The organism is Clostridium sp. ETTB3, assembly GCF_053571985.1.
This window is the reverse complement of record NZ_CP199832.1, coordinates 687501-802843: the sequence shown is the minus strand read 5'-3', so window position 1 is coordinate 802843 and position 115343 is coordinate 687501. Positions and strand designations below refer to the sequence as shown.

At 26.2% G+C, this 115343-nt stretch carries 104 protein-coding genes, 3 rRNA genes and 9 pseudogenes (2 of these 116 cut by a window edge); 17 read left to right on the top strand and 99 right to left on the bottom strand.

What is annotated here, in order from left to right; genetic code table 11:
• The 6 genes from ACUN06_RS03950 to ACUN06_RS03925 all read right to left on the bottom strand — a co-directional run.
• A protein-coding gene (locus tag ACUN06_RS03950; protein WP_412656064.1) for an aminotransferase class I/II-fold pyridoxal phosphate-dependent enzyme crosses the window boundary here: on the bottom strand, positions 1 to 454 show its start. The gene continues 959 nt to the left of window position 1, outside the view; the window shows 454 of its 1413 coding nt (coding positions 1-454); its start codon is at positions 452 to 454; its stop codon lies beyond the left edge, outside the window.
• 13 nt (positions 455 to 467) lie between these two features.
• Positions 468 to 1676, bottom strand: a complete 1209-nt coding sequence (locus tag ACUN06_RS03945; protein ID WP_449390122.1) for a M16 family metallopeptidase — start codon at positions 1674 to 1676, stop codon at positions 468 to 470.
• A gap of 83 nt (positions 1677 to 1759) precedes the next feature.
• Positions 1760 to 3112 (bottom strand): thioether cross-link-forming SCIFF peptide maturase, encoded by a 1353-nt coding sequence (gene scfB / locus ACUN06_RS03940; protein ID WP_291732538.1) that lies wholly within the window; start codon positions 3110 to 3112, stop codon positions 1760 to 1762.
• A 189-nt stretch (positions 3113 to 3301) separates the two neighbouring features.
• Positions 3302 to 3439, bottom strand: a complete 138-nt coding sequence (gene scfA / locus ACUN06_RS03935; RefSeq protein ID WP_003371542.1) for a six-cysteine ranthipeptide SCIFF — start codon at positions 3437 to 3439, stop codon at positions 3302 to 3304.
• Between the two features lie 239 nt (positions 3440 to 3678).
• Positions 3679 to 3948, bottom strand: a complete 270-nt coding sequence (locus tag ACUN06_RS03930) for a hypothetical protein (RefSeq protein ID WP_291732536.1) — start codon at positions 3946 to 3948, stop codon at positions 3679 to 3681.
• Positions 3949 to 4183: 235 nt separating this feature from the next.
• A complete protein-coding gene (locus ACUN06_RS03925; RefSeq protein WP_449390121.1) occupies positions 4184 to 6331 on the bottom strand; it encodes a YhgE/Pip family protein in 2148 nt (715 codons plus the stop codon).
• A 376-nt stretch (positions 6332 to 6707) separates the two neighbouring features.
• Between ACUN06_RS03925 and ACUN06_RS03920 the strand changes: the two genes are divergently transcribed.
• Entirely contained in the window at positions 6708 to 7931 is a 1224-nt protein-coding gene (locus ACUN06_RS03920) for a DEAD/DEAH box helicase (protein WP_294127274.1), read from the top strand.
• Between the two features lie 76 nt (positions 7932 to 8007).
• Here ACUN06_RS03920 and ACUN06_RS03915 read toward each other — a convergent pair whose 3' ends face one another.
• On the bottom strand, positions 8008 to 9525 hold the full coding sequence (locus tag ACUN06_RS03915) for a sensor histidine kinase (RefSeq protein WP_449390120.1): 1518 nt from the start codon (positions 9523 to 9525) through the stop codon (positions 8008 to 8010).
• The gene (locus ACUN06_RS03910; protein WP_291732527.1) at positions 9515 to 10183 is read right to left on the bottom strand and encodes a response regulator transcription factor; all 669 of its coding nucleotides are present in this window, start codon (positions 10181 to 10183) and stop codon (positions 9515 to 9517) included. The genes ACUN06_RS03915 and ACUN06_RS03910 overlap by 11 nt, the downstream gene beginning before the upstream one ends.
• A gap of 170 nt (positions 10184 to 10353) precedes the next feature.
• On the opposite strand from ACUN06_RS03910, the gene ACUN06_RS03905 reads away from it, so the two are divergent.
• Together ACUN06_RS03905 and ACUN06_RS03900 are read left to right on the top strand one after the other, a co-directional pair.
• Positions 10354 to 11436, top strand: coding sequence for a serine hydrolase (locus ACUN06_RS03905; protein WP_449390119.1), 1083 nt, complete (start codon positions 10354 to 10356; stop codon positions 11434 to 11436).
• Positions 11437 to 11536: 100 nt separating this feature from the next.
• Positions 11537 to 11800 (top strand): hypothetical protein, encoded by a 264-nt coding sequence (locus ACUN06_RS03900; RefSeq protein WP_291732524.1) that lies wholly within the window; start codon positions 11537 to 11539, stop codon positions 11798 to 11800.
• 68 nt (positions 11801 to 11868) lie between these two features.
• Here the strand turns inward: ACUN06_RS03900 and ACUN06_RS03895 are convergent, their stop codons facing one another.
• The 4 genes from ACUN06_RS03895 to ACUN06_RS03880 all read right to left on the bottom strand — a co-directional run bounded on the left by ACUN06_RS03895 (position 11869) and on the right by ACUN06_RS03880 (position 15115).
• The gene (locus tag ACUN06_RS03895; protein WP_291732522.1) at positions 11869 to 12264 is read right to left on the bottom strand and encodes a hypothetical protein; all 396 of its coding nucleotides are present in this window, start codon (positions 12262 to 12264) and stop codon (positions 11869 to 11871) included.
• Positions 12265 to 12403: 139 nt separating this feature from the next.
• Complete coding sequence (trxA, locus tag ACUN06_RS03890) at positions 12404 to 12712, bottom strand: thioredoxin (RefSeq protein ID WP_291732520.1); 309 nt, start codon at positions 12710 to 12712, stop codon at positions 12404 to 12406.
• 147 nt (positions 12713 to 12859) lie between these two features.
• On the bottom strand, positions 12860 to 13687 hold the full coding sequence (locus ACUN06_RS03885) for an alpha/beta hydrolase (protein WP_291732518.1): 828 nt from the start codon (positions 13685 to 13687) through the stop codon (positions 12860 to 12862).
• Between the two features lie 102 nt (positions 13688 to 13789).
• Positions 13790 to 15115: a sensor domain-containing diguanylate cyclase gene (locus tag ACUN06_RS03880; RefSeq protein ID WP_449390118.1), complete on the bottom strand. Its 1326-nt coding sequence runs from the start codon at positions 15113 to 15115 to the stop codon at positions 13790 to 13792.
• A 551-nt stretch (positions 15116 to 15666) separates the two neighbouring features.
• Here ACUN06_RS03880 and ACUN06_RS03875 point away from each other — a divergent pair.
• Complete coding sequence (locus tag ACUN06_RS03875; RefSeq protein WP_294127288.1) at positions 15667 to 17181, top strand: bifunctional metallophosphatase/5'-nucleotidase; 1515 nt, start codon at positions 15667 to 15669, stop codon at positions 17179 to 17181.
• 239 nt (positions 17182 to 17420) lie between these two features.
• Here the strand turns inward: ACUN06_RS03875 and ACUN06_RS03870 are convergent.
• From ACUN06_RS03870 to ACUN06_RS03850, 5 genes and pseudogenes are all read right to left on the bottom strand, one after another.
• Positions 17421 to 17627: pseudogene (locus ACUN06_RS03870) on the bottom strand (DUF1413 domain-containing protein); the annotation flags it as partial.
• Between the two features lie 379 nt (positions 17628 to 18006).
• Positions 18007 to 18804, bottom strand: a complete 798-nt coding sequence (gene phnE / locus ACUN06_RS03865; RefSeq protein WP_291732513.1) for a phosphonate ABC transporter, permease protein PhnE — start codon at positions 18802 to 18804, stop codon at positions 18007 to 18009.
• A 1-nt stretch (position 18805) separates the two neighbouring features.
• The gene (gene phnE, locus ACUN06_RS03860; RefSeq protein ID WP_294369876.1) at positions 18806 to 19630 is read right to left on the bottom strand and encodes a phosphonate ABC transporter, permease protein PhnE; all 825 of its coding nucleotides are present in this window, start codon (positions 19628 to 19630) and stop codon (positions 18806 to 18808) included.
• Positions 19631 to 19632: 2 nt separating this feature from the next.
• The gene (gene phnC, locus ACUN06_RS03855) at positions 19633 to 20397 is read right to left on the bottom strand and encodes a phosphonate ABC transporter ATP-binding protein (RefSeq protein WP_291732508.1); all 765 of its coding nucleotides are present in this window, start codon (positions 20395 to 20397) and stop codon (positions 19633 to 19635) included.
• Between the two features lie 134 nt (positions 20398 to 20531).
• Complete coding sequence (locus tag ACUN06_RS03850) at positions 20532 to 21542, bottom strand: phosphate/phosphite/phosphonate ABC transporter substrate-binding protein (RefSeq protein ID WP_291732506.1); 1011 nt, start codon at positions 21540 to 21542, stop codon at positions 20532 to 20534.
• 355 nt (positions 21543 to 21897) lie between these two features.
• On the opposite strand from ACUN06_RS03850, the pseudogene ACUN06_RS03845 reads away from it, so the two are divergent.
• Positions 21898 to 22821: pseudogene (locus tag ACUN06_RS03845) on the top strand (transposase); the annotation flags it as partial.
• 195 nt (positions 22822 to 23016) lie between these two features.
• Here ACUN06_RS03845 and mutT read toward each other — a convergent pair.
• The 23 genes and pseudogenes from mutT to ACUN06_RS03730 all read right to left on the bottom strand — a co-directional run bounded on the left by mutT (position 23017) and on the right by ACUN06_RS03730 (position 43359).
• Positions 23017 to 23406: an 8-oxo-dGTP diphosphatase MutT gene (gene mutT / locus ACUN06_RS03840; protein WP_291734765.1), complete on the bottom strand. Its 390-nt coding sequence runs from the start codon at positions 23404 to 23406 to the stop codon at positions 23017 to 23019.
• Positions 23407 to 23449: 43 nt separating this feature from the next.
• Positions 23450 to 24004 (bottom strand): annotated as a pseudogene (locus tag ACUN06_RS03835) (Uma2 family endonuclease).
• Between the two features lie 206 nt (positions 24005 to 24210).
• Complete coding sequence (locus ACUN06_RS03830) at positions 24211 to 24393, bottom strand: hypothetical protein (protein ID WP_294160868.1); 183 nt, start codon at positions 24391 to 24393, stop codon at positions 24211 to 24213.
• Positions 24394 to 24460: 67 nt separating this feature from the next.
• Positions 24461 to 24847 (bottom strand): DUF1284 domain-containing protein, encoded by a 387-nt coding sequence (locus ACUN06_RS03825; RefSeq protein ID WP_291734761.1) that lies wholly within the window; start codon positions 24845 to 24847, stop codon positions 24461 to 24463.
• Complete coding sequence (locus ACUN06_RS03820) at positions 24834 to 25385, bottom strand: biotin transporter BioY (RefSeq protein WP_449390117.1); 552 nt, start codon at positions 25383 to 25385, stop codon at positions 24834 to 24836. The genes ACUN06_RS03825 and ACUN06_RS03820 overlap by 14 nt, the downstream gene beginning before the upstream one ends.
• 96 nt (positions 25386 to 25481) lie before the next feature.
• Positions 25482 to 26438, bottom strand: a pseudogene (locus ACUN06_RS03815) (ADP-ribosylglycohydrolase family protein).
• 180 nt (positions 26439 to 26618) lie between these two features.
• Positions 26619 to 27044: a hypothetical protein gene (locus ACUN06_RS03810; RefSeq protein ID WP_294127955.1), complete on the bottom strand. Its 426-nt coding sequence runs from the start codon at positions 27042 to 27044 to the stop codon at positions 26619 to 26621.
• Positions 27037 to 27471: a nucleotidyltransferase family protein gene (locus ACUN06_RS03805; RefSeq protein WP_291734755.1), complete on the bottom strand. Its 435-nt coding sequence runs from the start codon at positions 27469 to 27471 to the stop codon at positions 27037 to 27039. The genes ACUN06_RS03810 and ACUN06_RS03805 overlap by 8 nt, the downstream gene beginning before the upstream one ends.
• Before the next feature lie 188 nt (positions 27472 to 27659).
• Positions 27660 to 28316, bottom strand: coding sequence for a MutS-related protein (locus ACUN06_RS03800; protein WP_449390116.1), 657 nt, complete (start codon positions 28314 to 28316; stop codon positions 27660 to 27662).
• A gap of 114 nt (positions 28317 to 28430) precedes the next feature.
• The gene (locus tag ACUN06_RS03795) at positions 28431 to 29339 is read right to left on the bottom strand and encodes a hypothetical protein (RefSeq protein ID WP_449390115.1); all 909 of its coding nucleotides are present in this window, start codon (positions 29337 to 29339) and stop codon (positions 28431 to 28433) included.
• A gap of 247 nt (positions 29340 to 29586) precedes the next feature.
• On the bottom strand, positions 29587 to 29949 hold the full coding sequence (locus ACUN06_RS03790; protein ID WP_294127959.1) for a ribosomal maturation YjgA family protein: 363 nt from the start codon (positions 29947 to 29949) through the stop codon (positions 29587 to 29589).
• 66 nt (positions 29950 to 30015) lie between these two features.
• Positions 30016 to 30591: pseudogene (locus ACUN06_RS03785) on the bottom strand (DUF3427 domain-containing protein); the annotation flags it as partial.
• A 21-nt stretch (positions 30592 to 30612) separates the two neighbouring features.
• Positions 30613 to 32985: a DUF2357 domain-containing protein gene (locus ACUN06_RS03780; RefSeq protein WP_449390114.1), complete on the bottom strand. Its 2373-nt coding sequence runs from the start codon at positions 32983 to 32985 to the stop codon at positions 30613 to 30615.
• Entirely contained in the window at positions 32960 to 34387 is a 1428-nt protein-coding gene (locus ACUN06_RS03775) for an McrB family protein (RefSeq protein ID WP_449390113.1), read from the bottom strand. The genes ACUN06_RS03780 and ACUN06_RS03775 overlap by 26 nt, the downstream gene beginning before the upstream one ends.
• 142 nt (positions 34388 to 34529) lie before the next feature.
• Positions 34530 to 36152: a hypothetical protein gene (locus ACUN06_RS03770; RefSeq protein ID WP_294398585.1), complete on the bottom strand. Its 1623-nt coding sequence runs from the start codon at positions 36150 to 36152 to the stop codon at positions 34530 to 34532.
• Positions 36153 to 36226: 74 nt separating this feature from the next.
• The gene (gene dcm, locus ACUN06_RS03765; RefSeq protein WP_294398587.1) at positions 36227 to 38302 is read right to left on the bottom strand and encodes a DNA (cytosine-5-)-methyltransferase; all 2076 of its coding nucleotides are present in this window, start codon (positions 38300 to 38302) and stop codon (positions 36227 to 36229) included.
• A 433-nt stretch (positions 38303 to 38735) separates the two neighbouring features.
• Positions 38736 to 39848, bottom strand: coding sequence for an HNH endonuclease (locus tag ACUN06_RS03760; RefSeq protein WP_449390112.1), 1113 nt, complete (start codon positions 39846 to 39848; stop codon positions 38736 to 38738).
• A complete protein-coding gene (locus ACUN06_RS03755) occupies positions 39811 to 40071 on the bottom strand; it encodes a DUF4268 domain-containing protein (protein ID WP_449390111.1) in 261 nt (86 codons plus the stop codon). Before ACUN06_RS03755 ends, ACUN06_RS03760 begins: the two co-directional genes overlap by 38 nt.
• A gap of 91 nt (positions 40072 to 40162) precedes the next feature.
• The gene (locus tag ACUN06_RS03750) at positions 40163 to 40735 is read right to left on the bottom strand and encodes a hypothetical protein (RefSeq protein ID WP_412858266.1); all 573 of its coding nucleotides are present in this window, start codon (positions 40733 to 40735) and stop codon (positions 40163 to 40165) included.
• 177 nt (positions 40736 to 40912) lie between these two features.
• The gene (locus ACUN06_RS03745; RefSeq protein WP_291736684.1) at positions 40913 to 41047 is read right to left on the bottom strand and encodes a hypothetical protein; all 135 of its coding nucleotides are present in this window, start codon (positions 41045 to 41047) and stop codon (positions 40913 to 40915) included.
• Positions 41037 to 41354 (bottom strand): MGMT family protein, encoded by a 318-nt coding sequence (locus ACUN06_RS03740; RefSeq protein ID WP_449390110.1) that lies wholly within the window; start codon positions 41352 to 41354, stop codon positions 41037 to 41039. Before ACUN06_RS03740 ends, ACUN06_RS03745 begins: the two co-directional genes overlap by 11 nt.
• A gap of 192 nt (positions 41355 to 41546) precedes the next feature.
• A complete protein-coding gene (locus ACUN06_RS03735) occupies positions 41547 to 41660 on the bottom strand; it encodes a DUF6688 domain-containing protein (RefSeq protein ID WP_331890697.1) in 114 nt (37 codons plus the stop codon).
• A gap of 394 nt (positions 41661 to 42054) precedes the next feature.
• Positions 42055 to 43359, bottom strand: a complete 1305-nt coding sequence (locus tag ACUN06_RS03730) for a hypothetical protein (RefSeq protein WP_449390109.1) — start codon at positions 43357 to 43359, stop codon at positions 42055 to 42057.
• Between the two features lie 405 nt (positions 43360 to 43764).
• On the opposite strand from ACUN06_RS03730, the gene ACUN06_RS03725 reads away from it, so the two are divergent.
• On the top strand, positions 43765 to 44499 hold the full coding sequence (locus ACUN06_RS03725; protein WP_366925365.1) for a TraX family protein: 735 nt from the start codon (positions 43765 to 43767) through the stop codon (positions 44497 to 44499).
• Positions 44500 to 44606: 107 nt separating this feature from the next.
• Here the strand turns inward: ACUN06_RS03725 and ACUN06_RS03720 are convergent, their stop codons facing one another.
• A complete protein-coding gene (locus ACUN06_RS03720; RefSeq protein ID WP_294128019.1) occupies positions 44607 to 45980 on the bottom strand; it encodes a dicarboxylate/amino acid:cation symporter in 1374 nt (457 codons plus the stop codon).
• A gap of 601 nt (positions 45981 to 46581) precedes the next feature.
• Between ACUN06_RS03720 and ACUN06_RS03715 the strand changes: the two genes are divergently transcribed.
• A complete protein-coding gene (locus ACUN06_RS03715; protein ID WP_449390108.1) occupies positions 46582 to 48321 on the top strand; it encodes an ATP-binding cassette domain-containing protein in 1740 nt (579 codons plus the stop codon).
• Positions 48322 to 48723: 402 nt separating this feature from the next.
• Here ACUN06_RS03715 and ACUN06_RS03710 read toward each other — a convergent pair whose 3' ends face one another.
• The 3 genes from ACUN06_RS03710 to ACUN06_RS03700 all read right to left on the bottom strand — a co-directional run bounded on the left by ACUN06_RS03710 (position 48724) and on the right by ACUN06_RS03700 (position 51993).
• A complete protein-coding gene (locus ACUN06_RS03710) occupies positions 48724 to 49224 on the bottom strand; it encodes an NUDIX hydrolase (protein WP_294368879.1) in 501 nt (166 codons plus the stop codon).
• A gap of 223 nt (positions 49225 to 49447) precedes the next feature.
• Positions 49448 to 50941, bottom strand: a complete 1494-nt coding sequence (locus tag ACUN06_RS03705; protein WP_291734922.1) for an NAD(P)H-hydrate dehydratase — start codon at positions 50939 to 50941, stop codon at positions 49448 to 49450.
• A gap of 395 nt (positions 50942 to 51336) precedes the next feature.
• Positions 51337 to 51993, bottom strand: coding sequence for an FMN-dependent NADH-azoreductase (locus ACUN06_RS03700; protein WP_291734920.1), 657 nt, complete (start codon positions 51991 to 51993; stop codon positions 51337 to 51339).
• A 329-nt stretch (positions 51994 to 52322) separates the two neighbouring features.
• Between ACUN06_RS03700 and tnpA the strand changes: the two are divergent.
• Positions 52323 to 52730: pseudogene (gene tnpA / locus ACUN06_RS03695) on the top strand (IS200/IS605 family transposase).
• Between the two features lie 57 nt (positions 52731 to 52787).
• Here tnpA and ACUN06_RS03690 read toward each other — a convergent pair.
• Complete coding sequence (locus tag ACUN06_RS03690) at positions 52788 to 53846, bottom strand: FUSC family protein (RefSeq protein WP_449390107.1); 1059 nt, start codon at positions 53844 to 53846, stop codon at positions 52788 to 52790.
• On the bottom strand, positions 53847 to 54293 hold the full coding sequence (locus ACUN06_RS03685; RefSeq protein WP_294128012.1) for a MarR family transcriptional regulator: 447 nt from the start codon (positions 54291 to 54293) through the stop codon (positions 53847 to 53849).
• 201 nt (positions 54294 to 54494) lie between these two features.
• On the opposite strand from ACUN06_RS03685, the gene ACUN06_RS03680 reads away from it, so the two are divergent.
• Positions 54495 to 54716, top strand: coding sequence for a hypothetical protein (locus ACUN06_RS03680; protein WP_291736644.1), 222 nt, complete (start codon positions 54495 to 54497; stop codon positions 54714 to 54716).
• 165 nt (positions 54717 to 54881) lie between these two features.
• Here the strand turns inward: ACUN06_RS03680 and ACUN06_RS03675 are convergent, their stop codons facing one another.
• From ACUN06_RS03675 to ACUN06_RS03640, 8 genes are all read right to left on the bottom strand, one after another.
• A complete protein-coding gene (locus tag ACUN06_RS03675) occupies positions 54882 to 55469 on the bottom strand; it encodes an ECF transporter S component (RefSeq protein ID WP_291734547.1) in 588 nt (195 codons plus the stop codon).
• 116 nt (positions 55470 to 55585) lie between these two features.
• Positions 55586 to 56485 carry a tetratricopeptide repeat protein gene (locus ACUN06_RS03670; RefSeq protein ID WP_449390251.1) on the bottom strand — a complete coding sequence of 300 codons (900 nt, stop codon included), beginning with the start codon at positions 56483 to 56485 and terminating at the stop codon, positions 55586 to 55588.
• A 214-nt stretch (positions 56486 to 56699) separates the two neighbouring features.
• Positions 56700 to 58106, bottom strand: a complete 1407-nt coding sequence (locus tag ACUN06_RS03665; protein ID WP_412192799.1) for a vWA domain-containing protein — start codon at positions 58104 to 58106, stop codon at positions 56700 to 56702.
• 3 nt (positions 58107 to 58109) lie between these two features.
• Entirely contained in the window at positions 58110 to 59240 is a 1131-nt protein-coding gene (locus ACUN06_RS03660; protein WP_294126732.1) for an ATP-binding protein, read from the bottom strand.
• 11 nt (positions 59241 to 59251) lie between these two features.
• Positions 59252 to 60067, bottom strand: coding sequence for a hypothetical protein (locus ACUN06_RS03655; RefSeq protein ID WP_291734544.1), 816 nt, complete (start codon positions 60065 to 60067; stop codon positions 59252 to 59254).
• Positions 60068 to 60803: 736 nt separating this feature from the next.
• A complete protein-coding gene (locus ACUN06_RS03650; protein WP_291734540.1) occupies positions 60804 to 61241 on the bottom strand; it encodes a GatB/YqeY domain-containing protein in 438 nt (145 codons plus the stop codon).
• Complete coding sequence (locus ACUN06_RS03645; protein WP_412218414.1) at positions 61235 to 61369, bottom strand: hypothetical protein; 135 nt, start codon at positions 61367 to 61369, stop codon at positions 61235 to 61237. Before ACUN06_RS03645 ends, ACUN06_RS03650 begins: the two co-directional genes overlap by 7 nt.
• A 28-nt stretch (positions 61370 to 61397) precedes the next feature.
• Positions 61398 to 62300, bottom strand: a complete 903-nt coding sequence (locus tag ACUN06_RS03640; protein WP_291734539.1) for a patatin-like phospholipase family protein — start codon at positions 62298 to 62300, stop codon at positions 61398 to 61400.
• Positions 62301 to 62491: 191 nt separating this feature from the next.
• Here ACUN06_RS03640 and yaaA point away from each other — a divergent pair, with 191 nt between their 5' ends.
• Complete coding sequence (gene yaaA, locus ACUN06_RS03635) at positions 62492 to 63247, top strand: peroxide stress protein YaaA (RefSeq protein ID WP_291734537.1); 756 nt, start codon at positions 62492 to 62494, stop codon at positions 63245 to 63247.
• A gap of 64 nt (positions 63248 to 63311) precedes the next feature.
• Here the strand turns inward: yaaA and ACUN06_RS03630 are convergent, their stop codons facing one another.
• The 5 genes and pseudogenes from ACUN06_RS03630 to ACUN06_RS03610 form a co-directional block, all read right to left on the bottom strand.
• Positions 63312 to 63971 carry a family 1 glycosylhydrolase gene (locus ACUN06_RS03630; RefSeq protein WP_294161242.1) on the bottom strand — a complete coding sequence of 220 codons (660 nt, stop codon included), beginning with the start codon at positions 63969 to 63971 and terminating at the stop codon, positions 63312 to 63314.
• A 257-nt stretch (positions 63972 to 64228) separates the two neighbouring features.
• Positions 64229 to 64798: pseudogene (locus ACUN06_RS03625) on the bottom strand (PRD domain-containing protein); the annotation flags it as partial.
• A 15-nt stretch (positions 64799 to 64813) separates the two neighbouring features.
• On the bottom strand, positions 64814 to 65065 hold the full coding sequence (locus ACUN06_RS03620) for a CAT RNA binding domain-containing protein (protein ID WP_294161235.1): 252 nt from the start codon (positions 65063 to 65065) through the stop codon (positions 64814 to 64816).
• Between the two features lie 350 nt (positions 65066 to 65415).
• A complete protein-coding gene (locus ACUN06_RS03615) occupies positions 65416 to 65982 on the bottom strand; it encodes a hypothetical protein (protein WP_294162800.1) in 567 nt (188 codons plus the stop codon).
• 31 nt (positions 65983 to 66013) lie between these two features.
• Positions 66014 to 66748 carry a serine/threonine protein kinase gene (locus ACUN06_RS03610; RefSeq protein ID WP_412345760.1) on the bottom strand — a complete coding sequence of 245 codons (735 nt, stop codon included), beginning with the start codon at positions 66746 to 66748 and terminating at the stop codon, positions 66014 to 66016.
• A 440-nt stretch (positions 66749 to 67188) separates the two neighbouring features.
• Between ACUN06_RS03610 and ACUN06_RS03605 the strand changes: the two genes are divergently transcribed.
• A complete protein-coding gene (locus tag ACUN06_RS03605) occupies positions 67189 to 67527 on the top strand; it encodes a hypothetical protein (protein WP_291735268.1) in 339 nt (112 codons plus the stop codon).
• Positions 67528 to 67607: 80 nt separating this feature from the next.
• On the opposite strand, the gene ACUN06_RS03600 is transcribed toward ACUN06_RS03605, so the two are convergent.
• Complete coding sequence (locus ACUN06_RS03600) at positions 67608 to 69869, bottom strand: glycogen/starch/alpha-glucan phosphorylase (protein ID WP_302542756.1); 2262 nt, start codon at positions 69867 to 69869, stop codon at positions 67608 to 67610.
• A 319-nt stretch (positions 69870 to 70188) separates the two neighbouring features.
• Positions 70189 to 71664: a UDP-N-acetylmuramoyl-L-alanyl-D-glutamate--2,6-diaminopimelate ligase gene (locus tag ACUN06_RS03595; protein WP_412345237.1), complete on the bottom strand. Its 1476-nt coding sequence runs from the start codon at positions 71662 to 71664 to the stop codon at positions 70189 to 70191.
• A 324-nt stretch (positions 71665 to 71988) separates the two neighbouring features.
• Here ACUN06_RS03595 and asnB point away from each other — a divergent pair, with 324 nt between their 5' ends.
• On the top strand, positions 71989 to 73575 hold the full coding sequence (gene asnB, locus ACUN06_RS03590) for an asparagine synthase B (RefSeq protein ID WP_294398621.1): 1587 nt from the start codon (positions 71989 to 71991) through the stop codon (positions 73573 to 73575).
• A 172-nt stretch (positions 73576 to 73747) separates the two neighbouring features.
• A complete protein-coding gene (locus ACUN06_RS03585; protein WP_412345234.1) occupies positions 73748 to 74467 on the top strand; it encodes a hypothetical protein in 720 nt (239 codons plus the stop codon).
• A gap of 28 nt (positions 74468 to 74495) precedes the next feature.
• Here the strand turns inward: ACUN06_RS03585 and ACUN06_RS03580 are convergent, their stop codons facing one another.
• A complete protein-coding gene (locus ACUN06_RS03580) occupies positions 74496 to 75326 on the bottom strand; it encodes a phosphatase PAP2 family protein (RefSeq protein ID WP_291734560.1) in 831 nt (276 codons plus the stop codon).
• Positions 75317 to 76531, bottom strand: a complete 1215-nt coding sequence (locus ACUN06_RS03575) for a M20 metallopeptidase family protein (RefSeq protein ID WP_412345231.1) — start codon at positions 76529 to 76531, stop codon at positions 75317 to 75319. The genes ACUN06_RS03580 and ACUN06_RS03575 overlap by 10 nt, the downstream gene beginning before the upstream one ends.
• 128 nt (positions 76532 to 76659) lie before the next feature.
• Here ACUN06_RS03575 and ACUN06_RS03570 point away from each other — a divergent pair, with 128 nt between their 5' ends.
• Positions 76660 to 77409, top strand: a complete 750-nt coding sequence (locus tag ACUN06_RS03570; protein ID WP_449390106.1) for a hypothetical protein — start codon at positions 76660 to 76662, stop codon at positions 77407 to 77409.
• Between the two features lie 87 nt (positions 77410 to 77496).
• On the opposite strand, the gene ACUN06_RS03565 is transcribed toward ACUN06_RS03570, so the two are convergent.
• From ACUN06_RS03565 to ACUN06_RS03545, 5 genes are all read right to left on the bottom strand, one after another.
• Positions 77497 to 78477, bottom strand: coding sequence for an aromatic acid exporter family protein (locus ACUN06_RS03565; RefSeq protein ID WP_294162590.1), 981 nt, complete (start codon positions 78475 to 78477; stop codon positions 77497 to 77499).
• Positions 78478 to 78601: 124 nt separating this feature from the next.
• Entirely contained in the window at positions 78602 to 80281 is a 1680-nt protein-coding gene (locus ACUN06_RS03560) for an immunoglobulin-like domain-containing protein (RefSeq protein WP_449390105.1), read from the bottom strand.
• Between the two features lie 204 nt (positions 80282 to 80485).
• Entirely contained in the window at positions 80486 to 80632 is a 147-nt protein-coding gene (locus ACUN06_RS03555; protein WP_294398638.1) for a hypothetical protein, read from the bottom strand.
• 100 nt (positions 80633 to 80732) lie between these two features.
• Positions 80733 to 81956 carry an ABC transporter permease subunit gene (locus ACUN06_RS03550; protein ID WP_449390104.1) on the bottom strand — a complete coding sequence of 408 codons (1224 nt, stop codon included), beginning with the start codon at positions 81954 to 81956 and terminating at the stop codon, positions 80733 to 80735.
• Complete coding sequence (locus ACUN06_RS03545) at positions 81956 to 82876, bottom strand: ABC transporter ATP-binding protein (protein ID WP_449390103.1); 921 nt, start codon at positions 82874 to 82876, stop codon at positions 81956 to 81958. Before ACUN06_RS03545 ends, ACUN06_RS03550 begins: the two co-directional genes overlap by 1 nt.
• Positions 82877 to 83176: 300 nt before the next feature.
• On the opposite strand from ACUN06_RS03545, the gene ACUN06_RS03540 reads away from it, so the two are divergent.
• The gene (locus ACUN06_RS03540; protein WP_449390102.1) at positions 83177 to 83335 is read left to right on the top strand and encodes a hypothetical protein; all 159 of its coding nucleotides are present in this window, start codon (positions 83177 to 83179) and stop codon (positions 83333 to 83335) included.
• Positions 83336 to 83565: 230 nt separating this feature from the next.
• Here the strand turns inward: ACUN06_RS03540 and ACUN06_RS03535 are convergent, their stop codons facing one another.
• The 4 genes from ACUN06_RS03535 to ACUN06_RS03520 all read right to left on the bottom strand — a co-directional run bounded on the left by ACUN06_RS03535 (position 83566) and on the right by ACUN06_RS03520 (position 87884).
• Positions 83566 to 84702, bottom strand: a complete 1137-nt coding sequence (locus tag ACUN06_RS03535) for a toxic anion resistance protein (protein ID WP_294368930.1) — start codon at positions 84700 to 84702, stop codon at positions 83566 to 83568.
• Between the two features lie 18 nt (positions 84703 to 84720).
• Positions 84721 to 86415, bottom strand: a complete 1695-nt coding sequence (locus ACUN06_RS03530) for a vWA domain-containing protein (protein WP_412857723.1) — start codon at positions 86413 to 86415, stop codon at positions 84721 to 84723.
• Between the two features lie 30 nt (positions 86416 to 86445).
• Positions 86446 to 87174, bottom strand: coding sequence for a hypothetical protein (locus ACUN06_RS03525; RefSeq protein ID WP_294127492.1), 729 nt, complete (start codon positions 87172 to 87174; stop codon positions 86446 to 86448).
• A gap of 209 nt (positions 87175 to 87383) precedes the next feature.
• The gene (locus ACUN06_RS03520) at positions 87384 to 87884 is read right to left on the bottom strand and encodes a DedA family protein (RefSeq protein WP_291734803.1); all 501 of its coding nucleotides are present in this window, start codon (positions 87882 to 87884) and stop codon (positions 87384 to 87386) included.
• 243 nt (positions 87885 to 88127) lie between these two features.
• Here ACUN06_RS03520 and ACUN06_RS03515 point away from each other — a divergent pair, with 243 nt between their 5' ends.
• Positions 88128 to 90179 carry an LTA synthase family protein gene (locus tag ACUN06_RS03515; protein ID WP_449390101.1) on the top strand — a complete coding sequence of 684 codons (2052 nt, stop codon included), beginning with the start codon at positions 88128 to 88130 and terminating at the stop codon, positions 90177 to 90179.
• Between the two features lie 48 nt (positions 90180 to 90227).
• Here ACUN06_RS03515 and ACUN06_RS03510 read toward each other — a convergent pair whose 3' ends face one another.
• The 24 genes and pseudogenes from ACUN06_RS03510 to ACUN06_RS03395 all read right to left on the bottom strand — a co-directional run bounded on the left by ACUN06_RS03510 (position 90228) and on the right by ACUN06_RS03395 (position 110328).
• Positions 90228 to 90920 (bottom strand): pseudouridine synthase, encoded by a 693-nt coding sequence (locus ACUN06_RS03510; RefSeq protein ID WP_291734799.1) that lies wholly within the window; start codon positions 90918 to 90920, stop codon positions 90228 to 90230.
• 269 nt (positions 90921 to 91189) lie between these two features.
• Positions 91190 to 93649 carry a carboxypeptidase regulatory-like domain-containing protein gene (locus tag ACUN06_RS03505; protein ID WP_449390100.1) on the bottom strand — a complete coding sequence of 820 codons (2460 nt, stop codon included), beginning with the start codon at positions 93647 to 93649 and terminating at the stop codon, positions 91190 to 91192.
• A gap of 35 nt (positions 93650 to 93684) precedes the next feature.
• Entirely contained in the window at positions 93685 to 93828 is a 144-nt protein-coding gene (locus ACUN06_RS03500; RefSeq protein ID WP_294127484.1) for a hypothetical protein, read from the bottom strand.
• Positions 93818 to 94477 carry a hypothetical protein gene (locus ACUN06_RS03495; RefSeq protein WP_449390099.1) on the bottom strand — a complete coding sequence of 220 codons (660 nt, stop codon included), beginning with the start codon at positions 94475 to 94477 and terminating at the stop codon, positions 93818 to 93820. The genes ACUN06_RS03500 and ACUN06_RS03495 overlap by 11 nt, the downstream gene beginning before the upstream one ends.
• A 96-nt stretch (positions 94478 to 94573) precedes the next feature.
• On the bottom strand, positions 94574 to 95383 hold the full coding sequence (locus ACUN06_RS03490; protein ID WP_449390098.1) for a hypothetical protein: 810 nt from the start codon (positions 95381 to 95383) through the stop codon (positions 94574 to 94576).
• Positions 95384 to 95446: 63 nt separating this feature from the next.
• Positions 95447 to 95971 carry a signal peptidase I gene (locus tag ACUN06_RS03485; protein ID WP_449390097.1) on the bottom strand — a complete coding sequence of 175 codons (525 nt, stop codon included), beginning with the start codon at positions 95969 to 95971 and terminating at the stop codon, positions 95447 to 95449.
• Between the two features lie 422 nt (positions 95972 to 96393).
• Complete coding sequence (locus ACUN06_RS03480; protein WP_294162608.1) at positions 96394 to 97263, bottom strand: cation diffusion facilitator family transporter; 870 nt, start codon at positions 97261 to 97263, stop codon at positions 96394 to 96396.
• Between the two features lie 143 nt (positions 97264 to 97406).
• Positions 97407 to 98630 carry an NAD(P)/FAD-dependent oxidoreductase gene (locus ACUN06_RS03475; RefSeq protein ID WP_291733778.1) on the bottom strand — a complete coding sequence of 408 codons (1224 nt, stop codon included), beginning with the start codon at positions 98628 to 98630 and terminating at the stop codon, positions 97407 to 97409.
• Positions 98630 to 99043, bottom strand: a complete 414-nt coding sequence (locus tag ACUN06_RS03470) for a 4Fe-4S dicluster domain-containing protein (RefSeq protein ID WP_291733780.1) — start codon at positions 99041 to 99043, stop codon at positions 98630 to 98632. Before ACUN06_RS03470 ends, ACUN06_RS03475 begins: the two co-directional genes overlap by 1 nt.
• Before the next feature lie 9 nt (positions 99044 to 99052).
• Complete coding sequence (locus tag ACUN06_RS03465; RefSeq protein ID WP_294398666.1) at positions 99053 to 101134, bottom strand: molybdopterin oxidoreductase family protein; 2082 nt, start codon at positions 101132 to 101134, stop codon at positions 99053 to 99055.
• A 74-nt stretch (positions 101135 to 101208) separates the two neighbouring features.
• Positions 101209 to 101368 (bottom strand): annotated as a pseudogene (locus ACUN06_RS03460) (sulfite reductase subunit C); the annotation flags it as partial.
• Between the two features lie 159 nt (positions 101369 to 101527).
• The gene (locus tag ACUN06_RS03455) at positions 101528 to 101716 is read right to left on the bottom strand and encodes a hypothetical protein (RefSeq protein ID WP_291733784.1); all 189 of its coding nucleotides are present in this window, start codon (positions 101714 to 101716) and stop codon (positions 101528 to 101530) included.
• Positions 101717 to 101782: 66 nt separating this feature from the next.
• Positions 101783 to 101914 carry a hypothetical protein gene (locus tag ACUN06_RS03450; RefSeq protein WP_291733786.1) on the bottom strand — a complete coding sequence of 44 codons (132 nt, stop codon included), beginning with the start codon at positions 101912 to 101914 and terminating at the stop codon, positions 101783 to 101785.
• Positions 101915 to 102165: 251 nt separating this feature from the next.
• On the bottom strand, positions 102166 to 102525 hold the full coding sequence (rplT, locus tag ACUN06_RS03445) for a 50S ribosomal protein L20 (RefSeq protein ID WP_291733788.1): 360 nt from the start codon (positions 102523 to 102525) through the stop codon (positions 102166 to 102168).
• 26 nt (positions 102526 to 102551) lie between these two features.
• Positions 102552 to 102749 (bottom strand): 50S ribosomal protein L35, encoded by a 198-nt coding sequence (gene rpmI, locus ACUN06_RS03440; RefSeq protein WP_005211352.1) that lies wholly within the window; start codon positions 102747 to 102749, stop codon positions 102552 to 102554.
• A gap of 20 nt (positions 102750 to 102769) precedes the next feature.
• The gene (gene infC / locus ACUN06_RS03435; protein WP_291733790.1) at positions 102770 to 103291 is read right to left on the bottom strand and encodes a translation initiation factor IF-3; all 522 of its coding nucleotides are present in this window, start codon (positions 103289 to 103291) and stop codon (positions 102770 to 102772) included.
• 237 nt (positions 103292 to 103528) lie between these two features.
• The gene (locus ACUN06_RS03430) at positions 103529 to 104494 is read right to left on the bottom strand and encodes a TRM11 family SAM-dependent methyltransferase (protein WP_449390096.1); all 966 of its coding nucleotides are present in this window, start codon (positions 104492 to 104494) and stop codon (positions 103529 to 103531) included.
• A 21-nt stretch (positions 104495 to 104515) separates the two neighbouring features.
• The gene (locus ACUN06_RS03425; RefSeq protein WP_291733793.1) at positions 104516 to 105751 is read right to left on the bottom strand and encodes an NAD(P)-dependent oxidoreductase; all 1236 of its coding nucleotides are present in this window, start codon (positions 105749 to 105751) and stop codon (positions 104516 to 104518) included.
• A gap of 31 nt (positions 105752 to 105782) precedes the next feature.
• On the bottom strand, positions 105783 to 106355 hold the full coding sequence (locus ACUN06_RS03420) for a hypothetical protein (RefSeq protein WP_294398670.1): 573 nt from the start codon (positions 106353 to 106355) through the stop codon (positions 105783 to 105785).
• Positions 106356 to 106391: 36 nt separating this feature from the next.
• Positions 106392 to 106569 (bottom strand): annotated as a pseudogene (locus ACUN06_RS03415) (YdcF family protein); the annotation flags it as partial.
• Between the two features lie 150 nt (positions 106570 to 106719).
• On the bottom strand, positions 106720 to 107913 hold the full coding sequence (locus ACUN06_RS03410) for an acetate/propionate family kinase (RefSeq protein WP_291733798.1): 1194 nt from the start codon (positions 107911 to 107913) through the stop codon (positions 106720 to 106722).
• A 192-nt stretch (positions 107914 to 108105) separates the two neighbouring features.
• Positions 108106 to 108972, bottom strand: a complete 867-nt coding sequence (locus tag ACUN06_RS03405) for a DUF6734 family protein (RefSeq protein ID WP_291733801.1) — start codon at positions 108970 to 108972, stop codon at positions 108106 to 108108.
• Positions 108973 to 108993: 21 nt separating this feature from the next.
• Positions 108994 to 109158 (bottom strand): hypothetical protein, encoded by a 165-nt coding sequence (locus ACUN06_RS03400; RefSeq protein ID WP_291733803.1) that lies wholly within the window; start codon positions 109156 to 109158, stop codon positions 108994 to 108996.
• Between the two features lie 78 nt (positions 109159 to 109236).
• On the bottom strand, positions 109237 to 110328 hold the full coding sequence (locus ACUN06_RS03395; protein ID WP_291733806.1) for a ribose-phosphate pyrophosphokinase: 1092 nt from the start codon (positions 110326 to 110328) through the stop codon (positions 109237 to 109239).
• A gap of 376 nt (positions 110329 to 110704) precedes the next feature.
• Between ACUN06_RS03395 and ACUN06_RS03390 the strand changes: the two genes are divergently transcribed.
• A complete protein-coding gene (locus tag ACUN06_RS03390) occupies positions 110705 to 111313 on the top strand; it encodes a methyltransferase (protein WP_294398674.1) in 609 nt (202 codons plus the stop codon).
• Between the two features lie 358 nt (positions 111314 to 111671).
• On the opposite strand, the gene rrf is transcribed toward ACUN06_RS03390, so the two are convergent.
• The 3 genes from rrf to ACUN06_RS03375 form a co-directional block, all read right to left on the bottom strand.
• A 5S ribosomal RNA gene (rrf, locus tag ACUN06_RS03385) occupies positions 111672 to 111788 on the bottom strand.
• Positions 111789 to 111903: 115 nt separating this feature from the next.
• Positions 111904 to 114811 (bottom strand): 23S ribosomal RNA (locus tag ACUN06_RS03380).
• 526 nt (positions 114812 to 115337) lie between these two features.
• Positions 115338 to 115343, bottom strand: a 16S ribosomal RNA gene (locus ACUN06_RS03375) (it continues 1510 nt past the right edge of the window).
• Together the 16S, 23S and 5S rRNA genes form the textbook arrangement of a ribosomal RNA operon.

The following is a 115343-nucleotide window of genomic DNA, read 5'->3' as shown; positions in this document are numbered from 1 at the left end:
ATATTTCCTTTTCTGTTGGTGGTAAAAATAATCCCTTATCTTCATGTATTACAGGTTCAATATATCTTACCTTTAACTTTCTTAAAATTAATCCATTATAAATTGATTTATGACAATTTCGTTCAACTAAAACTTCATAACCTTCATTAAATGCATCAAATATTGAAGCTAAGTTTCCAGCAGTACTTCCATTAACAACAAAATACGCTTTCTTTGAACCATAAGTTTTTGCTAATAAATCTTGTGCTTCCTTTATTATCCCTTCTGGGCAATGTAAATTATCTAATGGATCAACTTCTGTAATATCCAAAAATCCCATATTATTTACAAACTCTTTACCTATATCATCCCTTAAAAATCCAATTCCACTTTTGTTGCCTGGCATTGAAAGAATAAGATTTTTTTCCTTTTGATATTTTAATACTTCTTCAAGTAATGGTATTCTCTTACTCATCTTTTCCTCTTTCCTAATTGCTTATTACCTGCACTGTCATATTATTTAAAACTTTAACAGCAGTATCAATAATAAAGCTTATAGGCATCTTATCTAAATTTTCACATTCATCAAGATATAAATATCCATCTCCAAACATAGTATCATATGTAGATATTCCCATAGCTAATCTTACACTTTGCTCATTTGCAAATAATCTCTTTAATTTAAAGCTTTTTATTAATTCATTAATATTTTTTAAACTTTCATTATTAGATGAAACTTCATTTATTAATTCCTTGATTATTTCTATTGATTTATCTACATTTTCATGTGCAGTACTATAAGTTATTTCATAAACCTTTATATATTCTTCATTAGATACTCTTGTTAATACATCATAAACTAAACTATGCTTTGTTCTTAAAGTGTCAAATAAAACGGAATTTACTCCGTCTCCAAAGTATTGGTCAAAAACTCTTAATGCTTTTATTTCCCATTGATTCAAGTCATTTATAGGGAAAATAATTTGAACTTTTGAACTGTTTATATCATCTTTCTTATCTATAAATATTCCTGTCTTAGGTAGTTGAAGCTCTTCCTTATCTTCTGGAAGCTTTTCACTTCTCCAATAACTAAAACTTTCTTCTACCATCTCCTTAACTTCTTCAAAATCTAAACTTGAAATAATTGTAATAGTTGAATTATTAGCGCAGTAATATGTATTAAAGAAATCTATTGCATCATCTATTGTCATATTTTCTAATGATTCCTTAGTTCCTATAATAGGATATTTAATTCTTCTACCTTCCATAGAATTATAATACAACTTATCTTCTGTATATTGCTCTAAATCTTCATCCCATTCTTTAAGCTCTTGTTTTATTACTTCCATTTCTTCCTTAAATCCCTCTTCAGTAAATACAGGGTCTAAAAGAATATCTGAAAATAAGTCTAAACCTTTATATAGTTCCTCATTTAGTAATGTTCCATAAAAAACTACATATGGATAATTGGTCATTGCATTTTGGAATCCAAATACCTTACTTAATTCTTCATTTATTTGTTGCTCACTTCTTATTTCAGTACCCTTATATACCATATGTTCAGTTACATGAGCTACTCCAAGCACCTTACCATCACGTGCTGCCCCTGCATCTAATGATATAGCTATTGAACTTAATTCACTATTACTTTTTTTATAAATTAACTTTAATCCATTATCTAAAATATAATCTTTCATTATATATATCACCTCTTTCCTCATTATATCATAAAAAAAATAACAAGAACTAAGCTTGCTACTTAGCCTTGTTATTTTAAAATTTATTCAGCTTTAAGTGCTATTGCACATTCAATTCTCTTCTTTTGCATTTTACATCCTATTTCATAAGGAATATTCATATCTCCATTAAATGCAAAGTTGTTTGATTGACATCCACCTGAACAATAGAATCTTGCCCAACACTCTCTACATTTTGGCTTATTATAAATATGCGCCTTTTTGAACTTCTTACCTAATTCGGCATCATAAGTATCGTCATAAATATCTCCAAGTTTAAATTCTTCCTTACCTACGAATTGATGACAAGGATATACTTCACCTTGTGGAGTTATAGCAACATATTCAAATCCTGCTCCGCATCCTGAAATTCTCTTATAAACGCATGGTCCACCATTTAAATCAATGTTGAAATGATAGAAGTTGAATTCATCCCCTTCTTTCTTTCTTCTTACCATTTCATTATATAATTTATCATAGTTTTCAAATATTTCTGGTAAATGTTCTTCTTTAAGTTCTAAGAAGTGTCCTTTTTCAAGAACTACTGGTTCAATAGAAATTTCTCTAAATCCTTCATTAACCATAGCCTTAACATCTTCATAAAAATCAGTATTAGCTCCAGTAAATGTTCCTCTTACATAGTAATGCTTAGATTTATCTCTTTTTTCTATCATTCTCTTAATATTTGGAAGTATATCATCATAAGAACCACTTCCATCAACTTTAATTCTTACATTATCATTTACTTCTTTTCTACCATCTAATGAAAGTATTATATTACCCATTTCTTTATCCATGAAGTCCATCATATCTTCATTTAAAAGAGTTGCATTAGTAGTCATAGTAAATCTAACATTCTTTTTCCAAGCTTTTTCATTTTCTCTTGCATAAGCTATTATTTCTTTAATTGTGTCCATGATCATTGTTGGTTCTCCACCAAATAAATCAATTTCAATATTTCTTCTTGGACCACTTCTCTTAACAACATAATCTATTGCTTTTTTAGCTGTTTCAACAGACATTACTCCCTTATGTCCATTGTATTCCCCTTCATCTGCAAAACAATATTTACATCTTAAATTACATCCATGAATTATATTTAAACATACTGCCTTTATATAATCTCTATCATCCATTGATGAATGTGCTATATCTTCATATTGATCTTTTGAATATAATATTTCTTGATCTACAAGTTCTTGTAATTCTTCATAAGCTTCTGATATAGTTTCTTCACCATATTTAGCTCCAAATTCTTTTATAAGCTCTTCTTTGCTTCTTAATTCATTATCGTCTACTAAATCATAAACTAATTCATCTACAATATGTACAGCCCCTGTATTAACATCTAAAACAAAGAAATTATCTCCTTGCTTAAATTTGTGTATTAAAGCCATGTCATTTCCTCCTAATACAATTAATATTTAAAATTCAATTTATTTTGAAACAATATTTTATATAATCCTAATATCAATTTAGTAAATCAACTTCCACATAATATTTTTTAAAATTTCTTTAACAAATTATTACTCATTATTTTCATACGAGTAAAGCAGTAACTAATTTTAGTTACTGCTTGTCCTTAATTAGTTTTCACATTCTAAGTTAGCAACTGTGCAAGAAGTCTTACATGCTGATTGGCATGAGTTTGCACATTCCTTGCATCCTGGCTTACAAAGACTATTTTTTATGTTTGTTTTGTTAATTGTTTTTATGTGTTTCATGTCGAATCCTCCAATAATAAAAATATAACGTGGTAATTATAGCATAATTTTCTAATGTTATAAAGCTATTATTTTTATATAATAAAAACCACTATAAACTTAATTAAATTATATGGATATATAAATTAAAATATTCCATTTTTATCTTGTATATAAATATAAAAATATTTATTAAGTACTTTTATTTTATTTGAAGATAAATTTACTACTTAATAAATACATTAATTCTTTACTTATTTTTATAATGTTGTTTCTTTTTTAATAGCTTCTATCATATCATCTTCTGATACAGTTTTATCATCATATGAGTTATAAATATCATTTAAATGAACTGTGTAATATACATTTTTACTTTTCTTTTCTTTTTTTTGCTTTTTTTCTTTTAAGTCATTATCTTCAGATTTTAACTTTTTATCAATACTGTTTTTTACTAGCACTCCTGCTGTTACAGATGCTACAATTCCTGATATTGCACCAAAAATAACTTTTTTATTATTTCTTATACTCATGACTTTCACCTCACTATTTTAAAAAAATTATATACACATTAATTATGTAAGTCAATTCAGGCTTAGTAAATTTTAATCATACTACTACTTGTTTTATTACTACTATTTATTAATATTTCCTCATTATATATTTTAACTCAAAAGTATTAAAATATTTTTATTATTTTCTTATTATCATAATGCAAAAAACTTCAGACATATTTTAAATATATCTGAAGTTTTTAATAAATATTAATTATTCACCAATTCCACTCTTTTCCATACTTTCAGTAAATCCATGTAATAACTTATTAATTGGCTTCTTTAAGAATAAAGAAATTAATATAAATATAGCTCCATATATTAATAACACAACAATATCCTTAATTAAAACACTTTGAACAACTCCACCAATTGCTTCTCTTGCAAATGAAATTGCATAAGTGAAAGGTAAGAATGGATTTATTGCTTGGAAGAATTTTGGTGTTAATTGAATTGGGAATGTTCCACCTGAACCACCTATTTGTATAACTAGTAAAACAATTCCTAATACTTTACCTACATTTCCAAATACTGAACATAATGAATATAAAATTATTGTAAATATAACACTAGTAAATACGCTTCCTAATACAAATAATCCTGGATTTACACAATATATTTTTAATAAGTATAAATCTCCTAAAGCTACTATTATAGCTTGAATTATTGCTATGCTCATAAATAACATCATTTTACCAAAATATTGTGCTGATGCAGAATATTCTCCTTTAGCTTCAACACTTAGCATAGATGATAGTAATAATAATCCAACCCATAATGATAATACTGTATAAAAAGGTGTCATTCCTGTTCCATAGTTACCCATAGGGAATAATGTATTTTCTATAATATTAACTGGATTTGCTAAGAAATTACTTCTAACACTTACATCAGTCTTTAAAAAATCTATAATCCTATTAATATCTTCACTATCATTAATACTTCCTATTTTGCTTACTAATTCATTAAGCATATTTTCAGCTTCTGGAAGTTTTGATTTTACAAAATCAATACCCTCAATACCTTTATCTGCACCTTCATAAACAGTGTTCATTATATCAGTAACTTGAGGTAATTTATTTTGTGCTTCTTTTAATACTGTTACTACATTACCTGCAACATTATATGCATCATCAAAAATGCTATTAATTTTATTAGTTATATTTTCATCAAAGTTATTATATAAATTATTTGTAATGTTACTTACGTCGTTAGTAAATGCTATAACATTGTTTAATAAACTTAAATCTGGGGTTCCTCCATTTGCTAAACTATCTTTTACTGTATTTAATACATTAATTGCTTTATTTATTGCTCCTTGTACATTTGCTAATGTTTCTAAAATATCATCAAACTTTCCAGGATTAAATTTATTCATAGTTTTTAATATATTTATTAATGACTCAGTACTTGTATTAAGAGAGCTTAATTTTCCCAAAATACTATCAACTATTTGTGGTGCATATTCTGATCCTGAATTAATTGCACTAATTAATGCATTTACATTTTTTGAAACTTCATTTGAAATTTCGTTTATTATTTTTATATCATTTTTTATTACAGGTGCAATATTATTTAAATTATTTTTTGAAGTAGTTAAAAAACTTTCTAAATTTGAACCTAAGTTTTGTGAATTTTCTAACGTTTTATTTATTAATGGAATATTCTTTTGTATATCTGAAATTAATGTTTTTAATTTATAAGCTCCATCACCTGCTAAATTCACAACATCATTTATATTTCCAAATTGACTTTTAACTTCTAACAGTTGATTATAAATATTATTTAATCTAGGAAGTTGATTTTCTAATTCAGTTCCTAATTCCTTTCCTATACCCAATATTGCATCACTTGCAGTTTCCACAACTGCCTTACTTACTTTTTCTTGAATTGCATTTGCTCCCTTAACAGTAATTTTAGGCGCAATTGCATTTATTTTTTCATTTACTGTATATATTATTTCTCCCTTTTGAACATCTTTGGTAAGTACAGATGTAAGACTTTTTGAAAAGTTTTCAGGGATTGTAATCATAGCATAATATTTACCTTCTTTTACATTTTTAATGGATTCTTCTTCACTTACAAATTGCCATCCCATCTGAGTATTTCCCTTTAATTCTTTTACAACCCTATCACCTAAGTTAATTTCCTTATTATTTAAGGTTGTTCCTAAATCTTTATTTACAACCCCAATTTTTATATTACTAATACCAGATTCAGCATATGGATCCCATGATGCTTTTATATTAAACCAGGCATATAGGGATGGTAGTATACATAATGCTATAACAACTATAAGTGCTGCATAATTTTTAAAGATATTTTTAATATCATTTTTGAAAATCCTAAATGCATTTTTCATCATTTTTCCTCCTTCGATATTGTATTGCTTTAACAACTTAATTTATATATTATCACATCGGTACTAAAATTCAAGTTTTAGTTTTCTAATATAATTAATATTTTCTTTATCCTAAGCTGCCTAAATAATTAGTATTATACGTATACTTTATATTCTCTATATACTTTATAAAAATATTATTTAATAAAATTTAAACAATCCTGTTACAATTTATTCATCTTTTTCACCTTTTTTACTTTCTTCTACTTCATTTATTATTATGTTCCAATTTGTAAAAATAATTTTACTTTTATAAATAATTAAATAAATTTCTATACTTAAATTATTTTTAGTGTATACTAGAATAGATAATTAATTAATAACTGAGGAGAATAAAATGAATAAATCATTTAATGAACTTAATTTAAACTCTAATATAGTAGAAGGATTAAAGCTTCAAGGAATTACTTCACCTACAGAAGTGCAAGAATTAACTATTCCTAAAGCTCTAGAAAATATAGATATAATAGCAGAATCTCATACTGGAAGTGGTAAAACATTAGCATATTTATGTCCAATATTCCAAAAGATAAATACAGAAAAAAAAGAAATGCAAGCTATAATATTAGCTCCAACTCATGAGTTAGTTATGCAAATAGATGCACAAATTAAACTTCTTGCAAATAACTCTAATATAGATATTACTTCATTAACAATAATGGGTGAAGCTAATATTGAAAAACAAATAAAAAAACTTAAAGAAGGAAAACCACATATAATAGTTGGTTCATCCGGAAGAGTTCTAGACTTAATAAAAAAGAAAAAAATAACTGCTCATACTGTTAAAACTATTGTTATGGATGAAGCAGATAGCCTTTTAGCTAAAAATAAATCTATAGTAATAAAAGATATAATAAAATCTACAATGAAAGATAGACAACTTATGTTCTTTTCAGCAAGTATAAATCCTACTTCTTTAGAAATTGCTAAATCTTTAGTAAAAGATGTTGAAATAATTAAATCTGAAACTAATTACGTTATTAACCCTAATATTTCTCATATGTACATAACTTGTGAATTTAGAGATAGATTTGAAACACTTAGAAAATTTTTAGCTGCCGAATCTCCAGAAAGAGCTATTGTTTTTGTAAATAATAGTACTGAACTTCAAAACATAAACGAAAAGTTAGATTATCATAAAGTTAAATCTACAGCTATCTTTGGAAATGCGTCTAAAGAACAAAGACAACGTTCAATTGAAGCTTTTAGATCTGGTAAATTTAATATATTGGTTTCATCTGATGTTTCTGCTCGTGGACTTGATATTCCAGAAGTTACACACATAATTAATATGGACTTTCCTGGAAATCCTGATGAATACCTACATAGAGCTGGAAGAACTGCTCGTGGAACATTAAGTGGTTCTTCAATATGTATTGGTACAAAACGTGATCTTGAAGCTATTAAAGCTTATCAGAAAGCATTTAAAATAAAATTTAAAGAAATGAAATTATATGGTGGTAATTTAATTTCTGCAAATGAAAATTCTAAAAAAACAACTAAATCAAATAGTAAAGTAAATAAGAAATCAAACAATAAAGCTGTTAATAAAAATAAGTAAAATTATTTTTTAAACAAAACCGAACTATATCATAACTTTATTTAATAAATTTGACATAGCTCGGTTTTTAATTAATTTAGTTATATTTAAACTTCATTTTAAATATAACTGAATTTTTGGTACTTTCTATATTGCAATCAATATTTTCATGTTTATCTAAAATTGTTTTTACTATATAAAGCCCTAAACCCGTTCCACCAGTTTTTCTATTTCTAGATTTATCAACTCTATAAAATGCATTAAATATATATTTTAATTGTTCCTCAGGTATTGATATCCCAGTATTTTCAATCACTAACTCTTCCCTTGATAAATTAATTTTAATAAATTCATTTTCTGGAGAATAAGTTATTGCATTCTTTACAATATTAGTAATTACCTTTTTTATAAGCTTACTATCAGAAAATACTATAACATTTTCATCAATATTTATTTGTAATTTTAAATTTTTTTCATCAATAAAATATCTTAACTCATTAATTACACTGTTCATCACATTACTTAATCTTACATATGTAAAATTATATTTAAATTCTCCATTTTCTCTTTCACTTAAATGTAATATTTCTTGAACTAATTCTTTCATCTTTTGTGTTACATCATAGGATTCTTTTAAATACTTATCTCTATCCTTATACTTTCCAATATTATAAATCATTCCTTCTAATTGTCCACTTATTATAGTAATTGGTGATTTTAATTCATGTGAAATAGTTGCAACAAATTCTCTTCTTTCTTTTTCAAGCTTTCTTTCCATTTCAATTTCCTTAGTAAGCTTAAAATTAATCTTTTCCAATTGTTCAAATGCTTCTTTTAAATTTTTATTCATTAAATTTAAGCTATTAGAAAGCTCCCCTATTTCATCTTTCCCATTAATTTCTATAGTATTATTAAAATCCAAATTTGCCATCCTTTTAGCTACCTTATTTAATTTTATCAAAGGTCCACTTATTAATATTGAATAAAGACTTGAAATAGCAAATGATATAATTATTATTGATAATATTGCAAAAGGTAAAAATAATTCAATACTATCAGTTGCTTCTTCTTGTGGTTTAACAGGAAAGTGAACTATCATATTATATACATCATTTAATTTTTTTATATAAACAGCTTTATCTATATTTAAACTCTTATTTTTATTAATAAGATTATATACAAACTTATTTGTATCAATATCTTCATTTTTGTTAATGTTTATATTATATTGTTGAAATCTATTAAATTCTACATAAGAAACATGGTTGCCTAAAAAAGGAATCTTATTAGGTGAGTTTGCACCTTCTCTAAATGAAGAATAAATAACTTCATTAATTAAATTATTTCCATCCTTTTTTACAAGTAAAATATCTAAATTATTTTCATAAGAAAATTTATCTAATATTTCATCTATATCTATTTCTTCATTATTTAATAATTCATATTTCAACTCTTTTATTTCTTCATTAATATTATTAACCTTATAAAATTCATAAACCTTTGGCATAAAAAGATACATAGATATATATAACAAACTAAAAGCTATTATTATAGTTAAGCTACTCCATAAAAATAACTTTTTCTTTATACTTAAGTTTTTCCACTTATTTTTCAAGAACATATCCTACACCTTTTATGGTTTTTATATAATCCTTCTTAATTTTTTTTCTTATATTTTTCATATGAGCATCAATAACCCTAGTATCCCCAAAATACTCATATCCCCATATCTTTTCTATTAATTTTTCTCTAGAAACTACCTTTGGATAACTAGCAAGCATTAACTTTAATATATTAAATTCCTTTAATGTTAGCTCGATTTCCTCATCATCTACATAAGACTTAAACTTTTCTAAATCTAACTTTAATCCTTCAAATTCTAATATATCTTCATTTTTTTCTTCTTTATTTTTTCTTTTTAAAACAGCTTCAACCCTCTTTACTAATATATTAAAAGAAAATGGTTTGCTAATATAATCATCTGCATCTAAATCGAACCCTTTTATTTCACTTTCTTCATCATCTAATGCAGTTAAAAATATAATTGATACTTGTTTATTTAAATTTTTTATCATCTTACATAATGAATATCCATTTAATTTTGGCATCATTACATCTAAAATTACTAAATCATATTTATCCTTTTTAAATTTTTCATATCCTTCAACTCCATCATTAGCCATATCAACTTTATATCCCTGAGAGGACAAAAATTCTACTATTAATTCCTGTATTTGATTATCATCTTCTACAACTAATATTTTATAACTCATATTTCCTCCATAACTTTTTTATATATTTAATTTTAGCATAACATTTTTAAATTCTTCTTAAATTCATTTAAATTTCAAATGTAAAAGTATTATTAAATTTATTATATAAGTTATTTTAATATTTAAAATTTAATATAACTATAACATATCAATATAGGAGATATAAAATTATGTTTTTCAACAGAAAAAATACTAATTTATTTTTTAAATTTACACTTTTATTCCTTTTCTTATTTTTACTTAAGATTATTCCTTTTAATACTGGCTTTGAAGATTCTATTTATTATTTAAACAATATATATTTTCCAATTTCTTCACATTTTAAATTAAATAAAGATAATAAATTAAAATTTAAGAGTTCATCTTCTCGTCTTAATGATACTCTTAATAAATATAAATCACACTTAAACTTTATAAATTCTCATAACAAAGCTATTAAAGCTAAAAATGACTTTATTAAACTAAGTGATGAAGAAATATCTTCATATTCCATGCTAAGTTATAATGAAAAAATTTCACTTCTTAACAATACGAACTATTCTTTAGAAGATCGAATTCATATTTTTTTAGGAAGTGATTTAGAAAATTTCAGCTTAGTTTATTATAATATATCAACAAAAGAAAAAGTTAGTATTAATGAAAATAAAGAATTTAAACCTGCAAGCACTTATAAACTTGGATTAAATGCCTTAATATATAATTTATCTTTAAATGGTAAATTAAATCTTAATGATACTATAACTTTCGAAAATTGTGATTATGAAGATGGTACTGGTTTACTTTGTTCTAAGTCTTCAATTGGAACATATACAATTCAAGAATTACTTGATTTATCAATTATATATTCTGATAATATAGCATCAAATATGCTTACAAGATATTTATGTGGACGTGATGAAGTAAAAAAAGAACTCTATTCATTATTAAATATAAATTATCCATATTCTAAAAGTACTATAACTGCTGATATTGAATATAGAATTTTAATGTATATTTATGATAATAAAAATTTACCTGAATTTAATCATCTAATAGAAGTTTTAACTAAAACTGAATTTCATGATAGACTTGATAAATATATTCCACAAGAAATAGTTGCTCATAAAATAGGTAGTAATGAATCTTACATCCATGATGTAGGAATAATTTTTAGTGATAGTCCTTATATTTTAGTTATTTATACAAATGGACTAGCCTATCCAGATGAAAAAATAGCTCAAATTTCAAAAGCTATTTATAATAATTATAATTAAATTTACAAACTAATTCGAAAATCATCTATTAATAAGGAATTATTTATTGTATAATTTTTCTATATAAACTATAAATTAACTTTAATTGAGGTGATATACAATGAGTAACAAAAAGAAAAAGAAACTTTCTGTAGCAGAACAAAAAGCCGAAAAATATATATACTACGGTACTATAATTGGCTTAATTTTAGGAGTTATCTTAGGCTTTATTGGATTTATTTTAACAGACAATATGTTTTGGATTGCACTATCTCCATTAATTCTTTTATTTGTTGGATTAGGAATAGGAGCTATCTTAGGCAAAAACAAAAACTTAAACACTAATAAAAAAGTGGTAAAAAAACAACCTCATAAAAATAAATAGGGTATAGTCCTTTTAGTGTTGAATAACTCTAAAAGGCATGTCCTTATTTATTTTTATTATTTTATAATTTACTTATCTTTTATATCTTCACTATTATTTTCTTCTTTATAAATACTTTTGCTTATTATTCCTTCATTAATAAATTTACTTTCTTTTTTCTCATTAATATTCTTAAGTCCTTTAAACTTTAACATTACTGTATCATATCCACCACACAATATTAAAACTACTACTAATGCATTAATGAATAATCTATAATAACATTCAACATTATTCCACACACATCCTGTTGCAACTCTTTCTATTGATAAATGAGCTATTGCTAATATTAATGTGTATATTTTAGTTGGTATCTTTTTAATAAGTGGAAAATCCTTAGTTATAAATACTATTAATTCTACTGCTATTAATGTTCCTGTAAATGAAGCTAAAAAGTCAGTAGTTAGAAAATCAGTTATCTCCATTTTATTAATCCCCTCCTTTCCCCAATCCCCTACTAAATAATAAATGCAACTAATATTATTTATGTTACTTAAATTTTGTTTGATTTATTTTCAAAAAATATCATCTGACCTTTAAATCAGATGATATTTTTACTTTATTTTATATTTTACCTTTAGATATCAAATCTTTTATTATATTCTTTGGCTTAAATCCAGTTAAACGATGTATAAATTGTCCATCCTTTAATAAAACTAATGTTGGAATAGATTTAATATTAAAATAACTTGTTAAGAATTTAGAATTATCTACATTAATTTTTACAATTTTAATATTTCCCTCTTCATTATTAATTTCTTCTAATAATGGAGAAAGCATTTTACATGGTCCACACCATTCTGCATAAAAATCCACTAAAACTAAACCATCTTTCACTTCATTTATAAAATTTGATTCATCTATAACTTTCATTTTTATTCACCTCTATTCTGGATTTACTATTTATCCTTAATTAATTATATTCATTTAACCAATTAATGTTAATTAAGTTATTTTTATGAACTAATACTATTAAAAATTAAAGCAATACTAAAAAGTACTGCTTTAATTTTTTATCACTTATATAGTTTTAATCCATTCACATGCTAATTTAAACCAACTAGCTACATGAGTATTTATATGTTCACTTGCATCTTTCCTTGCTGTAACTTCTTCACATAATCCTAACCCATGTACACCATTTGGATAAATGTGCAATTCAAACTCAATCTTATTTGCAGCTAAAGCATTTGAAAATAACAATGAATTTTGAACTGGAACTGTTCCATCATCAAAAGTATGCCATAAGAATGTCTTTGGCGTTTTATTAGATACTAACTTTTCTAAAGAAAGCTCTTCCCTTCTTATTTCACCTTCCTTTTCCCCTAATAAATTATCAAATGATCCTCTATGTGCAAATTCTCTACTTGATATAACAGGATAACATAATATCATTGCATTTGGCTTAATTTCATTATTTTTTAATTCTAGTGATTCTTTAATTATTTCATTATCCCATAATACACCTAAACTTCCTGCCAAGTGACCACCAGCAGAAAAACCACAAACTATAACCCTTTTAGTATCAACATTCCACTCCTCTTCTTTTTCACGCACATATCTAACTGTTTCAGCTAACTCCAATAATGATGCTGGATACCTTACTGGTGCTATACTATATCTTATCACTATAGCATTAAATCCTTGTGCCACAAATTTTAATGCTATTGGCTCTGCTTCCCTATCAGATGTAAATTCATATCCACCACCTGGACAAATTATAATTGTTTCTCTTTTTTTATTTAAATTTATTTCTTTACTATTTGCAGGTATATATGCACTTATAACTGCATCACTATTTTTTAACCTTTTACTAATATCTCTTATTTTTAATTTCTCATATATCATTTCTCTACTCCTTAAATACACCTTTTAATATATATTTTATTTTAATTACTTTATATATACAATATAAAATATTAGTTCAAAATTACCTTGATTTATTAGAATTTAATAAACTACCCTATTTTTCCCCGAATTTTTAGCCTCATATAATGATTTATCTGCTAATGATATATTTTCCTCTAATGTCATCTTGTTAAGATTAAAATTTTTAACTCCAATACTACTAGTAACTTTAATCAATTTATTATTTACATTAATATTTAACTCTTCAATATTGCGCCTTATTCTTTCAATTATATCTTTATAATTATTAATTTCATCTTTAATTATTGCAATAAACTCTTCACCGCCATATCTTCCAAGTATATCTTCATTACTAATTGATTTTCTTATGACATTAGATACTTCCTTTAATACTTTATCACCTGCAATATGACCATAAATATCATTTACTTTTTTAAAATTATCTATATCAATCATAGCAATATAATATTTTTCTTTATTAAAATCTAAATTTTGTTTTAATAAATTTATATTTTCTATTACCTTACCTCTATTAAAAATCCCTGTTAATGAATCATAATTTGAGTTATATTTTAATTTTTTATATAAAAAATAATTTTCTAAAGCAATTGCAATATATGTTGATAACATTTTTAATGTTGTTAAATCTTTTAAATCATATGAATTTTTTTCATAACATTGAAGCGATAACGCACCTTTAACCTTATCCTTTATTATCATTGGTACAACCATTAATGAATTAGCTTTATTTTTCTTTAAATTAATTTCCCCTAAATATTTATCATAATTTTTAATATATTTATATCCATCTTTCTTTATATCATTAATAATTAAATCTTTCTTATGCTTAATACTATAAATAACAAATTTATTTTCATATAGATTTACATTATCCAAATCAATTATTTTACCCTCTTTAATTGCACCCTGATATTGAAATGCTTCTCTTTTTTCATTATAAGTTAATATTTCTATAGAATCACACCTTATAACTCTCATTATTTCTTTAGAAATAACATTAAAAATATTATCTTCATTAAGGTTTAACATTATTTTTTGTCCTATCTCATATATAAGCTTATTTTGCTCATATAACACCTTATAGTTTTTATTAGCATCTAAAATATTTAAATTTACTTTTAATTGTTTAATTTGTTCTAATACTTCTATTGCTTCCTTATACCTTTCAATAGATATATATATACTTGCTAACTTTTTTTTAAGTATTATTAATAATTCTAAATCATTAAGCTCTTCTGCTAATTTTATTCCCTTAATTATTAATTGAATAGATTCCAAATATTTATGTTTTATATCTTCATTTTCCATACCCTTAGAAATAATATATGATTGATTACTTTTTAACCTTTTAAACTTATTTTTTAAATCACTATATTTTGTAATCATATATTTAATACCTCATTATTATCTAGTGAACTACTACTTATTTATTGCTACTTTCTTAATATCAATATATCAATCATATTATACCATATATATCTATTTAATAAATTTATTTACATAATAATTAAAAGGATGTCGCATTAAGACTAAATACAAACAATATATTGTGTATAAAAGTTTTAGTACGACATTTCCTTAATCAATTATATTGTCATTAATGATTATTTACTAATATTACTTATATTTCTATTTCATTTTCATCTAATTTTCCTTCATCACTAGTTAACATTTCTATAGGTAATGTTGATTTAAAAATTACTTCTTCCTTTACAACCTCAAATAATACTAATGATGGATATGATATTTCTAATAAATATTACAATAACATATAAATCAATCTATTCCTCATAAATTTTTATTTATATTTTTAATTCTATTCAAAGTATAAATATTTATAATACAAATAAAATAAAATTAAATTTACCTTATTTTAAATCAAATATGATATAATTGATATTATTTATATAAATTAAACTAACGACGAGGTACTATTAATGAAAAATTTGAAAATTTATTTTACATCAGACCTTCATGGATATGTTTATCCAACTGATTATGTAGAAAGAAATGAAAAAAATATTGGTTTGCTTAATATAATTAATCATTTCAATAAAGATGGAAATACATTAATAATCGATGGTGGAGACACTATTCAAGGTTCACCTTTTACAAATTATTTAAGCAATTCAGAATTTGATGTGCATCCATTAGCAACTATTATGAATGCTGGAGGATATGATTTTATAACTCTTGGTAATCATGACTTTAACTATGGAAAGGAATATTTAAAGAAGTACTTAAATAATTTAAATGCTACTTGTCTTTGTGCTAATGTTGTAGATAAAACTAATGAATTACCTATTTTTCCTTACAAGATAAAAACAATGGAAAATGGATTAAAAGTAGGTATAATTGGATTTACTACTGACTTTATAAATAGATGGGAGCGTCCTGAAAATATAAAAGATATAGATATCACTGATACTTTTGACTCAGTAAAAAAATATTATGAAACTGTAAAAGAACAATGTGATATCCTTGTAGGTGTTTACCATGGTGGATTTGAATATGATTTAGAATCTCACAAACAATTAAGCACTACAAAAGAAAATATTGCTTATAAAATATGTAAGGAATTTGATTTTGATATACTTCTTACAGGTCATCAACACCTTCCGATAGCTAATAAAAATCTTCACGGAACTCACATAGTTCAAACTCCACATAATGGAAGTAAATTTTTAGAATTAAATCTTACTATAAATGATGATTGCAAAGTTGAAATAAATTCATCATTAAAGGATTTAGAATTAAATCCTAATAAAGAAATGTATGATAAATTCTTACCATTAGAAGATAAGATTCAAGAATGGTTAGATACTCCTGTTGGTGTTTTAGATACTAAACTTCAGCCTACAACTCATTTAGATATGGCTTTAAATGGTTCAAATTTAGCTAACTTTATAAATCAAATTCAACTTGAAAGTAGCAATGCAGATATATCTTGTACTACCTTTGCAAATGTAATAAAAGGATTTAGTAAAAATGTTACTGTAAGAGATATTTTATCTACTTATCCATATCCAAATACATTAGCTGTTCTTGAAGTTAATAAAAATATATTAAAATTAGCATTAGAAAGAGCTGCTAGCTACTTTGAAAATAATAATGGAAATGTAACAGTATCTGAAAGATTCTTAAAACCTAAAGTTGAACATTATAATTATGATTACTTCTCAAATATAAACTATACTTTTGACTTAACTAAAGAAGTTGGAAATAGAGTTACTTCTATTAAATTTAATGGTGAAGAATTATCTGAAGATAAAAACTTAACTATAGTTATGAATAACTATAGAGCTAGTGGTGCTGGTGGTTATGAATGCTATGAAAATTGTAAGGTTGTTAAGGAAATATTAATTGAAATGCCTGAAATAATTATTAATTATTTTAAAAACAATCCTAAAGTTGTTGTAGATACAGCTAGATACTACAAAACTATATCTTAACCAAAATACTGTATTAACTCTTAGTATTTTAAAAAGTTAATATTTTAATATAAAACTTTAAACTCCAACCAATATAAAAAAGTTTGGTTGGGGTTTTTATTATGACTTTGGTTAAGCTAAGTCTTTTTATAAATAAAAAGAGAATCGGACGCATCCGATTCCCTTAGGTGTAGTCCGCAGACATTCACCGCTATTCGATATATATATTTTACTATATATCATATAAATATGTACTACAATTATGATTTGATATAGTTTTTTAATAAATTTAACTTTGGACGTGTGTTTGTATAGATAATTCTACTATATACATTAGCTGGAACACTTGGTTTAAAGTTATTTAAACCTAATTTTAAACGAATATTTCTATCTAGTCTATTCCACTCATATCCTTTAAAAAGATCTTTAAGTAAGAATTCACCACTTTGTAAATTAGTTAATTCATTTAGTGCTTTTTCATTAAAAGTTTCATATTAAGCCACCTTTTATACATGATTATTAACAATGTTGTTTATAATCATATTATATTAAATATAAATATAAATATATAAATCAAATAAAAGAATTATTAATACAAATTTGATAATAGTCTGATTATTTTATTAAATATTATATTTTATCCCTAACTTATATGAATTCATATTTATAACTGCTTTTTAGATATCATATAATTCTACATAAGCACTCTAATAACTTTATTTGATAGCATTTTTACATTTATACTCCTAAAAACATAATTTAAAAAAAGGAGGATTTAAGTTCTAATCCCCCTTTTCTTATATATTAGTATTAAAAATGATTTTCATACTATATATTTTATTTATCCTAACCTCTAGCAAGTTTAGTTCTTATTTTAGTTGAAATTATTTCTACAAATAATACTAAAATTATTAATCCACAAAGAATAGCACCAACTTCATCCCAATTAAATGCATTCATTGCAAATATTAATGGAGCACCTATTCCCCCTGCACCAACTAGTCCTAATATAGAAGCATCCTTTATATTTATTTCAAATCTATATATAACTGTAGAAACGAAATCTGTAAATAACTGTGGTAATATTCCATATCTTATTTTTTCAAAAGTACTACATCCTGCAGCATCTAGAGATTCTAATATTTTAGTATCTAAATCTTCTATTGATTCAATAAATAATTTAGATATCATACCTATAGATATTACTGATACTGTAAGAACCCCTGCAAAAGCGCCAGGTCCAGTTACACGAATAAACATTAATCCATAAACGAATGCTGGGAATGTTCTAAGTGCTGCTATAATAAATAATCCTATAACACTTATCCACTTAGGCATTATGTTAGTAGAAGATAAAAATGCTAACGGAACTGCTAATACTGCTCCAATTAAAGTACCTATTAAAGCTATACAAATAGTTTCTAATAATAATGCCGGAACTTCAGTTAATAGCATTTTTACATCAGGATGTATAATTCCTGATAATACATTCTTTGCAATATCAACTCCATTTGATTTAATTCCACTAAAATTAATTCCCTTTGAAGCCCATACTATTAAAAGTAATATAAATAATACAGTTAGGGATTTACTTATCCATGTATTTGGTTGTTTTTCTAATTGTTTTTTTATTGATATTTCCATACTACCCTAACCTTTCTCTTATATATTTACTTCCATTTTCTATAATTAAGACTGTGATGAATAGCATAACAAGAATCATACCAACTCTATCATACTCTCTCCAACCAATCTTTTCATTTAATATAAGACCTATACCACCAGCTCCTACATATCCAAGTATTGCTGCTGCTCTTACATTTATCTCTAAGCTATAAAGACAAATTGATAAATATGAAGGCATTATTTGTGGCATTATTGCTCCAACAAAGGCCTTTACTCTTGTAGCTCCAACAGCTTCCATAGCTTCAAAAGACCCCATATCAACAGTTTCAATTTTTTCATATAACATTTTAGCTACTATACCAAAAGTAAATATTGATATTGCCACAGTTCCTGCAAAAGTACCTAATCCAAAAATATAAGTTGATATTAAGGCAATAATTAATGTTGGTAATGTTCTTGTAATACTCATTATAACTCTAACTAAATTTAAAACAACCTTAGATTTATTAATATTAACAGAGCATAACATAGCAAAAGGAATTGCTATAAAGCTTCCAATTAAAGAACCTAAAACAGATATTTTTACAGTTTCTATAAGTGGTGCAACAACTGTTTTCATATAGTTTAAATCAGGTGGAAACATATCCTTTAATATTACAAAGAACTGATTTCCCCTCTTCATTATTGTTTCAAAATTAAATCCTGTTATATTTCCTGCAACTATTAAAGCTAATATCAATCCAATTATTACAAAAGGTGTAACTGAAGTTTTAGGTTGAATTTCTTTACCATTATTTAAAACTATCTTTTCAGGCTTAAATATATTTTTTATTGTTCCTAACATAATTAAGCCCCCATTACTTCATCAGCAGCTAATTCACGGCCATATATTTGCTTTAATACTTCACTATCTACTTTTGTAGCTGGTCCATCATATACTATTTCTCCTGCCTTTATTCCAATAACTCTATCAGCATATTTTAATGCTAAATCTACATGATGAATATTAATTAATACTGACATATTTAATTCTTTATTAATCTTTTTGAAATCATCCATAACTTGCTTTGCTGTTATTGGATCAAGTGCTGCAACAGGTTCATCTGCAAGAATTATTTCTGGTTTTTGTGCTAATGTTCTAGCTAAAGCAACTCTTTGTTGTTGGCCTCCAGAAAGTTGATCCGCTCTAACATAAGCTTTATCCAATATTCCTACCTTATCTAATGCTTCTAATGCTATAACTTTATCTTCTTTAGAATATAATCCTATTATAGATTTCCATAATGGCATATCTGGTACTCTTGAAGTTAATACATTATTTATTACTGTAGTTCTAGTTACTAGATTAAAAGATTGGAATACCATTCCTACCTTACGCCTAAACTTTCTTAAATCTTTTCCTGATAAATCATTTACTTCTTGTCCATTTACAGTTAATGATCCTTCACTAATATCATGCATCCTATTAATAGTTCTTAATAATGTAGATTTACCAGCTCCTGATAAACCTATTATTGCTACAAACTCACCTTGCTTTATTTCAAGTGATACATTTTTTAGTGCATGTAATCCATTTGAATAAACCTTATTTACATTATCAAACTTAATCACAAGTTTCCCTCACATTCTAACTTTATCTTTTTTATGAATATTTTGTATATTTGACCTTTATATGCAAAAGGAGTCCATGCCTAACATGAACTCATCTTTATAACTAATAAAATAAAAAATATTTTATTTTAAAATTATTGCATAGACTTAATTAATTCTTGTGCTTTTCTTTCTGCATCATAATCAGAATTGTTTCCAATTTCATATCCCTTATGACTATATATTGAAATAATTTTTAGTCCTTCTTCTGTATTTCCTATGTTAATGAAAGCTTGTTGTATAGCTTTCTTTAATTCAGGAGTCATTGATGAATCTTTAGTAACAGATATTGTATCATTATAAACACCGTCTGTTACACCAATAACATTTGTTTCATCCCATATAGAAGCTGTTCTTCCAAAATTAGAATTCCATTGTTCAGCATAGTCTAAACGAGCATCAGCATAAGTTACCATTACATCGATTTGACCACTTGCTAATTGAGATAATGATGTTGCATAGTTATCTAAAGCAACTTTGTTCTTAAGGTCTGTTATTGATATTCCGAAGTTTTCTTTTAACCAAAGGCTTGGATAAATATATCCTGCTGGTGAAGTTGTGTTTGATGAAATTCCCCATGTAGCATTTTGAATATCTTCTAAAGTTAACTTTTCACCATTATTAATTTTTGCAGCTAACTCTTGCCCTTTTTCACTTGGACCAGCAATTATTAATGATCTGTAGTATTTAACTTTCTTATCTGTATTTTCTGTTGGAGAAGTATTCCAATCAGCAGGATTTTCTGAATCATGATTTAATCCAAATCTAGTTGCTGTTAATGCAACATCTACACCATCATCATATAATACGTAAGTTCCTCCTGGAATAAATCCAACTTGAGCTGTTCCTGAAGATAATGCTTCACCAACTGCTTCAAAACTTGTACCAACCTCAATTTTTACTTTTTCAAAATCATATCCTAATTTTGATAATTCCGCCTTTAACATTTCTGATAATGGCTTAGTTGCTTCTAAGATCTCTGCTGGGTCTCTTGATGGTACAAAGTATACAACTAATTCATCATTAGATGCTGATTTTGAACCGCATCCAACTAACATTGACATACTTAGTACTAAAACTGAAAGTAATGCTAAAAATTTTTTCATTTGTCCTCTCCATCCTTAAATTTTTTATCCTATTTTTCACTTATGTATTATAACATAATATTCAACATTTTTATATATTTTTTTTGATTTTTTTCATATTTGTGTATACTTTTTATTTAATTGTATATATTATATTTTTCCCATACATCCGCTTGAAACTTTTTATTTTTTACCATAAATTTTAATTTTTGTACAACTATTATAAATTATAGGAAAATTAAAACTTTATAAATTATATATAAAAAAGAGCAATAAAAAATCTGAGGGCACTGAAAAAGTGTCTTTCGGAATAAAAGACCTAAAAAATTTTTTTAAGACAATTTTTTAGGTCTTTTATGTTATACTTAACTTATAAGATGAGAATATTAAAAATACTTTACCAGCTAAAAATACAATTGATAATTTAGATACTGAAATTAAATATTGTCAGGACTTAGTTAAAGCTATAGAAAAGAATGATGTTATTGCAGCTTATCCAAAGGTTAGGGAAAAATTAAATATGTTAAATGAAACATTAGAAGATGATATTCACCATATTCAAGCTTGCGCTGATGCGGATGCAAGAATTGGTCATAAGTCTGTTGACACATCTTTCTTTGGTTATAAAACACATATTGCAATGACAGAAGAAAGAATAATAACTGCTGCAACTATTACTACTGGAGAAAAAAACGATGGTAAAGAATTAGAAACATTAATCACTAAAAGTCAGAAGGCCGGAATAAAAGTTAAAACAATAATTGGTGATTCTGCTTATTCAGAAAAGGGTAATATTGAGTTTGCAAATAGAAATAATATAAAACTTGTATCAAAGTTAAATCCTTCTGTAACGCAAGGATTTAGAAAAAAAGAAGATGAGTTCCAATTCAATAAAGCTGCTGGAATGTATGTATGTAAAGAGGGACATATGGCGATTCGTAAATCACGACAGGGCAAAAAGAATGTATCTACAAACCAAACAGATACTTATTATTTTGATATAAAAAAATGTAAAATTTATCCACAAAAAGAAGGTTGTTATAAAGACGGAGATAAAAGTAAAACTTATTCAGTTACTATAAAAAGTGATATACATAAATCGCAGATAGCTTTTCAAGAAAGCGAATATTTTAAAGAAAAGTCTAAAGAGCGTTATAAAATAGAAGCAAAAAATAGTGAGTTAAAACATAGACATGGATATGATAAAGCATCATCTTCTGGTCTAATTGGCATGGAAATTCAAGGGGCATTAGCAATATTTAAAGTAAATATTAAAAGAATATTGAAGATATTAGGATAGAAATATCCTAGTTATTATATAAATAACTAAATAAAAATAGTTAATGAAACTAAAAGCTTCAGCTTCATTAACTATTTTTTACTTTGTAGATAACCGCACTTGAAAAACATTAAGTTTTTCAGTGCCCTCGAAAATCTATGGCTCTTTTTTAGTGCTTTTATATTAGCACTAAATTACGATTGTATCATTATGATATTACTTAGTAACAGCTAATAGCTTTTCAACTACTTCAATATCTGCTGGAATCCATTTTTGTGATGCTAACTGTTCTAATGAAACCCACTTTGCATCATTATGAGCATTTAAGCTTAATGTACCTCCGCATATTTCACAAATAAAGCAATGCATTATTAAATGAAAGCTAGGATAATCATACTCTACAGTAGTTAGATAGTTTAGATTAGTAATATCTAATTCTAACTCTTCTTTTATTTCTCTTATTAATGCCTCTTCCTGAGTTTCCCCTACTTCTACTTTTCCTCCTGGAAATTCCCACATATCAATAAATTCCCCATAGCTTCTTTTAGTGATAAATATTTTATCATCCTTTTTTATTATTGCTGCAACTACTTCTATTGTCTTCATTTGTTCTTACCTTTCCATATTACTCATAACTTTAAGATGAGTTTTATTGACCAAAAATATCTTCAAGTTTTATTTTTAAATCATCAAATACAACACTATTATAAACTTCATTATTTTCAAACACCTTAGGTGTTCCATAATGTCCATTAATTAATCTATATTGTGTTATTGATCCGCTTGGTTCAACAATATTATATTCTAACACTCCAAATTTTTTATATATTCTAGCTTTTATAAAATAATCATTATCAGAATACTTTTCAGATACCACTTCAAAAATAATCTTAGGAGTTTATATGAAACTTTTTCCTAAAGTTTTAGCATCCTCACACATCACAAAAACATCTGGTAAAAAATTATACTGTTCACTTTCATTTTTAAATATAACTTCTATTTGTTCTGCAAAAGGCTCACATTTACTTCCCTCTAAATATATATCTAATTTCGTTAATATTTTTCTAACAACTCTATTATGTTGTCTAGATGTTCTTGAACTAAATAAAATTTCTCCATTTAAATATTCACATACACCATCATACTTACTTTGAATTTCTTCAAATTGCTCTAATGTAATAAATACATTTCTTATTGGCTCCATTACTTGTACTCCTTCTGATAAACTCTCAAATTATAAAAACTATAATAATTATATCATATAAGCTAATTTCATATTATTAATTTTAGCCTTTTTATTTTTTTCTTATTGTAAATATAAAAAACCTAAAGATATAATCCTTATTTATTATTATGTAAAAAAACATGCGGGGTTAATCCATATTTCGTATTAACCCTGCATGTCTTTTTTTATCTTACTATATTCTTTAATTTTTCATCTAATTCTTCTTCAGATAAGTCTTTTATTTTATCAATATCATAATAGAAATTTGCATATCTAAATTTACTTGCTCTATCAATACCAAAAGCATTTGATAAATCCTCTAAGAAATCTATTTCAGTATTTTCATACTCTCCTTCCTTTATCTTCAACTTATATTATACCTGTTTTTACTTTTAAAATCTTCTAAATATATTTTTTAGAAAACTTCCACTCTAATTATATTTCTACAAGCATTCTTTTCTTACATTTACTTATACTATACCATTCACAATTTCCACATATATCGTCCATAATTTCCTTAGTAATATGACTCTTTATGTACCTTATTAAAGATTCATATTCATATATTTTTTCTTCTAACTCAAAATATTTTATTACTTTATTATCAATAATATTAACAGTATCTGATTTGCATATATTATTTTCAGATAAATTAGGGCACTTACTACATATATCATCTTCTGAAAATATCAACTGTACTTGTACTTTTTCATTTTTTATTGATTTAACTATTTCAGTCATATTTTCGACAAACTCTCTACTATATCCTTTTCCGCTATATCCTTGAGTACATAACAAATGATGTGGTCTAAGCTTTATCATAACTAATGATTCCTCTTATTGATTTATGATTTCTTAACATGGAACCAATTATAGTTGCTAATACGGCTTTAATTACACCTACTAAAATAAATGGTAATACGCATACTAAAAAAGCATTATACATATTTGAGCTTGTTACTAATGAAAATTGAATAGCTCCCAGTAGGTAGTTAGGAATTGAAGCTAATATCATTGCTAAAAAAATCAAAATTTTGTTGTCTGTTCTTTCAGAAATTAACCCTATAATAAAACTCATAATTGGAAAAGATAAAATAAAACCTCCTGTTGGTCCTACTATTGCACCAATTCCTGCTGAAAATCCCGAAAATACCGGTAATCCAATTGCGCCCATTAATACATAAACCAATATTGATATAAATCCTTTTTTACTACCTAAAAGTATTCCTGCTAAAGAAACAGCAAATGTTTGTAATGTTAATGGTACTCCCCCTGGTAAAGGTATTGAAATTTGTGCAAGTATTGCTGTTATTGTTGCAAATATACCACAATATACAATATCTAAAGTTTTTCTTTTCATAACAATTCTCCTTAACTTTAAATTGTTAACTATTTTAAATATTTTGGTTTACAAATATTTTATAATACAAACTTTTCTAAGTCAAACTTTTTTGTTTTATAATAAAAATATAATACTATTGCAAAATTCACAAATTAGTTTTTTAATCATTTCACCTTTAACAATATTATTTATCCATGCTTCACAAATATCATTAAGACCATAATATATTCCCGCTAATCCTCCAACTACAGCTGCTGTAGTATCTGTATCACTACCTAAATTTACTGCTTGTAATACTGTGTCTTTATAATTATCATTATTAAAAAAACACCATAAACTTGCTTCAATAGTATGAACTACATATCCTTATGAATTAATATTACATAACTTTTCATTTCCTATATTGCCTTGCAATACTCTTTCTAAAGTTTTTAAAGCTTCTAAATACTGATCATCTTTATAATAATTTAATATTACCTTTTTTATTTTTTCATAAGCTTCTTCTTTGCTATAACCATTAATAAGATTAATTGCAAACTCTACATATATTGAACAAGCTATCTTTGATATATTATGTCTATGTGTTATAGATGAAACATCATGAATTGTTTTAAACTTTTTATCTGAATCCTTCTCATATTTAAGATAAAAAGCTAATGGTAGTATTCTCATTAATGAACCATTTCCATTATCGTATTTTGATGCTCCACCTGCTTCTGTTACCTTTACTCCATCCTCTATGTTATAAATAGCTTTTCTTGTAGTATTTCCAACATCAAAAGCTACTCCATATGGAGTCATAAATCCATATCTATACCATTTTACAAAATTATTTGCTATTTCATTTAAGTCATATCCCTTAATTAAATTATCTACTAAACATAATGTCATTGAAGTATCATCTGACCATATTCCTTTTGGTTGATTATGTGTACCATCTGATCTCATATCTATTACAGGATTTTTTTCTAACTCTTCTCTATCTTGAAATTCAACTGGCACTCCTAATGCATCACCAACTATTAATCCCCAAAGCCCCCCTTTTATAGCATCTATTATTTTTTTATTCATCTCATTACCCTCCATAATATTAATTTTTTATATTATTATAAAAATATATTAAAGGCTCTGCAGTAATGCAAAGCCTTTATTTTTCATTTATCTTTTCTTTATATTCTTTTAATTCCTCACTAGTATAAATTCTATATTAACCCATTTCAGATATTTTTTACCTTCCTTAAATATCTTCATTTAGCTCATAAAACCCTTTATAAATAATAAAAATTCTTTTTTTATGTCATTATTTTCTTCTAAAAATTCAATTAAAACTTCTATCTTAGGCTGTTTATATCTATGTCCAATTCTATTTCTTAATAATCTAGCTGAATTTAAATGATTAGCAAATTTATCAGTAAGAACATTTTTATCTTTTAATAACTTTATAGCTGAATCTATAGTGATTCCTATTTTATAAATATTATATTCTTTTAAAAGCATTGATATAAAATCTTCATATAAAATAAACATACTCAAATATTTATATTTAAGACTATTGGAAAGTTCTTTTTTTAATAGTTCATTATCAGAATATACTTGTATAAACTTTAAAGATTCCTCAATATCCTTATACTCTAATTCTAGATCATATAGTAACTTTTTTAATCTATCTTTATTCACTATCTAAAACCACCTTATCTAATCTGCTCCAAAATTCAATATTTTCTTTAAATAATTGATCATAATAATTGAATTTTTCATTATATTTATCATCTTTTATTATTATCATTTCACTATTTAAAGCTTCTATCTTAATTAGATTTTCTATATCTTCATCATTAATATCTATTAAATCTATACTTCTTTCTAAAAAATCTTCAAGTTCCAATGTCAAATTCAAATCTAAATTAGATGATATTTTATTATCTCCTATAATTGCTATATCAATATCCGACTCTTCGTTAAATTCATCTTTAGTTAAGCTTCCAAAAATAATTACATTTCTTATATTATGTTTTAAGAATATATCTTTAAACTCTTTACTTTTTACTAAAGTTAAAATCTCATCCTTAGAATTATTTCCGAATATATTTCTATTAAAACTCAAGTCAACTTCCCTCCAAATCAATATTAATATAACATCCTCTTTTTTTGTTACATTTATTATTCACTACTAATTATAACACTTACATAATAGTTTTTCATTAATTTGATAATATATTTATACAAGCATATTTTGTACCATTATATTAAGATTGTTCATCTAAATTTATAAAGATAAGTTTTAGTTTTAAATTAAACCTTGGACCATTTTTGGCTTTTTATAAATGAATCATAAATGTTATTTGCATCATTTACTACACTAGTTTTAAAGTCCATTACTTTTAATAATTTTATTGCATTTCTTGTTGTTGATGGACCATATTTGAGTTTATAATCAAAAAGCACATTAGTATCTGTAATAGTTTCTCTAAAATGATAATTATCATATCCAGTTGTAATCATTTGTGTTAATTCAATATCATGAGTTGCAACTAACATACGAGCATTAGTTCTTCCAACATATTTTAGTACTGATGCTGAAGCTGATATTCTTTCAATTGTATTAGTTCCTTTTAATATTTCATCCACAAATGCCAAAATAGGAATATTACCATTTAAAGAATCCAATAACCTTTTTAAACTTTTTACCTCTGCAATGAAATAACTATCTCCTTCAAGAATATCATCTCTTATTGCCATTGATGTTATAACCTTGGAAAACTGACATCTATATTTGGAACACAATGCCATATTTAAACTTTGTGCCAGAATACAATTCAAAGCAACAGCTTTAATAAACGTAGATTTACCAGAGGCATTTGAACCTGTAAAAATAATATTTCTATCTATAGTTATTGAATTTTTTATTGGGTTGTCTATAAGAGGGTGGTAAATATTTTCTAGCTCCATGACATTTTTATCAATAAACTCTGGAGTTACATATCCATCTATACTTTCCCTATAATAAGAAAGACTTACTGCAAAATCTAATTGAGCTACTAAATCATATATTAAGTAAAGATATTATTTATTTTCCTCTAATATCTTAGCTATATTTTGATATGCAATAATATCAATCATAAAAAACATCTTTATATATTCAGTAACAAGGTCTATATCCGAAAACAAATTAGCTCCACGCTTACTTAAAGCAAAACTATATCTTTTAACTTTTCTTAATTTTGCAAAGTTACTTAATATCTTTTCTGTCTCTAACCTAAACTTACTAAAATCATTATCTTTTATTTTAGATAATTTCTGACATAACTTAATATTATTTAATAGATATGCCATCACACTAAAATTATCTTCTAAATAAATTTTAGCACTTTGATAAAACAAAATATTAATACACATAAAAAATACTGTTCCAAATATCCCTATCTTATTATCAAAAAACATTAGCAATACTGATATTACTAAACTTACCGCCAATAATGGATATTTATAATAGCCTTTTATTTTATTAAAATCAGGGTTATAAACAAAATTAATAAATCTCTCATCATTAATTTTCCCTACTTTTGAAAGTTCCAATTTAATAGAATTTCTTAAAGAATCATTCTTCATCAAACTATTTATCAACTCTTCAGTAATAGCCCATTTTTTGCTATCATATGCTACTTCTCTAAATTTATAGTACAAATATGTTTCCCCAAATGTTGTACTAGTATAATTTGTTCTCTTGAAAACAGTATCCATATCCAGGTCATTCCAAGTTAATTCATCAATAGATTCATTAACATTCTCGTTTTCTTTACGGGCTTTATAATACGTTCTAACAAAATTCATATCAAATTCTTCATGAAAATCTTTAGGTTTTTTACCAAATTCATTACTTATTCTATTCAATATATTAAGTTTCCTTTTATGATTACTAAAGCATATATATACTACTAATAATATTAATAGTATAAGAACTAATATCTCCATATAACCCCTCCAATTTAATAATTTTCATAGTCTGTATTATCGTCTTATAATACAATTCTTCAATACTGTACACTTTTATTATACATAATTACTAATTATAATTCTGTAAAATTAGGGATATTGGGAAAATATTGTTTTATATCATTTTTAACATTTTCTATCTATAATTAGATACAAAAGTTCTATATCTCTTCTTATAAATTGTCTATTAATCTAAAAGAATTACCTATATTTTTTTTATTTATTATTATCTTTCTACATTACTTATAACTTTAATATTAATTTTATTTATCATAATATCTATTATTGCCCCTACTATAATTCCAATTGTATAACATACTAGATCACTCCATAAGAATCCAAAACCTAATATTAGCCCTCCTAAAGTTGTATTTCTTATAGCATCTATCCAAGCTGCATGATATAACTGACTTATTTCTATGCTATATGATAAAATTATTGCCCAGGAAATAATAAATATTGTCGATTTTTTATTAAATATAAATGCAATAATTAAAAATACCATAAGTGCCCATAATATATCTCCTGAATATAATTCTATTATTTTAGGTAAGTCATTTATTTTTCTTGATAATAATCCTAATATCATAACTATTATTGTTAATAGTAAATATAATAATCTATTTCTTCTCAAGTAACCTCTCCCCCAATACCCTTAAATTATAATACTTTTATTAGCTTTATTAATCATACTTGCTGGAATTTCTTCATGAAGCTTCCATACAAAGCTAATAGGTTTATCACCACTATGACTTCTGTATTCACATGTACCTAAATAAGTAAATGGTGATGTAAGTCCATCTCTAGTTTTATATTCTCTAACAAAAAGAGCTATCTTATTACCAGTTTTTAAATGATTGATATATCTTTGTCCTGTTGTACTTTGTATTGATGTTTTACTTTGAGTTTGCCAGTGAAATAACTTTTCATTAATTGCATAATCTTCATAGAGTGTAGATGGTGAAAAGTCTTTATCACTCTTATTTAATGTTATAAAGAATATATCAGTTTTCTTACCTTCAAAATACTTAACACCTTCTCTAAAAGCTGGCTTTTTCTCTTCATTAAAGTATCCAAAAGCAGCCATAATTACATCTGTTGTATAATCACAATGTAAATCTAAAGGACAATCAAAGCCTAAATCAACTTTCTTATCTATAAATTCAATATGTTTATAATTATAGCTTAATATATCAGAAACTTCTTTCATCATAGTTTTATTACTAAGTAAGTTACGCTATTTATAACTTTATTAAAATATATCACTTTTCAACTCTTCAATCGTATAAATTTCATTACCTATTTTTACATTATCATCGTTAATAATAACTAAATTTTCATTAATCTCATATCCATCTGTTTTCATTTTAATAGCAACTTTCATATCCATAGCTATCTTTTTTAATTTTCTATAAACTTTCATCTCAAAGTTACTTTTAAACTTAAGTTCATGAATATTAGTAGCATTATTTAATAAATAAAAAGTTGTGTACCAATGAGTTCTTATTCCTATTTCCATAGGCTTTATACTATTTATATTTTTAAAGTCATCTAGTTCAAATCTTAGATATTCCTCTTCACCTTTACCTCTAGTATCAGACAGCTCTATACACTCTTTTCTTTTATAAAATTTAATACTTTTAACCTTTGCATATTCATATATACCAGCAACATCATTAAACTTTCCTTTTGGTTTATATAATGCTAAATATTTAATACCAAGTACTGTTTGATTTCTAATTTGACTGCTTGGTATATGATAAAATCTATTATTTTTATATGCATCATAATGAGTCTTGTCTGGTACAATCCCTACTATAACATCTTTATTTTCAAATCTATTATAATAATCAAATTCATCTATAAAAACTCGTGAATTATTAGCTTGTACTTTACTTTGTCCAACTATCTTCCTTATATGTTCTTCTATTAATTTTGTCTTTCCTGGCAACATAGGAAATGCTCCTATATTAACTTTTTCTATACTCTTATAAAATGGATTTTCTTTATATTCCTCTTCTGTTTTAGAGTATGGAAACATTACATAAGCACCAAATGCTTCATACTTAAACTGATTGTCTTTAGACATTTCAGCTACAATAGAATCTCTATATCTATGCATTACATTTATATCATCTTCAACTGGTCCAATTTCATTTCTAGTATTTATTCTATACTTAGCATCAAATATATAAACTACATTATCTTTATCATCTAAATTTTTAATACACAATACATTATCTGGCTCTGCTATAGTTGTTGGTAATTTTCCATATCTCTTTTGATACCATAATTCTATACTCTTTTCTCCATTAGAATAAGTAATCTTTGCTTTCTCTTCTTGAAGTAATGATAAAAACAATCCATTATCTTCATACGAAATTAAACTTCTGTCTTTAACCTTAAAGCCTAACTCTTTTAATATATTATTTATTTTTACATAACACCAAATTTCATATAGAGTATATAATTTCTTTGGAGTTATTTCATATAATCCTTCTCCAATGGCTAATCCCTTCTTTAGTATTTCATATTTAATATATAAATCTTTATATCCTGGTGACATTTGAAATACTAAAGACATTGTCTTTTTACCCTTTAAATCACTTATATCTTTCAAATGCCTTCTTACATAATTATTTAATATGGTTTTCTTGTCTTTAATATAGTTAGTATATATCTTTTCATCTTTATATCTAGAAAGTATATTATGTTCAATTATATTTAACCTTTTGATAATAGTTGTAATCATATATTTAGCAAATTGATTTTCATATATATCAACAGTTGTTTTTTTCCGTTTATCAACTATGGCGTTAGGTAAGTATCTTTTATCATTCACACTAATAAATCCATTTTTATCTTCTGTTAATGCATTAGGATGTTTTCTTAAATAATCAACAGTTCTTCTTGAAGGTACTCTCGCTTTTTCTACCTTCCTTATCTGCTCAATAGTTTCTACATTATGTTTTAAGTTTTCACATATTCTTCTTATATCTTTTTCTAAATCATCAAATACAGCTTTAAAAATATTTATAAATTCTATATTAGTTTGATTATCTGTTTCTTTTAATTGTGTCTTTAAAACTGTATTTCCTATAAGCTTAAATATTATTGCAGATACCTCTTCATCAACTTCTTTCATTATGTTTTGGTAATCAGTTTTATAATCAAGCTTTGTTGGAAAAACTTCAATTGTTATTTTTAAAATTATATTTCCATTTTTTCGTACTGCAAATGTTGAATTTCCTACTTCTGATTTAAATTGAATATTACCAATTAAAACCTTACTATAATCTTGTATAGTATCACTTATATCTGATTCTATATGTATAAAATCATAAGCTTTATCATCACTTTCTAATATGATTTGATAAGATCCATTTTCAAAGAATATAGGCTTACTATTAATTACACCATTAATTCCTAGTGTTTTATTATCATTTAGTATTTTTATAATTATATTTTCTTTAATATCACCATGTATTATAGTTGTTGAATTTATATCATTGTTATATCCTAATGCTACTGATTTTGTATCTATTTCATTTCCAACAAAGGTTAAAGTAAATTCATCACTTTTTATTTCTATTAGCTTACTATTGCCAGAACGATACAAAGCCATCTCTATACCCCTTTAACATTTGTAATATTTTTGTAGCACTTTTTGGGTATCTACATTTTTCACTTTCATTTTTAATTACACTTTCTGCTTCTTTAATATAATTTTGCTTATTTTCTAAATTAAAGCCTGTACATATTTTAAATAGTTTTATAAGTATTTCTTCTATATATACATCACTACCTATTATTGTTGGTAATATCTTTTGCATTATTTGATAGTCAAAAGCCATATCTTCTTCTAGTAAATTAGCTAATTTATTTTCTAACATATAAAATACTATTTCATCTCTTACTCTATAACCAAAATGTTTTGAATATGGTTTTAGTATATTATTTATTTCAACTATTTTCTCATTTATTTCTTCTACATATGTTCTATCTATTTCTAAAGCATATTTTATATTTAAAAATTGAGTTTTTAATAATGAATTATCTACTACTAAAGTTTCTGCTTCATCAGTTAAGAAATCTAGTGTTTCTAAATCTACTTCTGAAAACTCTATAGTATTTGCTCTATCTAATACTTTTCTACTAAATGAAAAAGTAGTATCATCCATATTAACTGTACCTATTATATAAAGATTTTCTGGAATACTAATATTATTATCTTTAATATTTTCAAAATATGATTTACTGAATAATTCATCTGTTACTATTTTGCCTTTTTCAAACTTTCTAGATTCAATAACACTTAGGTATTCACTTAAGTAATATTCAACTCTAGCCAAGTTCATTTCATCTAAACATACAAAATATGGAGTATCTAAATTATCCTTTGCTTCATCAATAACTTTATATAGTTCCCCTTGAACAAATTCATCTTTAATATTCTTATAACCCAAAAGCTCTGTACTATCATTCCAATCTGGTTTAACTGGAATACTTTTAAATTTGGCATTTATAGCTTCAGCAAATAATCTAACTAATTTAGATTTACCTGTTCCACTTATACCTGCTAGAATAACAAATGGTTTGGTTTTTAGAGAGAGATAGAAATTACTTAATTCTTCCCTTTTATAAATAAAGCTATTAGTTCTAATATATTCTTCTATATTTTCTATTATATCTTTTATCTCTATTTCTATATTCATATCACTTACAGTAACTTCACTATTACCATTCTCACAAACTATTAAAAAGTCCCTATATTTAGATAATGCAGCCGTATACATATTGTTTCCTCTTTTATTCTTTTCAACTAAAGCTGGAATAGATTTATATAAATCTATCATTTCATCTAACTCTCTTATATCATTTATATTATATATATCTTTTAATTTTTCACAGTACTTTTCTAAATCCCTAGAATTTGTTAAAATAGCTCTATAATATTTATCTACTGAGGCAATTGATAATTTACATTTATTTTGCATCCAATATTTAAATTCTTCACCTTTATACATAACAATTATCCCTCATCTATTTTTATCACTAAATTTCACCTTAAATTCACTCTAATTAGTATATAGTTTTAACATCTATATGAACTAAAGACAAATAAAATTACATTTTTTAAAATACTTTTATTCGCCTTTTTAATTTCTTTTATTTCTTTTTTTCAGTTGGCTTTAATATAATACTATAAATCCCTTTACTTCTGCCTGAACCATTACTAATAGTATAATCTGTATAAATATTATTTGTTAATTCACCATTTTTAAAAATAAAATTTATACAATATGGCTGTTTAAACCATTCTTTTCCTGAAAAAAGTTTTTCCTTTAGTCTTTCATTTTTTTCTATAACAGCTTGTACAATAAGTTTAGCTTTTTTACTTATATTAGTTATAAAATCTTCATCTAAAATTCCATCTCCAATAATCCCAAACGTTTTCTCATAATATACTAATAATCTTTTTTCATCAAGATCTAAATCTTTTAATATTTTTTGATTTATATATAGCTTTTCTTTCTCACTATATAGAAGTAATCCTGCCATTATAAAATCAACATCATCTAAATAATCATTAAAAGCTTTTTTAAATGTGTTATGAGTTAATTTTACAATTGTATATTTTTTCGAATCTGCCCTTTTTACAGATATACCAGAATTATCAATAATCTTATAATGTGATATTTTTTTTAAAAGTGTTTCTGTTATTTGATATTCCCATTGTAATAGAATATCCTTATTGATATTTGCCTTTATCATATAGTTATCTGTTTTACATTTTACCTTTTTCCCTGTTAAAGTCGATTCTTTATTGCCATCAACTTTAACAATGTAGTAATTTTCATTATTTTCATTTATATTTAACTCTTTAAACAATACACTCCAAAATTTATGTTTTTTATTTTTATTCATAACTTGAGATAGATTAAATTCCTCTTTATCTCCTTCAAAAGTACCTATATTAGAAATCTTTTTCATCATAAGAACTTCAAAATCTTTTACCATACAACTATATTTAAATTGTATTTGCCCTCTCTTTTCTTCAGTATTTCCTTTTAAACTAGCATTCCAGGGCTGAACTGTTAATCTTCCTACATAAATAGATCCTGTATAATTTTCACCTTTAAATTTAGCATTTTTAATATTAAACTCTAAAACTTCACTTTTAGAAATCCATACTCCATTTAATGGATTTCCATGATAAATATAATTTACCTTACTATTATTTTTTCCTTCAAAAATTGCTCTATTTAAAATAAATGCTGAATTCTTTCCTAGAATACCTTGTAATAATTCTTTTTTATCTGGATATAATTTTCTAAACTCACTCGCGCCAAATCTTCCAATTATATTACCATCCTTATCTTTAACTATAGGTGCTTGTCCATTTAAGGAACCATCTCCCCAAATAAAAAATCTCAAACAATCTTTTATCTCATCTGTTATTTCTATTAAAGAACATCTATCTAGCCACTCAATAAATTCCTCTATTTTTTCTTGATGCACACTATTACCAGTTCCCATTTTGGTGCTTATACCAAAATCTCTTCCTTCTATGTTGATATAAAAATCTTGTTTTAGTCTATTATTTTTCTCCAAACTTGCTCTAATCAACATATCATTACTAAAATTTATTTTGTTTTCCGTACAAATATCTTTTATAAATCTCTTTAAATTAGAGTTTAGCTCCTTGGGCATTTTATTATTTAAAGCTTCTACCATTAATGATTCATTTGTAAATCCGTGTGAATTACACCCCTTTATTCTATTATCCATTATTTTTGCCTCCATATATACTTTTAAATAAATTATATAATAATAGCCATATCTCTAACAAGATATGGCTATTATTATCTACTTTCCAAGAATTGAATTAGATTGCTAGATATTTTTTCTATCAATGCTACAACAACACTATTTCCTATTTGCTTATATGTCTGACTATAATTTTCCTTTATCTTATAAGTTTCCGGAAATCCCATTACTCTTAAGCACTCTCTCTCAGTTAACTTTCTTCCTAAATCATATATTACAGGAACATTATTTCCACCAGTCCCCATCTTCGCTGTTAAACATGGAGATATACCATTAGCACTAAACGAAACCTTTGATGGTCTAATATTATTTGCAATAATTGGTTCTCCTTCTTTCCGTACTTGTTTCTCTAAAAATTTTTCAATATGCATATTCATATTATTTTTCGCTATACTAGAAACATCATATTTAGAATCAACTTGTTTTATTATGTAATCTGATAAAAAAGTTTTCAATTCAACTTTCTCCGGAAAAATTATTTCTTCATTAATTTCTCCATAAATTTTCTTATCAATTCCAACACAATACCATCTATTCCTATTCTGAGGAATTCCATAGTCTTTAGCATTTAATACTTTCCATACTACTGAATAGTTTAAATCTTTTAAAATTGAAATAATAGTTTCTAAAGTCTTTCCATTATCATGACTAACAATCCCAGAAACATTTTCTAAGATAAAAGCTTTTGGTCTTTTATCCTTTAATATTCTTGCAACTTCAAAAAATAATGTCCCCCTAGCATCTTCAAACCCTAATCTTTTTCCCGCAATAGAAAATGGTTGACATGGGAAACCTGCACAAAGAATATCATGTTCTGGAATATCTTTAGAATCAATTTGAAATATATCTCCATGAGGCTCTTCATTAAAATTACTTTTATATGTTTCACATGCATATTTATCTATCTCACTAGAAAAAACACATTTTGCTCCATTACTCTCAAGAGCTATTCTAAATCCACCTAACCCTGCAAACAGATCAATAAACTTATATTGATTAAATACTTTATATTCATTAAATACTTTATATTGAATTATATATTTATTTAAATGATTAAATATCTCTGCTATAACTGGTGGTGATACTGCATTTCCTGACTGTTTATATAACTGAGTATCACTTATTCCTGCCTTTAATATCCTACCAATAAACTCATCAGCAAATCCTTGTATTTTAAGATTTTCTATTGGAGTAAATTTCCTTATCTTAAACTCTTTATCTTCTTTAATTAGAATTTTAGTTGAATCTGCCCTCGCTAAAACAGTCGGTGATATTCCATTAACAGAGTAAACCCGTCTTTGTCTCTCTTGATCATTATGAATATGCTTAGGAATATCTAATATTTTCAAAATTTTTGTTTCTGGGTTATATTCTTCTAATTCAACTTTTTTTAAAAATTCTTGTATTTTTTCATTGTCGATATAATATTTTCTAGAAACATCTTTTTCAATCACATCTTTTATAAATACCTTTTTTCTATTTGCTTTTAAGCTTTCAAAAAAGTTAAACCCTTTAAATTCGCTGTTGTTTAATTCTTTTTTAAGACTATTTATCTTATTATTTCTATAATCATTTTTAAATTTTTCTTCCTTAAAATCTTTAATACCTAATATATATGTTCGCTCTCTATTTTGAGGAACTCCCATCTCGGCCGAATTAATAACAGTGAAATCGACAGTATATCCCAAATTATTAAGTGTATTCAAAATAACCTTTATTGTACTGGAGTTATCATGGCTAACTAAATTTTTAACATTCTCTAATAAAATAATTTTAGGTTTCTTCTCTTTAATGATACGTACAACATCAAAAAATAAAGTTCCTCTAGTATCCTCAAACCCATTTCTTTTTCCTGCTATACTGAAAGTTTGGCAGGGAAATCCTCCCATTAAAATATCATGTTCTGGTATCTGTGAGGCCTCAATTTTTGTTATATCTCCAACCAAATTACTTTCAGGATAATTTGCTAAATATGACTTTTGAGCAAATCTATCAATTTCAGAAGAAAATATAACCTGGGCTTCCATATCAGAATATTTCAATCCTTCTTCAAAGCCACCAATACCACAAAACAGGGATACTACTTTATACTTTGGTACTTTGCTTAACATTTTTCTCTCCTCATAATTTAAATGACTTTTTTATGAACATACTTTCTTACTCTAATATGTTACTCTAAATATCTAACTTTATCAATATATATTATTGTTACACTCAAATTAATATACTCTTTTATTATATATGTCTAATAGTACATCATAAAATCCACTTCGCTCTTGTGCAATTGTATGAAAAATATTTAGTATTTAAATATACTGCCATGTAGATCTCCTTTTTTTATTTGTCGCTTTTTTATAAAGATAAATTTTTCATATATTAATAATTGTAGCATAAATATTACTTTTCTAAACATAATAATACCAACTTCCTAACTACTAATTAGTAGCAAGCGAGTGACTTCGTCCCTCTCAAAGACTCTCGCGGTTTTAAAATTTTCATTCTTCTAAATACCCCTTAACTAATATATCTTGTTTGTACTTTTCCTTACTTAAAATTAATACCCTTATTTATTTCTATTAATCTATCAACTGTAACCTTAAGTCCATGAACTTTTCTATGACAATTTGCACAAATCAACCTTAAATCTTCAAGTTTAGTTATATACCCCTCTTTCATATTGGCTACACTCACTTTATCATGATGCACATCCAAAACAATTTCATCATCTATACCACAAACTTCACAATATAATTTTCCATTGATTGATTTAAACTCTTCTAATTTCAACTTTCTAGCTAAAGAATTTCTCTTCTTAACCTCTACCAATTTAGTTATTGTTTTTCCTTCTTCTATTTCTATATTTGAATCAAAATCTTCAACATTAATTTCTAAATAATCTACTTTAGATTTATCTTTTATTATATTAATTAAATCTTCTCTTGTATTATTAGTTTTATAATTACATCTATCAACATATCTTTTCCCACTAAATACTTCTTCAATTGTAAAATAAGATTGATTATTTTGATTAGGCAGTGCTATTTCATTAACCAATTCTATAGGATTATTTAAAATATAAAATTTATATTCCGATTCTTTATCATCAAAAGAAAATTTATTTTCTCTCTCATTTATATAGTTTTTTAATCTTTCCTTTATGAAAATATCAACATCTAAACTATCTATTTCTGAAATTTTATTTGGATTTAATATAATTGTTGTATTTAGCTCATATAACTTAGTCATAACTCCATTCTTTTCTCTAAAAGTATAAAATAATGATTTTTTATAAGGATATCTATTATAATCATTTGGATGTGCATGTATGCCATACTTATATATTAAATTAATAGTATCAGCTGCTGGTATTGATATGACTTCTCTCTCATATGTAATTTCATTAAAATTTATATCTTTATCTAGATTCTTATAAAATATTTCAACTATTTTTTTCATTTTTAATGCTGTATATCTAATCCATTTTATATACTTACTCCAATTATTTTTCTCACTAGTTTCTCCGTCCATATATACATCATATATCTTTTTTGCTTTACCTACTTTACCTTTAGCCTTAGTAAATGTAAGTTTTTTGCCATATAATTTCTCTATTTCATTTTTATTTGTTTGTTTGTAAATAATTAAATACTTCTTCATTTTCTGTTATATATATTTCTACTGAAACATAACTCTCTTTTATATTATGTCTTACACATAAATGAAGGTCTTTATTTCCCCAAAATAAATCATAGTATGACTTATTCCACGATTTCCTATAATTAAAGTCATTTTTAAATTCTGAGTCATTAAACACTTTATTAACAAATTCATTCCAAAATTGATAATGTATTTCTTCTAAACTTACTATTTCCTCCCCCATATTTATCTATCCTTAAATTTTTAATATATTAACTTTATTTTAATCTAAATATCTCTATCTTTACTTCCATTATTTTAATCTTAAATAAATACTATCTATAATATTCTGTCCATTCTTCACACTTATCCAATGTCATCTCTATTAAAGTTTGATATCTTACTAAATCATCATTCTTATACTCTTCTTCTATCTTTGTCTTTTTTTCTATCCATTTTAATTGGCTTTCAGTTAATTTATCAAAATCCTCCTTATTCCAATCATTCTTAAAAGTTTTATACATATTATTTAATAATTCATCACTTAATCTATATACAACTCTTGCATTATCAATATTATTTATATCATATGATCTTAATGTTGATATTAAGGCACTATAATACCTAAAAAAGCCTTGTCCTTTTGTTAATACTTTTCCTATAGATTTCTCTTTCTCTAAATAATCATTTTCTATATCATAACTTTCTTCATAAGTTTGTTTGTCATGTTCCTCATTGTCATCATATCTTTCAGCAATTTCCTTATTTTCATCTACTTCATTAGTTTGTTCATTTTTATTTTCTTCACTAACTTCATTACTATTATAATTTTCAATACTATCAACAAATTCCTTATTTAATTTTATTTTTTCACCTATTTTATATCCTAATATCCCAACTAAAAACATCGTTATTAATATACAAATAACAAAATTGCTTTTACTAATTTTAAATTCCCCCTAACATATGCTATATTGAAAAATAACTTTTACTGATATTTCCTTTTTCTTTACTTAAATAATATTATTTTATGATTTATTTTTTATCATATGTCTAATAATTCTCATTAAGGAATAATAAAAATACTAAATATGTTTATACGATATTAGAGCTAATTCTTTAATTGGTAAAATAAGTGAATTATATGAAGTAGAAAGAAAAGATATAGAAAAAACAGCTAGTACAAAACTAACTGTATCCTTCTTCCATCTATATCTCATAATAATCCCACTGGCTTTTCTTCATATCAACATGATTTTCATTCTTAAAAAATACACCTTCATCTAATAGTAAAAATTTTTGTTCCTTCCATCCTGGTGCTAGCCTACCAGCATAATTAACTACACGATGACATGGATATTTCCCATAAAACTCTGAATAACTAAGAATCTTTCCAACAAGACGTGCATTTTTATCCCTTCCAATAAGCCTAGCAACTTGTCCATATGTAGCTACTTTTCCCTTTGGAATTTCCTCTACAACAGAAAGTATTTCATAAATTAACTCTTCATTAATAACCTTTTTCATATATTATTCACCTATGATACAAATTTTTACTTTAATATATATTACATTTTACATTATATTTGATATTTAGTTTTCCCTCACTACTAAAAATCCTATTCAATATATATTTAGATATAGTATCATTCATGTTTCCAGCGTTAAATATTAATGATTTATATTCTAATTCTTTATAATTAAAATTACAATCACTTCTCATATAGTAATGTCAATCATATTTAGGTTTTGTGCTAGTATCTTTATAGATAAATTCCAGTCTGCTGTTTCTGTAAATGCTTTTATTACACTATCCGGTTCTTGACCAAACAATGATAATATTCAAATTAATATACCTAGCAATGGCATCATAAAAATAAGTGCTAGCCATGGCCAATTTAGTGCATTACTTAATATTATCTTTGCTTACACTTCCAAAACCTGAAACCTTTACAAAATTATTATAAAAGTCAGTTACTATATTTTCTATTATTACTTAGAATTCACCTACTTGAATGAAACTTCCCTTTATAGATGAAAAATTTTTCAAGAACAAAAGGGCTATCACTATGCCCACTTCGTGGTATCAATTTTATAGCTTTAAATATTGAAATCCATTGATATAACTTGCTTTACAAATTCAAATTTTTATAATTTCATATACATAAAAAAGAAAGTAAGTAGCCTATCACTAAGCTACTTACTTTAACTAAACTTTATAAAAAATTTACTTTTTCTTATTAATTAAAATAGCACCAATTCCTGTAATTATTGTTCCTATAAGTCCACTAGTTACAACATATCCTGTCTGTGGTAATTTTGAAGAATCATTACTTGATCCTACTAAGGATTCATTTTTATTATCAGAAGAAGGATTTTTTTCATTTTCTTTATCTTCTGATGGCGCTACTGGCTTTTGTTGCTCTACTGGTTTCTCAGTATCGTTTTTCATATCTAATTTTATTGTTTTTGAAACTATACTTCCATCTTCTAAAACAAGATTTATATCATAATTAGAAGATTCAAATCCTATATATTCTAAAACCTCAGGTGAAAGGACTAATTTATCATCAATTATATAAACAGCAGGAGCTGAAGATATATCCTCTTTACTTCTTAAGTTTTTATATATCACCGGTAACTTTTTACCATTTATAGTAACATATTCAACTTTAGAGTTACTTGGAATAAAATTTGGAATTTCTACTGCTTTAAGGTTATTTTTATCAATTGTAACTTCAAATTGAGTATCATTTGATGGTGGTTTAACTTCTTCTCCTCCATTTGATGGTGGTTTAACCTCTTCTCCTTCATTTGATGGTGGTTTAACCTCTTCTCCTCCATTTGATGGTGGTTTAACTTCTTCTCCTCCATTTGATGGTGGTTTAACTTCTTCTCCTCCATTTGATGGTGGTTTAACCTCTTCTCCTCCATTTGATGGTGGTTTAACTTCTTCTCCTCCATTTGATGGTGGTTTAACTTCTTCTCCACCATTTGATGGTGGTTTAACTTCTTCTCCTCCATTTGATGGTGGTTTAACTTCTTCTCCTCCATTTGATGGTGGTAGTTCTGGCACATTTGGCTTATTTATTGAAGTATTACTATTAATTACATTAATTGTTATTGCTCCAACAGAAAGTGTCTGATCTGAAAACATTAATGCACAAGGATACATTCCGTTAGTTAAATTTAATGCTTTTAGTTCTTTATATGGTATAGTTAATGTTTTTTCACTATCATTATATACAAGCTTATCAACATTAAGTTCGTATCTATTTTCACCATAAGAAATAGTAAATTTGGTTAATTTTTGGTTAAAGTAATCAACCCCAGTTATAACCAAATCTTTAGAGTTATTATTATCAAACTTTATAGTCTGTTGAGTTATAGTAGGAAAATTGTTTTGTTTATTTTGCTCTACTAAAGCTTCCTTTAATACATTTGTATTAGCGGAAGCAGTTACTACACCTAAGTTTGAAATTATTAATCCCCCAGCTAAAGCAATTGCTAACTTTTTTTCTTTTGTGCTCATATTATTTCCTCCTTAAATAATTAACATTTTACCAATTAAATTTACTTTATTAACAATTTAATAATATAAATTTAAAAATTATCTTTAATTATACTTAAATTTTAAGTTTCTGTAAATATATAATTCTTATATTAGATTTCGGTAAGTTTTAATTTTTGATATGATTATAGAATAAGTTTGTCTACTTTTAAAACTTATTTTGATTATTATATTAATCCCTAAAAAGTAACCATTAAATATTTAATATTAGATTTATATATTAGAATAAATAACTATCTTGATAAAATAATACTATTTATATATAATAATTTCAACATGTTATATATTCCAACAGTAATTAAGTTATTTGAATATATAAAAACAATTAACTTATTAAGTATAAAAATACAGAAAGGATGATGATATTTGATACAAACATCCCCCCAAAAATGCACCTTAGATAAAATTAAAATATTATCTGGTGCACAGCTAAAATACATTGCATTTGTATCAATGTTAATTGACCATGTAAATAAAGCATTAATTTACCCAAACTTAAATGGTGAAGGGTTATTACTAAAAATAAGCAATCTTTTTGATGTACTAGGGAGAATAGCATTTCCTATTTTTGCTTTTCTTTTAGTAGAAGGTTTTTTTAATACAAAAAACAGAAAAAATTATTTATTATATCTTTTAGGATTTGCTATAATTTCAGAAGTACCGTTTGACCTATTTGTAACTAAGACATTCTTTAATCCTAGATTTAATAATGTTCTTTTTTCACTTTCACTAGCATTAATAACTATTTGGATTATTGATATAATTAAAACAAAAATAAAGAAATCACCTAGAATTATATGGTATACAATTTCATTATTTATAGTTACCATAATGTGTTTTATATCTATGTTTCTTTCTGTGGATTATGATTATCATGCAATTTTAATAGTTTATTTCTTTTATATTTTTTATAATAAGCCAATTTTATCATCTATATTCGGATATCTTTCTATATTCAAAGAAGTTTGGGCAACCCTTGGCTTCGGATTCATTCTTACATATAACGGAAAACGTGGTAAACAATCTAAAATATTAAATTATTGTTTTTATCCAGTTCACCTATTAATCTTAGGATTACTAAGAATGTATTTTAATATCTAAAATTATTTTCAATACAAAAACGGCAACTATTGGAATTTATTCCACTAAATTGCCGTTTTTTAAAATCTTTATTCCCTTACACTTTATTTAAATATGAATTATATATTTTAATTTTCTATAACTTGCATTATATTTTCACTATTATAAACTTCTTCATCAAGCATTCCCTCAGACTTTGCAACTACTACACTAGTTGCTGCATCTCCAACTACATTTAAAGAAGTTACTAACATTTCTATTGGTCTATTTATTGCAAGAATTAATGAATAAGCAAGAATTGCCGCATCATTATTATATCCCATTCCAGTTAAAACTGTGAAAAGTATTATTGCTCCTGCACCTGGTGCAGCTGGTGTACCAATTGATGCTATTAATGCAAGTAATCCAATAACTATTATATTTCCTATTGTTACATCATACCCTGCACTTGTTGCTATAAATATTGCAGCTATAACTTGCATTATTGCTGTTCCATTCATATTTATAGTCATTCCAAGTGGTAATATAAATGATGCTATATCTTCACTAACACCTAATTCTTCAACTGTAGTTTTAGTATTTAAAGGTAATGTTGCTGCAGATGATGAAGTTGAAAATCCAAATAATGCAACTTTACCTATTTTGTTTACAAATTTAATTGGGTTAAGTCTAGCCCCTATTGCTATAAATATTGAATACCCAAAAACTAAAAATAATAACAATGCTATTATTGTTGTAAATACATATACAAATGCTGGTTTTAAATTATCTATACCATATATTGCAAATGTTCTTGTTATAAGAACAAATATTGATATTGCTCCAAATTTAGTTATTATAAAACTTAAAAATACTGTTATTATTGAATTTACTTCTTCTAATAAAGTTTTTAATACAGTTACTTTATCACCTAAGTAATTAATGCAAAGACCTAATACTACTGCAATAAAAACAACTGCTAATATACTGCTATTGCTTGAAAATGCAGATAAAATATTATTTGGTATAGCTTGAATTATTATTAACAATGGATTATTTGAACTCACAACACCTTCTTGTGCTGTTACATTTTGAACATTGGCTGTAAATAACCCTAAATTCTTTATTATAAATCCTATTGCTCCAGCTAATGTTAATGCAAAAACTGAAGTTGATAAAAACCCTAATATAGTTTTATATGAAATACGACCTAGTTTTCTAGTATCACTTATCTTACACATAGCTAATGCTATTGATGTAAATACCATTGGTACTATTACCAATTGAAGTGAATTTACAAACAACTGCCCTATTATATAAAATATACCAATTGCATTTGTTGCTCCCTTTTGTGATATGTCTTGAAATAAAATATTATTAATACTTGTCCAAACATGTTCATTTCCACTTTTTATCAAATTCTCTCTAAGAATTATAAATCCTATTCCAAATACTAATCCTAAAGCAAGTGCCATTGCCATCTTAAGTGCCAGCTTATTACTGTTATTAATTTTTTTAATCATTTTCTTATTCTCCTTGTTAGCTATTCCCCTAATTCAAATAACTATATAAGGATAATATACCTTTATTGAATGCTAGGACAAAGTGGCTATCGCCACGCCAAGTTCGTGGTATAAATCTTACAGTTTTAAATCTTGAAATCCATTGATATACCTAGCTTTACGACTTAAAAATTTTTATACTTTCCTAAGCGTAAAAAAAGTCTTCCAAACCTGGAAGACTAATATAAATTCAATATAAATAACTTTTTATTAATACATAATTTTAATCAATAAATTATTATTAATTATATTTTTATAATAATAAATGTCATTTGTACGTATATTATAACTTCCTTATTGATTTCCCGAATCAATTTAAAGGGATTTTTCGTTTATATTATCATATACTATATTTTGTGTCAATATTAATCACAAAAAATATAAGTAATAATTTCCTATTCTTAACAATTCCTTATTAAAAGGAAAATATCTCTTAGTTGAACTTCTATAAAAAAGGTGTTATTCTATCAGTATTAAAACTAAGTATAAAACTTCAAGTGATAAAATAATATTAAAGGCTTATAAAAATAGGCCCTTTTTTTATGTAAAGCGAGGTACTAATATGATAAAAGTTGATAAATTATCTTACTCATTTCCCCAAAAAAATTTATATAATGATATTTCTTTTACCTTAGAAGATGGTCAACATTGTGCTTTTATAGGAACAAACGGTAGTGGAAAAAGTACTCTTATAGATATATTTATGGACCCTGAAAAATATTTATTTGATGGCTCATTAGAAATTGATCCAAGCTGTAGAATTGGATATGTATGTCAATTTCAAGAAATAGATAAAACACAAGATATTACTGTTTTTGAATACTTAGCTGAAAATTTCATTAAACTTCAAAATGAAATAACATCCATATGTACTGAAATGGAAACATCTTCTAATATCGAAACTTTACTTGAAAAATATCAAGATGCCTTAGATGAATTTGAATCAATCAATGGAGATGATTTTGAAAATATCATTGATAAGAAATTAAACCTTATAGAATTAATTAAATATAAAAATTTAAGCATATCTCAACTTAGCGGTGGAGAATTTAAGCTTATCCAAGTAATAAAGTCAATGTTAACTAATCCAGATTTACTTATTATGGATGAACCAGATGTGTTTTTAGATTTTAAAAATCTTAATGCCCTTAAAAACTTAATTAATGCTCATAAGGGAACACTTTTAGTTATTACTCACAACAGATATTTATTAAATCATTGCTTTAATAAAATTCTTCATCTTGAAAACATGGAAATTCAAGAGTTTGATGGAAATTACATAAATTATAATTTTTCATTACTTCAAACCAAAATAGAACTTCAAGAATTAGCTGCTGCTGACACAGAAGAAATTGAAAGAAATGAAATATTAATAGATAGATTAAGAGAACTTGCAAGTGAAAATGCTGAACAATTTAGAGGTAAAACTTTAAGAGCTAGAGTTAAGTTCCAAGAAAGATTAGAAAAACGTAGAATTAAAGCTCCATTTGTTGAAATTAAACAACCTAATATTATTTTTATTACAACTGATGAAGTGGAAGAAAAAACAGTGCTAAAAGTTACTGATTATGAATTATCATTTGATGAAGTTCTTTTAAAAGATGTAAACTTTGAAATTAAATCAACTGATAAAGTAGCTATTGTTGGTGCAAATGGTGCAGGTAAAACAACGCTTTTCCAAACTATTTTTAACAATAATAATTCTTCTATTGAAATAAATGAAAATATCAAAATAGGTTATTTATCTCAGCTTCAAGGTCAAACATTAAATTATTCTAATACAATTGCTGATGAATTCTTTGATATTGGCTTTAAAACTTATGATGATATTAAGGAATATCTTGAAGGTTATAACTTTGATGAAGAATTACTTAATCAAAAAATAGGAACATTATCTGGTGGTGAAAAGAACTTAATACAATTAGCTAAAATTTCAGAAGTTGGAGCTGATTTACTTCTTCTTGACGAACCTACAAGCCACTTAGATACTTATTCACAAATAGCATTAGAAAAGGCAATTAAAAACTATAAAGGTGCTATCTTAATGGTATCTCATGATTACTATACTATAGCAAATTGCATGGATTATGTTTTATTTATTGAAAATAAAAAAATTAGAAAAATTAATATAAATCATTTTAAAGATATAATTTATGCTAATCACTTTAATAAAGACTATTTAAAAATTGAACAAAAGAAAAAATCAGTTGAAACTAAAATTGAATTAGCTTTAAGAGATAATAACTTCCTTTTAGCTCAATCTTTATGTGAAGAGTTAGAAAAAATTATTAAATTACTTTAAAATATTCTATGTAGTATTAATAGCCTAAATTAAAAATGATAAAGTAATTTTATTTTTTAAGATTCTAAATTTATATCTAAAAAAATTTAATAAGTGAATTTGTTTTGATAAAAAACAAATTCCCTTATTAATCTTAAACTAAATCATACAAATTTTTTGTAAGTATTCACTTGTACATAATATATCACCATATTGATCTTCAATAAATTCAATAACAGCATCAGAATTATTATCTATAATTCTTGAAAAAACAACTATATAATCTTTTATTATATTTTCAATTATTATATTAATATAGTTTTAAAACATTGTATATTCTTTACATACTAAAAACTCAATAGTCCTTGAACAGCCCCTGTAAAATATACAAGAAACTGTTCACTTCTTCTTTAACTTTTAATATTAATAATATAAAGTTTTAATAAAATTAGAAAGTTTATCTTTATCTGGTGTAATAAAATTATCTAATTCAATTGTTTTTATAAATTCATCTTTTGTAACCCATTTATAATCAATAGTTTCACCTTCTTGCAATATAATTGAATCCTTTTTTATATTACATTTACATATATGAACTTTATAAAATGTACCTTTATAAGGCTTTTTTACTGTATAAATAAGTTCTAAATTATCAGCTTTAATACCTGTTTCTTCAAACAATTCTCTCTTGGCGGCATCTAAAAATTTCTCTCCCTTAATTACACTACCACTTGCACCAGCTTCCCAAAGACCTGGATTATTAGGCTTACTCCAATCTCTTTGCATTAATAAATAAGTTCCATCATCATGATATACAATAACATTAACTACAGCATGAAAAACTCCATTTTTTATCTTACTTCCTCTAACTATATCAATTCCTATCTTTTCTTCATTTTCGTTGTATCCATCCCATAATTCCATGTCTCATACCTCCTAATACAACTTAATTATTTAATGTTGCATTTCATATATTATAATTTTTTAATAATTATAATACCTAAGTGAAGTTACTCACCACCCATTACTCTCATATTTTTATAAAGTTTAATTAAAATCTCAAAAAACTGCAAGAAGATTTATCCATTCTACCTACAGTTTTTATTTATTATTTTATTTATATTATTAATAATTAAATTTCATAACTTTATCTTAATATTTCTTCAATACTATATGGAAGTTCTTCAATAATATGAGATGCATTAACACAAAACATTTTATTTGATAACTTATCGCCAACATAACCATGTATATAAGCTCCTAAAATAGTTGCCTTAAACACATCATATCCTTGAGCTATAAAAGAAGTAATTATTCCAGTAAGGGTATCTCCCATTCCTCCTGATGCCATCTTACTATTTCCTGTTGGATTTACATAAACCTCTATTCCATTTGTTATTATTGTATTATATCCCTTTAATAACACAATTATCCCATATTTATTTGCAAAATTAACTGCAATATTTACTTTATCTTCATTAATATCATTAATTGAAACTCCAGTAAGTCTAGACATTTCTCCCATATGTGGTGTTATTACAATTTTTCTTTTGCTGTCTTTTAATATATTTAAATTATCCTTAATTACATTTAATGCATCTGCATCTAAAACAACAGGACATCCTTCCTTAGATAAAATTTTCCTTACTAAATTTAATGTAAAATCATTATTTCCCATTCCAGGCCCTATTGCAATACTATCACTATTCATTATTAAATCTTGAAAATTTTCATCCTCATATGTCATAGTCATTGCTTCTACAAGCTTACCTTTTAAAATATCTGCAATCGATTGTTTAGTACACAAGGTAACTAATCCTGCCCCACTTCTTACAGCTGCTTGTATTGAAATATATGCTGCTCCTGTAAATCTCTCTGAACCAGCAATAATACTTACTCTTCCAAAATCACCTTTATGTGAATATTTATTTCTTTTTTTTATTATATTTTTTATATCATTTATTTCAGTTAAATATTCCTTTTGATTAAACATATTAACTACATAATCAGGTATGCCTATCTTTTCTACCTTTATAATCCCTGTATAATCTTCACCATTATTAGCTAAAAATCCCCTCTTATAAGTTTCAAAAGAAATAGTAGTTTGTGCTTTAATAGCTGTTCCTAAAATTCCAAATTTATCACACATCATTCCTGATGGTATATCTACAGCAAGTGTATATTTACTATTTTCATTTATTAAATTAATGACTTTCTTATATATTCCCTCTACATTTCTACTTAATCCTATACCCAAAATTGCATCAATGGTCATATCATTTTCATTTAAAGCCTTGCTTAACTCCTTTATGTCTTGCTCTTCAACAATATGATTAATTTTTACTCCCATGTTTTTTAAAATATCATAATTTATATTACAATCTTTACTCATAGAATTATTTCCCACCATAAATACATTTATCTTCATATTCATAGCTAAAATTTGACGTGCTATAGCAAGTCCATCTCCCCCATTATTTCCACTTCCACATACTACAGTAAATGATTTAAAATTATCAAAATTTATATTTTTAACTACACTTATTGCTGCATTTTCCATTAAAATAATTGAAGGAATACTTAATTCATTTATACAGTAAGAATCCATATTTCTTGTTAATTGAGCATTTCCTATTTTCAAAATTTCTTCACCCTTTTTATATAACTTTAATTTTTTTGTATTATAACCTTTATATTTTCTAAATCTAACCTAGCTTTAAACCAATTTTCTATATTATTTATACTTTGATTTAAATCATCCTTATCACTATATATTAAAAGTAATTTTATATCTTTTTCTTCCTTATTTTCTCCATTAATTTCTCCCGTATAAACTTGCTTTATGTCTGGATATATTGCACTTGATATTGTAATTTATCAAAATAAAAAGCTTTGCTAATATTTTTTCTATTAAACAAAGCTTCATTACATATTATAATACATTTTAATCTTAATTTATATTTAACTTTATTACAATTACCTTACAATATTGTAACCCTTTATAAATCTATTAGTAGTAAGAATATTATTAATTTATTATTCTAGATTTATTCTATCTAATATCGAATCAATTTTTTCCTCAGCCTCTCTTATAGCATTTTCTCTTTCTTCTTCAGTTGTTCCTGTAGCATCTACCTTAAGCTCTTGAACATTCTTAATTCCCATAGCCTTCATTATTTGAGCTACATAATTTTCTCCCTTATCCATTATAGGATCTAATATCCAAGGTATATTTCCACCTGAAGATTGAATATACACTACCGCTCTCTCTTTATCATCTAATAACCCCTTTGGTTTTTTTCCTTTTTCAAATGAAATAGTCTTTTCTTCTTGAACTATACAATCAATATATTCTTTTAACGGTGCTGGAAATGATAAACTCCACATTGGAGCTGCTATTACATACATTTGCGCGCTTATAAATTGATCACATAAATCCCTTATTTTCCTTATTTCCTTTTGATCCTTTTCTGGTAATTTTTTCGCATCCTCTTCAGTTATTACACAATTTCTATCTTTAAAATATTGATATTCTAATCTTGGGATATGTTCTTTATATAAATCTACCTCTTCTACCTTAAAATCGCCATTTCTCTCTAAGAATTTATTGATGAATTTTCTTGCTACCATTTTAGATGAAGATAAGTTTTCTGGTTTTGAGTTAACACTTATATATAATAATTTCTTTTTCATATTATACACCTCATTTCCTTAATATTATTTGTTTTATATATAAATTCAATTCATATATAACTAAAAAAAGAAACGTAATAATGAAATAAAGAATTTTACTATCTATAACCCTATCCTTTGTTTGTAAAGTGGCTATCCTCATTTTTAACTTCTATCTAAATTTTATTATTCTTATCAACATTAATCATTTCTATATACGGAACTTCCTTTACTCTATATTATTCTATTATTGAACTACCTCGGGTACAAGACCACGAGGATTCTTTTAGCGTAGTCTGATATTTAAGTTAATGCTAATGATTTAATCGAAGAAGGAATGAAACTTATAATTGAAAGAGAAGATAAGAAAAACTAAACATAGCGTATATAACATCAATTATCATATTGTATTTTGTCCAAAATACAGACATCATATATTTAAAGATGAATTAGAATATGAAATTTTGAAATTATTTAAAGTTATCTCATATAATTATGGTTTTTAAGTTTTATAGCAAGAAATTATGCCTGACCACATTTATCTTTTTATATCTGCTCCACCAACTATTGCACCAACAGAACTAGTTAAAATCCTTAAAAGTGCTAGTGCTAACGAAATGTTTAAAGCATTTCCAAGTTTAAAGAAAAATAAGTTTTGGGGTAGTGGATTATGGAGCAAAGGTTATTATATCGGTACTGCTGGGGCAGTTAGTTCGGAGATAACTAAAAAATATATACAAGACCAAAAATTAAAGTAATGGGCTTACAGCCTCGGGCATGAAGCCACGAGGTTTTACGCCCTAAATCTATAAACTTTATGCTTCATTTACATTTGTAAATTCTTTATTATCTATAAAATTAATTATATAATCAAAGCCCTTACTATATAAAGCTCCAAATACATTGTTTAAAATACGGAATATTATTGCGCCTCCAACTCCTAAAATAGGCGTAGCTGCTGATAATGCTCCAAATGCATTAAATACAGTTTGCCACTTATATGTTCCTGAAAATCCAATCATAACTCCACCAATTAAGCCTATAAGACCTCTAAATTGTTGTGGAATTAAAAAATATATACTCATATACATTAAACAACCTAAAACCATATATAACATTCTTTGTTTATAACGTATTTGTAATTGACTTTTATCAGGATGAAACACAGACATACATGCAATTCCTATCCACATTGCTCTTGGAATATGTAAAAACTCACCAATCATTATTGCTGAAGTTGTTACAAATGCAAACTTTAATTGCCATTTAGTTCTTTCTGTATTAAAATCAACATCATTTATAATATCAATAAATGTATTTTTAAATTCTATTTTTCTTTGCTTAATATAAAAAATTGAAGCTACTAAAATTCCACCAAAAATTAACCCTATAATACGATTAATAAGAATTTCAGTATTTTCAACCTTATATCCATATAAAAGAAAATATGATAGTACTAATATACTATGATTACATAACCTTATATTATGACATGTTAAAATTAATATACCTATTATAGAAATAAAGTTTATTATAAACCCTAAAAATGGATTTGATATGGATGCTATATATGGTGATATTGATAAAACACCAAATATACCCACTATAGTTAATGCTGCTTGTCTCACTTTAAAGTCTAAGTTTGAAAATCTAAAATTTAATAAACTAATAACTGTCACTACTCCAACTACATTATTTTCTTCTCCGAAAACTTTTCCAAAACTAATAACAACAATAGTACAAAATAAAAGACATAATATTGATTTTAATATAAGTGCTGCTATATATTTATTTTTGATTTCTTTGCTTTCTGCATTTTTTATTAATGGCTTTAAATTAGCTGCACTTAACTGCATTGCTTGATAAAATCCCATTTACTTTCCATTCTCCCCTTCACTTATTTTTTCATTAGCCATCTTTATACAATCCATTAGTTGCAAAAAATTTTTTTCTCCTAATTTTCTTCTTAAATCATATATTGGACCTAAATAAAATTTTAATATTTCATCAACTTTCTTTTCTCCCAATTCTGTAATAAAAACATCATAACTTCTTTTATCATTATCATCTTGCTTTTTTATTACATAACCAGATTTACTTAATCCATCTATTAATCTGCTTATTATTGTTTTGCTTACTCCCATTACTTTACTAAGTTTTAATGGAGTCATTCCATCATTATTAATTATAAGATGACATAACAAATCTAAATGCTGACTTGATATTTCATGCTCTTTTGTAGCCCTAGGAATAAGACTTCTACTAAATAATCTTATTCCATTCATATTTTCAATCATATTCATCCAATCATTATTTTGCATATTTTCACCACCTATAAACAATTTTAATATAGTTCATAAAGTAAACTATATTAAAACTTATTTTATTGTAAAACTTATTTATTGTCAAATTATAATTTTTAACAATATGTATATAATATAATAAAATGAATTTTCAACTTCTTTTGTTAAAATTTTACATTCATTAAATATTGTTATATACTTTTATAGAGGTGATTTTATATGGAACAATATTATGTACTAAAAAAGAAATCTGATGAATATTTTTATGGATTTGAAGAAAATTCAAAAACTCCTAAATTTGGAGAATTTAATTTATCATTAATTCATATTTTTGATAACAGTGATTCAGCAGAAGAATGTCAAAAAATATTAAAGTCAAAAGGTCATCTAGATGTTTTAGTAGTTGAATTAACTATTAATTTAAATCCTATAATTGAATAAATAAAAATGACATCAGGGCTAATACTGATGTCATTTTTTATTATATTAATTTTTCCATATTAATTATTAAATTTCTTTTATTACTTATATCATTTTCTTTTTTAAATTTAAACTGTATTATTAACTTTTCAAATTAATTTTATATCCTAAAAATAAAATAATACATTATACTGGTAACAATAACCCTGATTTCTTTAATATTGGTCTTAATGCATTATATAATATTACTACTAATATTACAGAAACTACAGCATTTACAAATGTAGCTACTGCACTTAACTTTGCTAAAATCATAGCTGCATCTTGAGGTTGACCAAGAATATATTGCTTATAGAAAAATCCTACTATAGGATCTGCAATTACATTAAAAGCAAGTCCTCCTATAGCTGAAATTAAACTCCACTTAAATATATATTTACTATCATTACTTTCACTAATTTTTGCAACTTTATGTGCAATTAATCCAGTTATTAAACCCATAAATAACTTTAAAATAAATGTTTTAGGCGCCACAACTATATATACAGGATCTAACAAATCTGCAATTGTCATTCCTATTGCTCCTGCTAATCCTCCATACCATCCTCCAAGTAATAAAGCAGCTAAAACACAAAAAGTATTTCCAATGTGCAATGATGTTGCATCTCCACCTGGCACTGGAATTTTAATTTGCAAGTAAGTAAAAGATACAAAACATAATGCTGCTAACAATGCTGTTTGAATTATTTTTTTAAATCTTATTTGATTCTTCATCAATATCCCCCCTATTTAAACATTAAATCCATTTTATACCACAACCCTATACTATAGCAATTGTATCCATACAAATTATATTTTGTTCTTATTTTCTCAAACTTGTCTTATACCTATTATTCAAATATATTTTTGTATTTTTCTAAAGTTCTTATATCGTTAAGTTCTTCATCTTCCTTCATATAATCTTCAAAAAAATCATTTAATTCAATAGCCTTAAGAACATCTTCTAATGCTAAATCTAATTTATTTACTCCTACATAAAAACAAGCTCTATTATAATATAAAAATCCTTCATCTTCATTTTCTACTATTCCTTCATTAATTATTTCAATAGCTCTTTTAAAATCTTCCTTTTCTCTATACATTACAGCATAATTTAAATAACTATACGGATAATATGGATTTTGTTCTATTGATTTTTTATAATATTCTTCTGCTAATTCAAGATTCCCTAGATTTTTATTAAACACACCCATATTAAATAATATTCTAAAATGATTTTTATCTATATCATTAGCTTTTTTCATATATTCTAAAGCTAATTTAGTATCTCCTAATTCATCATAAATACATCCCAAATTAGCATTGGCCCATAAATCTCTTGGATTTAAGCTTAATACCTTTTCATAATTTTTTATTGCTTTTTCTTTATTGCCTAGCTCATCATAAGCATTAGCTAAAAAGAAATATGCTTTTTCATATTTATTATCATTTTCTATTGCCTTTTTATAATATTCAATTGCTTCTTCATATAAACCATCATCATCAAGAATTATACCTACCCCATAATAAGCAATTGCATTGCTATCATCTATTTCTAATACTCTTTTATACATCTTTTCTGCTAAATCAAAATGTGAAATTTTATCATATAAAAATGCTAAATCTAAAATTAAATCTATATCTTCTTTTCCCTCTGGGCAATTATATGCTTTTTTAAAAAACTTTAAAGCTTTTAAATAGTTTTTTTCAATCATAAAATTACGACCTATTGATATATAATTATCAAACATGTATGACTTATCCAAAGTTCTCCTCCAAATCAAATGGGGCTATCGCACTAAAATTTTTATACATAATATATTGTTTTGAAAAATAAAAATCAACACAATATATTGTAGTATTTATTCTTAATGCGACATCCCCATTTTTATATTTATTTCATTATAATCTAATTTATATTATATTAAATTAAAGCATAACCATCAACTTAAACAATTTCCTTATTTAAAAAATTGGCTCTTGGTTATTCATTGAATATCCATCAGTTCTAACATCCTTCATATCAAAACTAATGTCCTTAACTTCAACTTTGCTAAGCTTTTTAACTGCACCATAAGGCTCATTTAATGAAAGTTTATCTCCCCTTCCAGAGATAACCCATAAAACTTTATATCCCTTAGGTTTAACTTGTAATTTATCTTCACCTTTGCCATCAGTAAAATAAACTAACAAATTAATATTTTTACTATTAGCATATTGAAAAACAGGAGTAAATCTAGTTCCTCCTCCTGAAAAACATCTATCTTTTATATCATTTATAGTTTTTACTTTATATGTACACTTAACTTCTTTATCACATTCTATTATAGTTATTTCATGATTATAATTTTTTACTATATCTAGAACTTCCTTAATAGCTTGCTTAAACTCTTCATCACTAATACTTCCACTTATATCAATAGCAACTGCTATTTCTGCCTTATGGTTTCTAAGCTCCCCTCGTAACTCTAATCTATTAGGTTGTCTTCTATTTCTTCTTGTTATAGTTTTTTTCTTGTTACTTTCTACAGTCCCCATTAATCTCTTAAGGTATAAATTCCAAGGAAGCTCGCTCTTACTTTTTCTTAAGGAAGATATCATTCCTTCTACATGAAGTGGAATTATACCTTTTTCAGCATTACTTATGAACTTTTCAGTAAAATCCTTAAGCATTTTTTCATCTATATGTTCATATTCATTCCATAAATCATGAGTTTTTTCTGGATCAAATCCACTATCAGTATCTTCTCCCCAACTATCATCCTCTTCACCTTCATCATTTTCTTCAAGTACATTTAATACATTTTGAATATTTTCTGCATAATACTCAAATGTATTATAAGGTTCAAGATTTAGCTCATACTTTAAATTTATTCCCTTTAAAGTAATTGCATATGGTGGTAAATTATTAAGATATTGATTTACTACTATATCCATAGCTAAGTTAATGGCAAGTGTACTAATCTTACCTTTTAATTCTTTAGCTCTTATTAAGTGCATAGATAATACATGATGAATTTCATGCTTAATACTACTTTCCATTTGTTTTATATTAAGCTGCAAGAATATTATTGGATTAAAATATATAACATATTTAGCCCCTTTAAAATTTATACCAGTAGGAGTACTTATATCAAAGCGTATTTCTTTTCCCATTTGAAATAAGAAATAACCATAGAAATTATCCTTTTCATCTATAAGACTTAAATTTACTTTATCTATAAATTTAAAAAATTCCTCTTCAAAATCTTTGGGAATATCTACATCAAACTTTTCGCCAGTACGTAATGCCTTAAACATAGCTGAACCATTTACTATTTTATCAGCCTTTATATAAAGTTCTTTTTTTAACTTTTCAAAATAACTTTCCATATGTTATCCCCTTATTGCACTATAAGCTTCAAAATAAGCATCTACAAATTCTTGATCTTCTAATGCTAATTTATAAATTACAGGATAATTATTTTTCATATCCTTCATTATTCCTACCATTAAATCAATTGGATATAATTTTAAAAATTTAACAAATCTATTAATATAAAAGCTTGATTCTTTTTCAAAGCTAAAAATATTACTTTCTAATATCTTTAAAATATTTATAGCAGTTAAATATAGTCTTGTATGAGTTTCTTTTTTAATAATTTCTATTACCTCTTCATCAATATAATTTCTACAAAATACTTTTTCAAAAGATATTAATGCTTCATGATTACTTTCAATGAAACTTATAAATTCTTCTGCAATAACCCTTCCAACATTTCCTTTAATAACATTTAAAAATACAGCTCTTGGTATAATTTCTTTCTTTTCTTTATATAACTTAAGTGTTTTTGAAATTCTTTCATAACTTCTTGGTGTTGCTCTTACATCTTCTTCATTTATTTTTTGAAGATACTCTGGAAATGTTGAAATAAATTCTATTACTTCTGTTTCAATTCCAAATTCGATTGCCCAGCTTATCCAATCAATATAATCATTTTCCATATTAAGCCAAACAAATCTATTTTCTTGTGCAGCATCCATATCCACAACTTGATAATCAAAGTCTTCTCCATACTTATTTGATGGATTCATTGCTGCTAATATTTTTACATCATTATGAAGCTTATATCCATTTATTTCTCTATTTAAAATTAAATTCATAAGTTCTTGTTGTACTGTATGTTCACATCTATTAATTTCATCAATAAACAATAATACTTTATTACCATTTAAAATTTCTTCATCTATTTCTTTAAGCTTTGTATGAACTGCATATATAGTTGCCTTTTTTTCTTGAAAATTCCCATTTGAATCAATAGATTTATACGATTCTATAGTTGGTAATCCGCCTATTTCTCCTTCTTTAAGAAGATTTCCATCAATAACAACTAATTTAAAATTATTTTTATTAGCTAATTTTTTTGCTAATGCTGTTTTTCCTATACCACTTTCTCCAATTATTAAAGGTACTTCCCCTGTTTCCAATACTAATTCAGCACTTATTAATGTATCTTTAAAATTCACTTTTCTTCCCCCTATATTATCTTTAGCTTTTCATCTACAGCAATTTTTTTTGCTAATTTACTTCCATATTGATAAATAAACATAATTTTATCCATATTAAAATATTCGGAATTTTTATCTATTAAAGTACAATTTATAAAATCTCTTATATATTTTTCTGATATCTCTTCTTTAGATATTACTTCCTTAAGTAAATTTTCTATTTCTTCTTGTGAAATTTGATTTAATAAATTTTTTGAAACATATTTAATTACTAATATATTTTCTTTCATTAAAATTAAAAGTTTTTCCTTATTTAAATTACTTATAAAATTTATAGCACTTTCATTATTCCTTATCGCTTGTACTTCTGCCTCAATACAAGGAAACTCAATATACCTTAAGGCATCATAACTTATTTTAACAGCTTCCTTTTGAGCCTCTTCACATGGTGATTTTATATACTTTATTGAATCATAATCTTTTTTAACTGCTAATACTTGTAATTCTTCATTTGGATTTTTTACATATCTTATTGCCCATCCTCTTTGTTTTATTGCTTTTTTAATAATACTTTCTGAAGGATTCTTTATTTGGTTTAAATTGCTCCATCCATTTTCTATTGCAGTTTCCATCATTTCTTCACTTGGATTTTCTATAAATTCAATAGCTCTTGGATTATTTTCTAATGCTAACTTTTCTACTTCTTCGGTAGGATTTTTAATATATCGTAATAACAATCCATTTGCCTTAACTGCTAACTTCTTCATTTCTTCAGTTTGATTATCTATATTTTTTATTATAATTGGATTTCTTTTAATCATTTCAATTGCTTTTGATTCTTCCATATTTTAATCCCTCTTATTAATTATAATTTTTAACTAATAATAATTATTATTTATTTTAATATTATTATAAATATTTTTATCTTAAATTTAAAGCTGATATATATAGTGTGATATACTGTATTTCTTAATTATCTCCCCTATTCTGTCTATTTTATTACTTTACTATATAAATTATTTACAATTCTAATTATTATGTGCACTAAATTATGTACTTTTGAATATATTATAGTATAAAACAAAAGATAAAACTCATTATAAAAACATTTGTTACCATATTATAGGGGGAATAAATATGAGAAATAATTGTAATAGGGGTCATAATTTTAATAGAAGTTGTCGTAATTTTAATAACAATAATAGATGCAATAATAACTTTAATAACTTTGGATTTGGCGGTTATGGATTTAACAACTGCTCTTGGGGTAATAATTGGTTAATTTGGCCTTTACTATTCCTTTTCTTTTAATCACACTTAGTTATAATTGTAATGCCTCTTCTATCAATAAATGGATACTTTAAATTTAAAAATATACTATTATCATAAAATTTAAACCTATAAAATAAGCCTACTTTTATAAATGCCTATCTTATAGGTTTCATTTTATTTTTAATATTTATAACATAATTTCAACTTATGCTATAAATATTAAACTTTAATAGAGATTTTTTTATTTTATTAATTTATTTTAATAAAAAAGGCAGTATCAAATACTTATGATACACGCCCATTATAATCTTATCCTAAAATTTCTTTTACCATTGGATTAATTTTTGATCTATCAAATTTACCATTAACCTTTGGCATAATTTCTTTCATAATATTCCCCATATCTTTTGAAGTATAATTTCCATTTGTTATTATTTCTCTTAACATTGCATTAACTTCTTCTTCTGTTAATTGTTTTGGTAAATATGGAGTTAATACTTCTATCGCAAATTTTCCTTCTGCTATTTTATCTTCATCATTAGCCTTTATTGCATATTCTAATGCTTCTTTATTTTGCTTTATGCTTTTTTCAACTATTTTAATAACATTTTCATCTGAAATATCTTCCCTATTATTAACTTCAAATGATTTAATTTCAGAATTAACTAATCTTAAAACACTTACTCTAGCCTTATCTCTTGCTTTCATTGCTGCTATTTCGTCTTTTTTTAATGTTTCTTTTAACATAATTTATTATAGTTAGTTATTATAACTAACCTACCCTCACTTTCATCAATTTTATTTCTAAAATAAATTATATCAGTTTTATGCTCAAAATCAAATTTATCCAAATCTTTAATTTTCTTCTTAATCATTTATTGAACATATTACTTATTATTTAAATTATTTTTTCTTATTTTTAACTTTTCTTAACCATTTATATGTCTTATATAAAATAGGATTTTTTCTTTCTTCCTCTTCCTTGCTTATATATTCAAACAATTCTTTTATAGGTTCAAGCTTATTAATTGTATCATTATATCCTTCTATTATTCTTATCCTTTTTGCATCCGTGTTTAAATTTAAAGTTCCTGTTATTGTATTTTCATCAAGATTTTCAGGACTTATTACTATTAGTTTTGAATTTGGATAAAGAGTTCTATCAACTTGTACTTCCTTAGATAATAAAACTACAATTATAATATTGCAATTTTCTCCATAAACAGGTTGTATAGGTATATTATCAGCTATTCCTCCATCAATATATTTTTCCCCTAGTACTTCAGTACAATCATAAATTAAAGGTAATGATGCAGAAGCTAAAACTATTTTTTTACCTGTTTCCTCATCAAAATCATTAATTTTAAAATACTTTGCACTAAAATCTGATAATTTTGTACATGCTGCATAACAAATTTTATTATTTTCCTTTATCTTATTAAAATCTAAATACTTTTCTACCACTTCAATAGCACCATCATTTGCTATTGCTCCATGCTCTAATTTATAATTTAAAAACTTTTTTGCTAATTGAAGGTTTTTTCCTCCAATATATAATCCAATACCCCTTTTAATTAATTCACTCTTACTTATAGGAACTAGCTTATCCATAGTTACTTCTTCCCAAAGTTCATCTGCCTTTTTCATATCATTCATAGCAAATAATACCGAATTAAATGCTCCAATTGATGTTCCTGAAAAAACTGTTATATATTTTGTTAATTTTAATTCATCTAACGCTTTCCATACTCCAAGCTCATAGGCTCCCTTACCGCCGCCCCCAGCTAATACTAATCCTATCTTCATAATTTCCCTTTCTAATATCACTATTTATATAAAATTTATAATAAAATACTTTTTATACCCCTTAATTATATTTATATATTTTACCATTTTTTTAAATATAAATACATTAAAATATCAATTTAATTTTATACTCTTATATCCACTAAACATATGGTATACTGCTTATAAGATTTCATTTAGGAGGGGTTAGCTTGAACACTAAAAAATTTAATATAATTATTTCACCGGCAAAAAAAATGAATATAAATAATGATGATATTATAAGCGAATCTATGCCATGTTTTATGGAAAAAACAGAGGATTTGTGTAACACTTTAAAAAAATATAGCTATAATGACTTTAAAAAACTTTTAGCTTGTAATGATGAAATTGCAAAACTTAACTATTCTAGATATAAAGATATGAATTTATATAAAAACTTATCACCTGCAATTCTTTCTTATGAAGGGATTCAATATAAATACATGTCACCAAATTCATTTAGTAATTCAGAATTTGACTATATATCTAATCATTTAAAAATTTTATCTGGTTTTTACGGCATTTTAAAGCCATTTGATGGTATTGTTCCTTATAGATTAGAAATGCAAACTAAATTAGCAATAGCAGATAAGAAAAATTTATACTCATTTTGGGAAAATTCTTTATATAAAGAGCTTACTAAAGATACTAATACCATATTGAATCTTGCTTCAAAAGAATATAGTAAAACTATAGAAAAGTATTTAACTAAAGACGATATTTTTATAACATGTGTTTTTGGAACTCTTATTGATTCTAAAATTAAAGTAAAAGCAACAGAAGCTAAAATGGCACGTGGCCTTATGGTACGTTACCTAGCTGAAAATAATATTACAGATATAGAAAAAGTGAAAAACTTTAATGAACTTGGTTTTTCTTACTCAAAGGAACATTCAAAACCTAATGAATTTGTTTTCTTAAAATAACCATAAAAGCGCTTGCGTTCCCACAAGCGCTTTCTCACCAATTTATTTTAAAATACATTTTTTATTAAAGTTTATTTTTTAAACTTCCACCATTAGTTTCTATAACTTCTTTATACCAGTCAAAGCTTTTCTTCTTATATCTTTCTAAAGTTCCAGTTCCATCATCATTTCTATCAACATATATGAAACCATATATTTTCTTAAGTTCAGCTGTTGAAATTAATATTTCTGCTCCATTATCTGCAGTTAATCCTATAGCATGCTTTGTCTCAAATAATGCTGAAACTATTCCATTAACTGGTGAAACAGCTCTACCTACTGTTGGTATTATAGCTACACCTTTTCCCATTATTTCTTCTGAAAAAGTAATATCATTAACTTGCTTTAAAGAAACAGCTTTACCTTCAATTGGAGATAATACAACTGAACTTGATGTAACTTCTTCTTTTTCAACTGCTACTTCTTCAGTTGTTTCTTCATCATCTTCTTTATTAGCTGGATCTTCAAATCCAAATATCCATGTTAATGTAAATGAAACAGATACAGTAATAGCTACAACTATTAATGCATTAATAAAGTTAGATCCTCCATTTGGATCAATAAATTGTACTAAAGATATAAGTGCTGGTGTTGCAAAAACATAACATTTTAATGTGAATCTAAGTGTTGTCATACAATGCTGTACACTATTAACATTAGATTCTTCACCTATTTTCTCTAATATTTTTTTGCAACATTTGCATAATCCATTTTATTATTCATCCATTTAAAATATATTAATTTTAATGAAGTAAAGCCCATAACACAGAAATATCTGCTTACAGTAACTACCTTTCATAACTAAGCTTTTATTTATAAAAAAACCTAAGAATTATAGATGAGCGCTCAAATCTATAATTCTTAGGTATAGCCTACATTACTAGTAACAATCCTAAGTAATATTTTAACTCTTTATATTTATTAAACTATAAAAACTGAGTTTTAATCCTTTTTTACTATTCTTTTTATATGTACTGTTAAATACATCATTTCTTCATCTGATATTTCATGATTAAACTCTTTTAATATATACTTTTTAACCTTTTCTGCACATAAATATGCATCTTTATATTGTTCTTTTATCATTTCACAGAAATTAGCATCATCACTTTTTACAACTTTTCCACTAAGAATTCTTTGTGCAAAAAACTTTAAATGTGTAATAAATCTTTCATAATGTAGTGAATATTCATCTAACTCTATATTAAAATGAAATTTAACTATATTTAAAATATTTTGAATCATTTTAGTTATATCTAAAGTATCATTCATATCTCTAGAATTTAGTTGTGCATTAACTATATGTAATGCTATTGATGCTGCTTCATCTTCTGATAGCATAATATCTAAACGTTTTTTTATAATAGTCAATGCTTCCTTACCAATTAAAAATTCATGATTATAAAATCTTTTTATTTCCCATAACAATGCATTTTTAAAGTTTAATCCTTGTTTATACCTTTCAATTGCAAAACTAATATAGTCTGTTAAAGAAATATAAATATTATCATTTAACCTTTTACCTAATTAATACTTTGCATAGGAGATAATTTCATTGGAAACTTGTATATATTCTAAAGGGATTTCTGATAGTAAATTCATTAATTTATTAGAATCATTTTTATTTTCAATAGCATATATTTTTTCTATTTTGCTTCGGTCTATTGTATCTCCAATTTTCTTTTGAAAACCCAATCCACATCCCATAAGGAGTATTTCTTTACCATTATTATCAAATGTTCTAATTAAATTATTATTTATAATTTTATCTATCTTCAACTATTACTCCCCCCCTTTTTTTGCATTTTAAAGTATAAAAAAAGACCATACTCAAATAAAATAATATTTATTATAAAATATTATAAATAATTTGGTAAAGCCTGCATAACCAGTAATAACCCCTGTCTTTTATTAAGGGGCTGTCGCACTAAAATTTTTATACACAATATATTGTTTTGAAAAATGAAAATCAACACAATATATTGTAGTATTTATTCTTAATGCGACATCCCCAAATTCTAGTATCAACAATTAGAATTATACTTCAAACATCAAAATTCTACTAAATTATTTTAAATACAAAAGAGCTGTAATTAATATAATTAAATAATACAGCTACTTTTGTTAATTTACTTTTGTAAAAATATATCTTCTATAAAATTGCTAAAATTAATTTCTTGATTGTATTTATTTCCTTTGAATATTTCTCTTGAATACAACAAATGATTATACATTACTGAAGTTAATGAATTATCATAAATATATTCATTCCTATTATATAACACACTTAACCTTTTACCTATTTCTAGTAAATCATTATAGTGAGTACCATATGAAAATCCTCTTTGTTGATACTCTTGATTTACTTTATTTGAAAAAAATACTGATTTAGCTAACCATCCTACCATAATATTATTACTTCTTGTACTTATTTCCATTATTTTATTAACCATATTTGAAAATTCAGTAAATTGTCCCATATTAACTTTAATTCCAACTAGAGGATACCACAATCCCCTTATTTTCCCTCCATTTGTTCCAGATGACCTATAAAATGCTAATCTTACTCTTTCAATTCCATAGTTATATTGAATATCAGCATCTATTAATCCAATTGCTCTAAACGGCTTGACAGTATACACATTGACTCTAAAAGTGTTTTTATATATCTTTAATATTTTTATGGATTTTTCCATAATTCATCCCTCTTATAATTATCTATACCGTTCATTGATACATAGTAATTCTTGAATTTAACCTTATAATTTTATATAACTGGTTTCTTATTTCACTTATACTTCTATATCTTCTATCCAAACCCATTAATCTTCTTAAAAAAATCCTTTCTTGAATAGTTAAATCTAATTCTTCAAACCAAGGTCTTTCAAATTTATTTATTATATTATTATAAGTTGAATAATATAATTGAAGTAAAAAATCACCAATATACCAATAATCAGTCTTTACAGAATATCCTGATTTTATAAACCTTGCTAAGCCAAAATCAATTAATGCTAATTGGTTATTTTTCATAAGAATAACATTAGGAGTTCTAATATCTCTATGAACTATTCCTTGACTATGAAGTATCTCAGCCAATTCTAATAACTGAAGTGCAGCTTCATATATTTCTTCTCTTGTAAATTCATGACCTTCCTTATTAATTAAATCATGAAAAACTATTCCATCTATATACTCTAATAAATATCCTTGTCTAAATTCATCCCTAAATTCAGATATAAACTTAGGAAATCTTGAACTATTAAGTGTTTTTAATATTCTCTCCTCATATATTACTGAATCTCTTGTTATTTTAAGCATTTCATTTCTCAACTGCTTAACTACACATTTTTGTCCAAATTTATTTATAGCTAAATATGCTATTCCATATCTTCCTTGACCTATCATAGTGACAATTTTATATCCATTAACAATATCATTTCTATTAAAATACTTGTCCATATTTCTCTTTTGTAAACCTCTACTTTAAATATTATTTTTCTGTAGTAAAATAATATAAGTTAATAAATTAACTGTGCTTACTATATATTATGTTTTTATTCTTATAGTGTTACATAGATTATTATTATGTGTAATAAAAAATGCCTACATAAAATAAAAAATAAAGCTAAAAATTTTAAAACTCTTTATGTTCTAAAATCTTTAGCTTTATTAATATATTCAATTACAATTAGTTCTTATAATAATTTTATTATTTACAATTATTATATATAATTTTTATTTTTCTTATTATTTCTTATACTTTTACGTTATAAAACGTTTACTATTGTAATATATTGTTTCATAAATATCCACTAAACCTAATTTACTTTATTTTACATATATGGTATTATATATAATTATAAGTTGATTAATTTTTATTTTATGGGAGGGATTTTTACGTGAAATATTATATCTTAAGAACTAATTCAGTAGAAGAAAATTTAAAAAATACAAATGGATACAATTTTAAAATTAATAATTTAAATGCCGAAAGATTAATTAGTGATGCAAAAGATGGAGATATATTTTATTTATTATATAACATATCTGAAAAAAGATTTATTGAAAAAGGTGTAATTTCTTCAGTTAAATCTAATTTACCATCTAATAAATTTAAAGCATTATTTTCAAATAGAGAAAGCTTAGATATCTCTTATTTACCTTTTTCATCTCCAAATTGTGGAATAATACCATCTTCAAAAAAGAGAATAAACGAGCTTTTAAGTACTAATATTTAAATTACTTTTAAGCCTTTTATTAACAAAGCAGAGAGCAATACCTTTTTATAGTTTCCCTGCTTTGCTAATTTATTATTTTCTTATTTTAATTTCCAAATATCATCATTGTATTGTTCAATTGTTCTATCTGAAGAGAAGAAACCAGCTTTACTAATATTAATTAATACCTTTTTATTCCAACCTTCTCTATCTTCATAATACTTAATCATTTTATTTCTAGTTTTAATGTAATCTTCAATATCTAGTAATGTCATAAACCAATCTTTATTAATTAATTCATTATATAGTCTATTTAAATTAACTTCATCTCCAACCTTTAACATTTCATCACTAACAATAAAGTCAACTAATTTTTTAATATCTTCTTTTTCATAATATTTCTTTGAAACATAATCTGCTTTCTTATAGTGATTTATTACTTCTTCACTTGATTCACCAAAAATATAAATATTGTCATCTCCAACTAATTGATGAATTTCAACATTAGCACCATCTTCTGTTCCTAATGTTAATGCACCATTTAACATAAATTTCATATTACCTGTTCCTGAAGCCTCCTTAGATGCTAATGAAATTTGTTCTGAAATATCACAAGCTGGTATAAGCTTAGAAGCAATTGTAACATTATAGTTTTCAACCATAACAACTTTTAAATATTTATTTACTTCTGGATCATTATCAATGATTTCTTGTAAACAAAGAATTGCATGAATTATATCTTGAGCAATTACATATGCAGGTGCTGCCTTAGCTCCAAATATTACTGTTATTGGAGTTGTTGGAATATTTCCTGCCTTTATATCTAAATACTTATGAATAATGTATAATACATTCATTTGTTGTCTCTTATATTCATGAAGTCTCTTTACTTGAATATCAAATATAGAATTTTCATCTATATCAATGTTTTGATGTTCTTTTAAATATTTCTTTAATGCTATTTTATTATGTTTTTTAATTTCTCCAAGTCTAGCTAATACATCTTTATCATCAACGAATTTCCCTAATTCTTCCAACTTAGTTGCATCAGTTTTAAAATCTTCTCCAATAAGGCTTGTAATATAATTTGTTAACTCATTATTACAGTGAATTAACCATCTCCTAAATGTTATACCATTAGTCTTATTATTGAATTTTTCTGGATATATATCATAAAATGGCTTTAACTCTTCTTCTTCTAATATTTTTGTATGAAGAGCTGCAACACCATTTACACTAAATCCATAATGTATATCCATATGAGCCATGTGTACTCTGTCATCTTTATCTATTATATAAACTCTTTCATCATCATATTTTTCTTTAACTAAGTTATCTAATTCTCTAATTATTGGAATTAATTGTGGTACTACTTTTTCTAAGTATGCAATTGGCCACTTTTCTAATGCTTCTGCTAATATTGTATGATTTGTATAAGCACACATTTTGGTAACGATACCAATAGCTTCTTGCATTTCTATACCCTTTTCCCCTAATAATCTTATTAATTCTGGTATTACCATTGAAGGGTGTGTGTCATTAATTTGTACTACTACATGTTCATCTAGCTTGTGTAAGTCATATCCATTTTCTTCTGCCTCTAAAATAATTAATTGAGCAGCATTACTTACCATAAAGTATTGTTGATAAATTCTTAATAAATGACCTGCTTCATCACTATCATCTGGATATAAAAATAAAGTTAAATTTTCCTTAATATCCTCTTTATCAAAGTTAATTCCATCTTTAACTATTGTTTCATTAACTGTGTCTACATCAAATAATCTTAACTTATTTGAAGCTTGATTATATCCTGTTACATCTATATCATATAAAGTTGAAGTTACTTTAAATCCACCAAATAATACATCAAATTTAATATTTGATTTGTTTAACCAGCTTTCCGGTGTTATCCAAGGATTTTTTTCAGTTGTTTGCTTATTATTTTTAAATACTTGCTTAAATAATCCATAGTGATAATTTAATCCAACACCATCACCATTTAAACCTAAAGTAGCTATTGAATCTAAGAAACAAGCAGCTAGTCTTCCAAGTCCACCATTTCCTAATGAAGGTTCTAATTCAATTTCTTCAATTTCAATTAATTCTTTACCATTAGCAGCTAAAACTTCCTTAACTTCATCATATAATCCTAAGTTAATTAAATTATTTGAAAGTAACTTACCAATTAAAAATTCTGCTGAAATATAATATAATTTCTTTTCTCCTTTATTAGTTCCCTTATTCTTAATACAATTCTTTGTCATTTCTAACAATGCTACATATACTTGTTCATTTGTAGCTTCCTTAATTGTTGTATCAAATCTTAAACTTAATATTTCTTCCAAATTCCTTTTTACCATAATAAATTATCCCACCTTAAATTCATTATTTTTATTTATTATATAATTTAAAATTTGTTTTTATGATTAATCATTTTATACTTATATAATAACAATTTTTTTATTTTCTCCTTGTATATTTTTATTAAAATTTGTATATTTTTATGCCATTTTAAAAAAAACTAATTTTTTTAACTTTTTATCATTTTCTAAAGTAAACAATTTTACCATTGATATAATTGACTTTTATAAAAAATAGAGATATAAGCCCAATTTTATCTATTCCATTAGTAAATTTTTAAATAAATAAATTTAGCTTTTATCTCTACTTCTTAATTTTTTATATTGAATCAAAATAATTTAATACAACTTCCTTATCACTAAAATGATGTTTTACTGTTCCTATTATTTGATAATCTTCATGGCCTTTTCCTGCAATTACAACTATATCATTTTCGCCAGCAATTCTACATGCATACTCTATTGCATCTTTTCTGTCTTCAATTACTGTATGACTATCCTTAATTCCTGCTAATATATCTTCTATTATACTATGTGGATCTTCTGTTCTTGGATTATCTGAAGTTACTATTGTAACATCACTATACCTTTCAGCAATTGATCCCATTTGTGGTCTCTTTGTTTTATCTCTATCTCCGCCACATCCAAATACAGTTATTAATTTTCCTTTAACAACTTCCTTCATAGTTTCTAATATATTTTCAAGCCCATCAGGAGTGTGTGCATAATCAACAACTACTGTACAATTCATTTTATCATGATAAACTCTCTCACATCTTCCTGCTACTGCTTTCATTGTATCAAAACCTTCTATAACATCTTCTACAATAACATAACCTCCAACTACAAGCACTCCAATTACACCTAATGCATTATAAATATTATAAAGTCCTGGAATATGAAGCTTAACTTTTCCCTTAAAGTCTTCTCCAATATATAAATCAAAAGAAGAGCCATTAGCTTGTAAATCTAAATTTTTAGCTCTAACATATCCATCCTCAACACCATATGAAGTAACTATCTTGTTATCATTAGTTGTTTCATGTAATGTATTTAACATTTTCTTTCCATATTTATCATCACAGTTTATAACAGTACTTTTAGAACCTTTAATAAATTTAAATTTTGCATTATAATAATTTTCAAATGTTTTATGATAATCCATATGGTCTTGAGTTAAATTTGTAAACATTCCTCTACTAAAGTTTAATCCCTCAACTCTTCCCATTGCTGATGCATGAGATGATACTTCCATTAAACAATACTTACATCCACCTTCTCTCATATCTTTAATAAGTCTAAATAATTCTATTGCTTCAGGCGTTGTCATGTTTGTTGGAATCATTTTATCTCCAATATAATTTGCAATTGTACCTATAAGACCAACCTTATTTCCTGCATGCTCTAATATGTGTTTCATCATATATGTTGATGTAGTTTTTCCATTAGTTCCTGTTACACCTAAAAATGTTAAGTCATTATCTTGTATATTAAAAAATGTCTTTGCAATAATAGCCATACATTCTCTTGTATCTTTTACTTTTATATAGGCAACATTATCTTTAATATCCTTTATATCCTTACTATGAATAATTACACTAGCACCTTTTTCTATTGCTTCATTTATTAAATCATGTCCATCAACCTTAACTCCTATAACAGCAATAAAAAGACTTCCCTTTTTAACTTGTCTTGTATCTCTTGTAATATCTATAACGTCTATATTTTGATAATTTATTTCATTTGTAGAACTATACTCCAAATTTGATTTTTTTAATATTTCACTTAATAACATTTAAAATCTCCCTATCTTAAATTTATTTTTAAACTCTTATCTCAATGAACTCTATATCTTATAACTATTTTACATCATTTATTATTCTTTATCTATAAAAGAATAGCAATTAGATAAATAGTATTAGTTTTAGTATTATTATATTTTTATTGCATTTTCATTTGAAATATAGTATAATTTAACAAATAGTTTTTGAAATATCATCAAAGGCGATGATAAATAAAAATATACTTTATTTTTATCGTGGCCTTTGTCTAAATAAGAATTATTCATAAGGCTCGCTTAAAGCGAGCCTTTATTATTTTATAAAAGGTGGAAAAAAAGATGTGTAGCTTTGTTGTATTTTCTTCTGATAATTTAAGTTTATCTGACCTTTCAAAAGCCTTAAAAAAGGTTTATCATAGGGGTCCAGATAATAATTACCTTGCCATTGAAAATGGTTTATTATGGGGCTTTAACCGCTTATCAATAATGGATTTATCATCTAATGGAAATCAACCATTTAAATATGATTCTTGTGAACTTGTATGTAATGGTGAAATTTATAATTATAATTCTTTTAAAAAATTATTATCTCAAGAATATATTTTTCACTCCAATAGTGATTGTGAAGTTTTAATTCCATTATACCTTAAGTATGGAATTGAAATAATGTGTAAAATGCTTGATGCTGAATTTGCATTAGTTTTATATGATTCTAAGGATAATTCTATAATGGCTGCAAGAGATCCTATGGGAATAAGACCAATGTTTTATGGATATACAAAAAAAGATCATAAAATTTCTTTTGCAAGTGAAGCAAAAGCATTAATAGATTATTGTGATGATATTATGCCATTTCCTCCTGGCCATTATTATAAGGATGGAAAATTTACTTGTTATAATGATTTATCTAATACAAAATTTATAAATAACGATAATTTAAATACTATTTTTACAAATATAAGGACTAAATTAATTTCTGCTGTTGAAAAAAGACTTCATGCAGATGCTCCAATTGGATATTTATTAAGTGGAGGCTTAGATTCTTCATTAGTTTGCTCTATTGCTCAACGAATGATTAAAGACCCTATTAAAACTTTTGCTATTGGAATGGATACTGATCCAATAGATTTAAAATATGCAAAACAAGCCGCTGATTATTTAGGAACTGATCATACTGAAGTCATAATAAATAAAAATGATGTTCTTAAAACATTAGATGAAGTAATTTATCATTTAGAAACCTTTGATATAACAACAATTAGAGCAAGTATTGGAATGTATTTATTATGTAAATATATTCATGAAAATACTACCTTAAAAGTTATATTAACTGGTGAAGTTAGCGATGAGTTATTTGGATATAAATATACTGACTTTGCTCCATCTGCAAGCGAATTTCAAAAAGAATCTCAAAAGAGAATTAAAGAATTATACATGTATGATGTATTGAGAGCTGATCGTTGTATATCAGCTCACGCCTTAGAAGGTCGTGTTCCATTTGCTGATATAGATTTTGTAAATTATGTAATGAGTATTAATCCTTCAAAAAAAATGAACACTTATAATAAAGGAAAATATTTATTAAGAAAAGCCTTTGATGGACAACAATATTTACCAACTTCATTATTATATCGTGAAAAAGCTGCTTTTAGTGATGCTGTAGGACATTCCCTTGTTGATTATTTAAAGGAATATGCAGAATCAAAATATACTGATTCTGAACTTTCCTTAGCAAAAAAACGCTATAAACATTGTACCCCTTTTACTAAGGAAGCACTTCTTTATAGAGATATTTTTGAAAAATACTACGCTGGAAATGAAAAATGGATTAAGGGGTTTTGGATGCCAAATAGAGAATGGCCTGGATGTAACGTTAATGACCCAAGTGCTAGAGTACTTTCTAACTATGGTGATAGTGGTAAATAAGATTTTAAGGAGCCTAAAATATATTTAGAACTCCTTTTATATTTTCTCATACTTTAAATTAATTATAACTTTACCTGCCAATTTTTTATAACTTTTTTTATAATAATTTATAAAAACTATTATTTTAACCATACTAAATATTATAATAAATAATTTATAAGGAGTGAAACAAATGAAAAAACATTTAAGTTTACTTTTATCTATTTTAATATTAACAATAATTTTATTTAACAACTTATCAGTATATGCATTTTCATCTTATACCACTGACCCTATAGATACATCTACTTTAAATGATTTAACACAAATAACTGAAGTATCAGAAGACCCTTATTCATCATTTATAGATGATTCTTATTATAATATTACTAATGATTATTTAACTACCATAATTAATAAGCTATCATCTCTTCCACCTTCAGGTAATCCTTGTATTGATTATCTTGGTGAAGAAATATTGCTACATAGAGCAATTTTATTTACATCTCATATTATTCAAGGATATACTTCTAATCCAGAATTAATTGATATTACAGATGATATTATTGAAAATTATACTGGTGAATTAAAAGAAATGAGAATTGAACTTGCTAAATTAATTGATAATTCTAAAAAAAATAATTCATCTAAATTTGATGATTCATATTATAAGGAATTTAATCCTATAGCTAATAAATTATCTACTGATTTTTCTAAAATTTCATCTAAAGATAGTAATGATTTAACATATATTAAAGAAGTACTTATTCTTTTACAAGCATCTCATGATATAGCTGATATAGATAGCATATGTACTAATAATGACTTAGTTAGTAAAATTTCTAAAAACAGTTTAACTAATACTTCTGGATACATATCTAGATTAACAACATTAAAAAATTCAATTAAATAAAAATAAGGGTGGAAAATTCACCCTTATTTTAAATTTTAAGCTTTTTAAATATCATTGGATAAATCCCAATTCCAAAAATACTTATTATTGAATATCTAATAAATGAAAATATAGCTTCACTTGGTAGTACTATTTTTAATCCTTTTTGTAAACATAATAATATTAATACTCCAATTACTACTCTAATTACTTTATTTATTCCTTTTCCTTCGACAGAAAAATTAACATATCTTTTTTCAATAAACATACCAATTAAAAAACCAAAATAAGCACCTAATCCTTTAATAAAATCTTCAGAATGTGCAAAAGTTAATGCAGGTAAAAATATTATAAATGTAATTGTATATACCATGATTTTATTTTCATATTTATTATATATGTTATAACAAATATATGATATTAATACTCCTAAAATCCCACCTACTATAACATCTTTCGGATAATGAACTCCTAAGTATAATCTTGAAAACCCTATTAATATTATCATTATTATAGCTATAATATACATAACTTTCTTTTTAATATAAATTGCCATTGCCCCATAAAATGAACCTGCTCCTTGAGTATGACCACTTGGGAATGAATATCCTGTTGCAGTTTTTTCTCTTAAGGTTCTAATTCCCTCTTCACCTATTGGTCTTTTAAATTTAAAAATATCTTTAACTACACAGTTAACTAATACACTTGTTAATACTGCATATGCAATATATTCTCCAAACTTCTTATCTTTTACCCAATAAATTATCGATATTATTAAAACTAATACCATTTGCTCTCCACATATAGTTATTAGTTGAAATAAAATATCTAAAAATGGATTGGCAATACTTTGTATGTTTCTTAGAATCTCTAACTCCATTTTTCCTCCTTAATTTTACTTATCAAAATATGTTTCTTATTTTCCTTCTTTAATGCTTCTAATGCAAAAGCAACATATAATTGAGTACTTATTAATATTGCCTTTTCATCTATATTAAATTTATCATTATGATTTGGATAATCCCTTCCTATTTCTTCATTTCCAGCACCTACAAATGCAAATACCCCTGGAATTCTTTTTTGATATATAGAAAAATCTTCTCCTAACATCATTCTGGGAACACTAATCAAATCATTAGGATTAAATATTTTTTTAGCTGCATCTAATGCTATTTTAGTTACTTCTGGATCATTAATTACAGCTGGATGATGAGAAATGTCATATTCTACAGTTGCAGTTGCTCCATATGCTACAGCAGTGCCATATGCAATTCTTTTTATTGAATTTTGTATATGCTTTGTTGTAGTTGCATTAAAACTTCTAATAGTTCCTTGAATCATTGCTTCCCCTGAAATTATATTATGTGTTTCCCCTGATTTAATATGTCCAATTGTAACTACTGCTGAATTTAAGGGATCAATTTCTCTACTCACAATAGATTGTAAATTCATTACAATTGCAGCACAAGCAACTGTTGCATCTATACATTGATGTGGCTTTCCAGCATGACCTGATTTTCCTATAATTTTAATTGTAAATTTATTTGATGCTGCCATTCTTGGCCCTTCTTCAATTGATATCTTACCACATTCAATATCACCAAATACATGTAATCCAAATATTTCATCAACATCATCTATATATCCATGCTCTGATATTAATTTTGCCCCACTTGAACATTCTTCTGCTGGTTGAAATATTAAAACTACCTTTCCTTGAAGGTTTTCTTCATATTTTTTTAAAATCATTGCTGAACCAAGTAATGCTGCCATATGTGCATCATGTCCACAAGCATGCATTAATCCCTTATTTTGTGATTCATATCTTACCCCTGTATTTTCTTGAATCCTTAATGCATCCATATCTGCACGTAATGCAATTACTTTTTCCTCACCACTTCCTATAGTTGCAACTACTTCTGTTTTTATTCCATCTTCATACTTTACACCAATTTTATCTAATTCTTCCTTAATTCTTTTTGAAGTTCTATACTCTTCCATTCCTAGCTCAGGATGTTTGTGAAAATCCTTTCTTAGTGAAATTAAATAATTACCTATAAGTTTAGTTTCTTTTATAATATCCATTTTACGCCTCCATGATATAAATTATATATTTTTATGAAAAATTTGTATATTATTTAATAAAATTTATTTAAATATTTTACAATATATGGTAATATCTATTTAGAATTAATTTTTTTAGAGGTGAAATTATGAAAAGAAACTTATTAATTTTATGTTGTACTACTATATTATGCTTATCACTTTCATCATGTAGTTTAAAAAATGCTATTACAGGAAATACTACTGATGATTCTTTGACAGCATCAGAAAATACTAATAATGCTGATAATGTTAATAATACTGAAGGTAACATAACAAATGATACGACTACTGATGAAGGTTCAGATTCTAAAGATGCTTCATCTACTGTTGCTAATAACAATTTTATAGAAAGCAATGATTCATCATCTTCTGCTAATACTTCTTCCTCTTCTACTTCACCAAAGCTTACTACAACTTCTGATAATTCAACAGTAAGTAGAAGTTGTAGAATTTTCTACTATAATAAAGTTGATTCAAAAACTTACTGTGTAGATACTAGTTCTACAGTTACTGATAATGCATTTGTTACTGCATTAACAGAAAAATTATATACAACACCAAATAATAACAACAACTTTTTAACCCTTTCTAAAGATTATGGTGTTAAATCTGCTACTTTAGATTATGATACAAATGTTTTAAAAGTTGTATTTAATAATAATTTCTTAGATGAAATGAAACTTGATGATACTACTTCTCAAGGATTTATGGCATCCATAATAGATACTTATGCTTATAATTATAATGTAAATAAAGTTGCAGTTTACTTTGGAAATGACTTATATACTGGAATAGACGGTACATCTACAGCAGGTTATACAACTGTCGATTATACAAAAGTATTAAAACTTGACTAATTTAATATTTTGAAGGGAAAGTAATTTAAGTTCTATAAAGCAACACTTCTTACTTTCCCTTATTTTACATAATATATATTGTTAGTTTTAATTATTATATTTATTTTTAAAGAAACTTCTCTTTATAAGCAAAAATTCCTCCATATCATTTAAGAATTGTAATAATTGTGCCCTACTTTCAAATTCTTCCCTAGACTTAGGTAATTCCATTTTTTTAAATTCATTTCTCAAAATTTCTAAGTCATTTAATAACTCTTTACAATCATTTATTTCTCTTATATTTTCTGAAACACATAATGTAAAATCAGACATAAGCTTCATTTGTTCAACAGGTATGTTAAACCTTTCAAAATGAACTCTCATTCTTTTTATTATATGAAATTGATTAATTCTCATATTTATATAATCTGTATAATATGAAGAACTCTTAAAAAAATTATTATTTACAATTTTATATGCTGTTTCTTTGCTTTCATATAACCTTTTTTCAATTTCATCCATTAATTTTTGTTCATCAATATCTACTGAATAAGTTATCAATGATTTTGCTATTTTATGAATTATAATTCTATAATGCTCTTCAATCCATTCTTTATCATCCTTAAACTTATCCTCTAATGAAGGCATAAATGTATTTGCTATACCTGCAACACCTATTCCAATTATCATAAGCAATAATTCATTTATTATTAAAGTAGCTGTAATATTACTTGCTGTTAAAAAATGTGTTGATAATACTACAGCTGGAACCATTCCTTCTTGAACATTTATTCTTGATGTTATTGGTATTAAAATTAATAAAAATATACCAAAGCTTATTGCACTATTGCCTAAAATACTATATAAAATTACTGATAATAAAATTCCTATACTACATGCAGTAATTCTTTTATAACCTATTATCAATGCCTTTTTTCTAGTATCTTGTATACTTAAAATTGCAATTACAGCTCCTACTGTAGCATATTGTAATCCTAAAATCTTTCCTATTATTAATGCTATAGTAGCTGATATAGCCATTTTAAATGCTAAATTATATATATACTTTAAATAGTTAATCTTTTTCATTTTTGCCCTTCCTCTAACTGTGTATAACTATGTCATATTATATATAAATTCAAAAATAGTGACAAGCAGAGCTTATCACTATTTTTATCATTAATTTCTTTACTTTATAAATCTAAAGTTATATTTATTTCTTTTTTCTATTTGATATAATTGCTACTGTTATTGAACTTATTCCTATTATAAGCAATACTACTATACTAATTTCAACTATTACTAAACTATTAAAAATTCCAGTTCCCTCAATTGTGACATTAATAGTTTTTGTAGCACTTAGCCCTTTCTTATCAGTTACTTCATAAGTTATTTGGTATACTCCACTTTTATTTATATTAACACTATCTTCCTTTATTATGATATTGTTAGTTAAATTTCCATCTTCCCTATCTAATGCTGTAACTCCATCTAATGGATTAAAATAAGTGCCTTTTTTTACTGTAATATTATTAGCATTAATGATTGGTGGGGTATTTTCTTTATTTAACTCATCTTCTGATTGAACAACAACCATCATTGCTTTATTTACCTTGTTTCCATCACTATCAACAACTTCATAAGTTACATGGTAATTTCCTTCAATACTTGTATTAACATTATTGTATATTGCCATAACCTTATTAGTTATATCTCCATCTTCTTTATCTGTTACTGCTACCCATCCTAATGGATTAAACTTTGAATTTAATGCTATAAATATATCATTACAATATATAACAGGAACATTATTGGTTTTTTCTTTTTTCTTTTGAGTATTCATATCCTTAACTTTTACCTTAATTACACAAGATGCTGAATTTCCTGAACTATCAGTAACCTTATATCCAACCTTATATGTTCCTTCTTTATTTACATTAACATAATTATAAACAACTTTAATTTTATTTGTTATATTTCCATCCTCTGGATCTGATGCACTTACCATTGCATATGGATCATATTTTGAACCTAATGCAACTGTTATATCTTCAGCATATATTATTGGTGATTTATTACTTTTAGATTCTGATTTAGCTTCAACAGTTACATTAATACTTTTGGTTATGCTTTTACCGCCACTATCAGTTATCTCAAAACTAACTGAATATTTGCCAATTGAATTTACATCAACTTTATTTTCTACAACCTTTATTTTTGAAGTTAAATCTCCATCTTCCTCATCACTTGCACTTACTCCATCTAATGGATTAAATTTACTTCCTAACTCAATTGTTTTGTCTGATGCATTTATAATCGGTAATGAATTTTCTTTTTCTTCATCTTTTTCTTCATCTTTTTCTACAGTTACTGTAATTGCCTTAGATGCTTCTTTACCATTAGAATCTTTAACATGATAAGATACCTTATATGTTCCAGCCTTATCTACATTAACTTCATTATCACTTATTTCAATTTTATTTGTTAAATCCTCGCCATCACCTGATTTAGCACTTACTCCATCTAATGGATTAAATTTGTCACCTACTTTTATTGTTTTATCACTAACACTTATTATAGGTTCACTTTTAGACTCTGGCTTTTCCCCTAATTCCTCATCTTGCTTTTTATCTCCCTCTTCTTCATTTTTTTCCTCTTCATTAGTTCCTTCATCATCTTTTACTTGTTTTTCATCATTATCATTTACTTCAACATTTATATTACCTACATCCTTTTTATCATTTACTTGTACATCATCTTCTTTAATATTTTCTTCACTTATATTTCTATCTTCTTTTGCCTCATTATTTTCCTCTGCATTAAAATAAGTACTTGGAAATAATAATGCTATTACTACAACTGCACTAAAAAAAATTGATAATGCCTTTTTCATCTATTCCTCCATTATGTTTTAGAAATAATCTATTATAATAATATGGTGTTTTAAAAAATAATTTCATTATTTTTATAATTTAAAAAAATATTATTAAGATTTTATTTCAAAATAATGGCTATGGTTAGTTAATAATTATTTATTTCTTATATTTTCATCTACTCCAATTTTTCTTAATAACTCATATCTATAAATATTATCAGCTTATTCACATAATTGTTGAAGTACTAATATAGCTGCTAATGTTATTAAAAATATAATTCCTATATAAATTGCTAAATAAGAAATCATTACCCATAATTCTGTTGCTTCAACTTCTTCCTTAGTTATATAACAAAAATCGCACACCATTTTGGTGTGCGTATTTTATAATTATTGAAGATTAAAAATATACATATTTTCTCTTGATACAATTTATTATTAATTAACTTATACAATATAATTATTTTTATTAAATTAAAATATCTTTTCTTGTAAAATTAATATGCGCAATTATATATGAAATTACACTAGTTGCAATCATAATAATTATTCCATTTTGAACTGTCATATTAGGATTATTAAATGTTAATGCACTACTTCCAGTTAATATACTAATTCCATCTGCATAATTCACAAATATTAAATGAGCAAAATCTTTAATTGTAACCATTAATTGGCTTGCTATAGTTAAAAAAACTGTAACTACTACTGATAACGCCATAGTTACCATACTACTTTTAATTAAAGTTGAAATTAAGAAAACTACTGAACAAGTTGCTACAATAAATAACCCTTGGAATAACATAGCTTTAACAAATAACTCTAAGTTAGTTCCTATATGACCTGAACCTACAACTTTAACTAATTCAGCTATACCTTCAGAATTTATAATCTTATTATACTTAGCTCCTAAACTAACTGGATAACTAGCTCCACCTAACTTACTAGTTAAGTTCACAAAAACAAAGCCTATAAGTTCTGCCCCTAAAATCATAGTAATAACTGTTAATGTTACTGCTATAAACTTAGATAAAAGTACTTTTCCTCTTGTTACTGGTTGTACAAGTAAGAATTTTAATGTTGCTGGAGTACATTCTCCTGAAACTATATCACTCATAAATACAGCTATACCACAAACTAAAAGCCCTGCCCCTAAAAATTGCATAAGTGAAGTCATATAATTATAAGCTTCATATTCCCATCCATAAAGTGGCTCAACATTATTATCCCTAAGATAATTATAAATTTCCAAATTATCTTGCTCTTGCATTAAATATCTTCTTGACCACTCATCATCATAATTTTTATAATCTTCTATAGTTTGCTTACTATACTCAATCATTTGATCTAATTTAATCTTCCATGCCTCTTCATCTAATCCATTTTTTATTATATATTCATAGTTTTTTATTTGCTCCCTTGAATTTTCTATAGCATCTTGTAAATATGCTATATATTCTGGATTAACATCAGTGTCTTTATTTGATTCAAGTTCTTCATTATAATACTTTAAATTATCTTGAGCCATTTTTAATTGTCTTTCTGGTGAATTCCATATCCTCATATTTTTATCATCCCTATATTGCGCAAATATAGTTATTAATATAAATGCTGCAAAAAGCGAAAATACTATCCAAGTCTTAGACTTTTTCATAAGCTTTATTAATTCATTTTTTATTAAAGTAAATAACATTATCTTATTCCTCCCTCAACTAATTCCATATATCTTTGCTCTAAGCCTTTTCTTTCTTTATAGATTTCTTCAATATTAAAATTATTACATGCTAAATGCTTAACTAGTCTAGACGTTGAGTTAGATTCTAATATTATTTGTAATCCTTTATCATTAATTTTACATGATGAAACATAAGTTAATTTTTTAACTTCATTTTCAATCATTTTCTTATCATCATTAGAAACTACACAAATTATATCTTTTTCAGTCTCCATAGAATTTGTATCTGAATTTATTTTTTCTACAGCCTTAATTACTCCATCATTAATAAATGCCACCTTATCACAAAGATTTTGAACTTCTGATAATATATGTGATGATACAAATACAGCCATTCCTCTTTCTTTAGCTGCCTTTTGTACAACTTCTCTAAAATCTAATATACCTGATGGATCTAAACCATTAGTTGGTTCATCTAAAATTAATAGCTTTGGTTTTGATAATAAAGATGCTGCAAGCCCTAATCTTTGCTTCATTCCTAAGGAATATTTCTTTACTTTATCATCAATTCTTCCCTCAAGACCAACAAGCTTTATAGTTTCCTCTACATCTTCTTTAGAGACATTTCTTATTCTTGCAATTTGCATAAGATTTTCTCTTCCCGATAAGTATTTATATAACTCTGGATTTTCAACTACAGCTCCAACTTCCCTTAATGCATTTTTTGTATCATTTTTTAAATCATGTCCACAAATTTTTATTTCCCCTGATGTAGGATTAATTAATCCAACTAACATTCTTATAGTAGTAGTTTTTCCTGCACCATTTGGACCTAAAAATCCAAATATCTCTCCAGATTTTATATTAAAACTTATACCTTTTATAATTTCTCTTTTCCCTAATGACTTTGTTAAATTATTTACCTCTAAAACATTCATCTATATTCCTCCTACTATTTCTTGAAGTACATATACTACTATAATAAGTATTTCTTAATAAACCTTTTAATATTTCTTAATTATTTCTTAAAAATATATATTATAGGAAAATAAGTATATTTTCCCATAATACATCATTTCATTTATTGAAAATAACAAAGAAACTTCCGTATTATTCATCATCATCTCCTCCTTAGTAATTATATCCATAATTTACTTTATAGAACAATTATCATTTTTATATTTTACCATATATGGTAAAATAAATATAATTAAATTTTATTTTAAAGGTGGTATATTATGAAAGCACTTATTTTATATACTAATACTGGCGCAGGGCATGTTTCTGCTGGAAAATCTCTTTGTCATGAACTTAGAAATCTTGATATTGAAACTATTGAGCTAGATACATTAAACTTTGCTGGGAAAAGCACTCCCAAAAAAAGGAAACAAATTTAGATTACTATTTCATTTCTCACAGGAATTTATTGATAAGGGCATTAATCTTCCTGTTCATTCAAAATTTAGTAAATATGTAGATAAGATAAAAGCTAAAAAAGAATTAAATTTAAATCCTAATATGAATCATATAAAATTAATTAATATAAAATTTTAAATAAAATGACAAGCTATAAATACCTCTAAATGAGTATCTATAACTTGTCATTTATTATAAGCATCTTAATTTATTAATTTAATTCTCTTTGCTTTTCAATCTTTGAAATTTGCTTTTCACCTAAATCTGCTAATTCTCTAAATTGATTTATTGTTTCCTTTAGTTTTGGTAATGCTTCTTGCTTATAGCTACTAATTGAATTTAATGCTTCTAATGTATCTGAAAATGCATTTTTTAAAGTATCAACAGAAATACTGTTTTCAATAGCTTGTTTTTGAATTTCAGCCCCCTGCTCCTTTAGCATTTTAGATGTTCCACTAATTAAATCATTAGTTGTCTTATTTAAAATATCTATTTTCTTTAAAACTATTTTTTGATTATAAAGAGCACTTGCTACAATAGTTGCTGTCCTCAATGCTGAAATTGTTACATTTTTTGCCCTATCAACACCCCTTATTAATTCCTTATTATTTCTTCTTATAACTTCAATAGCTATTATTCCTTGTTGATTAACAACTATCATTTGCTGCATATCCATAACTCTTTGTCTCAATGGAAATAATATTTCTTCAGAAACAAAACTAATCTTATCTGAATCTTCATTATTAGCCTTTGCATTATCTAATGCATGAGAAATTTCATCATCCATTAACATTCCCATTTCAATTTCCTTTGCCAATCTTTTTGTTAAATCCCTCATAGCAATTTCTTCAATTTCTAAAGTTGTATTATCATTTTTTAATGTTGTTTTTCCCCTTTCTAATGACTCCATAATATCATTAATAACAGTATCTGCTTTTTGATATTTATCAAAATATGCTCTTATAGGATTTGATACCCTTCCAAAAAGCCCCTTCTTGGTAAAATCTATCATACTTGGATCTAAATCTTTCATTGTTCGTTGTAATTCTGTCAATCCAACTGCAACTTCTCCACCTTCATCTCCCATTTTAGATAGATTTTTTATGCTAACTTCTAATAATTCATTCTTTTGTGAAGATCTTTGAATTGTATCTAGCCCAAATTCATCGATTGATTTTAAAATTTCCTTTCTTTCATATAAAGAATCCATATTTATATTCATAATAGCTTCTACATTACTATTGCTTAATTTTTTTAACTTATTAACTTCTTCACTTGATGGTTTTACTTCTTCAACAACTTCTTTTTTTATTTCTTCAGCATCACTTACATTCATTGAAAATCCCATACCCATCCCCCTTATAACTTACATTTCTGCATTAAACAAACTACCTAATTTATATATAACATCATCAGAATCAGCATTAATACTTGTTGCTTCATTAATTCTTGAAATATTTTCTAATGCTTCAATATTTGCATTATATCCAATTGTATGAACTGGTATTTTAACTGATTCTAATATTTCTCTTAAATCATCTAGTGAATGTCCAATATTAGTTTCTCCATCACTTAATACAAAAAGCATCAATTTAGCATCTGGATTTTTTTCTTTTTCATCTAAAAGCATTTGCACTGCTACAGCAATTGCATCAAATGTTGCAGTTCCCCCACTTGCATCCATATCTTGTACAGCACCTGTAAATAATGATCTTTGGTTTAAATCAAACCTTTCTATTGGAAGATTAATATTAACATCATTAGAATAAGTAACTAATCCTATTGAGTTTTCTTCTCCTATATATCGTGAACCATTTAATAATGATTTTTTAAGTTCATTTAAAGGTTCTCCCTCCATACTTCCTGATACATCAGCTACAAATACAGCAACTATAGGCTTATCTCCATTTTTATTTTCCTTCCATAATTTTTGTGCTTGTAATATAGTATTTCCATCTAAATTTTCAATTTCGCATTTATAATCTTCTAATGCATTAAATCCATCCTTAACTGCTAATTCTTGATATTTATCTTGTTTATAAAATTCAATAAACTTATTTAATATTTCCTTCTTTTCATTTGATAAATTACCAACAGAATATAATGGGCTATCATGCCTATATCCAAATGGTGTAAATATATAATCGGTCTTTAGCTCTGGAGAGTTTATATAAGTTTGATACTCCATAATAAACCCATCTAAAATTCCTGATTCTGCAGAATTTCTTAATTGAAGTGTAGTATAAGCTATTAAAGGTATATTATTTTGAAATTCATTAAATCCATCAATTGCTTTTTCACTTAAAGGATTACTTGAATCAAATGTAGCTAATGTTGATACCAAAAAATTTAACCCTGTTGCACTTGCAAATGGATTTGTGTATCCCATATTTATTTCTCCATTAGCAACTGCTTGAGTAATATTTTTTAAATTAATTGCTCCATATTTTTTTATCAATTCATCATACTTTTCTTTAGATATAAGAATTCCGGCTACATTTCCAACCATTCTATCATCACATAATTCTATTGTTTTGCCATTTGCCTTTATCATTTCTCCCCACAATTCATTTGATGGACTATATGCATCTGGAAGATATTTTTCTGATATTATATAATCCATTCCTAATCCTGAAGCAATTTCTCTAACCTTAACTGAAATTATCTTTCCATTTATCTCAAATTTAGACTCATTAAAATTATTTGCTACATCTATAAGCCATCCATCTTTACCATTTCCTGCTTTTTCTCCAGTAGAAAATATTTCAATATAACTATCAGTAGTATTTTCAACCTTTGCTGGATATTTATCTATATTAGGTATTGTATCCTTAACATCTTTTACCCCTAAATCTATAGGTGCCTTTCTTGGTTCTACTTCATTTATGTTAATGTCTTTACAAATCTTTTTTAATTTTCCTGTTGCATTTTCCTTACTTATTGTTTCTTTACTTTTTCCCCAATTTTTTGTTAAAGTAATTCCTCCATAAATCACACCAAAAATTATAATAGCCATGACTATTAAAATTCCTATAATATTGCCTTTCTTTTTTTCTTTCATGTTATCACCCCCATACTTACAAATTACTTATTATTTATAAAACTTTATCTTATTTATTAATTCATCAACTTCCTTAACTGCATTCATATTTTCTAATTCCCCATCTTCTAAACTATTAAATTTTGATAATTCTAATAAAACCTTATCTAGCTTTAATAAAATTTCTTCATTATTCTCTACAGACTCTTTTACAAAGGTTATGTATTTCTGAAACATCTCTATTTTTTCCTGTGATATTTTATTATTAATATTTTCTTTTTTTACTTTTCTATATTCTTCTTCATCAAAAATATTTATCTTATTAATTACACTTTTTAAATTTATATAAAATACATTAACAACTTCTGAAATTATATTTTTAAAATTTTTATAACTTATCTCATTTTCATTAAACTTTTGTAATAAAATATCATCTATTCTTTCTTGCTTTTTACTTATTCTTTCTATTTGATTTAACAAAATATCAATATCCTTTGAAAAAACCTTTTTATAACTATTTTCTCTTAATGCATTTATATAATCTTCATCATCTTCTAATTTAAAGATATCAACTTCTTCTTTACTATTTATAAGTATTTTATAATTGCCAATAATAAAAATAATAATACTCATTATTATTACTGTTATACCTATAGCTGTCTTAAAATCATCAATAAAATCTATATTAATTCCAATTAATCCTGGTGAAAAAACAACAATATTTAGTATTACAATGATAATATTTAATCCTAATAAAGAATTAATTTTTCTTATTTTCAAATTGCAACACTCCCTTATAACTTAAGTTTTCTAGTAATAAATATATTCCCTTTTATCACTGATTATTTACTTTTTTATTTTTTTATCCTTAAATTCACTTAAACAAAAAAATTAAAAACATCTTATATTAAGCTAAATTATTCATTTAACCTAATACAAAATGTTTTATTTAAGTGATAATTATAATGTTTTATAATACATATCTTAATTTAATGTATTATTACTTTCACCCCAAAATATCCAAATGATAACAAGACAATATTCCAAATACTTATCCCCATTGTTGAATATAATACAAATCCACCAAACTCAGCTCTTACAACTCCAGAAACTAACGATATTAGTGTTCTTATAACAGGTAATAACCTACAAATAAAAATAGCTTTATTTCCATATTTATTTGAATACATCAAAATTTTTTCTGTATATTTTTCTGTTTTAGGTATCTTTTTATTTAAGCAATCTAATATTGGAGTTCCAATATAATAACCTATTATGTAAAGAACTATACTTCCAAATACAGCTGCCACTATAGAAATTAAAATAACTAAAAGTAAGCTATTTTTTGTTTCACTTACAAAAGCTCCAATAGTAGGTAATACTATTGTTGCAGGTACTCCAGGACAGTTTAAATGTTCTATAAAGACAACGATAAATAAAAATATCAATCCATATTTCGAAAAATACTCCAATATTACATTTATATTCATTCATAATCACCTTCTTTACATTAAAATTCTCTTAAGTGGATTATTAATAATATGTATACTTCTACTTATATATACTTATTCCCTCCTATCACCCTTTATAAATATAAAAATTTTTTAAATTTTCTTGTTACCGTTTTCACATTATTGGAAAATAATATCATTAGTTGTATAATAATCTATGATTTAATAATATTTAACTATTTTAACATATTTTTAAAAAAATAATCACGGGAGGATTAGTATATGAAACTTTCTTTTAAAGAGCAATCGAATCGATCATTTTTGAAATTTTTATTTGCTCCATTAATTATTAACTTTATAATTGAGTTTTTTAGCAGAAGAAGCCTAATTAATACATTAGGATATATCTTTGGCTCTCCATTAGTATTTTTGTATAATTCATTAATTATTTTATCAACTTTATCTATAGTATTATTATTTAAAAGAAGAAGATTTTTATTTACTTTAATAACAACTATTTGGATAGGATTTGGTGTAACTAATGGAATTATATTAAGCAATAGAGTTACTCCTTTTACAGCTACTGATTTAACGCTTGCTGAATTTGGACTAGGAATTATATCTAAATACTTATCCAAATTTGTAACAACCATAATAAGTGGTCTATTAATAATTTTGGTATTATCACTTGTATTTTTATTTTTCAAAGGACCAAAACTAAAAGAAAAAATTAATTATAAAAGAAATATTTTAATTGTAACTTCTATATGGATAACCTTATTTGGTTCAACTAAGCTAGCTTTAAATACAAATATTTTATCATCTTACTTTGGTAATATTGCCTTTGCTTATTTAGATTATGGTTTTCCATATTGCTTTTCAAACACATTATTAAATACAGGAATTCATAAGCCAAGTGATTATTCATTAGAAAAAATTAAATCTATATCAAGCTTAATTTCATCTAATGAAACAGCTAATAATGAAATAGAAGAAAATAATATATTATTAGCCACTAATGGCAATGGCTTAAATCAAAATACAGAAGAAAAAAGACCTAATATAATTATGGTTCAATTAGAATCATTTTTCGATCCAGAATTAGTAAACTTCTTAAGTTTTTCACAAGATCCAGTTCCTAACTTTAGATACCTTATGGAAAATTACTCTTCTGGATATTTAACTGTACCATCTGTTGGTGCTGGTACAGCAAATACTGAATTTGAAGTTTTAAGTGGAATGAGCTTAAAATTCTTTGGCCCTGGAGAATATCCATATAAAACTATCCTTAAAGAAAGCACCGCTGAAAGTGTTAATTATAATTTAAAGGAATTAGGATATTCATCTCATGCAATTCATAATAATAAAGGAACTTTCTATAATAGAAACTTTGTATTTTCTCAATTAGGATTTGATACCTTTACTTCACTTGAATACATGGATATTGAAGAATTTAATCCTAATGATTGGGCTAAAGATTATTATTTAACTGATGAAATATTAAAATCATTAGATTCTACAGATGATTGTGATTTTATTTATACAATTTCTGTACAATCTCATGGTGATTATCCAAAAGAAAAGGTATTAGAAAATCCATTAATATCTGTTTATGGACTATCTGATGAAGGGACTACTAATTCTTTCACTTATTATATAAATCAATTATATGAAGTAGATCAATTTATTGGAGATTTGGTACAGGCTCTTTCTGAAAGAGATGAAAAAACAGTCTTAGTTTTATTTGGTGACCATTTACCTACTCTTGGACTTAAAGATGAAGATTTAGATAATGGTTCTATATTCCAAACTGAATATGTTATTTGGGACAACTTTAGTCTTGAAAAAGATAATAAAGATTTAACATCTTACCAATTAACATCATCCATATTAAATAGATTAAATATTGATAATGGTGTTTTAAATAAATTCCATAATCAATTTAAAGATTCTGAAGATTATTTAGATGATTTAAAACTATTACAATATGATATGTTATATGGACAAAAATATATTTATGGTGGAGAAAATCCATTTATAGCTACTGATTTAAAAATGGGAACTTATGATATTACTATAACTAATGTTTATGAAGAAGATGGCAATTTAATTGTTAAAGGTGAAAACTTTAATAAATATAGCAAAATTTATATAAATAATCAATATACTAAAACTACTTTTATAGATCAAAATACTATTATGGCAAATAATATAACAGTAGAAAATGAATCTTCAATTGTTGTAACTCAACGTACTAGTGGTGGTGGAAAATTAAGTTCCACAAATATATTTACTTATCCAATTGATGATGGAGAAGTAATTCAATTTCAATAATATTTAAGGGATGTATCATTATTATTTTAAATACATCCCTTATTTTATTTAATTTATTTTGGACTGTTTCTCTAATATCTTTAATTCTTCAAAAGTTATATTTCTCCACTTTCCATATCCAATATCATCTAGTTTTATATTCATTATTCTAACTCTTTCTAACTTAATTACTGTATATCCAAATGATTTACTCATTCTCCTTATTTGCTTATTTAACCCTTGAGTTAATATTATTTTAAAAGTATTAGAATTTATTTTTTCTACTTTACATTGCCTTGTAACTGCATCTCCAATATCAACTCCACTAGCCATTCCTTTTATAAATTCATCATCAAAATCCTTATTAACTGTAACTATATATTCCTTTTCATGTAAATTATCTGATTCTAATATTTTATTTGCTAGTACACCATCATTGGTCATTATTATTAGTCCTTGTGATTCCTTATCAAGCCTTCCAACTGGAAATATATATTGTCCATAATTAATATAGTCAATTATATTGTCCTTTACTTCTTCAGATGCAGTACACGTTATTCCTACTGGCTTATTTAGTGCAATATATATTTTTTCTCTAGGTTTTACTCTTTCTCCATCTAATAATATTTCATCATATTCTTCAACCCATTGTCCTGGCTTACATAAAACACCATTAACAATAACTCTTTTATCTTCAATTAGTTTGTTAGTTTCCTTTCTAGAGCAAATTCCATAATTGCTAAAAAGTTTATTTATTCTCATATAACTATTTTTTCCTCCACACGACCTATCTCTTCTTTACATTAATACTAAAATAATATCATGCTAAAAATAAATAACAACCCTATTAATTTATAAAAAATTTTAAATAAAACTTGTTTATAAGCAAAAAAATATAACTGGAAATAAACCTTCCAGTTATACATTTTATATATTCTTAATTAATAAAAAAATCGCTTTTTATAAACAATCAAAGTTAGTAAATTTAGCTTTTATTAATTCTTATATATATTCTTCTATTATTGTATTTTTTAATTATAATTTTCTTCCCACCCGTGATTGTTTTCTTGAGTTATTTTAGCTTTAATATCACTTTTAAATGTTAATGTAAAATTTCTATTTAATTCATCAATATGTTCACTATCAAATAATTTCAAACTATAATCTAAAATATAATAATTCCCAGGATCTATTTTTAATTCTGTAAATACTTCAGTTTTTTCATCTTGTACTCCAGCCTCTCCTAAATTAAATTTATATTCTTTATAATCTTCACCATCTATTTTAATTAATGTATCTTCTGTATTGCAATCTTTATTACAATGATTAGTATGACTATGTTTTTTATATTTTCTTATAACTAATGTACCTTCAAATTTAATCTTAGGAATTATTACTGCATTACTTTTAGATGTCATAAATACTTTTATATTTATATCTTTATTATCATCCTTTTCTAAATTATAAATAGTATAATTTCTTTCTTCATAATTAGGATGCGAAAAGTTTAAAACTATTTGCCCTGGAATAACACTAATAGTAAATTCACCATTAGAATTTGTTACTATATTTTCATTATTTCCACTATTTACTTTAACACCTTGAATGCCATTTTTAGTAGTTGCATCTATAACTTGTCCTTTTATAGTTTTTGTATCTGGTATTGTATCATTAACTAATAATCTAGCAAAATCTATACAATAACTATCTCCACCAGCAACCTCCGGCTTTCCTGTCACTTTATTAATTGTAGAACCATCTCTTGGATCATCAATCAATAGTTCAAGACCATCTTTTTCTCCTTCTTCAATTAAGTATAATAACCTTTGAGGAACTTGAAGAGTAACTAAGTTTGCTTTAGGCCCATGCTGGTCTAAATTGTTAATTATATTTTCCCATTCTGCAACTCTTATTGCTTCCATATCACTACCTTTTACCTTTAATGTAACTTGATAATTAACATTTGACTTTGCAGAAAATGAAGTTTGCCATTCTATATTTTTACTGCCTGTAGTCCACTCTTGGAATCTTGTGTTCCAATCACCATTATTCCATCTTTCACTCCATTTTTGCTCTGATGGTTCTGGCTGAATATCATTTAGCATTATTTGAATAGTAGCACTATTTACCTTTTTAGAAGTTCCATTAAAATCTCCTATCTTTCCTTGATACATAAAAGTTATAGGTTCTGCTGGCTGTAATTCAGACCAATTAACTCCATTTTGAATATAATTATTTTCATTATCTTGTTCCCCATCTTGCATCTTTTTTCTTATTGCACGATCTGTATAACCATCATAAAACACTTCACCATTATCTGTAAAAAGTGGTCCTATTAAATTATTTTTAAATAAACTTTTATCACTTGAATACCCATCGTCATTTACTTCATATTTATTATAAGTAAAACTATAAAAATCGGCAGCATTAAATGCCAGTACTTCCCTTTGCAGTGGATTATTATTATTTTGATAATTATTTGTTCTTCTAAAGCTATAAAAATTGATATTATCAGTATTTTTTACAATATTACTTATTTTATATAATTTACCCCATTTATATAACCATTCACCTTCTATCAATTCCATTTCTGATGATTGTTTGATTCCATTTAAAGTCAATAAAACTTTTATTTTTTCTTTACCAGTTATAATATAACTATATAAATTATCTTTTTCATACTTCATCTCATTTCCAGGCCACGTTGTAGTAAACCCTGAATCACTCCAATAATGAATCTTAGGATATCCATTAGCTGTTTCAAAATATATCTTTATCTGCTTTTCTTTAAATTCGCTACTTTCTCCTAATAAATTTTTATAAAAATTATAAAATCCACTTGTTACCATCCTTCTATCAGTACCTGGAGCATCACTTGTCTTCACTCCATTAGAATCAGTACCATCATATTTCTCTGGAGCATTCCTATCTGATCCATTTTCACTAATATAAGGATAAACATCTAAAGTATTTGTATTAGGTAATTTTCCTAAAAATATATATTCTTTATCTAGCTTTACACTTCCTTGGCCATATCCACCCTCAACATTTAAGTTATCTATGTCTCCAACCCATACTTCAAATTTTTTAGCTGGTTCTCTTTTATCATCTTTTTCACTATCTTCTGGAGGAACTATATTATTATCTTCTTTTGTTCCTCCATCCTTTAATGATTTAAATGCAAACTCTAATTCTACATTAGATGTTAAGTTAGACTCATTCGAAACTTTTACTCCACTATAAGTAGCAATAGCTCCTGAAGTTGGATTTGATATCTTATCATCTATTACCTCACCATTATTATATTCCCATTTACTACTACTAGTATCTATAGTTATTTTTTCATTTCCATTTTGTATATTCAATACATTTAGATTATTTCCATTTGACCCCTTTATATCTAGCTTATTATTAAAATATGCATAACTTGAAGATGCCGTAATTACTATAATAAATATAGAAAGTAATGTTAAGTAAATCTTCTTTTTCATTTTCTCACCTCATTATTTCATTTTTACAGTAGTTATTAATTATTATATTGAACTGTCAAAGTATTAATTGATTTGCTTTCCTTATTATTAAAATAAGCTAAAGAAACTGAAGAATATAATCCAATAAATATAGATATTAATAACATTGAAATTATTAAAACTATTTTTTTATTTCTCATTTATATTCCTCCCTTTAGAAACTTTAATATTAGTACCAAATACTATCAATAATATACTTAGTACAATTATTAAATTACTACTTATAATTGAACCTGTTTGAGGTAAATTAATTTCTGGTTTAAATTCTTCTTTAATCTTAAATACTTTTGGATATACTACATATTCATATTTTTTGTTTTGATATTCATTACCTGCCAATGCATCAAAATATATTTCCATTGAAAACTTTATTTTTGTATCTACTTCTAAAAATATAGGTTCATCTAAAGTTATATATTCTTGCTTCATTAATTGAGACATTTTACCTGAATATAATAACTTATCTCCTTTACTTATAGTTACATAATATTTATCATCCATTATTCCTGATGATATTGCTTCATTGGTTTCATAAATTTTATTGCTTTGTATATCACTTATAGAAACCCTTTGAAACCCTATTCCTTCTAAATAACATCCTTCATTCCATATATTTTCTATATAAAAGTCATGTACTATATCATCAGTAGGTTTCCAATATCCATCTTTTTCAAAATCATATATTTCATTACATTTTTTATATGCCTTTACACCATAATTATTAACTGTAAAAAACAACAAAAAAACTATGAAAAAGCAAGTAGTAAACTTAGCTGTTCTTTTACACATAAGCACTTCCTTATATAAATATAGAACCATAAGAAAACTTATAGTTCTATATTATAAATTTGTATTTTAATGATATTAAACTAAATAGATAAAAGATTACTTCTCATTAAATCTATCTTCAATTCTATTTCCAGTTCCATTTTCATTCCATCCAGTATTATTTTCTTGAGTTGCTTGTATTTCAATAATTTGTGATAAATCTAAATTTTCTATAGTTCCGCTAACATTTGTTGCATTTTGATAGCTATTATCTGTTATTAATGGTAATTCAAATCTTACATCAATAGCATTATCTAATATTGTATTACCTGGTACAACTCCTAATCCTATTACATTTCCACCTTGAAGAGCAACTTCTTCTCCATTTATATACATTACCCATCCAGCATCATTCATTGCTTGTATCATTGCTTGTGCTTTATCATCAGTTTTTACAACTAATTGCATTTTAACCGTTAAATTACTTTTATTAGTTACAACTAATCCAGTTGTTCCATCTCCTTGAGGAACACCTAAAACAATAGCATCTCCTGGTCTAGTATAATTAATTTTAGTTGGTAATTCTGCTCCAATCTCAACTCTTTGTATTCCATTTACATTTGATTTTTGGGGTCCTTCTATATCAGGCGTTCTGTTTGAATTTATAAATTCTTCATTTCTTACAGCAAGTTCTTCTAAACTATATTTAACAACATCATAAGACCAATCTAAATTACCAGTTCCATTATTAGTAACCTCTGATGATACTTCTACCTTACCATTTGTAATATTTAATTTTTGTAGTTTATTATTTTCACCATTACCTTTAATTTCACTTGTTGTTCCTGTAAAGTAAGCAAATGATCCTAACGATCCCACTAATAATGTTGCTCCAATTAATAAAGCTCCTATTCTTTTTTTATTCATTATTATCTCTCCCTTTAATATTTTAAATTTTTATGTAATAAATTACTTTATCAATAAACTTATTTACCTTAATTTTTTATTATTTTTCTTTTCCTTCTTATCATCTACAAAGCAAATTTCATAAATTATAATAATTACTATAATTATAGATATCACTATAATTCCAATTGGAGACCCCACAAATGAGTAAAAGTAACCAATCTTAGGTACCTTAAACATATACCTTCCAATAACATTTTCCTTAGTTAATGGATCATCAGCTAAATTGTTATTATCACCTTGAGTTATTATACTTTTATCTTCAAATTTAATAATTCTATGAGTAGCTATAAACTCTTCTTTTTGAAAAGTTATAATATCACCAGCTTTTAAATTATCAACATTAATTTTCTTAATAAAGATAACATCACCTGGATCCATTGCTGGCTTCATACTATCTGATAAAATTACATAACTTTTAAATTTTATTAAATCATAAACCTTATCAAACTTACTTGATATATTTCCAGCAAGTCCAATAAATAACGCTATGAAAAATAATATACATAAAAAGTTACATAACTTTTTAAAAACATCTTTAATTTTCATTATGATTACTCTAAACTTTCCTTATATTTTAATAATTATTTAAAAGAGAATTTAAGCTAAAAAACAATAAACAAATTAATATATAAAGTAAAATAATACTTCATTTAACAATTTGTAATATATTCCTAAAATTCACATTATAATTATATTTTCTTTATATTTCCTAGTCAAACATTTTCATTCGTTTTTTTTCTGCATCATATAACATTTTTCTTTTACTATTTTGAATGATTTTATAAACAAAAATCGACTTTTTCCACATTTTTATATTTTTTATATTATTATAAAATAATTATAAAACAATCATAAAAATGAATTTTATGGAAATTAAATTTTAATATAAAATTAAACAAAAAAAATCAAATGAACTTCTATATTAATATAAAAATTCATTTGATTTTAAAATTTAATTATTTATATTTTTACCCTTTGTACGGTTCAGTGTGAATATTAATTTCTTTAATATAACTTAATTTTGATATTATATCATTTTCTAAGTTATCTGCAATATTATGTGCTTCCTCTAATGTTTTATTATTATCAATAAAAATACTCATATCAATATAAGCAACAGAACCATATTTTCTTGATTTAAAATCCTTTATTCCACATATTTTTTCATCATTTTCAACCAAGGATTTAATTTTATTAATATCAGCCTTACTTATTGAACTATCCATTAATTCATCACAAGATGACTTTAAAATATCAATACCTACTTTTACAACAACTAATGCTACTATAATTGATGCTATTGGATCTAATCTCTTAAATCCTAGTATTGCCCCTCCAATTCCAATAAATGCTGCTATAGATGAAAATGCATCTGATCTATGATGCCATGCATCAGCTCTTAATGATGATGAATTAGTCTTCTTAGCTACCTTAATTGTAATTTGATATTGATATTCCTTAACTCCTATTGAAATCAAAGATACTATTAAAGGAAGCATAGTAGGCTTTATTATTTTATTTATATTAATTAAATTTTTAACTCCATCATATCCTAATTTTAATGCTACAATTATAAGTACTGATGCTAAAATAAAAGAAACTAAACTTTCTGCTTTTTCATGACCATATTGATGCTCATCATCTCTAGGCTTTCTAGAAATCCTATTTCCTATAAGAATTCCAATGGAAGTAATTATATCTGATGCTGAATGTAATCCATCTGCTATTATAGCTGTAGAATTGCCTAAAATACCTGCTATTACTTTTATTACAGTCAACCCTATATTAAGTAAAATTGATATTATTGTTACCTTATTAGATTCATCATATCTATTCACCCTAATCTCCTCCAATTATCATTTGATAATCCTATTATATGATTATGAAGTATATATGTACTTATTTTAATTTATTATCATTAATATCATATGATAATGATTTTAATTACTAAAAGGAGAAATAAGTAGGTAAAATTATATTTTTAATATACAAATTCTAAGTTTTCTTTTTCATTAAAGAAGTCTGAATAATCTATGTTAAATAGTGGCTTTGTAACTTTTCTTATATCTATATTTTCCTTTATAAGTTGAGTTAATACTCCAACATAAGATAAATCTCCTTGAATTATAGCACCATATATTACTCCATCCTTATGAATTATCTTTTTATAATCCTTTCCTTTAATTTGTTTTTCTTCTATATAACTATTATCTGGAGTATTTACCATTCCTAATGACATTGTAGCTACTCCACAAAAATTCATAGTATTTTTACTTCCAAAAAAGTCATTCATATAAATCATTTTACCTAATACATTATTAGCTGCAACAATACCTTCCTTTACAGCAGTTGGCCATATTGGATTTCTTCCTGTTATGTCTCCTGCTCCATATACATCTCTTACATTTGTTTCACCTTTTGAATTAATTATAAGACCAAACTTATCACATTCTATTCCACTATCTTTTAAAAATCCAATATTTGATCTAACACCTGTACATGCAATTATTAATTCACAAGGAACCTCTTCTCCTGTATTTAATTTTATGGAAAGTGGATTATTATTATTATCAACTATAACTTTTTCTGCCCTTACACCAAACCTAAAGTCTACTCCTTCTTCTCTTAACCTTTCTTCATATACTCCAGCTGCATATTTATCTAATTGAAGTGGTAAAATTCTATCTCCCATTTCAATTAAAGTAATATTTACACCATAATCTAAAAGGCCTGCTAAAGCATCAACTCCAACTAAGCCAGCTCCTAAAATAGCAACATTTTTTACTTTTTTAACCTCTTCTTTAATTTTAATAGCATCATCCAAGTTTCTTAATCCAATTACATTATTAGCACTTCTTAAATTTTCTATTGGTGGTAAAAATGATGATGAACCAGTTGCTAATATAACTTTGTCATAACTTAACTCTTCATTATTTGATAATTTTAATTTCTTTTCATTAGTATCTATCCCTATTACTTCTACTCCCTTTACCCACTTTATTTTATATGTTTTAAAAAAATTTTCTGGAGTAAAATCTAAAGATTTCATATCTCTTCTTCCATCTAAAAAATGATGAAGTATACATCTTGAATAAACATATTCGTCTTTAGATACTAATATTATTTCTATATTTTTATCAATTTCACGTAAAGTTTTTGCTGCATTAATTCCAGCTGCAGATACTCCTACTACAACACATACCATTATTCATCCACCTCCTCTAAAGTTAATGCATTCATTGGACATTTATCTACACATTGAGGAAAGTTTTGTTCTGTTGATATACACATATCACATTTCATTACTTCTCTATTAGTTTGATAATCCATTTTTAAAACCCCATATGGACATGCCATTATACACATAAAACAACTTGCACATCTGCTTTTATCATAAATTACATATTTACTTTCATCATATTTTCTCATAGCTCCAGTTGGACAAGCATATACACATTCTGGTCTAGTACAATGTCTACAATAAATTTGAGTAAAATTTCCTTTACTATTGATAACTATTCTTCCTCTTATATCTCTTGAGCCATGAGATACTTTACATGCAGTAGTACATGTTAAACAACCAATACACTTTTTTCTATCTATTTTTATTCTTTTCATAGCAATCTCCTAATCTACCTTTTCTATTTTTACAGGTACATACTTAAAGTTAGGTTCTTTTGAATATGTATCAAATATAGATGGTAATAATGAATTTGTTTCTATATAATGCATAGGAGCATATATCTGATCTTTTTTAACAGTTCTACTTAATTTAACAAGAAAATTATTACTTACACCATTTGGTGATGTAATTTTAATTATTTCATTATCCAATATTCCTAATTCATGAGCTAAATCAGTATTTATGTTCACATATGCTTGATGTGGAACTATAGAAAAAACATCTGGTATTTCCCTAGTTCTTGTTTGTGTATGCCATTGTCCAACAGTACCTCTTCCTGTATTAAATAAATATGGATATTCCTTAGATTGCTCATAAGGAAATGTAGCTACATCCTCATAGATAAATTTAGCCTTACAATTTGGCGTATAATATTTATTATCCTCAAATAACCTTCTTTCATCTTGTTTTAATTTTTCTCCTTCTCTAAATGGCCATTGTATTCCCTTTTGATAATCACTTAATAATTCATAACTTACACCTGTAATATCACATGGCATTCCTTTTGTACATTCCCTTAATGTTTCAAAAGCATCCTTTGGTGTTTTCCATTTATCTAATAATTTTCCCATTCCCAAAGCCTTACCTATTCCAAGCATAATATCATAATCTGTTAATTCATTTTCTTTTTTTTCTAACACTGGATTAATTTTTGATAATCTTCTTTCTGTATTAATCAACACACCTTCTTTTTTCAAACCATTAGCTGAAGGTAAAAATAAATCACAGTATTTTACTGTTTCTGTATCAGAATAAATATCCTCTACAACTAGAAATTCTAAGTTTTCAGCAGCTTTTTTAAATTCCAAGTTATTTATCCATGAAACTATAGGATTAGTTGCAACTACCCATAAAGCTTTTATTTCCCCTGAATTTATTTTATCTATTATAACATTGTATGGTAATGTAGGCTTTTTAGGTAACATTTCTGGATTTATATCTAAAGCTTTTGCCACAGCTTTTCTTCTTTCTTCATTATCATATTCTCCTCCACCATAAAGACCTGTAGTATTACTAAATAATCTAGATCCCATAGCATTACACTGACCTGTTATAGAGTTTGGTCCAGTTCCAACTCTTCCTATATTTCCAGTCATTAAACATATATTTATAATTGCTTGTGCTGTTCTTACTGCTTGATATCCTTGATTTACTCCCATGGTCCACCACAAGGATACCCTTTTTCCATTATGTATTATTTGTGCTAACTCTAAAACTCTTCCTTTAGATATACCTGTTTTTTCTTCTACATCATCTAATATATATTTTTTTACATGTTCCTTAAATCCCTCAAAATCTTCTGTATACTTTTCAATATATTCATTATCAACCCATCCCTTTTTAATAAGGACATTTGCTAATGTATATAAAAGCACTAAATCTGTCTTTGGCTTTATATCTATCCACATATCGCAATTTGTTACTGTTTCCGTTCTTCTTGGGTCTATGCCAATTTTTATACAATCCTTATTATTTTTTGTCTTGCCCCAAAGAATTGGATGTGCAACTACAGGATTACAACCTATAAATATAATTACATCTGAATGTTCTAAATCATTAAACGTATATGGTGGTGCATCAAATCCAAAGCTTTGCTTATAAGCAACTACTGATGTAGCCATGCAAAGTCTTGTATTTCCATCTCCATTTCCCCCTAAAAATGTCCTTCCTATATGTCCTGCTAATGCCATTTCTTCTGTAGCTAATTGACCTGTACTTAAAAATGCAAAACTTTCTTTACCATATTTGTCCTGTATTTCAGTTACCCTTTTTGCAAATAAATCAAAAGCCTCATTCCATTGAATTTGTTTCAACTTTCCATCTTTATCTCTTAGTAATGGTAATACAGGATTTTCATGTTGTGTATTTTGTTTATCTAAATTTAATCCCTTTACACAACAAAATCCCTTATTAACTGGATAGTTAAGTGCTGGTACAACTCTATTAATAAATCCATTATCTTCAATATTAAAATCTAAATTACATGCAATTGAACAATAATTACAAGTAGATCTTACAACCTTCAATAAAATCACTTCCTTTTATTTTTAATACTTTATTATAATTCTTGGTTATTTTGTAAAAATATAATTAAATATTTTTATTTTCTTACATAATGCATTCCACTCCAATTTACATTTTTACTTACTTCAGCAATATCTGATAACTTAACATTATTCCTTATATCCAACTCTATCAACGATATATCCAATATGCTCTTTTCCATAAGGTGCATCTGGGCTTATATATTCTCTAACAAATTTAATATCAAAGTCAGCTTGTTCCCCAATAAAAATATCTTTAAATTCATCATCTTTTATATCCATATAAACATAACCTTTATCCCCTTAACACCTAAAGAATAATCTTCTGTTTTATTAGTTCCAAAACTTACACAAAAGCAATTTCTAAAGCTTTCTTTACATCCCAAAACTAAGCCTCTTATAATAAAAATCTGGCTCGCTTCCATTTTTTAAATAAACATTATCTATTCTATGTAATCCATTAACATCACAAGAATGCATAAATACTAACATTTTTCTTTCATCTATACTTGGAATTTTAAAATCATCTTCTGTATAATAAAATAAGGTTTCTGTTACAGGCATAACTACTTCTTTTGCTGTAAATTGTGACTTACGTCCAAATTCAATTTCATTAATACTTTTTACTTCTTAGTATCTAATTACATCTGTATCTGAATATTGTCCTGCATATGGTATAGATACTGGTGCAATTAACTTATATTTATACCTTATGCTATTTACTGTTTCATCAAATTCCTGAACAGTCATTTTAATTTTCATTAGTTTCACCTCGCTTTTGTCATAGTTTTATCTTTTGTAAAAATATTCTTATATATTCATACTTTTTATTTGTAGCTTTAAGATTAAATTTTCCTACTACTCAATAAACTATAAAAAAATAGAGAGATATTTTTCTATCTCTCTATTGATAATTTATAATAACTACTTACCTTTTATTATATACATACTTTTTATGTATGTATCTATACAAAAAAAAAGACAATCCCTAAGGATTATCTTATGTAAACAAACTATTTGTTTAATTGAGCTTTTGCAGTTTCTACTAAGTTTGCAAATGCCTTTGGATCATTGATAGCTATTTCAGATAACATTTTTCTGTTCATGTCGATTCCAGCTAATTTAATTCCGTTCATGAATTTAGAATATGAAAGACCATTAATTCTTGTAGCAGCGTTGATTCTTGCTATCCATAATCTTCTGAAATCTCTCTTCTTTAATCTTCTTCCAACGTATGCGTTTCTTAAAGCTCTGATTACAGATTCGTTAGCAGTCTTGAATAATCTGCTCTTCCCACCGTAGTAACCTTTTGCAAGCTTTAATACTTTTTTATGATTTTTACGAGAATTTACTGCTCTCTTAACTCTTGCCATTTTGTATTCCTCCTGAGTCCTCTATATTATAGGTATGGTAATAATTTCTTCATTGCTTTTTCTTGAGTAGTTGAAACGTAAGCAGCTTTTCTTAAGTTTCTCTTTCTCTTAGCACTCTTCTTAGTTAAGATATGGCTCTTGAAAGCTTTAGCTCTTTTTAACTTTCCAGTACCAGTCTTTTTAAATCTTTTAGCTGCACCTCTGTGCGTTTTCATTTTTGGCATGATAATATTCTCCTCTCTGGTTATGCTTTTTTAGGGGCTAATACCATTGTCATGTTTCTTCCCTCTTGTTTTGCTGCTTTTTCAACAACACAAACATCTTCAAGCTTTGAAACAAAGTTTTCTAGAATCTTTAATCCTAAATGACCTAATGTTGCTTCTCTACCTTTGAATCTAACAGTGACTTTTACTTTATCCCCGTCTAATAAGAACTTTCTAGCATTTTTAGCTTTGATAGCTATGTCATTTTCTTCAATAGTTAAACTACATCTGATTTCTTTAATGACAGTTACCTTTTGCTTTTTCTTAGCTTCTTTTTCCTTTTTAGATTGCTCGTAAATGTATTTGCCTAAATCCATTATTTTACATACTGGTGGCACTGCTGTTGGAGATATCATTACTAAATCTAAATCTCTCTCCTCAGCCATTTGTAAAGCTTCATTTCTTGAGATTATTCCTAATTGACTACCATCTGAATCAATTACTCTTAATTCTCTTTCTCTAATACTTTCATTACAAGTAAAGTTTTTACTGATAACATTCACCTCCGATAAAATCTATCAAGAAAAATATATAAATAAAAGGGCGACATATAATGCCGCCCTCGTATTATTTAGAAAATCTAGACTCACTTCTAGATAAAAATCCAATAAACTCATTACCTTACTAAGCTAGGCCGTAAGGCGAGAAACGGCTGTTTCTTCTTGACGAAATTTATTATAGCATTCTACTTATTTATTGTCAAACTTTTTGCTCATTATTCTACGAGAAATTTTAACCATTTATTCACAAATACTAATTTCTCTTTTCATATTTCCCTTGATCATATAACACTTGTCAAGTACCTTAAAACCAGCTGAAGTTATTATATTATCCATATCTTCAAAAGTAATTATAACTAGTTTACGAGCTATCCTTCTTGAGGTATTAATTATATCCTTTTGCTCTTGTGAAGTTATAGGTGAATATAATCCATAAGGAATATCAACTATGGCAACATCATATCTTTCACGTATATTATGCATATCTCCACTAGTTATTATTTCTCTATTATACCCAAAAAACTCTATATTATTCCTTGCATTACAAGCAATAGGCTTACTAATTTCATATCCCTTTATATTAAAACCTAAATCTAATGCTTCTATAACAACAGTTCCAACTCCACAGCATGGATCAATTATACTTAAGCGTTTATCATCACAAGTTGCAATATTAACTAAAGCTCTTGCCATTCTTAAAGGAATTGCATTTGAATATGAATGTGGTTTATCATTATGCTTTTGCCACTTAAAATCATTTTTTATAAGTTCTCCAAATATCCATTTATCTTTAATTTTAATAATAGCAAGTTCTACTTTAGGATTATGAATATCAGGAAATCCATTAATAACAAATCCAATTTCTCTAACAGCCTTTAAACGATTTTCATAGGAAACATCCCCATCTTCACTTTTCATATAGTTAACTTTAAAATCATCATATGAAATTTTTTCATTTTTAATTTTATTAATAATTATTTCTAATGATTCTTCTATGTATATTATATTTACTTTAAATTTTATAAATGGACTCCTTGATGGATCAAAATCCCTATTAGAAAATAAAAACTTTCTATTTGGTATTTGTTTAAAAATACTTTTCATTTCCATATTACACAATTCTTTTTCCATATCTGAACAATTTATAAAATAAAAGTATTTATTTTGGGTGTTCCCACACTCATCATTTATTAATTCAATACTCATTACTACACCCTTTACATTTAATTATTTATTGTTATTGCAATATTCTTCAATTGATTCCGCAACTATTTTAGCATAAGATACAGCATGAACAACCGTATTTGCACCTGTTACAACATCTCCTGATGCAAACACACCATTTCTAGTTGTGTGACCTTTATCATCAGTAAGTAATAATCCCCACTTATTAGTATCAAGCCCTGTAGTATTTGCTACTATATTTTTTCTTGGTGATTGACTTACTGCAATTATTACAGAATCACATTCAAACATTCCTTCTGTTCCTTCTATTGTAATAGTTGAAACTTTTCCATCTTCACTAACTTCATTTTTAGTTTCTATGTATTTTACGCCTTGTTCTGTTAATTCAATTGGTGCTTTAAATAATTCAAAATTAACATCATCTTCTTTTGCTTCTTCTAATTCAGCTCTAGTACAAGGCATATTTTCAAATCCTTTTCTATAAAGAATATAAACTTCTTCTGCACCATTTCTCTTTGCAACTCTAGCTGCATCCATAGCAACATTTCCTGCTCCTATTACAGCAACCTTCTTTCCTAAATTATATACATTAGGAGATTTTAAATAATCTATTGCATAATGTACATTTCCTAAAGATTCACCCTTTATATTTAAAGTCTTAGGGTTCCATACTCCAGTTCCAATAAAAACAGCCTTATATCCATCAAAAAATAATTTATCTAATGTAAGAACTGGTCCAATTAATGTGTTAGGTCTTATTTTAACTCCTAATTCTATAAGAATTTCTTCATATCTGTCTATAATAGAGTTGTGTAATCTATATTCAGGAATACCATATCTTAATACTCCTCCTATTTTTTCATGAGCATCAAATAAAGTAACCTTAAATCCTTTTCTAGCTAAAATAATAGATAAAGTTATACCTGCTGGTCCTGCACCTATTATTGCTATTCTTTCATCTCTATTTCCTACTTTTTCTAACTTAACATTTTTTAAGTATTTTAATGATATAAATTCTTCCATTTCACAGAAAGGTATAGGTTCCCCCTTTATACCTCTTATGCAATTTCCTTTACATTGATCCTCATGTGGACAAACTATAGCACAAACTGCTGATAAAGGATTATTTTCAAATAATATTTCCCCTGCCTCATCTAATTTTCCTTCTTTAAAAAGCCTTATAACCTCTGGAATTTCAGTACTTATAGGACAATTGGCCTTACATCTTGCATTTTTACATAATAAACATCTATCTGCTTCTAATCTTAATTCTTTCATAATTTATTTATCCTTTGCTTTATTATAATAGTTATTTAATTATACTTAAAACATAATCTTTAAATTCTTCAAAGCTACCTTTTTCATTGCTAGTACCTTTATTAATTTTCTTAGTTGCAAAATTATATTCAACACTTCCATAATTAAATTTAGGGCTAGCTATCATAACTTTATCTTCATTTGTACTGAAAATTCCTTTGTTAATCATTGATACCTTACATAATTCTAAGAAACTTTCTTCACTTTTTAACTCTCCATCTTTAATTTTACCAATTATAAAACTAAATAATGCAAATCCTCCACCCAATGATATCATGCTACCTTCATCAATATAAAATACCTTATCTGTATTATAAAAATATTTCATTTTTCCATATGATACTGTTTTAAATTGTGAATTTAACTCTATATCACTCATATCAAAATTTTTAATAGATTTTTCAATTGCTTGCCAAGAATCATTTTGCTGTATAGCATTATTTTTTACAACAGAATTAAACTTAAGCATTGCACCTTCCATTTCCTTATCTGTATAAATAATATTTTCATTTAATGATACAATAAATTTTCCATTTTCATATGTTAATGTTATCTTATTTGCCATAACAATCTCCTTTTTTATTTTTTATATGATAAAAATTATTATAACATATTTGATAACATCACCACCAGCAATAATGCTTCCACCAAATAAAACCATTACATCAGCTTGTTCAATACCATATTTCTCAAGTAATGGTAATATCCCTTTTCCCACAAAATCTTCCTAAAATATTTATATTCTTAGCAACATCAATATTATTCCCTTCTAATTTCATCCAATATCTTTATTTACCACCTTATTATTTAAAACTAATTTATTTTATTACACCTTTCATTTTCAATAAATTTACAATTTTATATTAAAAATTTCTATATTTTAAATAAGACATGCTAAAATAACAATATTTCAACATGCCTTATTAATGCTATTTAACTAATTTTGCTGTATCTCTTGCAATCATTAATTCTTCATTAGTTGGTACTACATACACCTTAACTCTTGAATCTTCATTAGATATTTCTTGAATCTTACCTCTTAATTCATTTTTTTCAGTATTAATTGTAAATCCAAAGAATTCTAATCCTTTTAAAATTTCTCTTCTAGTAATTGATGAATTTTCACCAATACCAGCTGTAAATACTATTACATCAACTCCCCCCATAGCCCCAGCATAAGCTGCAATTTGAGTTCTAACCTTATAATAAAATATTTCTAATGCTAATTTAGCTCTTTCATTTTCTGATTCAGCTGCTTCTAAAACATCTCTAAAGTCTGAAGAAACTCCAGAAATCCCTAAAATTCCTGACTTTTTATTTAATAATTCATCAATTTGCTCAATTGTATATCCATGTTGTTCAATTAAAAAGCTAATTACAGATGGATCAATACTTCCTGATCTTGTTCCCATCATTACCCCTGCAAGTGGTGTAAATCCCATTGATGTATCAACTGATTTTCCATTTTTAACAGCTGCTAATGAACATCCATTACCTAAATGACAAGTAATTATCTTTAAATTCTTAATGTCTTTTCCCATAGTTTCTGCTACTTTATAAGAAACATATTTATGTGATGTTCCATGGAATCCATATTTTCTTACTCCATACTTTTCATATAATTCATATGGAACTGGGCAAATATATGCATGCTTTGGCATTGTTTGATGGAATGCAGTATCAAAAACTGCTACCATTGGTGTATTAGGCATTAGCTCCTTACACGCTTCTATTCCTATTACATTTGGTGGATTATGAAGTGGTGCTAATACTATACAATCCTTAATTGATTTTAACACTTCATCATCAATTAATACTGAATCAGAATATTTTTCTCCACCATGTACAACTCTATGACCCACTGCTGATATTTCATCCATAGATTTAATAACACCATGAATTGAATCTACTAATGCTTCTAAAACTAATTTAATTGCACCTTTGTGATCCTTTATATTTGTGTTTATTATATATTTATCTTTTCCTTCAACCTTTTGAGTTAATATTGATCCTTCAATTCCTATTCTTTCAACTAAACCTTGAACCATACTTTCTTCTGTAGACATGTCAATTAATTGATATTTTAAAGATGAACTTCCACAGTTAATTACTAATGTTTTCATTATTTTCACGCTCCTGTTGGTATTATACTTTATATAAGTATAATACCATTAAAAATATTAAATACTTAAAAAATTTAATTATTCTTTTTTGTCTGAAAACTTTATATATTTTTAAAAAAAAGAATATATTTAAAATTTATAAATATATCCTATCATAATATTCTTATTGATTTTTTAATAAAATTAATATATTTAAAGCTCATTTAAATACTCTTTTAACTCTTTTATATCCATAATAACTTCCTTATATTCTGGATAATCCTTAAATATTCTTTTTATACATCTTATACAAAAATCTTTTCTTTTTTTAAAATCATTTCTTATTTCTTGTTTGTATCCCCATGTATGAGTAAATAACTTTTGATTTTCATTAAACAATTCTTCTAATGTCATTATTTCATTTATTTTAATTTTTTTTCTCTCAGCACACATAGATAATAATCTCTGCTCTGCAAAAACCATATTTGTAATTTTATCATTATTATTTATTACATTTTTCATAAATTTTATTGATTCTGAGGTATAATAATCCTTAAACTCATTATTTGATATATAAGCAAATGCCGTATTGCTTGGCAGTACTGACCAGTCAAAATTTTCATCAAATAAATAATTATTATTCATATTAAAATAATCTTTATTGGGATAAACACTACTAATTATTTTTTCCTTATGAATTACACTAATTTCTGATTGTAATAAAACATTCTCAATATTATCCCATACAATAAAATCTGTATCTATCATTACACAAGGTGACTTTTGTCCCTTTAATGCATAAATTTTTCCTGCAGCCCAAAATATATTACTATCAATATCATTATTTATTTTATTTAAAGATACATCAATTCCTAAATCCCATATAGTATCAATACCTAATTTTTTATAATAATCAGCAGCAATATCATCAGTAATCATTTTTATACTGCCATTATTTTCTCTCCATTTTAATGCTGATATTATTGTAGTCAAAATTTCAAAATCATCTATATAATAATTTTTATTAGGATTTGCTCTCAAAAACGGTGCTGTCCAATTTGAATGAAATGCTTCTATCATAATAACCTACCTAAATAATACTTATATAAGATTTAATCCATATCCTCCAGCTCCAGACCCAAGACCTTGTGTCTTTGAGGAATTATTTATTTTATTTTCATTTGTTATTTTCTTCAAAAAATTATCTTTCGTATTCTTTATAACATACTTTTCTTTATTTAAGTTATTATTGATTTCTTTTGTCATATATTCTCCCTTTTAAAAAAATATTATAGCATATATAAATTAATATTAACTCATACATTTCTATAATATTTTATAGTTTTATTCTTCTATTAAGTCTCTTATGACTCTTGTTGCATCCATATAAGAAGCAATTGATTTATCATAATTTAATTTATTAATTATCTTTGATAATAATTCAGACATATCAACGGCTTTATACCATTTTGCTGCATGTAATTCATTTGAAATATATGTTAAATTAGTTGAATATACTCTTGTTATTATTCCATCTTCATAGAACTTATTAAATTTCTCTAAGCCTTCTGTAAAGAATGCAAATGTAGTTGCCACATAAACATTTCTTACATTTCTTTCTTTTAACTCTAAGGCTATATCAAGAACTGATTCTCCTGATGCTATCATATCATCTACTATTAATACATCTTTGCCTTCTACATCTCTTCCCATATACTCATGTTGAACAATTGGATTTTTTCCATTTACTATTCTTGAATGGTCTCTTCTCTTATAAAATAAACCTACATCAACACCTAAAACACTTGAATAATAAATTGCTCTATCCATTGCACCAGTATCTGGACTAATAACTATAAGCTTATCTTTATTTAATTCTAATGTATTTTCATTTTTTATAAGTGACTTTACTATATCATATGTTGGATAAAAATTCTCAAAAGATAAAAGTGGAATTGCATTTTGTACGTTAGGATCATGCACATCAAATGTTAATACTTCATGTACACCTAATCTTTCTAACTCTTGAAGTGCTAATGCACAATCTAACGATTCTCTACCTTTACGTCTATGTTGTCTTGATTCATATAAAAGTGGCATTATTACTGTAATTTTTGCAGCCTTACCTCTTATTGCAGAAACTGTTCTTTTTATGTCTTGGAAATGTTCATCAGGCCCCTTATGATTAATAAACCCAAACATTTTATATGTACAACTATAATTACCAATGTCACATAAAATATATATGTCTTTACCTCTAACACTCTCTGATATCTTAACTTTACCTTCTCCGTTAGAAAATCTTATTTCATTAGTTGGTATTAAAAATGATTTATTTGTATTTCTCTTTTGTTGAATAAGCTTATCAACAGCTTCTCCAAGCTCCTTGCAACTTTCTAATGCAATTAATCCTAATTCATGTTTTAATTCTGACATAAAAAATTTCCCCTTTTCCTTTTTATTTAATCCCCTATCTTAAATATGGGTTGATGATATATTAAATGTTTAATATACACCATGATAAATCAAAAAATCATTTAAAATATTAAAATTTAATATTTACATAAATTTATAATCTTTCCTTTAATATCTATAACTTCTAATCATTAATAGTATATACTAATAACGAACATTAATAAATAGTTATATTAAATTATTCTTTATTTTAGACTTTTTTGCTTATTTTTATTATAATTTATTATATTTAGTATTTCTATATTAAAATTTTACAAATATCCTATTATATATTTGTTTAAATTAATTGTTTATAATACTAAAAACTTTTTAAGAAAGGATATATTAAGGATATATTATGGAATACTCACATTACGAAAGATTATTTAACATTAAAACAACTGGAGAACAACAAGGCTTTTATGAATCTCATCATTATAATAGATACGAAGCTACTTCTTACTTTGCATTAGAAACATTATTTAAAGAATATCCTCTTTCTTCTAATGATTGTATAGTTGACTTTGGCTGTGGAAAAGGAAGACTTTCTTTTTACATAAATTATTACTATAATTGCAAAATAACAGGAATTGAAATGAATAATAATTATTTTGATATTTGCATTAATAATAAAAAGAATTATTTAAAAAATTATAATAAAGAAAAGAATAAAATTGAATTTTTAAATATATTTGCAGAAAAATATAAAATTTCTAGTACTGATAACAAATTTTATTTCTTTAATCCTTTTTCTGTTCAGTTATTCATGAAAGTAATTAATAACATACTTATATCACTAGAAAAATCTCCTCGTGATATAGATTTAATATTATATTATCCATCTGATGAATACATATATTATTTAGAAAATTATACAGGCTTTTTATTATATAAAGAAATAGAACTACCTAACTTAAGTATAAATGATAAAAGACAAAAATTTTCAATATATAGGTTAACTGTTTAAACACAATTTATTACTTAAATTCTAATATTATTATTTTTAGGATAAAAAATGGGATGTCGCATTAAGAATAAATCCTACAATATATTGTATTAATTTTTATTTTTTAAAACAATATATTGTGTATAAAAGTTTTAGTGCAACAGCCCATTACCTCATAACATTAATAGAATCAAATTTTTACAATCTAATAAATCTCCACTAAATTGTCTAGTAAAAGCATAACATGCTTTCTTCGGGACAATTTTTTACGTTTCAATAAATTTACACTAAATTGTCCAGTAAAAGCATAACATGCTTTTACTCTATCCAAAATATTTCTGAAAATAAAAAAAGTATCTAGTCTTAAACTAGATACTTTACCTGGCAACGTTCTACTCTCCCACACGGTCACCCATGCAGTACCATTGACGCTGTAGAGCTTAACTGTCCTGTTCGGAATGGGAAGGAGTGTTTCCTCTACGCCATCATCACCAGATGCTATAGTTTTCTAAACCTCTGATTTAGTTAAAACTTTGTACTCCTCAACTTTGTTGAGTAAGTTTCCTTTAGAGATTGTTATCTCAAAATTGCACATGAATTATCTTATGTTATTGGTCAAGCCCTCGACCTATTAGTATCAGTCAGCTAAATACGTTACCGCACTTCCACCTCTGACCTATCAACCTTGTGTTCTTCAAGGGGTCTTACTAGCTTATGCTATGGGAAATCTCATCTTGAGGGGGGCTTCACGCTTAGATGCTTTCAGCGTTTATCCCTTCCCGACTTAGCTACCCAGCCATGCTCTTGGCAGAACAACTGGTGCACCAGAGGTCAGTCCATCCCGGTCCTCTCGTACTAAGGACAGCTCCTCTCAAATTTCCTACGCCCGCGACGGATAGGGACCGAACTGTCTCACGACGTTCTGAACCCAGCTCGCGTGCCGCTTTAATGGGCGAACAGCCCAACCCTTGGGACCTACTACAGCCCCAGGATGCGACGAGCCGACATCGAGGTGCCAAACCTCCCCGTCGATGTGGACTCTTGGGGGAGATCAGCCTGTTATCCCCGAGGTAGCTTTTATCCGTTGAGCGATGGCCCTCCCACGAGGTACCACCGGATCACTAAGCCCGACTTTCGTCCCTGCTCGACTTGTAGGTCTCGCAGTCAGGCTCCCTTCTGCCTTTGCACTCTACGAACGATTTCCGACCGTTCTGAGGGAACCTTTGGGCGCCTCCGTTACTTTTTAGGAGGCGACCGCCCCAGTCAAACTGCCCACCTAACAATGTCCAGTCACCAGATTCATGGCGTCCTGTTAGAACCCCAGTACTGTCAGGGTGGTATCCCAAGGTTGACTCCACTAAGGCTGACGCCCTAGTTTCCCAGTCTCCCACCTATCCTGTACAGACAATACCGGAATTCAATGCTAAGCTACAGTAAAGCTCTACGGGGTCTTTCCGTCCAATCGCGGGTAGCGAGCATCTTCACTCGCACTACAACTTCGCCGGATTTGCAGTTGAGACAGTGCCCAAGTCATTACGCCATTCGTGCGGGTCAGAACTTACCTGACAAGGAATTTCGCTACCTTAGGACCGTTATAGTTACGGCCGCCGTTTACTGGGGCTTAAGTTCACACCTTCGCTTGCGCTAAGTGTTCCCCTTAACCTTCCAGCACCGGGCAGGCGTCAGCCCCTATACATCAGCTTACGCTTTAGCAGAGACCTGTGTTTTTGCTAAACAGTTGCTTGGGCCTATTCTCTGCGGCCTGCTCTCGCAGGCACCCCTTCTCGCGAACTTACGGGGTCAATTTGCCTAGTTCCTTAACTGCAATTCTTCCGCCGGCCTTAGGATTCTCTCCTCATCTACCTGTGTCGGTTTGCGGTACGGGCACTACTTCTCTCTCTAGATGCTTTTCTTGGAAGCATGGAATCATGTACTTCGGTCTTAATGACCTTCCCCATCACGCCTCAGAATTGTTACAGCGGATTTGCCTACCGTAACTTCCTAAACGCTTAGACTAGCATTTCCAATCGCTAGCACACACTATCCTTCTCCGTCACACCCTCGATAATAACGATGGTAGTGGTATCGGAATATCAACCGATTGTCCATCGCCTACGCCTTTCGGCCTCGGCTTAGGTCCCGACTAACCCTCAGCGGACGAGCCTTCCTGAGGAAACCTTAGATATTCGGCCTGTAGGATTCTCACCTACATCTCGCTACTAATGCCAACATTCTCACTCGTAATCAGTCCACCGCTCCTTCCGGTACGACTTCAGCCCGATTACGACGCTCCCCTACCACTTGCAATTACTTGCAAATCCGTAGCTTCGGTGGTAAGTTTAGCCCCGGTACATTTTCGGCGCAGGATCTCTCGACTAGTGAGCTATTACGCACTCTTTAAATGAGTGGCTGCTTCTAAGCCAACATCCTAGTTGTCTTAGAAATCCCACATCCTTTTCCACTTAACTTACACTTTGGGACCTTAGCTGACGGTCTGGGCTGTTTCCCTTTTGACCACGGATCTTATCATTCGTAGTCTGACTGCCGGACTTAATGTATATGGCATTCGGAGTTTGATAAGGTTCGGTAAGCGATATGCCCCCTAGCCCATTCAGTGCTCTACCTCCACTACACATATCCGACGCTAGCCCTAAAGCTATTTCGGGGAGAACCAGCTATCTCCGAGTTCGATTGGAATTTCTCCGCTATCCACAGCTCATCCCATGCTTTTTCAACAGCAACGTGGTTCGGTCCTCCACGAAGTTTTACCCTCGCTTCAACCTGGCCATGGATAGGTCACCCGGTTTCGGGTCTACGGCATGCAACTAGTCGCCCTATTAAGACTCGGTTTCCCTTCGGCTCCGTACCTTAAGTACTTAACCTTGCTACATACCGTAACTCGTTGGCTCGTTCTACAAAAAGCACGTCATCACCCTCATAAGGGGCTTTGACCGGTTGTAGGCACACGGTTTCAGGTTCTATTTCACTCCCCTCCCGGGGTTCTTTTCACCTTTCCCTCACGGTACTGCTTCACTATCGGTCATCAGGTAGTATTTAGCCTTGGGAGGTGGTCCTCCCTGCTTCCCACAAGGTTTCACGTGTCTCGTGGTACTCTGGATCAGAACTTGATTATCTTGACTTTCACCTACAGGACTATTACCTCCTACGGTCCAACTTTCCAGTTGTGTTCGGTTAATCACGACTTCTCGTTAATGTTCTGTCCGCAACCCCAAAGATAAATCTTTGGTTTGGGCTCTTTCCCTTTCGCTCGCCGCTACTTAGGAAATCGATTTTTCTTTCTCTTCCTCTAGGTACTTAGATGTTTCAGTTCCCTAGGTTTACCCTCGTATAGCTATGTATTCACTATACGATACATGGGGTTTCCCATGTGTGTTCCCACATTCGGAAATCTCCGGATCACTGGCTATGTGCGCCTACCCGAAGCTTATCGCAGCTTATCACGTCCTTCATCGGCTCCTGATGCCAAGGCATTCACCATGCGCCCTTTGTAGCTTGACCTTTACTCGTTTACTATATCTTATTACTTCGTCAACTATGAAATCTATTCATTCACGTACACAAGTACTGTTCATTTCATATCTTTCTTGTTTCCTTGTACTAAGCTATATTAAACTTCGTAACCTATCAGTCAAAAATTTTCAAAGTTTTGCATTTAATATTTTCGCAACAACTCTTCATTACTTCAGAGTTGTAAGTTCGAATTACCAAATTAAAATTTGGATTCTCACTTAAGAATATTTCTTGGCTTACTTCTCAATATGTTTTGAAGTTATATATAATTCATGTGCAATTTTCAAAGAACAAAATTTACAGTTATAAACTTAGCATTACTACGTCAACTTCCTCGTTCTGCTACTCACGTATATCATACGCTCCATTGCTCATTCGTCGTTTCCTCGTACTGCTTACTTCTAACAGTAAATTAATTTTGAGAAACATGGTTTCTCAAAATTGAACAGACTAGTTAAACCAGTATCTTTTAAGATTTACGAAACAAACATCTTGTTGTTTCATTTCTCCATAGAAAGGA

Bases quoted from the DNA above. Each gene is read 5' to 3' on its own strand.
- ACUN06_RS03490 (WP_449390098.1), bottom strand. From the start codon at position 95,383: ATGAATAAAAAAAGAATAGGAGCTTTATTAATTGGAGCAACATTATTA.
- ACUN06_RS03905 (WP_449390119.1), top strand. From the start codon at position 10,354: ATGTTTTTCAACAGAAAAAATACTAATTTATTTTTTAAATTTACACTT.
- phnE (WP_294369876.1), bottom strand. From the start codon at position 19,630: ATGTTAGGAACAATAAAAAATATATTTAAGCCTGAAAAGATAGTTTTA.
- ACUN06_RS03400 (WP_291733803.1), bottom strand. From the start codon at position 109,158: ATGACAAAAGAAATCAATAATAACTTAAATAAAGAAAAGTATGTTATA.
- ACUN06_RS03600 (WP_302542756.1), bottom strand. From the start codon at position 69,869: ATGGTAAAAAGGAATTTGGAAGAAATATTAAGTTTAAGATTTGATACA.
- ACUN06_RS03450 (WP_291733786.1), bottom strand. From the start codon at position 101,914: ATGAAAATTAAAATGACTGTTCAGGAATTTGATGAAACAGTAAATAGC.
- ACUN06_RS03895 (WP_291732522.1), bottom strand. From the start codon at position 12,264: ATGGAGATAACTGATTTTCTAACTACTGACTTTTTAGCTTCATTTACA.
- ACUN06_RS03850 (WP_291732506.1), bottom strand. From the start codon at position 21,542: ATGAAAAAATTTTTAGCATTACTTTCAGTTTTAGTACTAAGTATGTCA.
- ACUN06_RS03925 (WP_449390121.1), bottom strand. From the start codon at position 6,331: ATGAAAAATGCATTTAGGATTTTCAAAAATGATATTAAAAATATCTTT.
- ACUN06_RS03820 (WP_449390117.1), bottom strand. From the start codon at position 25,385: ATGAAAAGAAAAACTTTAGATATTGTATATTGTGGTATATTTGCAACA.
- ACUN06_RS03715 (WP_449390108.1), top strand. From the start codon at position 46,582: ATGATAAAAGTTGATAAATTATCTTACTCATTTCCCCAAAAAAATTTA.
- ACUN06_RS03425 (WP_291733793.1), bottom strand. From the start codon at position 105,751: ATGAAAGAATTAAGATTAGAAGCAGATAGATGTTTATTATGTAAAAAT.
- ACUN06_RS03910 (WP_291732527.1), bottom strand. From the start codon at position 10,183: ATGAGTTATAAAATATTAGTTGTAGAAGATGATAATCAAATACAGGAA.
- ACUN06_RS03790 (WP_294127959.1), bottom strand. From the start codon at position 29,949: ATGATATTAGGATTATTATCAAGAAAAATAAATGACTTACCTAAAATA.
- ACUN06_RS03710 (WP_294368879.1), bottom strand. From the start codon at position 49,224: ATGGAATTATGGGATGGATACAACGAAAATGAAGAAAAGATAGGAATT.
- scfA (WP_003371542.1), bottom strand. From the start codon at position 3,439: ATGAAACACATAAAAACAATTAACAAAACAAACATAAAAAATAGTCTT.
- ACUN06_RS03530 (WP_412857723.1), bottom strand. From the start codon at position 86,415: ATGAAAGAAAAAAAGAAAGGCAATATTATAGGAATTTTAATAGTCATG.
- ACUN06_RS03550 (WP_449390104.1), bottom strand. From the start codon at position 81,956: ATGTTATTTACTTTAATAAAAAATGAATTAATAAAGCTTATGAAAAAG.
- ACUN06_RS03825 (WP_291734761.1), bottom strand. From the start codon at position 24,847: ATGATAAAGCTTAGACCACATCATTTGTTATGTACTCAAGGATATAGC.
- ACUN06_RS03390 (WP_294398674.1), top strand. From the start codon at position 110,705: ATGGAATACTCACATTACGAAAGATTATTTAACATTAAAACAACTGGA.
- ACUN06_RS03780 (WP_449390114.1), bottom strand. From the start codon at position 32,985: ATGGCTTTGTATCGTTCTGGCAATAGTAAGCTAATAGAAATAAAAAGT.
- asnB (WP_294398621.1), top strand. From the start codon at position 71,989: ATGTGTAGCTTTGTTGTATTTTCTTCTGATAATTTAAGTTTATCTGAC.
- ACUN06_RS03900 (WP_291732524.1), top strand. From the start codon at position 11,537: ATGAGTAACAAAAAGAAAAAGAAACTTTCTGTAGCAGAACAAAAAGCC.
- ACUN06_RS03610 (WP_412345760.1), bottom strand. From the start codon at position 66,748: ATGGACAAGTATTTTAATAGAAATGATATTGTTAATGGATATAAAATT.
- scfB (WP_291732538.1), bottom strand. From the start codon at position 3,112: ATGGCTTTAATACACAAATTTAAGCAAGGAGATAATTTCTTTGTTTTA.
- ACUN06_RS03560 (WP_449390105.1), bottom strand. From the start codon at position 80,281: ATGAAAAAGGCATTATCAATTTTTTTTAGTGCAGTTGTAGTAATAGCA.
- ACUN06_RS03570 (WP_449390106.1), top strand. From the start codon at position 76,660: ATGAAAAGAAACTTATTAATTTTATGTTGTACTACTATATTATGCTTA.
- ACUN06_RS03945 (WP_449390122.1), bottom strand. From the start codon at position 1,676: ATGAAAGATTATATTTTAGATAATGGATTAAAGTTAATTTATAAAAAA.
- ACUN06_RS03585 (WP_412345234.1), top strand. From the start codon at position 73,748: ATGAAAAAACATTTAAGTTTACTTTTATCTATTTTAATATTAACAATA.
- ACUN06_RS03615 (WP_294162800.1), bottom strand. From the start codon at position 65,982: ATGGAAAAATCCATAAAAATATTAAAGATATATAAAAACACTTTTAGA.
- ACUN06_RS03515 (WP_449390101.1), top strand. From the start codon at position 88,128: ATGAAACTTTCTTTTAAAGAGCAATCGAATCGATCATTTTTGAAATTT.
- ACUN06_RS03650 (WP_291734540.1), bottom strand. From the start codon at position 61,241: ATGTTAAAAGAAACATTAAAAAAAGACGAAATAGCAGCAATGAAAGCA.
- ACUN06_RS03680 (WP_291736644.1), top strand. From the start codon at position 54,495: ATGGAACAATATTATGTACTAAAAAAGAAATCTGATGAATATTTTTAT.
- ACUN06_RS03520 (WP_291734803.1), bottom strand. From the start codon at position 87,884: ATGAATATAAATGTAATATTGGAGTATTTTTCGAAATATGGATTGATA.
- ACUN06_RS03875 (WP_294127288.1), top strand. From the start codon at position 15,667: ATGAAAAATTTGAAAATTTATTTTACATCAGACCTTCATGGATATGTT.
- mutT (WP_291734765.1), bottom strand. From the start codon at position 23,406: ATGAAGACAATAGAAGTAGTTGCAGCAATAATAAAAAAGGATGATAAA.
- ACUN06_RS03690 (WP_449390107.1), bottom strand. From the start codon at position 53,846: ATGGGATTTTATCAAGCAATGCAGTTAAGTGCAGCTAATTTAAAGCCA.
- ACUN06_RS03750 (WP_412858266.1), bottom strand. From the start codon at position 40,735: ATGTTTTTAGTTGGGATATTAGGATATAAAATAGGTGAAAAAATAAAA.
- ACUN06_RS03545 (WP_449390103.1), bottom strand. From the start codon at position 82,876: ATGAATGTTTTAGAGGTAAATAATTTAACAAAGTCATTAGGGAAAAGA.
- ACUN06_RS03795 (WP_449390115.1), bottom strand. From the start codon at position 29,339: ATGGAGATATTAGTTCTTATACTATTAATATTATTAGTAGTATATATA.
- ACUN06_RS03430 (WP_449390096.1), bottom strand. From the start codon at position 104,494: ATGAGTATTGAATTAATAAATGATGAGTGTGGGAACACCCAAAATAAA.
- ACUN06_RS03670 (WP_449390251.1), bottom strand. From the start codon at position 56,485: ATGTTTGATAATTATATATCAATAGGTCGTAATTTTATGATTGAAAAA.
- ACUN06_RS03640 (WP_291734539.1), bottom strand. From the start codon at position 62,300: ATGAAGATAGGATTAGTATTAGCTGGGGGCGGCGGTAAGGGAGCCTAT.
- ACUN06_RS03505 (WP_449390100.1), bottom strand. From the start codon at position 93,649: ATGAAAAAGAAGATTTACTTAACATTACTTTCTATATTTATTATAGTA.
- ACUN06_RS03770 (WP_294398585.1), bottom strand. From the start codon at position 36,152: ATGGATAATAGAATAAAGGGGTGTAATTCACACGGATTTACAAATGAA.
- phnE (WP_291732513.1), bottom strand. From the start codon at position 18,804: ATGGAAATATCAATAAAAAAACAATTAGAAAAACAACCAAATACATGG.
- ACUN06_RS03730 (WP_449390109.1), bottom strand. From the start codon at position 43,359: ATGAGCACAAAAGAAAAAAAGTTAGCAATTGCTTTAGCTGGGGGATTA.
- ACUN06_RS03775 (WP_449390113.1), bottom strand. From the start codon at position 34,387: ATGTATAAAGGTGAAGAATTTAAATATTGGATGCAAAATAAATGTAAA.
- ACUN06_RS03745 (WP_291736684.1), bottom strand. From the start codon at position 41,047: ATGAGATATAGATGGAAGAAGGATACAGTTAGTTTTGTACTAGCTGTT.
- trxA (WP_291732520.1), bottom strand. From the start codon at position 12,712: ATGAAAGTTATAGATGAATCAAATTTTATAAATGAAGTGAAAGATGGT.
- rpmI (WP_005211352.1), bottom strand. From the start codon at position 102,749: ATGCCAAAAATGAAAACGCACAGAGGTGCAGCTAAAAGATTTAAAAAG.
- ACUN06_RS03395 (WP_291733806.1), bottom strand. From the start codon at position 110,328: ATGTCAGAATTAAAACATGAATTAGGATTAATTGCATTAGAAAGTTGC.
- ACUN06_RS03920 (WP_294127274.1), top strand. From the start codon at position 6,708: ATGAATAAATCATTTAATGAACTTAATTTAAACTCTAATATAGTAGAA.
- ACUN06_RS03665 (WP_412192799.1), bottom strand. From the start codon at position 58,106: ATGGAAAGTTATTTTGAAAAGTTAAAAAAAGAACTTTATATAAAGGCT.
- ACUN06_RS03420 (WP_294398670.1), bottom strand. From the start codon at position 106,355: ATGGCAAATAAGATAACATTAACATATGAAAATGGAAAATTTATTGTA.
- ACUN06_RS03575 (WP_412345231.1), bottom strand. From the start codon at position 76,531: ATGGATATTATAAAAGAAACTAAACTTATAGGTAATTATTTAATTTCA.
- ACUN06_RS03455 (WP_291733784.1), bottom strand. From the start codon at position 101,716: ATGCCTGTAACAGAAACCTTATTTTATTATACAGAAGATGATTTTAAA.
- ACUN06_RS03685 (WP_294128012.1), bottom strand. From the start codon at position 54,293: ATGCAAAATAATGATTGGATGAATATGATTGAAAATATGAATGGAATA.
- ACUN06_RS03580 (WP_291734560.1), bottom strand. From the start codon at position 75,326: ATGGAGTTAGAGATTCTAAGAAACATACAAAGTATTGCCAATCCATTT.
- ACUN06_RS03540 (WP_449390102.1), top strand. From the start codon at position 83,177: ATGAAAGCACTTATTTTATATACTAATACTGGCGCAGGGCATGTTTCT.
- ACUN06_RS03755 (WP_449390111.1), bottom strand. From the start codon at position 40,071: ATGGGGGAGGAAATAGTAAGTTTAGAAGAAATACATTATCAATTTTGG.
- ACUN06_RS03495 (WP_449390099.1), bottom strand. From the start codon at position 94,477: ATGTGTAAAAGAACAGCTAAGTTTACTACTTGCTTTTTCATAGTTTTT.
- rplT (WP_291733788.1), bottom strand. From the start codon at position 102,525: ATGGCAAGAGTTAAGAGAGCAGTAAATTCTCGTAAAAATCATAAAAAA.
- ACUN06_RS03595 (WP_412345237.1), bottom strand. From the start codon at position 71,664: ATGTTATTAAGTGAAATATTAAAAAAATCAAATTTGGAGTATAGTTCT.
- ACUN06_RS03485 (WP_449390097.1), bottom strand. From the start codon at position 95,971: ATGAAAATTAAAGATGTTTTTAAAAAGTTATGTAACTTTTTATGTATA.
- ACUN06_RS03555 (WP_294398638.1), bottom strand. From the start codon at position 80,632: ATGGTGTGCGATTTTTGTTATATAACTAAGGAAGAAGTTGAAGCAACA.
- ACUN06_RS03405 (WP_291733801.1), bottom strand. From the start codon at position 108,972: ATGATAGAAGCATTTCATTCAAATTGGACAGCACCGTTTTTGAGAGCA.
- ACUN06_RS03500 (WP_294127484.1), bottom strand. From the start codon at position 93,828: ATGAGAAATAAAAAAATAGTTTTAATAATTTCAATGTTATTAATATCT.
- ACUN06_RS03655 (WP_291734544.1), bottom strand. From the start codon at position 60,067: ATGGAAGAATCAAAAGCAATTGAAATGATTAAAAGAAATCCAATTATA.
- ACUN06_RS03410 (WP_291733798.1), bottom strand. From the start codon at position 107,913: ATGAAAACATTAGTAATTAACTGTGGAAGTTCATCTTTAAAATATCAA.
- ACUN06_RS03760 (WP_449390112.1), bottom strand. From the start codon at position 39,848: ATGAAGAAGTATTTAATTATTTACAAACAAACAAATAAAAATGAAATA.
- ACUN06_RS03675 (WP_291734547.1), bottom strand. From the start codon at position 55,469: ATGAAGAATCAAATAAGATTTAAAAAAATAATTCAAACAGCATTGTTA.
- ACUN06_RS03470 (WP_291733780.1), bottom strand. From the start codon at position 99,043: ATGAAAAGAATAAAAATAGATAGAAAAAAGTGTATTGGTTGTTTAACA.
- ACUN06_RS03535 (WP_294368930.1), bottom strand. From the start codon at position 84,702: ATGGGATTTTCAATGAATGTAAGTGATGCTGAAGAAATAAAAAAAGAA.
- ACUN06_RS03720 (WP_294128019.1), bottom strand. From the start codon at position 45,980: ATGATTAAAAAAATTAATAACAGTAATAAGCTGGCACTTAAGATGGCA.
- ACUN06_RS03510 (WP_291734799.1), bottom strand. From the start codon at position 90,920: ATGAGAATAAATAAACTTTTTAGCAATTATGGAATTTGCTCTAGAAAG.
- ACUN06_RS03880 (WP_449390118.1), bottom strand. From the start codon at position 15,115: ATGATTACAAAATATAGTGATTTAAAAAATAAGTTTAAAAGGTTAAAA.
- ACUN06_RS03475 (WP_291733778.1), bottom strand. From the start codon at position 98,630: ATGGTATGTGTTGTAGTAGGAGTATCTGCAGCTGGAATTAATGCAGCA.
- ACUN06_RS03645 (WP_412218414.1), bottom strand. From the start codon at position 61,369: ATGATTAAGAAGAAAATTAAAGATTTGGATAAATTTGATTTTGAGCAT.
- ACUN06_RS03565 (WP_294162590.1), bottom strand. From the start codon at position 78,477: ATGAAAAAGATTAACTATTTAAAGTATATATATAATTTAGCATTTAAA.
- ACUN06_RS03740 (WP_449390110.1), bottom strand. From the start codon at position 41,354: ATGAAAAAGGTTATTAATGAAGAGTTAATTTATGAAATACTTTCTGTT.
- ACUN06_RS03930 (WP_291732536.1), bottom strand. From the start codon at position 3,948: ATGAGTATAAGAAATAATAAAAAAGTTATTTTTGGTGCAATATCAGGA.
- dcm (WP_294398587.1), bottom strand. From the start codon at position 38,302: ATGTTAAGCAAAGTACCAAAGTATAAAGTAGTATCCCTGTTTTGTGGT.
- ACUN06_RS03700 (WP_291734920.1), bottom strand. From the start codon at position 51,993: ATGAAAAAGAAATTATTATATATAAGTGTTAACTCAAAACCAGAAAAC.
- ACUN06_RS03885 (WP_291732518.1), bottom strand. From the start codon at position 13,687: ATGATATATGAGAAATTAAAAATAAGAGATATTAGTAAAAGGTTAAAA.
- ACUN06_RS03800 (WP_449390116.1), bottom strand. From the start codon at position 28,316: ATGGAGCTAGAAAATATTTACCACCCTCTTATAGACAACCCAATAAAA.